Here is a 113,899-nt window from a genome sequence, read left to right as displayed (position 1 = left end):
GCGAGACCCAATCGACAACCGCGTCGACGAGCTCGAAACCCTGCTTGCCGCGGAACATCGAACGCGCCGTCGGGCCGAGAAGATCCGATTCCGCGTAGCGAGACGGGCGGCGGAACTGGATGAGGTCGAGCTCTTCCGGCTCGTTCGGCTGCGCGCGGTCGAGCACGGTCGCGCTGTACCGCATCTCGATGTGCTTCGCGGACGTCGTCACGCGGTGCAGGCGGCACTCTGAGCGGTCGATCGACTCGATCACGTCCAGCGGCTGCCCGTCCCCCGTGATCGTGAACGTCTCGCTCTCGAGGTTCGCCAAGGTGTGGGCGGCAATCGAGAACACGAGGTCGGCTTCCCCGTCGAGTTCGAGGTCAATGGCAGATTCGATCTTTCGCATCACCAGCGGATTGTGTCATGCCCGGATGCACCGCGAGGACGCGTGTCGGAGCCCCCTGAAGCCCTGTTAGTATTGGCTCCGCGCTGCGAACATCTGCGGCGCTTCGCCTCCGTAGCTCAGTGGATAGAGCACCGGTTTCCGGTACCGAAGGTCGCAGGTTCGACTCCTGTCGGGGGCACATTCTGATGTCGCGAGACGTCACGACGGCCCGGCTCTGCATCGCAGCGCCGGGCCGTTTCTGCGTGGGGTCGCCTCCGAACGTGCGAAGGTCTGCGCGGCAGGTAGTCGTTTTGCGGGCGGACTCCTCACAGCCGCCCTGTACTGGACGCCGAGTTCTGCAGTTTCCGAGGTGCCTTGTCCAGGTGTCCCGCGTCGATTCACCCTCGAAGAGTCGGTGTCGATCTCGCGGCACGCGCTTCCGCGATGCTCCACCTGGCTGCGATCACCACCTCGACACCGCACCAAGCAAGGCGCGACAGGGCGCCGTTGACAGGCGAGGAGGCTCACCGCTACGGTCAGCAGTACCTCGACGAGGGGAGGCAACGATGCCCACCTACACGTACCGATGCTCTGACTCGCACGGCTTCGACGAGGTGCACCCGATGACCTCAGTCCCGGATGCTTCTACCTGCCCTGAGTGCGGTGGCGACGCGCGGCGCCGGCCCGCCGCCCCGCACCTCTCCGCCGTTGCCTCCTCCGCCTACGGTCTCATCGACGCCGCGGCGAGGTCCGCGCACGAACCCAGCGTCGTGAATTCCCTCCCCGGTGCCGCCCGTCGAGCCGGCACTGGGATCACCCGCAACCCTCTCCACGCCAAGCTGCCACGACACTGACGTCGTGGGGCTGGCACCAACCGACTCAGGCTGCCGCCAACCAGGAGACGGCTCGGGTCACCGATGAAAGGACCGCCCCATGCCAGACGTGCTGTTTCCTCTCGACTCGTCGAAGAAGTTCGAGGACCAGGAGAAGGTCGGCCACAACAGGTGGCACCCGGAGATCCCGCCAGTCGCCACCGTGAAGCCAGGAGACGAATTCCGCGTCGACTGCCGGGAGTGGTTCGATGGCGCGATCGTCAACGACGACTCGGCCGAGGACATCCTGAACGCGCCGCTCCTCACGGTGCACAAGCTCAGCGGTCCGTTCCGCGTGGAGGGCGCTAAGCCCGGGGACCTCCTCATCGTCGACATCCTCGACGTCGGGCCCATCCCGCAGGAGAAGGGCCCGCTCGCTGGCCAGGGGTGGGGCTACACGGGGATCTTCGCGAAGAAGAACGGCGGCGGCTTCCTCACCGATCAGTTCCCGGATGCGTACAAGGCGATCTGGGACTTCAGCGGACAGACCGCGACTTCCCGCCACGTGCCGGGGGTGTCCTTCACGGGCCTCATCCACCCGGGGCTGATGGGCACGGCACCGTCGGCAGAACTGCTCTCGAAGTGGAACGCCCGGGAGGGCAAGCTCATCGCAACCGACCCGGGACGTGTGCCCCCGCTCGCCCTCCCGCCAGAGCCGCAGTTCGCGGTGCTCGGCTCGCTGCCTGATTCGGAGTTCGACCGAGTCGCCGGCGAGGCAGCTCGGACCGCGCCTCCGCGAGAGAACGGCGGAAACCAGGACATCAAGAATCTTTCCAAGGGCACCCGCATCTTCTACCCCGTCTTCGTGGACGGAGCGAATCTCTCGATGGGCGACCTGCACTTCTCGCAGGGCGACGGCGAGATCACGTTCTGCGGCGCCATCGAGATGGGCGGGTTCATGGATGTGCGGGTCGACGTCATCAAGGGCGGCATGGACACGTACGGCGTCTCGGAGAACGCGATCTTCATGCCAGGCAATGTCGAGCCGAACTACAGCGAGTGGATCGCGTTCAGCGGCACCTCCGTGACGCTGGACGGCGAGCAGCGCTATCTCGACTCGCACCTGTCCTACCAGCGCGCCTGCCTGCACGCGATCGACTACCTCACGAAGTTCGGCTACGCGCCGGAGCAGGCCTACCTGCTGCTCGGCTCGGCGCCCATCGAGGGCCGCCTGTCGGGTGTCGTGGACATTCCCAACTCCTGTTCCACGGTGTACCTGCCGACCGCGATCTTCGACTTCGACGTGCGGCCCTCTGCAAGCGGTCCGTACCAGATCGACCCTGGCATGGGGGCTCCCCGAGCCGTCGCGTCCTAGAGGCAGGTCCGAAACCAAGGGCGGTCAGGGGCAGGCGCGTATGGCGCGCCTGCCCGCTGGCCTCTACAATCTCGTGTGCCTTCCGAGACTCCAGACGAGACGCCCACGGTGACGCCGGACGATGCGACCGACGCGAACGCTGCGCCGACCCGCATCGATGAAGCCGACCTCGCGACGACCCTGCGGGTGCTCGAGCAGCTGTCGGAGTACGACAGAGAAGACCCCGACTTCATCACCGTGCGCCGCGCGACGGCGCAGTTCTTCAAGGACGTGAAGCGAGTCGGGCGTGCGGCCAAGCGCCAGCGCATCGCCGACGCCGACAAGGCCGTTGTCGCCGCCACCGCGACCGGAGCGCCCGACCGCATCGACGACGAGACTCGCGGCATCCCGATCTCCACTTCGACGACGGCCCCGACGGCCGGAGAGCTGCTCAAGGCGCGTGCCTGCTACATCTGCAAGCAGCCGTACACGACCGTCGACGCTTTCTACCACCAGCTCTGCCCGGACTGCGCGGCCTTCAGCCACGCGAAACGAGATGCGCGAGCCGACCTGACCGGCAAGCGCGCGCTGCTCACGGGCGGCCGGGCGAAGATCGGCATGTACATCGCGCTTCGCCTGCTCCGCGATGGCGCGCACACGACCATCACGACACGCTTCCCGAAGGATGCCGTGCGACGTTTCTCTGCCCTGCCGGACTCGGCCGAGTGGATCGACCGCCTGAAGATCGTCGGCATCGATCTCCGCGACCCCGCTCAGGTGATGGGGCTCGCCGATTCCGTCACCGCCGCGGGGCCCCTCGACATCCTCATCAACAACGCCGCGCAGACGGTGCGTCGCTCCCCCGGCGCGTACGCTCCGCTCGTGGAGGCTGAGCTCGCCCCGCTGCCGGACGGCCCGCTGCCCGAGCTGGTGACGTTCGGGCACACGAACGACGCGCATCCGCTTGCCCTCGCCGAGTCGGTCGCGGCGCACCCGATCCTGTCGTCGGCCGCCGGTCGAACCGCGGAAGAGTTGACAGCGGATGCGATGGCAGCAGGCTCGTCGTCGCTCGAGCGCCTCGCTGCCGGCACCGCCATCGACGCCGGTGGCCTTCTGCCAGACGAGCTGCACATCAACTCGTGGACGCAGCACGTCGACGAGGTCGAGCCCCTCGAGATGCTCGAAGTGCAGCTGGCCAACATGACGGCGCCGTTCCTCCTCGTGAGCAGACTGCGCGGCGCCCTCAAGTCGTCACCGTCTCGCCGCACCTACATCGTCAACGTCTCCGCCATGGAGGGCGTCTTCGGCCGCGGGTACAAGGGACCTGGACACCCGCACACGAACATGGCGAAGGCCGCCCTCAACATGCTCACTCGAACGAGCGCACGGGAGATGTTCGAGAGCGACCGCATCCTCATGACCGCCGTCGACACCGGCTGGATCACGGACGAGCGCCCCCACTTCACCAAGATCCGCCTCGCCGAGGAAGGCTTCCACGCCCCCCTCGACCTGGTTGACGGTGCCGCGCGAGTGTACGACCCGATCGTGCGCGGCGAGGCTGGCGAGGATCTCTTCGGTGTCTTCCTCAAGGACTACGCGCCGGGCTCCTGGTAGGCAACCGCGCACCCGGGTCGGCAGCGCTCCCAGGTCAGAAGATCTGGCCGACCGGCTCACGCTTCTCGCTCTGGAAGGCATCCTCGGTGCGTCCGGCGGCCCAGTATCCGGAGAGGGACAGCTGCGCACGGTCGACGCCACGCGCCGAGAAGTTCTTCCTGAGCCGCTTCATCTGCTCGCGCTCGCCGTGAGCGAAGACTTGGACCACGCCATGGGGGAATTCGAGCTCCTCGACGGCCGCCGCCAGCAGCTGACGGTCGTATCCGCCGTGCTCGCCCCGGTGGAGCCACGTGAGGGTGACGCCCTCCGGAGCAGAGAGCTCGATGTGGTCTTCGTCTCCCGCCACCTCCACGAGCACCGCGCCCTTCGCATCCACCGGCATCGCCTCGAGCGTGCGAGCTATGGCAGGCAGCGCGGACTCGTCGCCGCAGATGAGATGCCAGTCGCTCTCGGGCAGCGGAGAGTATGCACCGTGTGGTGTGGTCCCGACGATGACGTCGCCTGGCCGGGCGTCACGAGCCCAGGGGCCAGCAACTCCGGAGTCGCCGTGCACGACGAAGTCGATAGAGACCGTTCCCGTCGCACGGTCAATGCCACGCACCGTGTAGGTGCGGCGAACGGGGACCTGATCGATCGGCAGCGTCGCGCGCAGCTCTTGCAGGTCGAAGGGGAGCTCGAGCTCGCCGACGCCTCCTCCGAAGTGCAGCTTGAGGTAGGCGTCGGCGTGCTCGATGTCGAAGTCGTCCAGGTCAGCCCCCGACAGGTGAACGCGGACCAGGGAGCGACTGAGGCGCTCGGTGCGTTCGACGGTCAGGCGGACGTTCGGTCCACGCTTGCGTGGCTTCTGGGCGACGGCGTCTGTCACTGTGCTGAACTCCTGGATCGGGGTCGGGGGTTAGGTCAGCCTAACAAACCACGATGGGAGTCAGCTCCGGTGCCTAGGCGTCAGCGACACCCTCTGCGCCGGTCTCGCTCTCGTAGCTCCCGAGTGCCGTAGCGAGTTCCTCGAGGAACACGTCGACCTCCTGGGCGGAATAGCCACGCTCGTAGACGCGAGAGGTGAACTTGACCGCCTCGACCTCGTGGGCCGTGACGATCTGAGCCTGATCCGGCTCGCCGTTCTCGTGCCCCTCGAGGGCGGCGGCTGCCTGGTCCAGGAACTGGTCGACCTCCCTGACGTCGTAACAGCCATCGAACTTCAGTGCATTGAACCGCTTGGTGCGTACATCTTCACTTCGCACGTTGAATCTCCTGTGTCTCATGTGAAAACCGGACAAGGAGTGCTTGTCCGGTGCACGACAATTCTACGGAACTCCATGCGGAATCACACATCGACGCCAGAATGTCACGCAGTGCTCACCTGCGAAAGCAGCTGTTCGCCGCATGTTCACTCGTGGCGTCACCACGCGCAGAACAATCACGTTCTTCACGGCTTGACCCCGCTAGCGTTACGAGGAAGGCCGATGACAGGCCAGAAAGGGGTCTCCGTGCGTCGTGCGCTCTCACTGCTCGGCATCGTTGCCGCAGCATTCCTCGGAACAAGTGCGCCAGCATCCGCCGAGGTCTCTCCGATCACTTCTTCCCCATCTTCCCCTGGCATCGCCCCCGCCGTGAGCCCCGGCTCGCCTGACGGGCACATCTTCGACCCGGGTGGGCTCGTCACACAGGACGCGTCCGACATCGAGCAGGCGATCTCGACCCTCGAGTCGGAGACCGACTACACGATGTATTTCGCGATCGTCGACCGCTTCTCGAGCCCGAGCGCCGGGTTCGACTGGGCAAGCGAGTTCGCCGAGGTCAACAACCTCGGCTCAGACGCCGTGATCCTCTACGTCGGCGTCGACCAGCTCGACTTCGGGCTCAACTCCTCCAGCAGCTTCCCCATCGGCGACGGCGCACTCCGAGACATCGAGACGCAGTCGATAGCCCCGAATCTCGACGCGGGTGAGTACGGTCAGGCCGCGATCTCAGCCGCTGATTCCCTGCGACAGGAGCTCACCGGCTCCGGGACGGCTTCCGGAGGCACGGGAGGCGGGGAGTTCGCACAGGCGACCGGGGCGGCAGTCGGCTCGATCTTCCTGTTCGTCGGCGGTTTCATCGTTGTCGTGGCGCTCATCATCCTCTTTGTTGTTCTTCGCGCACGACGCAAGAAGAAGCAGGGACAGCAGGCGACAGAAGCGCAGCGCAAGGCACAGCTCGCGGAGCTCGCCCAGCGTGCGGCTGGCGAACTCGTCCGCGTCGACAACCTCGTCACTGCCGCCGACCAGGAAGTGAGCTTCGCAGAGGCCCAGTTCGGCGCAGAACCGGTGGCCGAGTATCGCGCAGCGGTTGCGGATGCGCGTGAGCAGCTGCGTCGCGCCTTCGACGTCCAGGGCCAGTACCTCGACGCTCACCCCGAGCCAGAGCCCGCCAAGGTGCAGATGAACGAGGCGATCCTCGGATTCGTCGGCCAGGCTGAACAGCGGGTCGCCGAGCAGGCGGCCCGCTTCGAGAAGCTCCGCGACATGGAGCGCAACGCTCCCGAGCTCCTCAGGCAGGTCCGGGGCGAACTCGACCGCCTGGAAGGACAGATGCAGGGAGCAGAGTCCCAGCTGACCGCGCTGCGCGCGCGCTACAGCGCACAAGCCCTGTCCACCGTCGACGACTCGACCCACCACGCACGGGAGCTGCTGGCCCTCGCGCGCACCGAGACCCAGAACGCCGACGGCGGACTCCGCGAGGGACGCACGGGTCCCGCCGCCGTCGACATCAGCGACGCACAGCTTGCGCTTGCTCAGGTCAGCTCCGTGCTCGGTTCGATCGGTGCCGCGGCGAGCGACCTGGAGAACGCGGAGCAGCTCATCCGGCAGGAGATCGGCGAGCTGGAATCCGGGCTGGCACGCAGTGCGCAGCTCGTCCAGCAGGCGTCCCTGCAGCCGGACGTCGCCGCGGCCGCAGCCGCAGCTCAGACCGCAGCGCACGAGGCGATCGGCCGGGCACGCTCCGGTGGCGCATCGGCGGCGGATCCGCTCCGGACTCTGGGAGCACTGCGCGAAGCAGACGAGGCGCTCGACACCGCGATTGCCTCGCTCCTGCAGGAGCACGAGCGCCTCGCGGGACTCCGCAGGCAGCTCGACGTTGCACTCGCACAAGCACGTTCCGCGGTCACAGGTGGCCTGCAGTTCATCGAAGGTCGCCGCGGGGCTGTCGAAAGCGAACCCCGCGCGCGCATCCAACAGGCTGAGACCGAGCTCCGGACCGCCGAGCAGCTCGCGGCGACGCAGCCGGAAGAGGCCATGCAGCGGGCCAAGAGCGCCATCAGCCTCGCCGAGCGGGCGACCGAGCAGGCCAGGAATCAAGTGCAATCGCAGCGCAGCGGCTACGAGCAGAGTTGGGGCATGTCGTCCGGGTCCAGCTCGCGCAGCAACTTCGATTCAGGGCTCCTTGGCGGGATCCTCGGCGGCCTCATCAGCAACAGCGGCTCGTCAAGCCGCAGTTCCTGGGGAGGCGGCAGCTCGTGGGGCGGCAGCTCCGGTCGTCGCTCGAGCGGCGGTTCCTCCGGGTTCAGGTCGTCCGGCGGTTTCCGTTCATCAGGCGGCGGCTTCCGCTCGTCGGGCGGCGGCAGAAGGCGCTGACGACCAGCGTCCAGCCGGACGCTCACCAACTCACAACCTCACAGCACGGCCATCCACCAGGGACCAACAGGGCCCGACCAGCAAAAAGGAAGCAATCGATGTCCAACAAGCAGTCCATCTTCGGACGAATCAGCCAGCTCGTCCGCGCGAACATCAATTCGCTCATCGACAACGCGGAAGACCCGCAGCTCATGATCGACCAGCTCATTCGCGACTTCACCTCGAACATCAAGGAGGCTGAGTCGGCCATCGCGCAGACCATCGGCCAGCTGCGGATGCTTGAAGACGACTATCGCGAAGACGTCCAGGCCGCATCGGAGTGGGGCAACAAGGCGCTCGCCGCGAGCCGCAAGGCCGACGAGCTCCGCGCCGCAAACGACGAGGTCGACGCGCAGAAGTTCGACAACCTCGCAAAGGTCGCTCTCTCGCGCCAGATCGAGGCTGAGACCGAGGCACGGACGGCAGAGCCGCAGATCCGAGCCCAGACGCAGGTCGTCGACCAGCTCAAGGGCGGACTCGAGGGGATGCGCGAGAAGCTGCGCCAGCTCGGCGCCAAGCGCGACCAGCTCGCCGCGCGCGCCAAGACAGCTGAGGCTCAGCAGAAGGTCAACGAGGCCCTCGGCAGCATCAACGTCATGGACCCGACAAGCGACCTCGGCCGCTTCGAGGAGAAGGTGCGCCGCCAGGAGGCCCTCGTCCGCGGCCAGCAGGAGCTGCAGACGTCCAGCCTCGACTCGCAGTTCAACCAGCTCGAGGACCTCGGCAAGCTGACCGAGGTGGAGGCCCGCCTTGCTGCGCTCAAGCAGGGGCAGCGCGCACCGGCAGCCATCGACGCGCCAGAGCAGAGCTTCTAAGGCCCAGGTTCATACCGAGCGCCAGCTAGCGTTCGCCGCTGGGACCCGTCGCACACGGTCGGGTCTCAGCGGCGTTCTTCTCGCCGCGCTCTCCTCCCCGCGTGCTCCTCCCCGCGTTCTCCTCCCCCGCGGTCCCGCCGACAGCGAACGAAGGTCACCACCTATGAACCCTCTCAAGCGGGTCTTCCTCGACTCCCCGATCTCACGCCTCGGTTACCACGCGGCGACAGCCGTCGGATTGGCCGTTGGTGTCCCACTCTCGACCGGGCGGGTGGAAGTGCACGACGGACTCATCGTGTGTCGTGGCCTTCCCAAATGGGCCTTCCGGAGGGGTGGCACGTGCGTCGGCCGCGTCTACCTGACCCGCGACGTCGTCGGCGAGCGCGTGTTCCGGCACGAGCGCGTGCATGTGGAGCAGTGGAAGCGCTACGGTTTCCTCTTCCCGCCGCTGTATTGGCTCGCGGGCTTCGACCCCCTCAAGAACCGCTTCGAGATCGAGGCAGGGCTCGAAGACGGCAACTACCTGCCGCCGAGGCGCCGGCCTGCGGCGCGCGAGCAGCGGGCAGCCGAGGGGCCACCGACGGACCACTGACGGACCACTGACGGACTGCTCGCGGACCGCTTGCGGATGATCGCGCTTCGCTACGCGCGTCTCACCACGTGGGCGGGTACTGATGCGACCAGTTGATCTCCCGTTCGAGCTCGTTCGACAGCTGCAGTAGCGTCGCTTCGTCTCCGGGGCGCCCGATCGCCTGCACGCCGACGGGCAGTCCGAGCGCTGAGCCTGCCGGCATCGTGATGGCCGGCAGCCCAGTCACGTTCACGTACGACGTGTACGGCGTGAACTGGCATTGTTGCTCGAAGTTGCGTTCTCCGTCGACCGCGTCGAACCAGCCAAGCGGCCTCGGTGTCTGAGCGAGGGTCGGCGTAAGCACCACGTCGAACCGCGAGTACTGCTCGATGATGCTGCGCTCGAAGTCGGCCAGCGTCGCGAGCGACTGCGCGAGTTCTGACGCCAGCTTCGTCCGGCCCACCCCGACCAGCCAGCGGGTCAGCGGTTCGAGAACTTCGAGAGCCTCGCCCTCGAGCGGGATCGTGGCGGCACCGGCCTGCCAGACAGTGCGGAACGCGTCGAAGTAGTCAGGCGCATCCGGTGGCGTGAAGGCGACGAGCTGGTGCCCCAGACGCGCTAGGTGTTCCTTGCTCTCCTCGAAGACGGCGGCGACGTCGCGGTCGAGGTCGATCTCGTAGCGCGTCGCCCACGGCGACCACGTGTTGAACCCGATGCGGAGACGCCGCAGCGGCGTCTCCAACGAGTCAAGGTGGGAGCGCTCACCGGCGGGCGCGGTGAGGGCGCTCCGGTCCGCCTGGCGCCCGTCAGCCCTTCTGGCGATCATGCCGTCGAGCAGGAGCGCCGCATCCGCGGTGCTCCTCGCGATCGGCCCGGACACGGGAAGCCCCGCGAGCGAGCCGACACCGGAACCGTCCGGCACGCGGCCGCGGCTCGGCTTGAGCCCAACAAGGCCACATGCCGAAGCGGGAATGCGAATCGACCCTCCCCCGTCGGAGCCGGGCGCGAACGGCAGGAGCCCCGCAGCGACAGCGGCAGCCGCGCCTCCCGAGGAACCACCGGCGCCACGACCGGTGCCCCACGGCGTGAGGGCCGGGGCTACGACGGCGTTCTCGGTGTAGGCCGGGAGCCCGAACTCCGGAGTGTTCGTCTTTCCCAGGCTCACGCCGCCAGCCGCGTCCATGGTCGCCACGAGCGGCGAGCTCTGCTCAGGGACATACCCCACGAACGCGCGCGAGCCGAACGTCGTCGGGACTCCCTCGCGTGGCTCGAGGTCCTTGTCTGCGAAGGGCAGGCCCCACAGCGGCGCGCTGAGTCGATCACGACGCCGCGATCCTGCCTCCGGGTTGTCCTGGAGCTGCCGCGCTCGTGCGAGCGCCCGCTCAGGAGTCACGGTGATGAAGGCACCGGACGCATTTGCGTCGGCTTCGATGCGGGCGAGGTAGGCGCTCGCGAGGTCGACGGGCGTGAGCTCACCGCTTGCGAGGAGTTCCCGCAGCCTGACGGCTCCGAGTTCATGCAGGTGCTCGCTCATGGTGGACCTTTCGTTTGTCGGCTCCGGGATGCGCCCAACTCGGGCTGGGCTAGAACAAGTGGGGCTGCGAGCCGAGGGCGTCAGCCGTCTCGACGCGCCAGTCGATTGGGTCCGCGCCCTGTTGACGCAGCAGCTCGTTGACCTTGGAGAAGGGTCTCGAGCCGAAGAAGCCTCTGGAAGCGGAAAGCGGACTCGGGTGCGGACTCTCGACGCGCGGAGTACTGCCGAGCAGCGGCGCAAGCGCTTGGGCATCCTTGCCCCAGAGGAGCGCGACCAGCGGGCGATTCCTGGCGACCAGCGCTTCGATGGCCGCATCGGTGACCGTCTGCCACCCGAACCCCCTATGGGACCCAGCGGCACCGGGACGGACCGTCAGCACCCGGTTCAGGAGCAGCACGCCCTGCTCGCTCCACCGCGAGAGGTCGCCGGTGGCAGCCGGCTCGATGCCAAGGTCGTCCCGCAGCTCGCGGTAGATGTTGGCGAGACTCCGCGGCAGCGGCCGCACATGCCGATCAGTGGCGAAGGAGAGCCCGATGGGGTGCCCGACGGTCGGGTATGGGTCCTGCCCCACGATGAGCACCCGCACGTCGTCGAGCGGGAGCTGGAACGCCCGGAGCACCTGCTCGCGTGCGGGCATGAACCCGGCTCCGGACGCAGCCTCGACCTCGAGTCGCTCCTCGATCTGGGCGATCTCGCCCGTCACGGGCTCGAGGGCGCGAGCCCAGCCCGGATCGAGCCTCCCGAACCCACCGAATCCCCGCATCCCGGTCATTCGGGTGCGCGGCTCGACGAAACCGTGACTCCGCCTTCTCCTGCCGTGAGCTGCCAGACGCTGCCGGAGCCGAGGATCTCGAGGGCACCCTCGCCGACCTTCAGCACCGTGTCCTCGTCTATGGCGAGGATCCGCTCGGCGAGACCCGCCTCGATGCTCGCGGCACACAAGGCCACGAGACCCCACTGCGCAGCGTGCGCCTCGATGGTGAGGTCGACCAGCCCGAGCCCGGCCTCGAGGGTGACCTCGTCGAGGCCTTCACCGGATTCCTCGGGGGCGACCGGAACGCCGCCGATACGCCAGCCCCCGATGATGGCCTCGTCCGCCGCGATCGCGGCGCCAGCCGAGTAGCCCAGGTACGAGACGCCCTCGCTCACGAGGCGACGGATGTCGGTCGCGAGCGGGGCAAGGGCTGCGAGGTAGGCAGGAGTGTGCCCGCCGGCCACGAGGATCGCGTGAACCGTCGAGAAGCTCGCGAGATCGATCTCGTCGAGCGGCTCGCCTGCCTCATTGCTGCGGGCGAGCACTGGCGTCGCGAGGACGCCTGGGTCAAGCGATCTCAGTCGGTCGGCAAACCAGTCGGCGATGGGAGCCGGTGCTTCTCCGACCGCGATGACCGCGACCACCGGGGTATCCCCACCCGCCCGAAGCCGTGCCTCGCTCGCCAGCTGGGAGAGCGCCAGTTCGACACCTGGGCCGTCTCCGCCGCCCACCAGGAAAATGCTCATTCGCCGGACTCCTTCGTCGTGGTCTTCATCTCGAGGGGGCCCCTGTGCAGCTGGAACTGCTCGCGCTGCGCGACCGGCCTTACGATGAGCTCGTCGACGTTCACGTGGCCGGGCAGCTGAAGCGCAAGCTGGATCGTCGCCGCGATGTCGTCCGCCGTCAGCGGGTGATCGACCCCCTCGTAGAGCTTCGCCGCGGACTCGCTGTCGCCGCGCATCCGCTTGAGCGTGAACTCGTCGGTGTGCACCATTCCCGGAGCGATGTCGATGACCCGGATCGGCTCGCCGCCCAGCTCGAGGCGCAGCACGCCGATCATGGCCGCCTCCGCGGCCTTGGTCGCAACGTACCCGCCGCCGCCCTGGTAGATGACTCGCCCTGCCGTCGACGTCACGGTCACAATGTCGGCGTGCGGGAACTCGTCTTCGCTGCTCGCGGCCGACGCACGCAGAAGCGGCAGCAGCGCCGTGATGACACGCTTCGTGCCGAGCACGTTGAGCTCGAACATCCGCTGCCAGTCGTCGATGCTGCTCGCCTCGACACTCTCCGTGCCGAAAGCCCCGCCCGCGACGTTCACGAGCGCCTCGACCTCACCGAGCCGAGCGGCGTGCTCGCGCAGCTCGGCCACGAAGGCGTCATCGGTGATGTCACCGGCAAGGACCTCGGCGCCGGTCTCAGCGGCAAGCTCCTCGAGGCGGTCGGCACGACGCGCCGTCGCGAGCACGGTCCTCCCCTCGGCGCGCAGCGACCTCACCGTCGACCGGCCGATACCGCTGCTTGCCCCCGTGACCACAACCACACGCGTTCTCTGTTCTTCAGGCATGCGTCCATCGTGGCATGCGGCCGCTCTCCCCGCCTGACACGCGTGACGATTTGTGTCCCGCTCCGTTGCCCACTCGCGAGCCCACTGCCACACTCGGTGCCACCCGGCTGTCCAGTCGGGTCGCAGCCGACCCGGAGGCTACCTATGACCCAGAGCTTCGAGACCAGGCAGATCCACGCCGGTTCCGCCCCTGACCCGACGACCAACGCCGTCGTCACCCCGATCTACCAGACGACCTCGTACGTGTTCGACGACGCACAGCACGCGGCCGACCTCTTCTCCCTCTCGCGCGCCGGCAACATCTACACGCGCATCACGAACCCGACGACCGCAGTGCTCGAAGCACGCATCGCTGACCTCGAAGGTGGCAGCGGAGCCCTCGCCCTCGCCTCCGGTCAGGCGGCCGAGACCTTCGCGATCCTCAACATCGCGGGTGCCGGCGACCACATCGTGTCATCGACCTCCATCTACGGCGGCACGTTCAACCTCTTCAAGTACACGTTCGCGAAGCTCGGCATCGACGTCACCTTCGTCGAGGACCAGAACAACCCGGACGCGTGGCGGGCGGCGGCCAAGGACAACACGAAGCTCTTCTTCGGCGAGACGATCGGCAACCCCGCCGTCAACATCCTCGACATCGAGGCCGTCGCGAACGTCGCCCACGAGGTCGGGGTGCCGCTCATCGTGGACAACACCATCGCGACCCCATTCCTCATCCGTCCGTTCGAGCACGGAGCGGACATCGTCGTCCACTCCGCGACGAAGTTCCTCGGCGGCCACGGCGCCGTCATCGGCGGCGTCATCGTCGACGGCGGCACCTTCGCCTGGGACGAGCACAAGGACCGCTTCCCCGGCCTCTCCGAGCCCGACCCGAGCTACGACGGCCTCAGCTACACGGGCGCGCTCGGCAACGCCAACGCCTTCCACACCAAGGCGCGCGTCCAGCTGCTACGCGACATCGGCGCGTCCATCGCGCCTGCATCCTCATGGCAGATCCTCCAGGGCGTCGAGACCCTCAGCCTGCGCATGGAGCGGCACGTCTCCAACGCCACCACCATCGCTGGCTGGCTGCAGGGCCACGCCGAGGTGCAGAACGTGAACTACGCCGGCCTCGAGTCGAGCCCGTGGAACGCACTCGCGCAGCGCTACGCCCCCAACGGCGCCGGCGCCATCCTGTCGTTCGAACTGCGTGGCGGCGTCGAAGCGGGCCGCAAGCTCGTCGAGCGGGTCAAGCTCTTCAGCCACCTCGCGAACATCGGCGACGTGCGAAGCCTCATCGTGCACCCGCCGTCGACGACCCACTCGCAGCTCACGCCAGAGCAGCTCCTCGCCTCGGGCATCAACCCGGGCCTCGTGCGCCTCTCCGTGGGCCTCGAGAACGTGGACGACCTCATCGCGGACCTCTCGCAGGCCCTCGACTCGCTTCGCGCGTAAGCGCGGGGTAGCCGCTAGCCTGGCGCTGATGGACTGGACAGATCACGGCATCTCGCCGCCAAGCGGCAGAATCCCGAACGACGAATTGCGGGCGGTCTCACTGAGGCCGCCCGCCTCGGGTGCTTGGCGCGACGGCGACGACGTCGGACACCGGCAGTTCGCCTGGCTCGGTGCCTTCAGCCCCGAGCACGGCGGCGAGCTCCCGCTCATCCGACTCGCCTACGAGACGTGGGGCACGCTCAACGCGGACAGGTCGAACGCGATCCTCGTGCTGCACGCCCTCACCGGCGACTCGCACGTCGAAGGCCTCCTAGGCCCAGGGCATCCGACCGCCGGCTGGTGGCCTGGCATCATCGGGCCTGGCGCTCCCCTCGACACCGACCGCTACTTCGTCATCGCGCCGAACATGCTCGGCGGCTGCCAGGGCTCGACCGGACCCGCGAGCTTCGACTCCCGCGGAAACGCGTACGGGTCCTCGTTCCCGGTGCTCACGATCCGCGACCAGGTCCTCGCACAATCACTCCTCGCCGACGAGCTCGGCATCTCGACCTTCGCCGCCATCATCGGCGGCTCGATGGGTGGGATGCACGCGCTCGAGTGGGGCATCATGTTCCCCGATCGCACGAGGCGCCTTGTCGTGATGAGCGCGCCCGCCGCGTCGGACGCGCAGACCATCGCGCAGAACACGCTCCAGATCGAGGCGGTCAGACTCGACCCGAACTTCAACGGCGGCGACTATGCGGACGAGCCAGCCGGCTTCGGCCCGCACCGCGGCCTCGCTCTGGCTCGGCGTCTCGCGATGCTCAACTACAGGTCGGGCACGGAGCTCGACGACCGATTCGGCCGGAGCTGGCAGTCGAACCTGAGTCCTGAGCAGGACGAGGGTCGCTACGCCGTCGAGTCCTATCTCGACTTCCACGGGAACCGGTTCACGCGCCGCTTCGACGCGAACAGCTACATCACGCTGTTGACGGCCATGAGCTCGCACAACGTCGGTCGTGACCGCGGAGGCGTGGACGCGGCGCTGGCGCGGGTCACCGCATCCACGATGGTCATCGGCATCTCAACAGACGTGCTCTTCCCGCCAGAGACGCAGCACCGCATCGCGGCCGGCGTGCAGAACAGCTACTCAGGAGACCGGGCCGTCACGATCAGATCGAACTTCGGCCACGACGGATTCCTGCTCGAGATCCACCACGTCGGTGACGCGATCCGCTCCATGCTCGCGAACGGCTGACACCGCAGGGGCGGCGGTGCGCGAGGCGCGTGCAGACGCCGTCCCCACGCCTCGCCTGCTCCGCGGCCACATCGCCCAGAGCGACCAGACGAGCAGCACCACGAGCAGGCCGTTTCGGCCCGCGAGCAGGGCCACGCCAGCGGAGTGGGCATCGGTCACGAAGTTGTAGTTGCCCGGGTAGATGATCTGCGTGAGCCAGGCGATGCACAGGGCGATGCCGGCAGGCAGCGCGAAGCGCCGCACGTCGACGATGAGTCCGAACACGATGACCGGGGCGAGCCAGGTGATGAACTGCGGCGAGCCGACCTTGTTGAACACGATGAACGAGAGCACAAGCGCGAGCGAGAGGGCCGGGAAGAGGCGCGTGAATGGCATCCCGCGGCGCTTCGAGACGAGCGCCAGCAGGACGACGCCGAGCACTGCTACCGCGAGCACCGGAGTGAGCAGCGCGCTCACGAACTCGGTGCCGGGCCCGTCGACCTGGAACGTCAAGATCTCCATGGAGTAGTAGGCGTCGTAGCCGGGAATCTGCATCGACGCGAGCCACATCGGCACGGTTGCTGCGACGGCCTCGACCTGGAGCCCACGGCCTGTCTGCTCAGTCACGAACGAGAAGACGTTCGAGCCACCGCCCAGCGCCAACGCGGGGATGAGTACAGCGGCGCAGACCACCACCGCGCCAGCCGCCAGCCAGAGGCGGTGACGCAGGACGATGAACGCGGCCGCGAACACGGCGGCCGGCCAGATCTTGAGCCAGGCGCCGAAGGTCAGCAGCGCACCGGCGATCTCGGGCCGACGGCGGAGAGCGAGCAGGGCGAGAATCGCGATGGGCACGCTCACGGCGTCGATCCTGCCGAGGGCGACCGGACCGAGCAGCGCCATGAGTGCAAGCCACCACCAGGCGGCGATCTGACGCAGGCGGGCGTTCGGAGCCGCCGGTCGCCAGAGCGTCAGGGCCGCAAACGCTACGGCGTTGCCCGCGGCGACGACAAGCAGCCAGCCCAGGCCGTAGTTCGCCTGTCCGCCAACGACGTCGGCGAGCAGCATGGGCAGCAGCGAGGGCAGCGGATACACGAAGGTCGCGTCGATGCCGGGCACCTGCCCGAGCTGCGCCTGGTCGACCCAGCCGCGGTACACCTGGAAGACGTCGCCCATGGGGTTCGAGAGCGAGTAGAGATTCACGAGGATCAGCACGTAATGGACGCCCGCGAAGGCAAGCCAGAGTGTCACGATCGAGAGAGGGCCTCGCCAATGACGGGCGATCCACGACGTAGTCATGCCGGACAAGCTACCCCAGCTCAGGCGTGGAGCTTGGACGCCACGAGTGCGCCGACGAGGCGTGGAAGGACCGCGGTCGCGTCGCTCGCCCTGATCGGGGCGCCTGGGCCATGCACCCTGAGCTCGTCGATCGGCGCCAGAAGGTCGGTGGAAGCGGCTGTGTTGCCGGCGTTCAGCTGCGACGCCAGCCAGCCGGCTCTGGCGTGCAGCCAGACGGCCGCCGCCGCGAGCTGCTGCGGCTCAGGCTGCTCGGCCACCTCACGCTTCGAGGCGACGGCGCTCAGCGCGCCCATCGCCCCAGCGAGCACGTCGCCGGTTCCCGCCGTCGCCAGCCAGGCACCCGGCGCATCCACGATGATCGTGGGTCCGTCGCCGGCGATGTAGGTGCGGTGCCCCTTGAGCACCAGCGTGCAGCCGAGGCGATCGGTCACGAGCCGGACGGCCTGCTCCGGCTCCTTGATGACATCGGTGGCGTGCACCTCGGTGTTCTCGAGCTTCGTGATGAGGGCTGCGAGCTCGGCCGCGTGCGGCGTGAGGATGCAGCGGCGAACGTGGTGACCGCCAAGCACCCGCTTGGCGATCTGGCCGAGCGCGCCGGAGTCGGCGATGACCGTGGCGTCCAGCTCGCGGGCGCGGTCGAGGGCTTCGCGAGCCTCGCTGGTCCGGCGGACGTCTTTCGGATCGACGCCTGACCCCACAACGAGCGCATCGAAGGATGCGAGGTCGGCGACGACCTCGGGACTCTGCCACAGCACAGCCTTGGTCTCGGCCTCGCCGCCGGAGTAGCGCACCATCCCGATGCCGGTCGCGAGTGCGGCCCTCGTCCCGAGGACGGCAGCCCCCGGGTAGTGCGTCGAACCGGTAACGAAGGCGGCGACACCCCTGCGGTACTTGTGGTCGTCCTCACGCGGCGCGAACACACTGGCAGCGGCGTCTTGAGCATCGAATTCCCTCACCCGGCCATCCTGGTCCCTCTTGGACGACACGCCAAGTCGGCTCCCAGGCCGAGCAGGAGTCGGAGCTCAGTGCCTGGCCGTCGCGTCCCGGATCTCTCCCACGAGTTCCTCGATGATGTCCTCCAGGAACAGCACGCCGAGCGTCGTGCCCTCGCGGTCGAGCACGCGAGCCAGGTGACTTCCCGTGCGGCGCATCGTCGCCAGGGCATCCTCGAGGTCCGCCTCGTCGTGCATCGAGTCGAGCGAGCGGACGCGCTTCGCCGGGATCGGCTGGTCGAACTCGCCAGGCTCGTCGAGGTCGAGCACGTCCTTGAGGTGCACGTACCCTGCGTAGCCGCCTTCCTCGTCGAGGATGATGTAGCGCGAGTAGCCATGCTCGGAGACCGCGCGCTGCAGCATCTCGGGGGTCGCGTCCGGCGGGAGCACAACCAGCTGCTCGCCGGCGATCGCCACCGAGGCCACCTTCTTCGCCGTGAACTCGAAGGTGTTCGAGAGCGTGCCCGCGCGGTCCATGAGCACACCCTCCCGCTTCGATTGCTCGACGATGCCCGCCACCTCGTCGAAGGTGAAGGCGCTTGTCGTCTCTGCTTTGGGCTCGACCCCGAAGAGGCGCAGGGTGGTGTTCGCGATGCCGTTGAGGGCCCAGATCACCGGGGCGAACAGCCGAGAGAAGAACACGAGCGGAGGCGCGAGGAGGAGCGCGGCGCGATCGGGCACCGAGAATGAGATGTTCTTCGGGACCATCTCGCCGAGCACGACGTGCAGGTAGGAGACGACGATGAGGGCGATGACAAACGCGATCGTCGAGATCATCTCCTCGCCGAGACCGGTCGCCGAGAGTGGGATCTCGAGAAGGTGGTGCAGCGCTGGCTCCGACACGTTCAGGATGAGCAACGAGCAGACCGTGATGCCGAGCTGGCTGGTCGCGAGCATTCCCGTCGCATGCTCCATCGCGTAGAGCGTCTGCTGCGCCGCCTTGCTGCCACGCTCGGCACGGGGCTCGATCTGCGAGCGCTTCGCCGAGATAACGGCGAACTCAGCCCCGACGAAGAAGGCGTTTGCCGCCAGGAGGACCACAAGCCAGGCAAGTCCAGACCAATACTCAGCCACGGTGCTCCTTCTCGGCGTGCTGGTCGGCGAGGCGCTGCATGAGTGCCTCCCTCGACTCGTAGGACTCGTTCGGGGTGAACGCGACGCGGTCCACGCGGCGTCCCTCCATCCGCTCGACGCGGAACGTGCCGACGGGAACCTGCACCTCGTCGCCGACGGACGGGATGCGCTCGAGCGCGTTCATCATGAAGCCCGCGACGGTCTCGAACGGGCCGTCGTCGTCGAGCTCGATGTTCAGCCGGTCTCGCACCTCGTCTGGCCGGAGCATGCCGTCGAAGGTCGTGCGCCCCTTGGCCATCACCACGTCCAGGTGGGCGCGGTCGTGCTCGTCGACGAGCTCGCCGACGATCTCCTCGACGAGGTCCTCGAGGGTCACCACGCCGTTGGTTCCGCCGTACTCGTCGAGGACGACGGCGAGCTGGAACCCGCCGGAGCGCAGCTCGGCGAGCAGCGCATCCAGGCCAAGCGTCTCAGGGACAAGCAGCGCATCGGTCTTGATGGCGCCGACAGGGACAGTGCGCCGACGTTCAAGCGGGAGGGAGACGGCGTTCTTCAAGTGCGCGACGCCGACAATCTCATCGATGTCCTCGCCGGTCACCGGGAACCGCGAGTGTCCCGTCGACTTCGCGAGGTCGATGAGCTCCTGCACCGGGGCGTCGACCGCGATCGACTGCACACGCGGCCTCGGCGTCATGACGTCGGCCGCGATGTGATCCGAGAAGCGCAGCGTGCGGCTCAGCAGGACGGCACGCTCACCCTCGAGGATCCCGACCAGCGCGGAACGCCGAACGAGGCTCGACAACTCTTCTGCCGTGCGAGCGCCGGACAGCTCCTCCTTGGGCTCGATCCCGAAGGACCGGATGATGCCGTTCGCGCTGCCGTTGAGCACCGCGACCGCCGGTCGGAAGACGGTCGTGAACGCCACCTGGAGCGGAATCAGGAACTTGGCCGTGGTGCGGGGCACGGCGAGCGCGAAGTTCTTCGGGATGAGCTCCCCCACGACCATGGAGAGTGCCGTCGCGATGACGATCGCGAGGACGGCGCCGACGGGCCGCACGGCATCCGCTGGCAACCCGACCGCGCCAAGCGGGGTCGCCAGGAGCGACGAGATCGCGGGCTCCATCGTGTAGCCGGTGAGGAGCGTGGTGAGCGTGATGCCGAGCTGCGCGCTCGAAAGGTGCGTCGACGTGTGCTTGAGCGCGTTGATCGTCGGGGTGAGCCGCTTCTCACCCCGCTCGCGCCGCTTCTCGAGGTCGTTGCGGTCGAGGTTCACCAGAGCGAACTCAGACCCGACGAAGACACCGGTACCGAGCGTCAGCAGGACACCGATGCCGAGCATGACCCACTCGTTCACGAGTCGTCACCGCCACGACGGGTACCGAGTCGGGCGCTCTGCCCAGAGTGGGCAGTGCTCAAGCGGCGCGGAGTGCTCACGCCGGCGGAAGAAAGAAGGGCTGAGGGTGCGGATCGCGGAGGATGGTCATCGTCCATAGTTGCCACGCAGTATATCGAAGACCACCCTCAGCGGGCCGCGTCTACCAGGAGACAGGGAGGGCCTTGCCCTCTTCATAGCCGGCAGCCGACTGGATGCCGACCTTCGCGCGCTGTCGAAACTCGGGGAGCGAGTCGGCACCGGCGTAGGTGAACGATGAACGGACGCCCGTCGTGATCATGTCGATCAGGTCGTCGAGGCCCGGACGCTTGGGATCGAGCATGATCTTCGACGAGGAGATGCCCTCCGCGAAGAGCAGCTTGCGGGCGCGCTCGTACGGCTCGAGGTCCCCGAAGCGCGCCTCCACGGCCTTCGTCGACGCCATGCCGAACGACTCCTTGAACCAGTTCCCTGCCTCATCGGTCCGCACCGTGCCGGGAGCCTCGACCGTCCCGGCGAACCAGGATCCGATCATGACGGCCGAGCCGCCAGCGGCGAGCGCGAGCGCCACGTCACGCGGGTAGCGCACTCCCCCATCGGCCCAGACCCGCGCGCCCAATGCATGCGCCGTCTCCGAGGTCTCCAGGACCGCGGAGAACTGGGGGCGGCCAACTGCAGTCATCATGCGCGTCGTGCACATCGCGCCGGGGCCGACGCCGACCTTGATGATGCTGGCACCCGCGGACACGAGGTCGTGCACACCGCTCCCGCTAACCACGTTGCCCGCGACGATCGGGACGCCGAGTTCGGCACCGCGCACCGCTTCGATGGCACGGAGCATGCTGCCCTGGTGCCCGTGCGCCGTGTCCAGGACAAGCACGTCCGCGCCAGCCTCGACAAGCGCCCGCGCCCGCTCGAGGGCGTTGCGTGACACCCCGACCGCGACTGCGACTCGCAGTCGGCCACGCGCATCCAGAGCAGGCTGGTAGATCGTGCTGCGCAGCGCGCCGCTCGCCGTCACCGTGGCGAGCGAGCCGCCCTCGGTGCGCACGGGTGCGAAGCTCTCGCCCGCGGCGGCAAACGAGTTGAAGACCGCGCGGGAATCCCGCGCGAGGGCAACAGGTACCTCGTCGACGAAATGGTGGCTCAGATCCGAGAGGACGGCATCGCCCGGGACACGCGCGAGCGTCGACGCCTGCAGGACTCCCAGGACATCCCCGTTGGAGGCGAGCACGGAGACCCCGAAGCCCGCGACGGGCGGAACCAATTCGAGCACCGCACCGACGGTGGAATCCCCAGACGCGGTGAACGGGGTGTCCAGCACCGCGTCCTGCGACTTCACCCAGTTGATCGCCGTCTGCAGCTCCTCGAGCGACATGTCCTGCGGGAGCACGCCGAGCCCGCCACGGCGCGCGATCGCTGCGGCCATGCGCGGCCCGGTCACCGCGTTCATGTTCGAGGCCACCAGCGGGATCGTCATCCCTGTGCCGTCGTCAGGGGCGAGCGAGACGTTGAGCCTCGAACCCACATCTGATCGACTCGGGATGAGGAAGACATCGGAGTACGTGAGCTCGTGGTGGGGGGCTGGACCAGAGAAGTGCATGGCCTCCAGAATACGTTGCCGCGCCTCTGAACGTCCCACTTTCGCGCAGAGCGCTCGCCAAGCGCGTTAGGCTGTTCACTCGATGGGGTCGCCGCCCAGATTCGGCGCGTCCCGCATCCCTAGACGAACGCGAGACGAACTCAGGTGGCGAGTCATTTGACCAGTGCGGGTACAGACGAAGCAAAGTCCGATTTCGGGGCCAACGATTGGCTCGTCGAAGAGATGTACGAGAAGTACGTCAAGGACCCGAAGAGTGTCGACGAGGCATGGTGGCCGACACTCGAGCAGTACGCGAAGCAGCAGACCGCTGCACCGGTGAAGTCGACGCCAGCGGCTCAGCCGGCGAAGGCGCAGGCCACTCAGGCCCCGCAGGCCGAGGCGAAGAAGCCCGCGTCCGAGGGTGAGGCACGCAAGCAGGCGAAGACGACTGCCGCGGCCCCGCAGGAGAAGCTGATCCCAGCGGATGCACCAGCCGCCGACAAGGAGAAGGCACCGTCGCGCGAGAACATCGTGTCTCCGCTGAAGGGCATGGCGAAGGCCATCGCCAAGAACATGGACATCTCGCTGCAGGTGCCCACGGCGACGAGCTACCGCGAGATCCCCGCGAAGCTCATGATCGACAACCGCATCGTCATCAACAACCACCTCCGTCGCACCCGCGGCGGCAAGGTCTCGTTCACGCACCTCATCGGCTGGGCGCTCGTGAAGGCGCTCATCAAGTTCCCGAGCATGAACGTCTACTACGACGAGATTGACGGCAAGCCCTCGGCGATCGAGCCGGCCCACGTCAACCTGGGCATCGCGATCGACGTGCCGAAGCCAGACGGCACCCGTGCACTGGTCGTACCGAGCATCAAGCAGGCGGAGACGCTCAACTTCCGCGAATTCCTGGGTGCCTACGAGGAGCTCATTAAGCGCGGCCGCCAGAACAAGCTCAGCGGCGACGATTACGCGGGCACCACGATCTCCCTCACGAACCCCGGCGGCATGGGCACGCTCCAGTCGGTGCCGAGGCTCATGAAGGGCCAGGGCGCCATCATCGGCGCAGGCGCCCTCGACTACCCGGCCCCCTACCAGGGCATGGCGCAGCACGTCATCGACGACCTCGCGATCTCCAAGCGACTCACCATCTCGAGCACGTACGACCACCGCGTCATCCAGGGCGCGGGCTCTGGCGAGTTCCTCAAGATCGTGCACGAGCACCTCACGGGCCAGCACAACTTCTACGAGGAGATCTTCGCTTCGCTGCGCATCCCGTACAAGCCCGTCGTGTGGTCGCAGGACGTCCACGTCGACCTCGCTGCCTCCGTCAACAAGACGGCGCGCGTGCAGCAGCTCATCAACATGTACCGCGTACGCGGCCACATGATGGCGGACATCGACCCGCTGCAGTACGTGCAGCGCACGCACCCCGACCTCGAGATCGAGAATCACGGGCTCACGTTCTGGGACCTCGAGCGCGAGTTCGTCGCCGACGGCTTCGGCGGCAGCCAGCGGATGCTCAAGCTCCGCGAGATCCTTGGCATCCTGCGCGACTCCTACTGCCGCACGATCGGCATCGAGTACATGCACATCCAGGACCCTGAGCAGCGCGCCTGGTTCCAGGACGAGCTCGAGCACCCGTACACGAAGCCCACGCATGAAGAGCAGATGCGCATCCTCAACAAGCTCAACGAGGCTGAGGCGTTCGAGACGTTCCTGCAGACCAAGTACGTCGGCCAGAAGCGTTTCTCGCTGGAGGGCTCCGAATCGGTCATCTCGCTGCTCGACACGATCATCCAGGGTGCAGCCGAGGAGGACCTCGACGAGGTCGCCATCGGCATGGCGCACCGCGGCCGCCTCAACGTGCTCACCAACATCGCAGGCAAGACGTACGGCCAGATCTTCCGTGAGTTCGAGGGCGTCCAGTCCAGCTCGGGTCGCGGCAACTCGGGAGACGTGAAGTACCACCTCGGCATCGAGGGAACCTTCACGGCAGCTTCCGGTGCGACGATCCCCGTCTACCTCGCCGCCAACCCGTCGCACCTCGAGGCCGTCAACGGCGTGCTCGAGGGCATCGTGCGCGGCAAGATCGACCGCAAGGCCGACGGCCGGGACGCAGTGCTGCCAATCCTCATCCACGGTGACGCCGCGATGGCCGGCCAGGGTGTCGTCTACGAGACGATGCAGATGTCGCAGCTGCGCGCGTACCGCACTGGCGGCACGATCCACGTGAACATCAACAACCAGGTCGGCTTCACCACGACGCCGCGCGACGCACGCTCGTCGATGTACTCGACCGATGTCGCAAAGGCCATCTCGGCGCCGGTGTTCCACGTGAACGGCGACGACCCCGAGTCCGTGGCACGCGTCGCTGAGCTCGCGTTCGCCTACCGCCAGCGCTTCAAGCGCGACGTGGTCATCGACCTCATCTCGTACCGGCGCCGCGGCCACAACGAGGGCGACGACCCCTCGATGACGCAGCCCCTCATGTACAACCTCATCGAGGCGAAGCGCTCCGTGCGCAAGCTCTACGCCGAGGCGCTCGTCGGACGTGGCGACATCACGCAGGACGAGTTCGACGCGGCGCAGAAGGACTTCCACGACCGCCTCGAGCGCGCCTTCGCGGAGACCCACCAGGCGCAGACGCAGTCGACGCCCATCTCGCCCGCCGAGCTCTCGGCGGTTGGGTCACGCGAGGAGAACCACCGCTCCGAGCCCGATTCGACCGCGGTTGCCCGCGAGGTCGTCGAGATCATCGGCGATGCGCACGGGAACCCGCCTGAGGGCTTCTCGGTGCACACGAAGCTCAAGGCCGTCCTCTCGAAGCGCGAGCAGATGAGCCGCGAAGGCGGCATCGACTGGGCCTTCGGCGAGCTGCTCGCACTCGGCTCGCTGCTCATGGAGGGAACGCCAGTGCGCATGTCCGGCCAGGACTCGCGCCGTGGAACGTTCGTGCAGCGCCACGCCCTGTTCCACGACCGCCTCAACGGGCAGAACTGGCTGCCGCTGTCGAACCTCAGCGACAACCAGGCGCCCATCTCGATCTACGACTCCTTCCTGAGCGAGTACGCGGTGCTCGGCTTCGAGTACGGCTACTCGGTGGAGCGGCCAGACGCCCTTGTGCTCTGGGAAGCGCAGTTCGGCGACTTCGTCAACGGCGCGCAGACCATCATCGACGAGTTCATCTCGGCGTCCGAGCAGAAGTGGAACCAGCGTTCGAGCGTCGTGCTGCTGCTCCCCCACGGCTACGAGGGCCAGGGCCCCGACCACTCGTCCGCCCGCATCGAGCGCTTCCTGACGCTCGCGGCCGAGGAGAACATGACGGTCGCGATGCCGTCGACGCCCGCGTCGCACTTCCACTTGCTGCGCCGCCAGGCGTACGCCAGGCCCCGCAAGCCGCTCGTGATCTTCACGCCCAAGTCGATGCTGCGCCTGCGCAGTGCCGTCTCGCCGGTCGAGGACTTCACGCAGGGGTCCTTCCGCCCCGTCCTCGACGACGAGCGGATCGCCGACAAGGCGGCCGTGCGCCGGGTCGTGCTGCACGCCGGCAAGCTGCATTACGACCTCCGTGCCGAGCTCGACAAGCGTGAGGACACGACCGTCGCGCTCGTACGGCTCGAGCAGTTCTACCCGATGCCGGGCGAGGAGATCAACCGTCTCCTGGCCGAGTACCCGAACGCTGAGATCGTGTACGCGCAGGACGAGCCGGAGAACCAGGGCGCCTGGCCGTTCATCCGCACGCACCTCGCGCCGATGCTCGAGGGACGCACGATCCGCGCGGTCACGCGACCGGAGTCTTCGGCACCTTCCGTCGGCACGATGAAGGCCCACCAGCGTCAGCAGGCTGAGCTCATCGAAGGTGTGCTCGCCGAGTAGGCGCCGCAGAACACGAAGAAGGCGCCAGCCCCGAATTCTCGGGGCTGGCGCCTTCTTCGTGTGTGAGGCCGCTGCTAGCGGCCGATGAGCAGGGCAACCGCGTCGTCGAGGTAGGCGGCGAGCGATTCCACACTGCTTGACCCCAGGCCGGCCTGTGCGCCAGGGACAGCACCCCAGTGCAGGACGACCTCGCCGTCGACGACTTCGAGCCCCGGATGCGCATCCGCGCCCAGTCCGTCGGACAGCTGGATGCTGATCGCACCGTAGTTCACGGTCTCGCCGAGCTCGAACCCGGACCGCAGGGCCGCCAGCTGCACGCGACGCCGGTGGGCGGCAAGGGCTGACTGCTCGTTGTAGTGGTCCGGCTGCTTCGCGACACGGACGACTGAGCCGACACGGAAGAGCGCTCCGCTCTCGTCGAGCAGGAGTTCACGGAGCCGCCACACTCGCGAGATCCGACGCATGACCGGACCCCGCCTGATGCCAAGCACAGGGCGACGCTCGACGAGCTCGCCAAGTGTCTCCCGCCGCGCGCCCTTTTCAGTGAGCTCGGCAACCGCCTCTTCGATGCGCGCCGAGAGGCGGAGCCATGCGGCGCTGCTGTCAGGACTCATGAACGGAGAACGGCGTCGGGGCGACCACGCCCTACTTCGCGACGGGTGTGCCGTGCGAGCGCTGGATGTTCCGCAGCTGGTCAAGCACGTGCAGACGCAGCTCCTCCGGGGCGCGTTCCTTGCAGGCTCGCTGCACAACCTCCATGAGAGAGCGGTTCACGTGGAGCTCGCTCTCGCAGTCCTTGCAGTGCTCCAGGTGCTCGCGAATATCGCTCGCATCCGTACTCGCGAGTTCATTGCGCAGGTACTCCTCGAGGGCGTCCTTGGCTTTCTCGCAGCCGCAATCGGTCATTTCTTGCTCCCTGTTTCCTGCTCGTCCCCGTCCAGGGGCGGAATGATGCCGTTCTCCCGCGCGTAGCCGGTGAGGCGGTCGCGCAGCAGTCGCCTGCCGCGGTGGAGCCGCGACATGACGGTGCCGACGGGGGTCTTCATGATGTCTGCGATCTCCTTGTAGGAGAAGCCCTCGACGTCCGCGAGGAACACCGCGAGGCGGAAGTCCTCCGGGATGGCCTGGAGGGCGTCCTTCACCGTCGAATCGGGAAGGTGGTCGATGGCCTCGGCCTCAGCCGAGCGCGACGATGTCTGGGCTGTCGCAGACTCGGCACCGCCGAGCTGCCAATCCTCGAGGTCCTCGAGCGCGTTCGCGTACGGCTCCCGCTGCTTCTTCCTGTACGAGTTGATGAAGAGGTTCGTGAGGATGCGATACAGCCACGCCTTGAGGTTCGTGCCCTGCTCGAAGCGCCCGAACGCGACGAAGGCCTTCACGAAGGTCTCCTGCACGAGGTCCTGTGCATCTGCGGGGTTTCGAGTCATGCGCATTGCCGCCGCGTACAACTGGTCGATGTACTGCAGCGCCTGCTCCTCGAACAGTTGCCGGAGTTCGTCCTGATCTGGGGTCGCCTGGGGCGACTTCTGCTCACTCATTACGCGTGAGTGTACTGCCGTGCGCCTCTCGGCGGCTTGACGCCTCGGCGGCGCGAGCGTTGTCTGCAAGGGCTGCCCTCCTCTTCGGTGTCTGGCGGATGTCGTGCGGAATCGGATTTCCGAGTGGTGCAAGCGCCACTGGCGGTATCGTTGTCAACCAATGGAGATCTTTGGCTATTCCGGACCACGCTTCGACCTGTACCGAGATGACGAGGGCAGCGAGCCGCTGACCCTCGGCGACGGTCCCTGGGACGCCCCGACGGCAACAGCGCCGATCGACGCGCGGCTGCAGATTCCGGGTTCGAAGAGCCTCACGAACCGCGAGCTTGTCCTGTCCGCGCTCGCCGCCGCGCCGTCGAAGCTCCGGCATCCGCTGTGGGCGCGCGACACGGAGCTGATGATCGAGGCGTTGCGACAGCTCGGCACGCAGATCACCGAGGTCCCCGGCGATGGCCGATTCGGCAACGATCTCGAGATCGTCCCCGGCGAGCTCGAGGGCGGCGTCTCCATCGACTGCGGCCTGGCAGGCACGGTCATGCGTTTCGTCCCGCCCCTCGCATCCCTCGCGCTCGGCCCAGTCGCCTTCGACGGCGACGAGGCGGCGCGCAGACGCCCCATGAAGGGCACGGTGGATGCCCTCAAGGCGCTCGGCGTCGAGGTGCGTGACGACGGCAGGGGTGGACTGCCCTTCTCCCTCTACGGGACTGGCGAGGTGACGGGCGGCGAGGTCACGATCGACGCCGGAGCATCCAGCCAGTTCGTGTCCGGTCTCCTCATGGCGGGGGCGCGCTTCAGCGAGGGCCTCACGCTCATCCACTCCGGCGCTCGCGTGCCGAGCCAGCCGCACATCGACATGACGCTTGCCGCCCTCCGAGACCGCGGCGTCGAGATCGACGACTCCGAGGCAGGCACGTGGCGCGTCAGCGCCGGTGCCATCGAAGGGCGCGAGCTCACGATCGAGCCAGACCTGTCGAACGCCGAGCCCTTCCTCATCGCCGCGATCGTCGCAGGCGGCAGCGTCGCCATCGAGGACTGGCCGGAGTCGACGACGCAGGTCGGCTCGCATCTCGAGCATCTGCTCCCGCTGTTCGGCGCGCAGATCTCGGTCGCTGACGGCGTGCTCACCTGCACGGTAGAGCGCGGAATCGCCGAGGGGGCAGAGCTTCCCGGGGTCGACCTGGACCTCTCCGAAGCGGGGGAGCTTGCGCCCAACCTGGCTGCGCTGTGTGGCCTCTGCACGACGACCAGCCGCATCACCGGCATCGCGCACCTCCGTGGCCACGAGACCGACCGAGTCGCTGCCATCGCGGCCGAGCTGCGCGGCATCGGCTGCGAGGTCAACGAGCTCGAAGACGGGCTCGAGATCGTTCCCGGCCCCCGCACGGCGCACGAGTGGCGCAGCTACGAGGATCACCGCATGGCGACCTCCGGTGCCATCGTCGGCCTGGCGATCGAGGGCGTCACTGTCGATGACATCCATGCCACGAACAAGACCCTCCCCCAGTTCACGCAGCTCTGGCAGGACATGCTCGAGCAAGGCGCTGTCACCGCGGCCGATGAGGTCGAGGACGACGGCAGCGTCGACCTCACCGCCTTCAGCATCTGACCGTGGCCCGTTCACTCGGCGACGCGTTCGACGCCTACGGAGACTGGGACGAGGATGACTTCCGCGGGCGCCCGAATCCGAAGGCGAACCGGCCGCGGTCGAAGCAGCGCCCGAAGCATGCCGACGCCGTGACCGGACGAGTCGTCACGGTCGACCGCGGGCGCTACACGGTGCTGCTCGACGAGAGCACGCCGGAGGAGCGCACTGTCACGGCCGCCAAGGCGAGGGAGATCGGCCGCACGGCGATCGTGACGGGTGACTTCGTCGACATCGTCGGCGACACGACGGGCGACGCGGGCAGCCTCTCACGCATCGTCCGCATCTGCGAGCGCAAGACCCTGCTCCGCCGGAGTGCCGACGACACGGACCAGGTCGAACGCGTCATCGTCGCGAACGCCGACCAGATGCTGATCGTCGCGGCAACGGCGCAGCCGGAGCCGCGGCCCAGGCTCATCGACCGGTACCTCGTCGCCGCGCTGGATGCGGGCATCCAGCCACTGCTTGTCCTCACTAAGACCGACGTCGCACCAGCCGACGAGCTGCGCGCGCTGGTTGAGCCGCTCGGTGTCAAGGTCTTCGAGTCGCGCCCGGGAGGCGAGCCGATCGATGAGCTCCGCGCGGCCCTCGCCGGACACACGACCGTCGCCGTCGGGCACTCCGGCGTCGGCAAGTCGACCCTCGTGAACGCCCTTGTACCCGGAACGCTCCGGGAGACCGGAGTTGTCAACGCCGTGACGGGGCGCGGAAGGCACACCTCCTCCTCCACGCTTGCCGTCCGTGTCGAAGACGCAGACGGGCACTCCAGCTGGATCATCGACACCCCCGGGGTCCGTTCCTTCGGGCTCGGTCACGTCGATCGCGACAACGTGCTGCGCGGGTTCACCGAGCTCGCGATGATCGCAGAGGACTGCCCGCGCGGCTGCACGCACCGGGCGGATGCCCCGGATTGCGCCCTCGACGACGCCGCACGTGACGGCGAACTCGACGAGGCAGGAATCGCGCGGCTCGACTCCCTGCGCCGACTCTTCATGTCGCTCGACCAGGCGGCGGACGCGAGCTACTAGCCAGGCGCTGGCCTAGGCTGAGCTTGTGGCCACCGAACTCCTGCACCCGCTCTCCTCCGACCTCCGCCTCGCGCGCGAGCTCGCAGACATCGCCGACGCGACCTCGATGAAGCACTTCAACTCGCGCTCGCTCGGGGTGTATGAGAAAGAGGACCGCACGCCGGTGACGGATGCGGACCGCGCCGTCGAGCAGGCGCTGCGGGCGCGGCTCGCGGAAACCAGGCCAAGCGACTCGATCCTCGGCGAGGAGTACGGCTCGCAGGGCAACTCCCGCCGCCAGTGGATCATCGATCCGATCGACGGCACCGCGAACTTCATGCGCGGCATCCCGATCTGGGCGACGCTGATCTCCCTCGTCATCGACGGGGTTCCCGAGGTGGGCGTCGTCTCCGCCCCGGGCCTCAACCGCCGATGGTGGGGCGCCACCGGCCAGGGTGCGTACCTGGACGATGACCTCAGCGACAGCGACGTCGCGACCGACAGGCGCATCCAGGTGAGCGCCGTCGACGAACTCGAGCGTGCATCCCTCAGCTACAACAGCCTGAAGGGCTGGGACGAGGCCGGCCGCTCCGCGCAGCTGCTCGAGTTCAGCCGCGCCATCTGGCGCACGCGCGCCGTCGGCGAGGTCTGGTCGTACATGCTGGTCGCGGAGGGCGCGATGGAGATCGCCGGGGAGTTCGACCTGCAGCCGTACGACATGGCGGCCATCGTGCCGATCATCGTCGAGGCCGGTGGAACGTTCACGAGCATGGACGGCGCGCAGGGGCCCTGGCACGGCAGCGCCCTCGCGACGAACGGCTTGCTGCACCAGCAGGCACTCGAGGCGCTCGCCGCACGCTGAGCATCCCGGAGCTTTGACGAGGCGGGGTCACTCCCCCGCGAGTTGTGCGCGTTCTCGCCTGCGATGGCCGACGAGGTCGACGATGGCGACCACAAGCGTCAGGCAGGACAAAGCGATGACCACGATCAGGCCGCCCGCGACGGAAGCCTTGTACGCCTCCTGCACGGCAGGCGAACTCGTATCCGGGCCCGCTGATCCCACGACCTGGAGTGCGGCGACTCCGGCGAAGAACACGGAGCTGCCGATCGCCAGCCCCATGGCGTTGCCGAGGCGCTGGCCGACCTGCGCGAACGAACCGGCTATGCCCGCCTGCTCCACGGGAACGTGCAACAGCATCCGCATCTGGTTCGCTCCCATGACGAGGCCTGCTCCCGCCCCGGAGATGACCAGGGATGCGCTGACCAGGTACGGCGAGAGCTCCGGCTCCGCGAGCTGCGTGACAACCAGGACAACCGTGTAGCCAACGGCGAAGAGCGCGACGCCGATCGCGACGAGGGTCGCGCCGTGCCGGAACGTCCACCTCCCGGAGACCGCAGCGACCACCGCCGAGGTCAGCGCGTATGGCACGGACACCGCGCCGACGAGCACCGCCGGGTGTCCGAGTCCCTGCTGCAAGAAGAGCGTCACAAGAAGGAAGCCGACCGGCATGGCGGCGAAGAACAGCGTCGTGATCAGCACCCCGTAGCGATACGAGGGAGTGCGAAAGAGCGCGAAGTCGACGACGGGAGTCTTGCCCTGGCGAAGGTACCGCCGCTCCCAGAGGATGAAGCCGACGAAGAAGCCGAGCGCGGGCACAAGCAGCCACCACCGAGCCGGGTCGTCGGTGCTTCGTCCGGAAGTCAGGACGAACGGGAGCATCGTCGTGAGCACCGCGAGCCCGAGCAACGCGACGCCGAAGAGGTCGAGGGTCTGCCCGCGCGCCACCTCCTGCTTCACCGGGAGCAGGCGCCAGGCGAACGGGAGCACGATGAGGGCGAGCGGCACGTTCATCGCGAACGTCCACCGCCAACCCGCCTCCTCACCGAGGAGACCGATGAGCAGGCCGCCGATCGTCGGCCCGAACGCCGTCCCGAGGCCGATGATCGCGCCGAAGATGCCGAACGCGCGACCCCGCTCCTGCCCGGTGAAGAGCTGCTGGATGAGGCCGAGCACCTGGGGCATCAGGATGCCGGCCGCGAAGCCCTGCAGGATTCGCCCGCAGATGAGCATCCCGGTGCTGACACTGAGCGCGCACACGAGCGAAGCGAGCCCGAAAGCGATCAGGCCGATGAGGAAGAGGCGCTTGCGGTTCCACAGGTCGCCGAGCCGGCCGGACGGCACAAGGAGGATACCGAACGCCAGGACGTAGCCCGCGACGATGAGTTGGACATCCGAGGAGGCCGCTCCGAGCGTGTGCTCGATGGGGCCGAGCGTGACGTTGACCTTCGCGAGGTCAAGGATCGTAAGCACGGCCACCGCTGCGCACACGGCGAAGGCGGGCCAGCGCGAGGCTTCCTCGGTCGAACGCCCGCCCGACGGCGAGTCGTCGAGGCTGGGGACTGAGTGCTGCGTGGGGGAAGTCGCATCTGCTGACATATGCAGCACATGCTACGCCGCCGCCCCAGCTCGGCAGGGGCAGCGCGCCCGTCGCCGGCTCAGTGGTGATCCTCGGGAAGGCCGCAATACACTGGTCGGGTCGCGTCAGCAGCAGCGACAAGAACCTCTGAACCCAGTTCATCCCAGGAGGAGCAACGATGCGAACCGCAGCTGTACGAAGCGCCGCCGGCGCGTCCGTCGGGCTCGCCGCCCTTCTCCTGCTCAGCGGATGCACGCTGGTCACGACGCTCGCCGGTGGCGGCTCCGACCCAGTGGTCACGACAACCTCGACATCCACGACCGAGTCGACGGAATCGGCGACACCCACGGATTCCGAGTCGCCGACGCCCACGCCGACCCCCACTTCGGTTGCAGGCACGATGACGGGCATCGAGGACCTGATCGTGGGCGATTGCTTCGACCTCGAGTCCGGCGCGGACGACGCCGAGCTGTTCCCGAACTGCGACACGCTCCACACCTACGAGGCATACCACTCCGAGGACATGACCGGCGGCGACACGTTCCCCGGCGACTCGGCCATCGACACTGCGCTCGAGGACATCTGCTCCGCAGCCTTCACCGGCTTCATCGGCGCCGAACCCCTCCTCACGAGCTGGAACTACACGGGCATCGTCCCGAGCGCCGAGTCGTGGGCCGGTGGCGACCGCGAGGTGCTCTGCATCGTCACCCCCGTCGACGGCCAGCCCACGGCGGGAAGTGCTGAGGGTTCCGCCAGCTAGCCTGGTGTCGTGGCCTACCGACGCTCTGCTTCCCTCCTGACCGCGCTGCTCGTTGGCGGCGCGCTGGCGTCCTGCGCCTCAGCGCCCGAATCGCCGCGAGTCGTTCCGATCACGGAGCTGAGTGTCGGGGACTGCTTCTCGTCGGATGCGGAGCTCACCGTGGCGACGCTCGCCGCGTCCTGCGAGACCCCGCACCTCTACGAGGTCATGTCGATTTCGCCCAGCGGACTCGGTGAGACATTCCCGGGCGATGAGGCTCTCGCCGCCGAGGCTGACGAGATCTGCTCGGCCGACTTCCAGGGGATGGGCCGGGACGCGATTGCCGGCCTCGTCGCGTTGCATCTGGTCCCGAGCGAGGCCAGCTGGACCGACGGCGACCGAGATGTGGCCTGTCTGCTTGCGGCAAGCGACGGAGCCGAGCTGACCGGCTCCCGCCTCCCCGCCGGGAGCTAGCCCTCGAGCCTGTTCGCTCACCTGTGGATGGACGACCAGGAGTGTCCGTGGCTCCGAGTAGCGTTCTCCGCACAGCAAGTTCTCGATCAGTGCCGTCCGCGTCCCTTCAGGTCCGCGGAGATTGCAGGATTCCGCGTCAGAGAGGAATTCCCATGCCAACAACACCCACCACGTCTGACCTCGTCGTCGGCGCGGACGGACTCGCCCGCCCGCTCTGGGCGAGCCAAGATCAACTCCTCATGGATTACTACGACACCGAATGGGGTATGCCGATCACCGATGAGCGGGGAGTCTTCGAGCGACTCTGCCTCGAGATCTTCCAGTCGGGCCTCTCATGGCGGCTCATCCTGCAGCGTCGGCCACTGCTCCGCCAGGCCTTCGCGGGTTTCGACGTCGACGCCGTCGCACGCTTCGACGAGACGGACTTCGAACGCCTGATGCTCGACCCCGGCGTCATCCGCAACCGCCTCAAGATCACGTCGATCATGAAGAACGCGCGCGCGACGATCGAACTTCGCGGAAGCGAGCCGCTGCACGAGCTGATCTGGAGCGCCAAGCCCGCGTCCACGCCGCGACCGGCCTCCGCCGCGGAGGTGCCGAGCACTAGCGATGAATCGCGCCTGCTCACGAAGCAGCTCAAGTCGCGCGGGTTCAGCTTTGTCGGTCCGACAAACCTGTTCGCGCTCATGGAGGCCATCGGCATCGTCGATACCCATCTCGTCGGAAGCCATCGGCGGGGCGCCTCTGGCGTATGGCCCGAAGGCTGACTCAGGTGTACCCAAGTCGAGGGACGGCCGCGCGGCGAGAGACAACAAAGCCCCGGCCGCCCGGCAAGATGCTGGGTGACCGGGGCTCATGTTCATGACGTGGGTTTCGTGGAGATGGGGGGAATCGAACCCCCGTCCACAACTACGAAACCGCGGCTTCTCCGGGTGCAGTCTGTCTACTGTTCTACTTGGCTCCGATCATGGGGACAGACACCTTGATCGACGAGCCCAGTTCCAGTTCAAGTCCCGTGGTGCCCTGAAACACAACACCACAGCAAGTTCCCTAAATGACGCCAGCTACCGGAGCGGGAACTCCCCCGGGCTGACGGACTATCGGACTCGCTTAAGCAGCGAGGGCGAAGTCGGTGCGCTTAGCGTTAGCACCTATGTTTTGCGAGGGGCGTTTACGAGATAACCCCGCATCCTCGACCCGCTTCACGCCGATTCACCAGTCATGTCGAAACCGATCATCCCCGTGAGCCGAGTCTCCTCGGCGGCGTTCCACGTCATGAACACTGTTGAGTTACGTCTGCCAGAAGAACTGGCAGCTACTAAACATACGTCAAGACGGTCGAGAAATCCAGGTCCTGGCGGGCTCAGGGCAAGCCTGAAGGCGATTACCGGGAGGACCAGTAACCTGAACCCCATGAGCGGCAATGACTTTGAAGGATTCGGGCGCCCGAATTGGCAGAAGCCCGAGAACGGCGACGATCACGCCCAGGAGTCCGGGGGCGAGTCTCAAGAGGCGCGGGCGGATGACGTACCGCAGCCAGAACACACTCAGGTGCCGGAGCATCCCGAGGCGGGCGAGCACACCGCCGGGGCCGGAGCGCCTTCTGGACACGAGGGTTTCGGCGCCCACTTCGGCCGGCCGGCCGAGGCGCAGCCGAACGTCTCGGCACCATCAGCGGGTGCCTATGACGCGCCAGCGGCGCCCACCTGGCCCCCGGCCGCTGAGCAGTCAGCAAAGGACGACGCACAGAGCGCTACGCCAGAGCCGATGAGCCACGACGAGTCCACTCCGGACCAGAACAGCACCGAGGTGCTGGGGTTCGGCGAGGGAAACCAGACTGCGGTTCTCGGTCGTGGCGACAGCAATCAGACCGAGATCCTCGGCGATGGCGCACCCGCGGCACCGAGCTGGGAGCAGTCTCCAGCCCAGGAGCCGGCCGCTTGGAGCAGTCAGGCCTCCGCGGCCCCGCCCGCGCCCAGCTGGGACCAGCAGCCTTCTGCCCCCGCGTGGGGCCAGTCGACGCCCGAGGGCCAGGATGCACCGACCACGCAGACCCCCGCATGGAACGCACCGGACGCCGCCCAGGCAGCCCCGGGACAGGCACACCCCGAGCAAGGGGCCGGTGGCTTCAATGCGCCTGGCTACGGCGCCGTGAACAGCGCGCCCAACTACGGTGGCCAGAACGACGCACCAGCCTTCGGTTCGACTGCACCCGAGGCCGCGGCTCCCGCGTTTGGTGCCGCCTACGGCGCGCAGCAGCAGGCGGGGGCTTGGAACGGAACCCCCGAGAACCAGACGCCAGCTCCCTACGCGCCAGGCCAGGCTCCGGGGCAAGTCGTCGGCGCACCAGCCTTCGGCGGCAACGGCGGAGGAGGCTTCCAGGGTGGCGGCCCCTCCGGCCCGAACGACTTCGGCAACGGAGCACCCACCAAGAAGCCCTGGTTCCGCAAGCCCGCGATCCTGATTCCGGCGATCATCGGCGTTGTTGTCCTCATCGGAGCCGCGGTGGCGATCCCGGTGACCATTCACAACAACAATGTGAACAAGGGCGACGAGCTCGCGGCCGCGTTCCAGACGGACCTCGAGGCGCACTACGCCGACTGGACCGACGAGAACCTCGATCTCGCATCCAACGTGACGATCTCCGCGTCCCTCGGCGAGAACACTGATTTCTTCTCCCAGTCAGCGGCGCAGATGTCTGACTTCTCGACGCGATGCGGGAACGTCGCCACGGCCGAGACCACGATCACCGATCTGGCCGGGTCGACCGTGCCGTCGCTCACCGTCGAAGACGGCGCCGACGCATCCGAGGCCTACAAGGCTGCTCAGACGGAAAGCGACGGGCTCAACGACCGACGGGACATCGTCGCGAACTTCGCCGACACGGCGAGCGCCGACGTCGCGGCCCTCCAGCAGTTCTGCGAGGCGTTCCCGAAGTACAACTCGATCTACAACACGTTCGGCACGCAGCTGGCATCCCTGTCCACGACGGTCTTCACGATCCCGAACGGGCAGAACATCGACCTCGGCAACAACCTGTACTACCCGTGCAACGTGTCGACCGGCTGCCCGGACTACAGCGACCCGAACATCGGCACGAAGATCGCCGACGCCATCAAGTCGACCTACGTCGACTTCTACCGCGGCATCGCCGACCTGGCAGCGTCCGAGTGCTTCCTTGATGAACTCGCCGACGTGTGCACGAGCTACAGCACGGAGTTCGGCAAGGCTGCGGATGCCGCGCAGGCAGCATCCGACTCGTACCGCTCTGAGACGCTCAACTTGACAGTCGGCGCGGTTCCGTTCGGGAACTCAGCGCCGCTCTTCACGGCGATGTTCGACTCGTTCGACGCCGCCGATGCGGCCGTGCAGACCGCCTGGTGGGGTGCAGACCCCTCCTCAGACGGACAGACAGACCGCGGCTGGCAGTCACGCAGCCTGAAGACGCTGCTCTCCGCTCATGAGAGCTCGATCGCGACGCTCGTCGAGAGCGTGCGCTAAAGCGCCTCAGCAGCAGACATCGATGCGGCCCCTGATCCAGTAGATCAGGGGCCGCATCGTTATTGAGCGACGGTGAGGCGGAGCATCGGCTCGCCGGGCTCGGGGCTACTCCCCCATGTACTTGCGCGAGGAGACGGCGCGGTCAGCCTCACGCTTGTCCTGCCGCTCCCGCAAGGCGTGGCGCTTGTCGAACTCACGCTTGCCCTTCGCGACGGCCAGCTCGACCTTGGCGCGGCCGTTCAGGAAGTACAGCGTCAGCGGCACAAGCGTGTATCCGCCCTCTTTTGTCTTCATAGCAAGCTTGCGGATCTGTTCCTTGTGGAGCAGCAGCTTGCGCTTGCGGCGCGGTGCGTGGTTGTTCCAGGTGCCTTCGAGGTACTCGGGGATGTGCACGGCGTCGAGCCAGGCCTCACCGCGGTCGATGTACGCGTATCCGTCGACGAGGGATGCGCGCCCCTGACGGAGCGACTTCACCTCGGTCCCGTTGAGCACGATGCCAGCTTCGAGGGTGTCCTCGATCAGATAGTCGTGCCTGGCTCGACGGTTCGTCGCGACAGGCTTTGTCCCTTGCTCCTTTGGCATGGCCTTTTCCTCTCTCGACGGCAAACGATGGACAGCCCGCAATCATACGACACGGGCTGTCCATCGGTCTACCATGCGGCCTGCGAGCGCGTCAGACCTTCAGGTACTTATTGATTGCGATGCGTGCGGAGACCCAGGCGAGCAGCACGCTCACCACGAGCAGCACTGGTACCGCGAGCAGCGCCTCTGGAACTCCGATGAGCGCGACGAATGGCAGTTGCCTGCCGAGGTACCCCTGCACGAAGAAGTGCGCGATGGCCAGCGTCGCGCCTGAAGCGAGGACGGCACCGATGAGGGCCGCCACGATTCCTTCAAGGATGAAGGGCGCTTGGATGTAGCGGTTCGACGCTCCCACAAGGCGCATGATCCCGATCTCCCGGCGTCGGCTGATGGCCGAGAGGCGAATCGTGGTCGCGATGAGGAGCGCAGCGGCGACGAGCATCACGACGGCGACGCCGATGGCGGAGAGGCTCGCGACGTTGAGCAACTCGAAGATGCTCTCGAGGTACTGGCGTTGGTCGGTGACCGCTTCCACTCCGTCGTAGCCCTCGAGCTGCTGGATGATGATGTCCGCCTGGTCAGGATCCGTGAGCGTGATGAGGAAGCTCTCGGAAAGGTACTCGGGCTCGACAAACGAGACGATCGGGTCGCCGGCGAACTGCTGCTGGAAGTTGGCGTATGCCTGATCCTGGTCTTCGAACTCGTACTCGCTGATGTATGGCGTCAGCACGGCCCCCTGCAGGGCGGTTTCGACGGCCTCGCGCTGCGACTCGCTCGCCTGACCGCCTGCGCAGTTGGGGGCGCTCGAGACCGAGGAGCAGAGGTCGACGGAGACCTGCGCACGGTCGTACCAGAACGACTTCATGCTGCTGATCTGCTGCTGCATGAGGATCCCGGCGCCGACGAACGTTAGCGAGACGAAGGTCACGAGCACGACGGAGATAACCATGCTCGAGTTGCGACGCAGCCCCTGCCACATCTCCGCAAATACGCGGCCGATCATTTGACGTCTCCAGTGTTCTTCGTGGTCGATTCGCCGGCGACGCGCGAGGCGATCGAGTCGGCGATGGATGTAGGTGCCTGCGATTCGACGTGTGACGCGTCGTCATGCTCGAGCTGGTTCGCGGCCTCGGTCTCGGCCTCCGTGAGCGGCACGACGCCGGGCTGATAGACGCCGTCGGACTCGTCGCGCATGATGATGCCGCCATCGAGCTCGATGACGCGCCTGCGCTCCTCGTCCACGATCGAGACGTCGTGCGTCGCCATGACGACGGTTGTGCCGTTCGCGTTGATGCGCGTCAGGAGGCGCATGATGCCGCGGCTCGTGACGGGGTCGAGGTTTCCGGTGGGCTCGTCCGCGAGGAGGATGTCCGGCTTGTTGACAACGGCGCGGGCGATCGCCACGCGCTGCTGCTCGCCGCCGGAGAGCTCGTGCGGGAAGCGGTTCGCTTTGTCTCCGAGGCCCACGGTCTCGAGGACGTCGGGGACGGCCTTCGCGACGTGGCCCCGCGACTTTCCGAGCGCCTCAAGGGCGTAGGCGACGTTCTCGAAGACGGTCTTCCCAGCGAGGAGGCGGAAGTCCTGAAACACCATGCCGATGCTGCGCCGGTAGTACGGCACCTTGCGGTTGGAGATGCGGCGCAGGTCCTGGCCTAGGACGTGGACCTGCCCACGGCTCGGCGCGTCTTCCCGGAGGATGAGGCGGAGGACGCTGGACTTGCCGGACCCGGAGGGCCCGACAAGGAACACGAACTCACCGCGCAGCACCTCGAAGGTGATGTCGTCGAGTGCGGGGGCGGCGGTGCCAGGGTAGACCTTGGCGACGTTATCGAATCTGATCATGGCGCTAACAGGGTAGGCACCGGATCCGCTCCAGCCTGGCGCGACATGCAGAACACGTCAGACGTGGCCGTACCGGACTACGCGGCGTCGGCGTCCCCGCGCTTGCGCCAGCGGATGCCGGCGGCGATGAATGCGTCGATGTCGCCGTCGAAGACCTTGTCGGTGTTGCCGGTCTCGTGCTGGCTGCGGAGGTCCTTGACCATCTTGTACGGCGCGAGGACGTAGGAGCGCATCTGGTCGCCCCAGCTCGCGGTGATGTTGCCCGCGAGCTCCTTCTTCTGCGCGTTCTCTTCTTCGCGGCGGAGCAGGAGGAGGCGTGACTGGAGCACGCGGAGCGCTGCCGCGCGGTTCTGGATCTGGCTTTTCTCGTTCTGGCAGCTCACGACGATTCCGGTCGGGAGGTGGGTGATTCGCACCGCCGAGTCCGTCGTGTTGACCGACTGGCCGCCTGGGCCGGACGAGCGGAACACATCCACTCGCATGTCGTTGTCGGGGATCTCGATCGACTCGGTCTGCTCGATGAGCGGCACGACTTCGACGGCGGCGAAGCTCGTCTCGCGGCTGCCGGCAGAGTTGAAGGGGCTCATGCGCACGAGGCGGTGCGTGCCAGCCTCGACCGAGAGCGTGCCGAAGGCGTACGGGCTGTCGATCTCGATGGTGGCTGACTTGATGCCGGCCTGCTCGGCGTAGCTCGTGTCGAGGACGGAGACCTTGTAGCTGTGCTGTTCTGCCCAGCGGAGGTACATGCGCAGCAGCATCTCGGCGAAGTCCGACGCGTCGACGCCTCCGGCTCCTGCACGGATCGTGATGACGGCGGGGCGCGGGTCGAATTCGCCGTCGAGGAGCGTCTGCACCTCGAGGTTGCCGATGACCTTCGTGATCGACTTGAGCTCGGCGCGGGCTTCTTCGGCGGTGTCCTCGTCTTCCATCTCGACGGCCATCTGCGCGAGCACTTCGAGGTCGTCGAGGCGCTGCTCGATCTCGTCGAGGCGTTTGAGGTCTGCCTGCGCGTGGCTGAGTGCCGAGGTGACCTTCTGCGCGTTCTCCGTGTCGTTCCAGAGGTCGGGGACGGATGCTGCGGCTTCGAGCTCCACCACCTTCGCGCGGAGCTTGTCGGGGTTGAGCACGGCGCTGATGTCTCCGAAGGTGCTGCGCAGGGCGGCGATCTCCGAGGCGAGGTCAAGGTTGATCATGATCCCCCAAGACTAGCCGCCAGGGCTGTGCGGCGCGGTTCGGCTCGCGAGGCGTCAGGTCAGCACGACCCTGGCGTCGCTGGAGACGGTGAGCTCGACGCCGGCAGGGAGGAGCGCGTGGGCGAGGGGCGGCGACCAGCTCCCGGTGATGACGACGTGCGCGGTGACGCCGTCGGGCGTCGTCGCGGAATCGAGCGTGACGCTGCCAGGGCTTGCCCGCGCCAGCTCCTCAAGCGTGGCGATGGCGCGCTCCTCGACCTTGGACGGGTCGAGCACGGGTGTGAGGTCACCGCCGTCGAACGATACGTCGGCGGCAGCGAAGCTCTCCGAGGCCGAGAGTGCAACTGCGTCGGCGAGGGTGAGGAGTCGCTTGCGTTCGATCGATAGCGAAGTGGCCGCGACGAGGACGTACGCGGCTGTGAGGCCGATCATGAGGTAGACGAGGATGAGCGGAAGCACGCTGCCGCGCTCGTCGTAGGGCCACGACGCACGGACGTGCGAGGGATGGCTGGAGCCGGTCACGTGGAGAGTCCGAACCGGGTGACGGTGAACGAGGACGTCGCAGTCGTCGGAATCGAGGGCGCTGCCGCTCCCCCGGTCAGGTTCGGCGCGAACGGGAGGTGCACGGTGATCGTGACGGTGACGGAGACCACGGCACCCGGGGTCGCACAGTGGCCGTCGGGGCTGCTGCACCGAACTTCCTGCGCGACAGCGTGGGGTTCTATTCCGTGGTCGGCGGCGGCGAGCTCGATTGTCTCCTCGGCGATGGCTTGCGTCTCGGCGGACTCCGGATCCGCGGCGAGCAGGCGCGCCGCGCTTCGCGCCGCGGATTCTCCGGCGATGCTCGCGCCCTGCAGCGCGGACAGGGTGAGCATGAGGTACGCGAGCGGCACGATGAGCAGGGTGCCGAGGGTCAGGAATTCGAGCGAGGCGGACCCGCGGTCGTCAGTCAGCATCCAGCGTCTCCGTCGGTGCATGGCCGGTCACCTCCAGGGTTCCGGGGAGGCCGAGGAGGCCGAGGAGGGGAAGTGGCGAGCTCACCGTGACGGCAACCACCGGGGCCCCGTCGAGCGCGGTGGTGGTTGCTTCGATGTCCGTGGCGTACCCGGAGCCGAGGCTCGCGGTGATGAGGACCGCCGCGCGTTCTTCCCCGGCTTCGAGGCCGCCGCCGAAGAGGCCTGCGTGCCTCGCGCCCTCGCCCGCGGCGTCGAGGAGCGTCGTGCGGACGTAGAGCGCAAATCCAACCTGGAGGACCGTCACGGTGAGCATGAGCAACATGGCCGACACCATGACCCACTCTGCCACGGCGGAACCCGTCTCGTCGCGGAGTCGGAAGCTGCACCCGCGCGGGCTCCCGCTAGCTGAAGTCACTGACCCGGGTGATGGCGTTCTCGAAGACGTCGACGAGGAGATCACCGGCGACCGTCCAGAGGAGAATCACGATCCCCGCGGACATGATCGTGATCAGAACCCAACCGGGGACGTCCCCGCGTTCAGATTGGGCTCGGGCTCGGAGTGCGTGCAGAAACTGCATGGTCGTTCCTTTCGGGTGGGGCGTCAGAAGCTCGTGCGGAGCACGAAGACGGCTGGGTAGAGGGCGAACAGGATGGTCGTCGGCAGGATGAGGAAGATGAGCGGCACGAGCATCTGCACTTCTTTGCGGCCCGCGGATTCAAGAAGGTCGCGCTTTCCAAGCTCTCTCGCATCACTCGCCTGGGCGCGCAGCACCTCGACGAGTGGGGCGCCGCGCTCGAGGGCCGAGATCATGTGCTCGACGCAGCGGTCCAGCGGCAGGTATCTGACTCCCCGCGACATCTCGTGAAGCGAGTCGGCGAGCGAAACGCCGGTGTTCACGTGGTGCACGACCCGAGCGAACTCTTTGGCGAGTTCGCCCGTGCTCACGGTTGCGACGCGCCTGAGGCTGTCGAAGACGCCCTCGCCTGCGGAGAGGCTGAGCGAGAGGAACTCGATCACGGTCGGGAATTCGCTGGCGATGCGCCTATGTCTCCGGTGGGCTGCGCGCCCGAGTGCCTGGTCGCGCGCGAACACGCCGATGGCTCCGAAGAGGAGGGGCAGCAGGATCTGCGCGATGATCGGCGTTCCGCGGGTGACGCCGAGCAGCAGTGCCGCGGCGAGCCCGATGCCGGCAGCGATGAGGCCCCAGGTGACCTGTTCGGCGCGGAAGCGCTCGATGCTGGTGGATGAGCCACTCTGGCGGAGTTGGGCGGTGATTCGGTCGTTGCCGCCGAGGACCTCATCGAGAAGGCTTTTGCCGCGTGCTGCGAGTGGCGCGGCGAGGGTGCCGAGGATCGGGAGCGGATCGGCCGCCGTCTTCCTGACGTCAGCACGGGCTGCTGCTGAGACATCGAGGAGGTGCGGCGCGAGGCGCTCGGCGAGACTCGGCCGGGAGAGCCGGGGCACGGCTGCGAGCATGGTCCAGAGCCCGATGCCGAGGCCGAGCCCGCAGAGCACCGCCCAGCCGAGTGTCTCGTTCATGCGAACCACCTGCGGTCGTCCTTGAGTTTCGCGATCCGGAGCATCACGAGGTAGGCGATGACGGTGACGCCGAGGCCGATCAGGATGACGATCGCGCCTTCGATGCTGTTGAAAGCGATCGCTGCCTCTGGCCGCGTCGCCAGCATCAGCAGGACGATCCAGGGAGCAGCCGAGCCGAGTTTGGCCGCGTTCAGGACCCAGGACTGCTTGGCCTCGACTTCGTGCCGGACCGCCTGTTCTTCCCGCAGGTAGCTGCCGAGGCTCTTGAGGACCGTCGGCAGCTCGGAGCCTCCCACGTCGCGAGACATGCGGAGCGTCTCGAGGATGCGGTCGGCGGTCGGGTCTGCGAGGCGCTCCTTGAGGTCGTCCAGGGCAACCCGAAAGCTACCGGTGAGGCGATACTGCCTCGTGTAGGCGGCGAAGTCCTCCCGCAGCACGGCCGGCCCCGACTCGGCGAGGCCAGCGACGCCTTCCGGGAGAGCAACGCCTGAGCGGACGGAGGCGACGAGGTGATCGATGACGTCGGGCCACACGAGGCGGTTCCGGTTCCGTCGCTGCGTGGACCGCAAGCGCACGATCAGGAACGGACTGGCGCATCCGGCGACGAGCGCGATGAGAGCGACGGCGATGACCCCGGTCACTGCCAGGCCCGCCGCGCTGAGCGTGAGGCCGAGCACGATCGCCGCCCCAACGAAGACGGCGACAGGGACGCGTTCGAACCCGGCGCGTCTGAGGTCAGCCCGGAAATCGGCGATGCGTGAGCTGCGGCTCGCGGCGCGCTCCTCGCTCTGCGGCCAGAGCCAAACGCTCAGGATGGTGGAGACGCCGGCGCCCATGATCAGCGCGAGCAGGACGGTCACAGCGACCTCCGCAGCACGCGGGCCGCATCGAGACCGTGGGCCTCAAACTTCGCGGCCCGGGGCGGCGGAGAGCCGGTCGACTCGAGCTGCCCCCGTTCGCGACGGAAGAGCGTCGCCGCTTCGATGACCTGTCCCGTCACGACGCCGGTCGGCGCAAGGACCTCCCCCACGTGCCGAGAGCCGGACGCTGTCATCTCGAGGTGCACCACTAGGTCGATGCAGCTCGCGACCGTCGGCACCACAAACGCGCTGTCGATGTTCCTACCGGCAAGCAGCGGCAGCGTCGACAGCTTGATGAGCGCGTCCCTGGCCGAGTTCGCGTGAATACTGCACATCCCGGGCATTCCGCTGTTGAGGGCGATCAGGAGGTCGAGGCTCTCGGCTTCTCGCACCTCGCCGACAACCAGCCAGTCGGGTCGCATGCGCAGCGCCTCTTTGATCAGCCGCCGTAGCGTGATCTCGCCCGTTCCCTCGAGGCTGGCCTGCCTGCACTGCAGCGCAACGACGTCGCGGGCGACGAGGTCGAGCTCGAAGGTCTCCTCGACGGTGACGATCCGCTCCTCGCTTCGCACAGAGGAGAGGAGCGCATTGATCATGGTGGTCTTGCCCGTATGGGTCGCGCCCGAAATCAGGATGTTGCATCCCGCCAGCACTGCCAGCTGCAGGAACTCGGCCGCCTGCGCGGTCAGCGCCTCCCGCTCGACGAGGTGGGAGAGGTCGCGGATGCGCCGTGTGAACTTGCGGATGTTGACAGACGGGTAGCGACGCGTCACCTCGGGGACGGCGACGTGCAGCCGTTCGCCGTTCGGCAGGGACGCGTCGACAAACGGGGAAGATAAGTCGACACCGCATAATTGACATATGACGCGAACAGCAGCCTCAAGCAAGCTCCCGGTAGCGATCTACGCCCGAATTTCCCGGGACCGCGCGGGTGCGGGCCTCGGTGTGGAGCGCCAGGAGGCCGACTGCCGCGCGCTCGCGAAACGCCTCGGTTGGGAGGTCGCAGCGGTCTACGTCGACAACGACATCAGCGCGTACTCGGGCAAGCACCGGCCGCAGTACCGCGCCATGCTCGAGGCCGTTCGCGCGAGCGAGATCCAAGGTGTGCTCGCCTGGCACACAGACCGCCTGCACCGTCGCGCCACCGAGCTCGAGGAGTTCGTCAGTGTGGCCGAGGCGCACGACCTACAGGTGCAGACAGTCACGGCCGGGCCGGTCGATCTCACGACGGCCTCGGGCCGTATGGTCGCCCGCATGCTCGGCACCGTCGCACAGCACGAGGTGGACCACGCCCGCGAGCGCATGAAGCGAGCCAAGGCCCAGATGGCGACAGATGGGAAGTACCGCGGTGGGCTGCGCCCCTACGGCTACGAGTCCGACGGCGTGACGATCCGAGAGGAGGAGGCAGCCGTGCTGCGCGAGGCCACACAAGCCCTGATTGCGGGCCGGTCTCTGGCAGGCATCGCTCGCGAGCTGAACGAGCGCGAGCTGACCACCTCGACGGGCAAGCCGTGGACCTATGCCCGGCTGCGTGACGTGGTGATCCGCCCGCGAAACGCGGGCCTCCTGTCGCGCGGCATCCCCGGCCGCACCCTCGAGATCGTCGGGCCCGCCGTGTGGCCAGCCGTTGTCCCTGAGGAGACTTGGCGGGCGCTTTACGCCGTCCTCTGCGACCCCTCACGCCGCCGTCAGGATGGCAACGACACCCGCTGGCTGGGCTCAGGGCTCTACATCTGCGGACGGTGCGGCGGACGCATGCGACCGGCGCCGTACGGCGGCACCGCCGCGAGCAAGGGACGCAACCGCAAGCACCTGTACCGCTGTGTCGAGTCTGCGCACCTAACCATCAGCGCAAACCACACCGACGAGTTCGTGCTCGGCGTCCTCGCTGAGATGGTCCGAGACCCGCGCATCGTCGCCGCCATGCAGCCCGGCGACACCGCCTCGTCCCTCGACCGCGAGCGCCGCAGCGCACTCGCTGCCCGACTCGCTGGCTTCGAGGGCGACTATGCGCTCGGCGTGATCACTGGCGCGCAGCTACAGAAGGCGACGGCCACCGTCAGCGCCGAGCTTGCCGAGATCGACGCTCGGCTCGCCAAGACCATGCGGCGTTCGACCTCGGCCGCGGTCCTCGAGGCGAACGACCCGGGCGCGGCGCTGCTCGAAGCCCCTATCGACGTGCAGCGAGCTGTCCTGGCGACCGTGCTGCGCGTGACGATCCAGCCCACCGCGCAGCGCGGCTTGCAGTGGAAGTCCGAGCGAGTGCAGATCGAGCCGGTGACGGGCGACAGCGACCGCTAGATTGCGGCGGTTTTAGGCGTTTCCGCACTAGATGACTGACCTACAGAAGCGTAGAATAGCCACGAAGCATGATGCGAGCGCTGACGTAGCCCCGATGGGCCGTCCGGAAGAGTGCTCAGCCAGAGGTACGGCCGCCACAAGGGCGCGGCCCCGGAGCTGAGCAGGCCGTTACCAGACCAACTGCGGGCATGCATGATCCTCTCTCGGAGAAGTCATGCCCTCTACGGCCTCTAACCTCAGCGACCCATCTCGCTACTGTCCGCGTGCAGCCGCCGCCGCTCTGTTCAATGTCTCGCCGTCTGCCGTGCGCGGGTGGGCCGAGCGCGGTCTCATTACGCTTTACCGACGCGGCGGCCGCGTCTACGTCGACGTGCTCGAGATCGAGGAAGCGCTCACCCGCCACGGCCGCCGCGTCATGCGCGACGGTCGCGGACGCTACAAGCGGCTGCCTCGCACCGTCGAGTCCGCCCGGCCCGCCACTCCGAGCGACCGGGCCACCTCGTGAGCGCCACAACGCCGCAGCAGGCGGCTAAGAAGCTCCCCCGACTCACTGACGAGCAGGCCGCGCGCATCGCGGCCCTACTCACGTCCTCACGACGGGCGGCGAGCGCATGAACGACGCCCGCTACCGCTACTCCCGCGGGAAGATCGTCAGCCCTCTACCGGCACGAGCATTCATCCAGCACGAGTGGCTCGGCAGGCTCGAGCTGTCAACGCGCGAAGAGGTGGTCAAGATCGCGCGACAGCTCGAGCGGGAGACGGACGACGAGTCGCTGCTCATTCGCATGATCACCGAAGGCCGTTACTTCGACGCTCCCTGCGACGACCCCGACCGCGAGGAGAAGTCGCCCGCGGCCACCCGCCAGATACGTGCCCTGCTCCTGGGCACCGACACCGGGCTAGCTTCTGTCAGCCCTGTCGCTCCACAGGGGCCGCCCGCTTGGCTCATTCGCGACGTGTGGGAGGCGGGCACCTTCCCGCAGCTCTCGGGCAACAGCAAGGCAGGCAAGAGCGAGGTCTGCCTCGACGTAATCAGGACGCTGGTAGATCCCTCGCACCTGTTCCTGGGAAGGTTCGAGCGCGGTGACATCAACCCCCTCGAGCTCGAGTGCGGCGTCGTCTACCTGAACATGGAGAACCCTCCGAACGCCATCGAGGAAGCGCTCAAGCCGCTTGAGGCGGTGCCCTTCGAGTTCAGTGATGGCACCGTGGGATCGGCGCGCGATCTCGTGACGGTGTACCACCTCCGCGAGACTCTCGGCGGACCGTCCGCGTTTGATCCCCGCGACCCGGACAAGTTCGAGGCATGGCGCCGCGTGCTCACAGGCTGCGACGAGTGCGACGGAGAGGACAACTGGGGGCCGTTTGCCGTCATCGCGGACAACGGCACAGCAGTACTGCGTGCCCTCAGCGAGAACATCCAGGAGCACATCGGCGAGTGGTTCGAGGCGCTGCGTCGGCTGCTCGCTGAGATCGACACACCGCAAGGCATCGGCGTCGCTCACGCCACGATGGACGGCAAGAACGCCCTCGGTGGCACCATCTCCTCGGCGGCATCCGACGGTGAATGGACCTACTCACGCCGGGGAACGTCAGGCGCGGCACCTCGATTCTTCGCGATCTCGCCCCGGCTCGGCCCGGTGCCACCGCTGCCCGAGACACGCGTGACCAGGGATGCTGACGGCCGCCTCCGGCTCAGCGGTGCCCCGAGGTCGACCGCGGTCACCACGGGCGCTGAGGAGGCGTACGAGGGCTCTGAGGAGGTGCCAGCGTCCCCGGATAGCGAGCACGAGGCCGCCGTGCTTGAGCTACTGCGCGCGGCGGGCTCCGAGGGGCTCGGCAAGACCGAGGTGACGGGCAGGGGGAACGTCGGCAGTCAGCGCCGAGCCGCTCTCGTTGCTCTCGAGGAGCGAGGCCTCGTCGTCACCCGCTCCAAGGGCCGACGCACCCACTACCGGGCCGTTGAGTTCGTGTCCGACACAACCTCTACCGGATCGGACACACCATGACACTCACTACCCCGGCTCCTCGTACCGACGTGAACTGTGGGCCAGTGGCCCTAGAGGGTGGTGTGTGGCCTTGGACACCCACCCCTCTAGGACACTGGACACAGGACACAGGCGGGAGCCCAGGAAAACACTGGGGAGAAGAAAGCCTAGAAACCTCGAGTGTCCCGACTCAGGACACTCACCGAGACACACCTCGTCAGGCGCTTCGCATCGGGCAGGCGCGTCCCGTCCTCGGGGTTCTAGCACTCGCGGCGAAGTTCGTGACGTGGGCTGTCATGGCCTGGCGATACGCCTCGGGCTGCCCGTTCTTGCGGAGCTGCTCAGCGAGGCGCAGCGAGCGCGTCGCCAGTGCTCGAGGACTCGGCTGGTACTTCGGTCGGTCGGCTGGCGTTGGCATCTCGGTCTCCTCCTCGCGGTGCTCACCACTACAGCACAACCGCTTCGACGGCGTCGGTTCCGCGCTCGCGACCTCGGGAGGCGAGCATGCCTGAGACGCCCATCTCCCGCTGCACGCATGGGCTCGCGAACTGCCTCGAGTGCAAGGCACGGGAGGTGCGCGTGCTGCGCCTCGCCGTCGCCGCTGCCTGCCCGAACCCCGCGCACTGGCACGCCCGCCAAAGTGTGCCCTGCGCGCCGCCGAGCGAGCGGCACCCTCGCGGCACCGCCTGCCCCGACCGACTGCGCTACCTGTTCGAGCACCAAGCGGAGCTGACTGCTCGAGCAGAGCAGCTGCAGCGCGCGGCCGTGCGTCGGGATCGCGCCGAGTGGCGAGCGCAGGTCCACGAGCGCAACGCCGAGCGCCGCCGCAGCCGCAACGCCGAGATCATCCGCACGATCCACCACGCGGCCAGCACGCCGACGCACGACGCCACCACGACCGAGAACACCACCACCAGGAGCACACCATGACCACGCAGCACACCAACGAGACCGAAGCCGACACCCTCGCCGACCGCATCGACACGACCGACACCGCACCCTCGGGCGCAACCAGCACCAAGCCGAGGCGCAAGCCGAAGGTCTCCGTCGTGAAGCTCAGGGCAGGGCACCTCGCCTGCTCGCTCTGCGGCCAGAGCGTCAACATGGATGCAGCAGGCTGTGGTCCCGTTGAGCGGTTCACGAGCTACGCGCGAGGCGTGGCCCCTGGTGCTGACGACCTCGAGCAGATGATGAACCAGCGGCACGGGGCCGAGACGACCCTCGAATTCGCCAGGTGCTCGGACTGCCTCGAGCTGGGCGCGCTCGCCGCGACCATCCTCGACGAGCATCCCGCCGTGCAGGCACGCCTCGGCTCGCGTTCCATCGGGCTCGAGCGCGTCGAGTGCGCTCTCGCCGCGCTAGCGGCCCTCTCCTGTGCCCAGCAGGCTCCCCGCCTCACCAAGACCGACGGCGACCTCCTGCGGCTGCTGCGTCTCCTTCACCAGCCGGGTGCCGCCGTCCGCTGGGCGACCCGCCTCGTCCCCTTCACGAGGTGGAACGCCGACCCGGCGGGCTGCTCGGCTGCGCCCTGGTCGCACCTCGAATATGACCCTGAAGCCGCCGCCAAGCTGCGCACGGCATATGCCCGGCTGCTGCGCGAGCGCACCGAGCGCCCGGAGTCTTACCCCTGCCCGACTGTCGGTTGCGTGCTCTGCGGCGTCGGAGCAGTGACCTCGTTGCCGACGCAGGCCAGGTACGCCTGGCAGGGCGTCACCTATCGTGGCGCTGAGCTCCACGCGTGCCGCACCTGCGCGGAGGCCATCAGCTTCGCAGGGGTCGTCGGTGCAACGGCTGTCGACCGCGCCGTGTTCGAGTATCTCGAGGTGCCGCTCGGCGCCCGCTACGGTTACGGCGTCAAGGCGACGGCCTGGGCCGACCTCCCAGGCGCCAGCACCCCCAACGCGAAGCCGTGGCAGCACCTCGGCAACCTCGCCAAGCTTGCCCGCGAGCTGGGCGTTAGGCCATGAGCCACGGTCGGGGCACGAACGGTCCAGGGCATGGTGGCCCAGCCCGCGGCGGTGGCACGCGTCCGCCGTTCCCGCCGGGGCACGTCGTTACACTGCGCAGCGGGCACCGCTCCCCTCGGGTCTACGGCGAGCTGTCGCAGCAGCTCGCCGCGGGGCTGATCGAGGATCGGCCCGACCTCGCTACCTACCCCGAGGCCGTCGCCGCCTGGGCGACGGCCGAGGCACAGGCGTCGCTCCTGCGTCGTCACCTCGAGGAGGTCGGCCCCATCGACCCAGCCAAGAACGAGCCACGCCAGGCCTCGCTTGCGTGGCTCGTGAAACTCGAGCGCCTGGCACGGGAGCACCGCACCACCCTCGGCCTCGATCCTCGGTCCGAGGCGGCGCTCGCGAAGGACCGCGCCGCGGCTTCGGTGCTGGCGGTCGACCTCGGCCAACTCGCCGAGCGGGGCCGCGCAGCCCTCGACGCGCGTCAAGCGGCCGGCATCGAGCCGGCGCCTGACCTGGCCGGCATCGCGCTGGCCGGCGTCATACAGGCCGCACCGCGCTTCACCACGACACCCGAGCCCTCAGCCGAGGAATCTGACAACAACGGCGAGGAGCCGACACCATGACCAGTAGCGCAACCCCTGCCCCCTCAACACGAGGCGAGGCTGGGCTCGACCCGCTCGCGCTCGCCAGCGCGTTCGTCCTCGAGAACGGGCAGACATGGGGCACGGTCGCGCTGGACTGGCAAGAGCGCGACGCCCGCGCGGTGCTCGACACAGATGCGACCGCGCCTCGGCGGCACTACCTGCTCCGCGGACGCGGCATGAGCAAGACGACCGATGTCGCCGCACTCGTGCTGGCGCTGCTCGTGACCACCGCCCCAGCACGCAGCCGAAGCTACATCTACGCGGCTGACGGCGATCAGGCGGCGCTGTTCACCGACGCAATCGCGGGATTCATCGCCCGCACGACCGGGCTCGCGGGCGCCGTCGACATTGGTGCGCGCTCGGTCACCGTGCGTGGCACGGGCGCGACGCTCACCGTCGAGACCTCGGACGGCGCATCCGCATTCGGGCTGCGACCCTGGCTCGTGGTGGTCGACGAGCTCGCCCTCTGGCCGACGACGGCCAACTACCGCCGCCTCTGGTCCGCCATCGTGTCCGCGCTGCCGAAGGTGCCCGACTCCCGGCTCGTCGTCATCACGACGGCGGGCTCACCGACAGGGCTCGGCGCCGAAGTCTGGGCCGAGGCCGAGCAGTCATCGCATTGGCGCGCGGCGCGCACCCCCGGCCCCTCGCCGTGGTGGTCCGCCGACGATACGGAGGCTGTGACCGGCTCGCTGACGGCTGCCGAGTACCGCCGTCTGATCCTCTGCGAGTGGGCCGAAGGCGAGGACGCGCTCACCACGCCCGACGACATCGCGGCAGCCATTCGGTCAGGCTCGACGAGCCTGCCGCCCCGGCGCGGCATCGAGTACGTGGCCGCGCTCGACATCGGGACCCGCCGTGACCTCACGGCGCTCGTGGTCGGCCACTCGGAGCGTCGCGAGACGGGGCGCGTCGTCGTCATCGACCGCGTGCTCTACTGGCGCCCCCGCGACGGGCACGGCGGACGCGTGGACCTCTCCGAGGTCGAGGCCGCGACGCTCGCGCTGTGCCGTGAGTACCGGGTCGCGCGTCTCCGCTTCGACCGAATGCAGGCCGAGCAGCTCTCGGCCAACCTGCAACGCGCTGGCATCCGCACCGAGGAGTACGTGTTCAGCTCGGCGGGTGCGAACCGCCTCGCTCGAGCCCTCGCCAGCGCTCTGCGCGACCGAGCTCTCGAGCTACCCGACGACGACGAGACCCGCGCCGAGTTCCTCGCTACGCGGCTCGTAGAGACAGGGCCGTCGACAGTAAAGCTCCAGAACCCACCAGGCCAACACGATGACATCGTGGCGGCGGTCGGCATGGTCGCGGTCGATCTTGCCGCCAAACCCGAGACCGGCCGAGCTTCGATCTCCTCGGCTACTCACGCCAGGATTCCGCGCAGGCTCCCCACCGATCTCGGCAGACGTGTTTCGCTCCCCCTCCCCGCTCAACTCCGCCGCGCCGCGCAACAAGGGCCGCGCATCCCAAGCGGGGCCATCATCATGCCCGGCACTGCGAATAGCCCTCCGAACTAGCCCAATCACCGCTGCCGGTGACCAATGACCGCGTCCCGGCGCCACCGGTGACTGGATCGGGATGTGCCGCTGATCTCGACGTGGCAGGCGGTTGCGCGGAGATTGTTAGTCCTACACTTGGCCCAGTGGTGTCCGGCCTGGATCGCATGGATTCCACTCGACCTAGGGCGAGGTGATGCGGGTGAGCAGCAAATGGGGCGCGCCAGAAAAGGCAGCCAAGCGATTGAGAATCGACGCATGGAACCGCGACGGGCAGATCCACTTCCCAGTTGACCCGTTCGCGATCGCCGACAAGCTCGGTATCAAGACCAGCCGGGGAATCCTGGACGCTGACACCGCCGGATTCATCGTCAAGCGACACGGTGCGGACCAAGTCCGCGCCGTGGTCAACGCGAGCGATGCCCCTGTAAGACAGCGATTCACATTGGCGCACGAGCTCGGTCATTACGTGCAACACAAGGACGACGCGGAGCTTGGGTTTGTGGAAGAAAGGGCTGTGCTGTCCTCCACCGGGACGAGCTGGCCAGAAATCTGGGCTAACAAGTTCGCTGCCGAGCTCTTGATGCCGCGGGCGACCGTGGTCAAGTGGTGGGCCTCCGACAGGACAGTGGAAGATATGGCACGCAGGTTCGACGTGTCAAAGGCGGCGATGCTGCACCGGATCAAGAACCTTGGCCTCAATGCCTGACGCCGAAGAACTTGCCAGGCTTCAGGCTGACGCACAAAAGATCGAGGATCGTCGCCAACTGGACGACGACGAAGGACCCGATCCAGATGACACGTCGAGTCCTGAAGAGGGTTCTTCCGAGGCTCTCGCGGCCGTGCGGCTGAGGGTCGAAAAACGCAAACTCAAGCAACGTGCGCAGGACATGAAACTGCGCAAGAATCTCGCTTACTGGGCCATCGGCTTCGTCTGCGCTCAGTTGGTGTTCGCAAACCTATTCTTCGCGATCTACCTGGGCCACAATGCCGTCAGACCAAATCCAGCGATCATGATTGCTTGGCTCTCAGGCACAGTAGTTGAGGTCATCGGTATCCTGTGGGTCATCGCGCGGAGCCTCTTCCCCTTCAAAGACAAATCCCGCAGCAAAGCATCAGAGAAAAACCCGCCAACGCCACCAGCAGAATAGGGGTTCAGATGGGACTCCTCGCCTCGCTCTTCGGTAAGAACAAGTCGCAGCCAGCAGCTCCGAGCGCCTGGCGCGGCCCGGGCGTCCTCGTGCGGGTCGCCTTTCGTGACCTAACCCAGCCGAGCCCGGGGCCGGACTGGGGAGGCACCTACACCTACGTATGGGCGGTGCGACCGGCTCCCGAGGTCGGCGCGCGCGCGTTCGTCCGAGACCAAGAAGGCAAGCTAGCTGCTGTTGTCGTGACCGCCTTCGGAACGCCAGCGGACCTGGTCGGATTCGAACCCGCCCAGATTGTTCGAGCTGCCACCAAGCGGGAGCTTGCCCGCACGAGCCAGGCAGCTGCCGAAGCAGCAGATTCTGACGGCATCTGGCTGGACATGATGCGAAGGCAGGCAGGGCTCGCGGCCGGTCGGCCGCAGCTCCCCGATACCGCGCCGAGCGGTTATCCGCCCATCCCGCCCGCGGAGGGCACTACCCGTAGCGCGGAGCAGGCCGATGCCTTCGGCCGCGCATGGTGGCGGGCATACAAGCACGACGACGCGGGAGCCGCGGCGCCGCGGTTCAGAGAGCTGGGACAGCACTGGTACAGCGTTCGAGACGCCATCATTGATCCAGCTAAGGCCGCCGCAGACGCCGAGCGTAGAGCTCGGGAAGCCGAGCGACAGCGTGTCGGGCTCGTCCGTGGGCGATTCTTCGCCGAGTGGGCTGAAGAGGTCCAGCAGCTCAAGCGCGAGAACCGCCTCGAGGAGGCACATGCGCTGCTCGTCGAGTGCATCGGAGCGACCTGGCGGGCCGATGGCAACCGTCCCGCCGCGTGGCCGTTCGAACAGGCCGCCGTCGTTCTGCGCAAGATGAAGCGCACCGAGGAAGAGGCGGTCGCGCTCCGCGCCTACATGAGCGGCAGCGCCGAGCCGAACGCGAAGCTAGTCGACCGCTTAGCTAAGCTAACGGCCTTGACCTGAATAGTCGCTAGCTACTCGACGCTGGAATCCATCTTCGGTCTCGCTATCATCGGCACATGGCTAAGCCGAGGATTCACGAGATCGCTCACCAGCTCGGCGTGCCGCCGAAAACGCTCTTGGCATTCATGAAAAGGCACGGGGAGTTCTTCAAGAGCGCGTCCTCCAGCGTTGAGCCCTCCGTGGCCAGACAGGTCCGGAGGCTCTGGGAGGCCGAAGGGCGATCGTTCAATCCGTTCGCAATGCCGAACGCCGCCCCTAAGGGACCCGTACCTGACGCTGTTCGAAATGACCGCGCCACGAGTTCTGGCCCGCAACCGCCCCACGAGTCCTTCGTGCCAGTACCCCAGCTTCGAGGACTCTCTCAGCGTCTCTGGCTCCCAGAACTCATGCCGGAGACAATCGACGAGCTACTGCACCTGCTCCACGGCTTCGCGCTCAAGAGACGAGGCATCTCGCTCCTAGCCTCCGCCGCTCAAACGCGCGAGTTCCTGTTCGTCGGCCCCGGAAATGGGGCTGCAATCCAAGGGGCCGCGACGCATTCGCTGGAATCGGTGACTCCGGGCGGCATTGCCTACCTAGCCGACTCAGAACAGCTGCTGTTTTGGTCCGGCGAACTCTGCGGGGTCGCAACTTGGAAGCACTTGTGCTCTGGCGCAGCGGATGCACGCCTCCGCCCCGTCGCAGGGCCGAGCAATCCCGCCTCGTTTCTTCGCGCTCTCAGCGCCCTTCGGGCGAAAGCTGCACCTCGTTCGGACTTGGCTGGCCACTCTGTCCGCCACGTTTTCTCTGGCGCTGAGACCAGCGACAAGAGGGTCCCGGCCACCGTGCTCTCGTTTCGAGCTCTGACGCCGCCCCTCGAACACGACCCCAACCGGCCATCGAGGGAAATCCACCGGAAAAACCCCGACCGCCGGTGGAATGTCAGCGGCCATTTCAGGCAGCAATGGTACCCAAGTAGCCAATCTCATGAGCAGATATGGATCAAGCCCCATGTATCCGGACCTAAGCAGGCCCCGCTAGTCACGGTAGATCGAGTGCAGGTGTTCCTAGGTACTAGCCAGCCAGGGTAGGAAAGCTATCCATGGGGCGTTCGGGTGCTACCAACGCTGACGCCGAGGACCTCCGCGGAGCAACTCAAGAGAAAGCAATTAGATGAATCCCCCACCGCTCGACATTGAGCCACCAGCCCGCGGCGTGCGCTACCGCCTGCGAAACACGGGCGACGTGACACTGACCCAGGTCACCATGCAGGAAGCCTCCCGAGGGTTCGTCAAGCTCCGCCCGCAGGACGCGACTCTAGGACCGGGAGCGTCGCTCGAGTTTGTCTACAGCCCCGGCCAGGGTGGACGGGCTGGCGAACTACTCGTGTCGTGGAGTACGCAGCCGACGCCCGTGCCGCTGCGCCTCCCAGAGCCACTCTCGTGACCGAAGGACCGGCGGAGTGGCTCGGCGCCTGGGCCACGGTCGGCGGCACCGCCGTAGCCGCCCTGGTGGCGCTAGGTGCGGCCGTGAGCAGTTGGCTGAACCGCAAGAAGGCGAAGGCGTCGGCTGACGCTGCGGAGGCCTCGGCAAAACGCAGCGCGAAAGCGACGGAGCGCATAGCCGCAGCGCTGGAACTGAGCGAGGAACGGCGCGAAGCCGAGCAGCGAGTGACCTGGCGCGCGTATCGCAAGCCGGGCGAGCTAACCGGCACCGTGTTCGTCCTCGCCAACATCGGCAAGCGTGCAGCGCGCGGTGTTCGCATCGAGGGCACGGGCCAATACGGCACGCTCGTCGAGGGCTGGCAAGAATCCATCGACATTGAAGGTGAGACCTCGAGGCAGTTCAAAATTGACGTGCGAGTGACGCTGGCGCCGCCTGACTTGCGGGTGTTCTGGACCGAAAACCCCGAGGGACAAGTCGTCCACGTCGACTAGCAGCGGCTCAATCTGCGCGGCGTGCCCCGTCCTCCGATTCCTAACCGCACCCGCTCGCCTGACCGACCGAAACTAGCGACGAATCCCGCGCGCGCTATCGCTCGAGCGGCTGCCCGTTCGCGTCGACCGGCATGCCAAGAGCCCAGGACACGTCCTGACGCAGTCGCGGAGTTCCGTCCGGCCCAGGCTCGTTGAGCGTCCAGAACGCTCGCGAACGGTCTGCCTCGCTCAGCCCTGGCGTCGCCAGGAGGGTAAGCAGGTTCTGAATGCGCAGCTGCTGCGCCGTCTCGAGCTGCGTGAGCATGAGCACGCGCTGCTCGCGTCGCTCGACTCCCATCGCAAGAGGCCACGCCCACGCGTATATCCCGCGAGCTTCGGTGAAGTAGTCCGAGAATCGAGGCTTAGCCTTCTTGGGCTCCTCTGGGGCGTCTTTGCGTCTCATGCCGCCATTCAAGCGCTCCCCTCGCCGTCTGCCAACGCCCCGGGGAACTCCGACACGCCGAGATATGTCAATCTCTTGGTTTCGACAAGTCCACGCGCCGACCGCTCGACTGGAGCATCCGCTCGATCAGGTCTCGCAGGTCGTTCTCCGGGACGACCGTGGAGGTCAGTTCGGGCACACCTCCGCGAGCGACGAACACGCGTGATGGTGCGTTGATCCAGATCTCCTCGATCTCCGGATCGTCGAGATACGGCTGCAGCGCGCCGAAGCCGGTCACCCGCGCCAGCACCTCACGCGTCGTCGCCTCCTCGTCGTGCACAAGCGGCAACGACGAGCCGAGCGCCTCCTCGGCATACCCACGCACCTCTTCACGAGCGATGTCCGCGGCACGGGCACGGTCGCCGCCGAGGTCGATGCCCTCCAGCAGGACACGACGACGGATCCGATCAGTGATGGTGCTTACCGCGATGCTCACGCCGACAGCATGCCGAAAAGCGAAAATCCCCGCAGAAGTTATCCACAGGCCCCGCGAGCCGGCCGCAATGAACCCCGGATTGGCGTTCGGCGAGGATTGTCAAGCTGTGGGGTGTCATTCTGACGGTGTCGTGAGCTGTTCGTCGGGGAGGTTGATGCCGACCTGGTGGGCTGGCCTCGGGGTGCGTGGTCGTGTGCGGAATCGCGCGGGATGCCTGTTGTGGTATGCCTGGAGGGCGTGGTCACGCCTTGCCCAGACCCTGATGTCAGGAGCCGTCATGGACCTGCTCGGGCGTGAACAGCGCGATCCATGAGTGCCGGTGCTCGGTGTCGTAGCAGAACACGCAATCGTCGATGTAGGCGCGGGCCGAGTCGGAATCGGCGAACACTTTCGGGTAGCCCGACCGGTACTTCATGGTCCGGGACCCGGCTTCGGAGAACGGGTTGTCGTTCGAGGTATAAAGCAGGTTGTGCGGCACGGTCACATCATGCTCGGCGAGCGCGTCGCGCAGCAAGGTTGAGCGCATCGCAGCCCCGGAATGGGCGTGGACGATGTGAGGCCCGCCATGAGTGAGGATTGCGTTCTCGAACGTTTCGACCGCGAGATGGTCAACTCGAATGGGGCGGGTGGGGCCTGCGGCTGCGGCAAGGTTCCTTGGGATTCATCCTTGCCGGTTCGGATGGATTGCTTGTCTACTGAAGGGACCTGACGAAGCTCGCCGTCACGGTGCCTTCAAAGAAGCTCCCCACCTCGCTCGGCGCCTGAAGCGCAAGGGTGCTTGGCCCGTCGCACGTCAAGGACAGAGCTACAAAACGAAGAAAGCCCTCCCGTGCAGCAACAAACGCTGCGTCGGGAGGGTTTCTCGGATACGTGTGCTGAGCGGCGGAAAGTGCGCGACGGACGAAATGCGTTCTCGAAGCTCAGACCAGCGCGACGCGGCGCTCTCCTGGTCGCACTTCTCTTCGTACCTTTGTGAGCCACGTTGGAAGACAAGCAACCGTCCGTTCCACGTGAACGCGGCACTGGTGGACGATTCGCTGCGTTGCGTGGGCTGCGAGCTGGAAGCTCTCGTCCTGGTCGGATGTCATGAGGTGCCTCCGTGGCGTCGTGCCCGATACTCTTCGTCAGTTCCTTCGCGCGAGCGCGCGCCCTTGACCGAAGGGGATTGTCGCGGGCACCGATGCGCACTACTTCCCTAACCTGCGTCCAGGTACAGCGTCATCCAGTTCACGGTCCAATCACCAGACTCGCCGCCGACGTAGATGCTGGGCTGCCAAATCAGCTTGCCGTCGTAGAATTCTGCCTGCGGATAGCAGTAGTACTGCGCGTCGTGCGCGGCGAAGAACGAAGCCCCGTACTCGCTGTGCAGCTCGTGATCGGCAGGTAGGCAGATCGCCCTGCTCTCGTTGGCCCAGTCACGGGTGAGCAAACGCTTCGGCGTTTCGTGGTCGCGAATCTCTGCGTAGATCTCCGGCGTTTGTGACATGAACTCGACCGTGATCCAATCACCGGTCTGGATCGCGGTGAAGAACTTCCCTGCGGTGACGCTCACCTCAATGAGCTCGGGCATGCGAAGTCGCAGCTCGAACGTTGTTGAGTTCATGTCGCTCTCGTTGATGCCGTCCCAGTCCGAGACTTCGGCATATTCGATGACCCCAGACAGGCGCATGGTGCCGCAGCAGTTGGCTTCCCCGGGGTATTGGCTGGCCCAATCGAACGTAGCTTGCCCGGTTTTGTGGTTGGCTTCGTACGCGGACAGGTTGGGGGCTTCTTGCCAAGCGAGGTTCCAGACCATGTCACGCTGGCCACCAGTCTCGACCGCCGGGTCGACCGCGCCGAGGATATTCAGCGCAGCGTCGTAACCGACAAGCTGATCCGGCCATTCAGCACCGCCCTGGTCGCACGTGAACTCCGCAACCGCAGCGAGACCACCAACGTATGGTGCTGGATTCAGCGCCACGAGGCTGGATGGATCGCGGCCCGTGCCGTCGCTCATCAAGGGAGCACCCCCTCGAGGCGACCGAGTCACCCGAGAGTGTAGGTGGCACCTCCCACACTGAATGTTTGTTCGAAGCGCACCAACCAGGCGGCGAAATCGTGGTCGCTGAGCTCGTCACGTCCGACGAAGCCCTCGAGGCATTGGCGCCTCGCTGCGCGCTCATCACGTATCTGGGCATGGACGAGCAGGAGCTCACGCGCGAGACCACGTGGATGCCGCTCGCGACGGCACCTCGAGATGGCGTTTCCTGGCTCATCTGGTCGAGAGTCCCGCCGTGCTATCCGGATGAGAGCCCCACGCTCCCAGTGCGTGGACTCAGCGAGATGCGCGTCGTCGTCGACGGTGTCGTGTACCGGTCTCATCGAGACAATTACCTGAACAGTCCGCCGGATGTGCTGCCGCAGGGTGGCTGGATGGCGTCGTGAAGGGAAGTGCGTCCGCAAGACCAACCGAGGCTGCGATTGCTCGGCGCTGTTCTTCTCTTGGCCCTCTCTCTGATCGTCACCATCGTTGTGAGTGCTGTTCTCGAAACGGCGGTGCGAGGCAGGACTGGCGTCGACGCCGAGATCTGATGCATTCTGACGGGTCTCGCGACAACTGCGTGCGCAAGAGACAGCTGACTTTAGCGCCCTGTCATGGTGTGACCTCCTGGTTCGTCTCCTGCTCGGACGTCTCAGCAGCGATGGCGCGCCTCATGGTGACGGAGCTTGCGAAACCGCTGCGCAGTGCGACTTCGCTCGAGGGCAGACCAGGCATCTCACGCTTCAACTCCAATGCCTTCTGCACACGTCGGGCACGAAGCATTCGGCCAGGAGTCGCCCCGGAATCACGCAGTCGGCGTTCGAGGGCCCTGCGAGAGAGACCGGCTTCACGTGCGATCCCGTCCACGGAGAAGCTCGAGTCATGGAACCGGTTCTCGACGATCAGGTGAACGAGAGCGAATGTGTCCGTGTCCTGATGGCTTGCGATGTCTCTCGACTCGACGACCAGGGCAGTGGCTGCAGTCCTGAGGAGCGCGCGCAGAGAACTCGATGACTGCGGATTCGATGGTTGTGGTCTCTTCGCGGCAGCTTCCAGAAGGCCGAGCACACTCTGCCGCACGATGCCACCAGCGGAATGGTGCCAGCTCAAGCGCGTGGAGTCCACCTCGCTCACGTCGAACGAAAAGAGCGTGACTTCGAAGCCTCGATCCGCGTGCATGACGACGCGTTCGGTGCCGGGTGGCACGATCGCCAGTTGCTTCGCCTCAAGCTCTATTCGACGATCTTCGGAGGTGATCAGTAGCGAACCACGCTCGAGGAAGACGGCCAACCCACGCCCGTGGGACCAGGAACGCTCACGCTTCCAAATGAAGTCGACAGGCGAGCACCTCCAATGCGCGACAACGTACTGGTCGAATCGGAGGATCGTCACCTCTGTTGTGACGGATCCGGTCGGAGCGAACAGGTCAACGCCCGCTCTGAGCACGGTGTCGATGGAGGGAGGCAGCCGTCCTTTGTGGCGGAAGGAGTGTGCTTGATAGCCCGGGAACGAGCCCCAACCTCGGTCTTCGTCGTACTTGACGTTCGCGTTCTGCTCCATTGACCCTCCTATGACAATCGAATCCTGCGCACGGGGACACCTCAACACCTGAGCATGCTCGCGCCCACGTGCGGCGGGCAACGTTCGCGGGTACTCAGCCGAAGAGTTGCACAGATATCGTCCGAGCGCGGACCTGCTTCCAATTCTCACAGCCGCCTTCAGTCGTGCTGCTCTTCCTTCTCGCCAGTTCTTCTCAAGAGCCCATTCGCGTGTTCCTGGCTCCCTACGATTTACTTCGGACCCAAATTTTGACGTGCAGCGCCAATTGCTGGCACGGGCAGCGCCCCTCCCCCACCCCACGCGAGTGCGCCCAGAGCGGAGCTCGTTCTCGTCCTTGAAAGGACCTCGTATGTCAGACCTCACGCAGGACCCGACACCACGCACCGCCCCGGCCATCGTCGGCAGGCGCACACTCGTCGCGGGAGCCGCCTGGTCAATCCCCGTGATGGCCGTGGCCACCGCCGTGCCGCTCGCAGCAGCCTCAGCCTGCCCAACGGCCGTCTTTGACGCTGTGTTCGTGACGAACTCGGACACGGGGTCGGTGAAAGTGCTGAACGCGACGAGCCCCGACACAGCTGACACGTACACCGTGCGGATCACATCGGCGCTGAGTCCTGGCACGACGACGACGCAGAATGGCCAGTCGTACAACTTCAGCCAGAACGGCTCCGGCTGGAACGGCGACAATCCGGAAGACGGCAGCGGCGACTACACCTACTCCGGGTTTGGCCCGGCCGGTGCGATCGTACTGAACCAGCGCAAGGAAGGCACCACCACACCCATCGGCCCGGGTACAGACAGCCAGACGCTGACCTTCGAGTTTCTCGACGCATCGGGTGCTCCGATTTCTGCCACGAACGTCGCGATCGACATCTTCGACGTCACCTCAGTTGCAGGGCAGATCTGGCGCGCGTCTTACTGGGACGCCGTCGGTTTCAGCGTCGCACCTGCGTCGATCGTTTCGGAGCCGTCGCTCGATCAGGGAGCAGGGGCCGGTACGCTCGCTGACCCCTTCCGCAGAAGCGGCGGCCTCTTCCCCACGAACCCGATTGGGCTGCCCCAGTACCAGGACGAGTTCCGCTTCGACTCTTTCCCGAACGGCAGCACTATGGACTACACGTCCTACAACGGGTATCAGGGATGGCACTTCATCGCCATCAGCTCGATCAGATTCACCGCGCAGATCGCCTGCTAGGCCTTGGCTCCGACGCTAAGCACATGCCGCGTCTTGCCAGAACCGCTCCGACGAAGTATCGCATCGGGGCGGTTCTGACGCGTGCGGGCTTCTGTCTCGTTGCTTTCGGAACAGATCCGACGGTCAGGTGTCACGGCTGGTGCGCTGCGAGGCGAGCGCTCGTCGCAACGTGACGGGTGAGGAGAATCCACTTTGCAGCGCGACCACTCGAGCTGGCAGTCCCGGCTGTTCTCGCATGAGAGCTTCGGCGTTCTCGACGCGTCGCTCGCGGAGGATCGCGGCTGCGCTCGCGCCACCCGCCTGGAGGCGACGCTCGAGGACTCTGCGGGTGAGGCCAGCCTCGCGGGCGATGCCGTCGACAGAGAAGCCCGGCACCTGGAACCGGTTCTCCACAATGAGTCTGACCAGCGCTAGCGTGTCGGTGTCGCGCAGGTTGGCGACATGCGTGGATTCGACGAGCAACGAGTGAGCCGCAGCGCGCAGCAACGACCGTAGTGAAGTTGCGGATTGGAGGTCTGCCACCGCCGGCGTTTTCGCGGCTGCAGTCAGAAGCCCGAGCACGCTCTCGCGCACCACCCCGCCGTCGGAGTGGTACCACCGGGTTTGCAGCGGCGCGAGTTCTGCAGCTGCGAAGGAGAAGATGACGCCGGCGATCTTCTCGTCGGCGTGGAGAACGACCGGTCCGGCCCCCGGTGGCACGATCGCGATCTGCGATGCTTCAAGACGGAGCTTTCGTTGATTCGAGGTCACTTCCAGCGCCCCTTGCTCGAGGAACAGTGCGAGCGCGCGCTCTCGGGCAGAGGTGCGCTCCCGCTTCCAGATCAGGTCGATCGGCGAGCTTTCGCCCCGCACGACCAGGTACCGGTCGAAGCGCAACAGCGATGCCTCGATCGTCGCGGTACCCGAGGGCGCACGCAGGTCGACCCCAGCCCTGAGTGTCTTGTCAATGCCAGGGGGCAGGGGGCCTCGAATTCTGAACTGCTGCGTCCGGTAGCCAGGGAAGGGGCTCCAGCCGCTGTCTTCGTTGTAGTGGGCACGAGCGACGCGCTCCATGGTTCCTCCAGATCGATTCGAACGATGTGTCCCAGCGGCGGCAGTGACGCCGGTTCGCGTTCACGCGGGAGTGATGGCGAGACGAGTCAGCAGCGATGCAGGCAACGGCAGGGCCCTGGCCGGCGTTCGGTCTGAACCGACAGAGTCGCGAGTCCGTGCTTCACGATTGAGAGAGAGGACTCCCGCGGAGCCACAGAGGGGGTCTGTAACTCCGCGAGAGCCCGGCCAAGCGGGGTGGTGCGCGGATCTCCCCCGAGACCCCCGCGCAGAGGCGGCTCCCCAGAACGCACCACCAACCGGCGCTTGTCAGCATGCCGCACGAATCGTCGGGTTCAGATATCGAGAGCCCTATTGACGCGAAATGAATGCAATCCGTCGCAAAAGGATTGCGTGCTTGTTCTCGTCATCCGCACCTCGCCGAACCCACGGGAAAATCGAGCGGAGCCGTCGCGAATACTCACGTGCCATTTCTTCCGCCGTTCTTTCTCTGAGCGCGCGCAGAGCGCGTGAAGTAGATACCGTTCGGATCGACGTCTGATTCTCGGCGCGCAATTCATAGAGCCACCTACAAGCACCTGGTCGGTATCCGCAGGAAGTTCCCGTTGGAATGCAGGGGCTCGCCAATGAAAGGAAACTCATGTCGGATTCTCTCGACAGCTCGAACCAGGCCGACGCGCCAGGATCGATGAAGCGACGCACGATCGTGGCCGGCGCTGCTTGGTCCATCCCCGTGATAGCCGCCGCGACCGCAGCCCCGATGGCAGCGGCGTCCCCACCGTGCCCGCAGTTTGCGTCGGCGGCGAGCTGGACGGCGAGCACAACCGGTCAGTTGCGAGTGCACCCCGATCCGACCTACAACAACCGCGTCGGCGGGACATACCTCGCGCTGCCCGAGAACAACGCGAACTCGTTCCTGTCCGTGCAGGACAGGAACGTTGCCGGTGGCACCACGACCGTGCAGTGGTCGACGGTGTTCGTCCCGGTCAGCGGGACGGCCTACACTTTCACGTTCGTCACCAACACGAACACTGCGCTGACCGACTCGCAGACCCTGAACATGCGGATCAACAGCACAACCCAGTGGGCGGGCATCACGAAGCCGACCGCCGGCGGCCCGACGAACAACCTCAGCGGCGTGCAGACCCACTCCTTCACCTGGACGGCCCCCAGTAACGCCGCGGTGACGTTCGCGATCGTCTTCCTCGTGCCGGGTGTGACCAACAACCCCAATCGCACGAACGACGACATTCGGATCGGACTGCCCCGCATTTCCGCGGCCGGCTGCCGCTCGTAGTCGCCCGACCAGCACCTCGGGAACCGAGAATGGGGGCCAAGACTGCTGCAGTCTTGGCCCCCTCTCTGGTCTCACAGATCCGGGATCTGCTCGAGCGCTCTGGCTGTTGACGCCAGGAGCTACGGAGTGGGGTAGTTCACGACGTTCGTGTTGTTGATGCTGGCCGGGTTCCTGATGAGCTCGACCGGCTGGCTGTTGACCGTCACGTATCGACGCGTCTGCCCAGTCTGGTTCGCGTAGTACGGCCCCGAGGACCGGAAGAAGAAGTCGACGGGGATGTTAGTCGTCGTCCCGGTCGCGGTTACGGTGCCGCTGTAGTTCGAGCGATAGACGCGGTACGTGACACCACCAACGACCGTCGTCGTGCCCGTGTTCGCGAGTGTGGACCACGCCGTGTTCGAGCCGGGAATCGGCGTGAACGTCACAGCCGGCCAACCCGTGGAGATGAGCACCTCGTAATAGATATTCGACAGCACGTCACCGGCCTGCGTGCCAGTGACCCGAAGGTACTGGCCCGGACTCTTCGCGTCGTACTGGAGCGCGCCGTTTGCGGTCTGGCCCTGCGTGGTCGGGTACCAGCCGAGCCCGAAGGCAGACTCGATTGCGAAGACCCGCGGCGGCGATGCCGCGAATGCTGGAGCGGCGGTGGTCATAGCGATGACCGGCACCGTCCATGCCGCCGTCTGCAGGACACGCCGACGCGTGGTGTCCCCAGGAGCGTCGTGGTTCTCAGAAGTGTTCTTTGTCAATGTGTGCTCTTCCTCTGTCGCTGATTTGGGATCGCGAATAGACCACGGCAGTCCACTTGAACGAGCCCGTGAGTGATTATCGGCAGACTGCCATCGGTCGGAGATCCCAGGTCATTACGGCATTGCATGTCGGCACGAACGCATGTTCTCTACCACCAAGCGTGGCCCTTCCGGACGAAGCCGCAACCCCTCCTGCAAGCTATCTCACGCCCCACCGGGCTTCAATCTCGGAGAAGAATCAGCGCTCATATTGAGAAGCACTGACCACGGGAGCGTGTCGCTATCTAATAACGACCGACTTTCCGGTTGGTCTTTGCCCTGCGTTGGAAACGTGATCGTCAGCGTTCAGTGCGCGCAATGCCAGGCTCTTCTTCCGAGATGTCTGGTCGAGCTTCGCTCTCACTATCCGAGAGCCCATCGAGGGCGCGACGCATGGCACGCACCGAGCCGAAACCGGCGGCCGCAGCGATGCGCTTCAGATTTTGGGTGTCGACGTCGCCGAATTCTCCCGGTGCCTCCAACAGGTCTCGCGCGAGCCGAGTTCGGACCCGTCGAAGCTGAGAGGCTGGCGTCAGGTTTGAGTCTTCGTACGCCCGATACAGACTCGCCGTGGAGACACCGAGATCTCGCGCGAGCCTGCCAGCATCGAACGTGACGTCGCTCGCTCGAGCTTCGATCTGCTGCGACGCACGCCGTAGCAACGATGGCGGAAGCCCACGACCAGCGCGGCCCATGTCTGTGGAGCCAGCGCCACGGCTTCGCTTGGCACGCACCGGGGCGTCGTCGGCGAGCACGCCGGCGAAGAGATGATCCAATCCCGCTCGGACGCGATGGAACCCGGCTCCGTCCACGGTTGTCAGAGAGTTCAACGCAGCGTGCGCCGCGCTGCTGAAGATCTCTTTGTGGGCATTCGAGGACCCGAAGAGCCCCGACCTCGGCAGGGGTGCGCGCCCCTCGGAATCTTGCAGGTCCGACCACTGCGACACGAAGAGCAAGCGAGCTGCTGGCTCCTGCGCGGTGATCCCCAGGGCCTCGCTGAACGACTGCACGTGCATTTGACCTGGGCCGAGCTCGACCTGGTCGGTTTCCGAGGTAACCGTCTGCGTCCCCTCGATACCCACCACAGCGTGGAACATGCAGTTGGATGCGTCACCGTCCGCGGTGTAGGAGAAAGCAGCCGGGGTGTGCCAGATCCTTCCGATCGCGAAGGTATCCGTCCGGATGAGGTCGGCGACCAACTGGAAGCGCGAACTCAGCGGCGCAACCGCCCAGCCGAGGGAGCCGATCCACTGGACTGCGGCGTCTCCGTTCAGGATGAGCTCCCGCGTGACCGCGCCTGTTGGGGGGACGAGACGGCTCGCATCGTGCACCTTTCACCTCCAGTGAGAAGTTCTGGCAAGCGTAAGTGTCGGAAAACGCAAGTTTCGGGTCCGATTGCGAGCGCTGACACGAAATCCGTCACCTGCGGGTCCGTTTTGCGTCACACGTGAGTCCGATGTGGCACAAAATGGCTGGTCAAGCGTTGCTGAACCAGTCCTTCTCGAATTGGTGCCAGTTTTTCTCACGTGCCAGATACACGATCCAACAATCCCAGAGTTCGCTTGACGAGGCTGCGATGCCGCAGGTATTGGGTTCAGCGCTTCGGCGACACCGACTAGCACATCGTGGAAGTGATCCTTGCCGTGCCGCCCGGTGGGCCGCCCTTGATGATCGCCACAGCCAGAGCCTCGAACGTTCGCCGCAGGGCGAGCCGAAGAGAGTGTCGCGATGTCTGACACAAGGAAGCCGACGTCCCGATGGTCGGACCCGGTGTGGACGAAGGCACGAGCTACCGCTTCGTCAACGTCGGTGACATGCCTGCGTTCGATGTCGTTAGTCTGGGTGAGGCGCGCGATGATCCGTTTTCGGACTCTCCTCCGAGTCACATCCAGAAGACACACATCGGCATGGTCCCGCCGGGCAAGTGCATCGATGTCACCGTGCAGGTGGCCGACAGCACCTGGGGCGAGCGACCAGCGGGAGCGAGCGAGGGATCTATGGGGTGGCCGCCAGTGGCGTCTCTCTTGACGCTTGTCTGGAACGACAATCGTGGCTGGAAACCAGACGGTGCCGAGGATGAGCCCCCACTTCCGTATGGCATCCCCGACGAGCCGCGCCACTGCTACCGGAAACTGATTGACGGATCCGATCAGTGATGGTGCTTACCGCGATGCTCACGCCGACAGCATGCCGAAAAGCAAAAATCCCCGCAGAAGTTATCCACAGGCCCCGCGAGCCGAACTTCCGAGGGCCACCGACGCCGCCCTAGACTGGTCCCCGCACACGGGTTCGCCCGTGTCCGCGGGAGTGGTGAAATTGGCAGACACGCAGGATTTAGGTTCCTGTGCTTTCGAGCGTGCGGGTTCAAGTCCCGCCTTCCGCACTGTTGTCCCTCCGGGACGTTTTTCTTCTAGGATGCTGACTGCCTCGCATCCGCAACTCCGGCGTCCGACGCTCCTCCGACTCGACAGACTGTCTGTTCCTGCTCACCCGACCAACGGGTACGGTTCCAGTATCAGTACTGCGAAGGAGCATCGACGATGACCGAGTTCAACGAAGCCGACCTGCAACAAAAGGCCAAAGACCACCTCTGGATGCACTTCTCGCGCCAGTCCGTCATGGAAGACGGCGCCGGTGTGCCGATCATCGTCAAGGGTGATGGTCACCACATCTGGGACTCGAAGGGCAACAAGTACTTCGACGGCCTCTCCGGCCTCTTCGTGGTCAACGCCGGCCACGGTCGCCAGCGTCTCGCCGAGACCGCCGCCAAGCAGGCCGCCGAGCTCGCGTTCTTCCCCATCTGGTCGTACGCGCACCCGAACGCCATCGAGCTCGCAGACCGCCTCGCCGACTACGCGCCAGGCGACCTCAACCGCGTCTTCTTCTCCACGGGCGGTGGCGAAGCCGTCGAAACGGCCTTCAAGCTCGCTAAGTACTACTGGAAGCTGCAGGGGCAGCCGACCAAGCACAAGGTCATCTCGCGCTCGGTCGCGTACCACGGCACCCCGCAGGGCGCCCTTGCCATCACGGGCATTCCCGCCATGAAGGCGATGTTCGAGCCCCTCACGCCCGGCGGCTTCCGTGTGCCGAACACCAACTTCTACCGCGCACCGGAACACGGCGACAACCTGGTCGAGTTCGGCTTGTGGGCCGCGAACCGCATCGAGGAGATGATCCTCTTCGAAGGCCCGGAGACGGTCGCGGCGGTGTTCCTCGAGCCGGTCCAGAACTCGGGCGGCTGCTTCACGCCTCCCCCCGGCTACTTCCAGCGGGTGCGCGAGATCTGCACGAAGTACGACGTGCTGCTCGTCGCCGACGAGGTCATCACGGGCTTCGGCCGTATCGGCGACATGTTCGCGTCGACGACCTACGACATCCAGCCCGACATGATCACGTGCGCCAAGGGCATGACCAGCGGCTACTCGCCGATCGGCGCGACCATCGTCAGCGACCGCATCTACGAGCCCTTCAAGCACGGACAGACGTCGTTCTCACACGGCTACACCTTCGGCGGCCACCCCGTTTCGGCAGCCGTCGCCCTCGAGAACCTCAACATCTTCGAGGAAGAGCGCCTCACGCAGAACGTCAAGGAGAACTCGCCGCACTTCCGCGCGGCCCTCGAGAAGCTCCTCGACATCCCCATCGTCGGCGATGTCCGCGGCGACGGCTATTTCTTCGGCATCGAGCTCGTGAAGGACAAGGACACCCGCGAGACGTTCAACGAAGAGGAGTCGGAGCGCCTGCTCCGCGGCTTCCTCTCAAAGGCGCTCTTCGACGCTGGCCTGTACTGCCGCGCCGACGACCGAGGGGACCCCGTCATCCAACTCGCGCCGCCGCTCACGATCGGCCAGGCCGAGTTCGACGAGATCGAGCAGACGCTACGCGGCGTGCTCACCGAGGCGAGCTCGCTCCTCTAGCGCTCGCACGCGCAAGAGCTGCCCCTCTGACCCGGATCACGTCCCGATCAGAGGGGCATCTCTTGCTTCGAGCCGCGGACGCAGGCGGGTGGCGCGAAGCGTCGGAGGCCGCGGCCGTTAGAGCCCGAGGGCCGCGCGGAGCTTCGGCCAGAGCGCGTCGAACGCGCGACGACGGTGGCTCGATGCGTCCTTCTCGGCGTCCGTGAGGTCTGCTGCTGAGCCCTCAGCGCCCTCCGGCTGGAAGATGGGGTCGTAGCCGAAGCCGTGGTCACCACTGCGCTGCTCCAGGATCCGGCCTGGCCAGACGCCAAGCACCGCTTCGGCCTGCTCTTCACCCGTCGAAGAGGCAGAGGCCGGCACGACAAGCGCCGCCGCCGCCACGAACTGCGCCGTGCGGTGCGGATGCGCGACGTCGCTCAACTGCCACAGAAGCAGCTCGAGGTTCTCGTTCGCGTCCTTCGCAGGCCCTGACCAGCGCGCGGAGAAGATGCCGGGCGAGCCCCCGAGCACATCCACCGAGATGCCGGAGTCGTCGGCGAGTGCCGGGAGCCCCGTGTGCTCGGCCGCGGCGCGCGCTTTCAGGAGCGCGTTGGCCTCGAAGCTGAGGCCCGTCTCGCGCGGCTCCGGTCCGTCGTAGGAGCCGAGCTCGATGCCGTCGAGCTGCGCACCGAGAACACGCCGCAGCTCGACGAGCTTGTGCGCATTGTGCGAGGCAAGGACAACCCGGACCGGCTCGCTCATGCCCCCAGCGCCTCGTTCTGCAGCTCGGTGAGCGTCGCAGTACCAGCGAGGGCGATGTCGAGGAGGCGGTCGAGCTCGTCGCGGTCGAACGGAGCTCCTTCCGCCGTGCCCTGCACCTCGATGAGCTTGCCATCGCCCGTCGCGACGACGTTCATGTCGGTGCCCGCGCGCACGTCCTCCACGTAGGCGAGGTCAAGCAGCGGGACGCCGTCGACGATGCCAACCGAGATCGCGGCGACCGAGCGCGTGAGCACGTTGGCCTTCGCAGGGACATGCTTGTTGGCCTTCGCCCACTCGATGGACTGCGCGAGCGCGACGTAGGCGCCCGTGATCGCTGCCGTACGCGTGCCACCGTCGGCCTGCAGCACGTCGCAGTCGATGACGATCGTGTTCTCACCGAGCGCGGACATGTCTACGGCGGCGCGGAGCGAACGCCCGACGAGGCGCGAGATCTCGTGCGTGCGGCCGCCGATCTTGCCCTTCACCGACTCGCGGCTGTTGCGGTCGTTCGTGGCACGCGGAAGCATCGCGTACTCGGCCGTGACCCAGCCCTTGCCCTGACCCTTCAGCCAGCGCGGAACGCCAGGCGTGAACGACGCGGTGCAGAGCACCTTCGTCTTCCCGAACGAAATGAGAGCGGAGCCTTCCGCCTGCTCGCTCCAGCCCTTCTCGATCGTCACGGGGCGAAGCTGGTCGTGGGTGCGGCCGTCTGCGCGTGCTTCGGTCATTGGTCCTCCAAGGGATCGGATGCGTTGCTGGAAATCTGTGAGCGTCGGCGAGCGGATGCGTCAGGCGCGACGCACGGACGGCGGCAGGTTGATGGCCTCCGTCATGAGGCGCTCGACGTGGCGCACGTCCGGGCCGAGGAAGCGGCCGGCAAGGTTCACGAAGGCTTCCGTGTTCTCACCCGTCGCACGATAGGAATACTGCGGGGAGCGCCCGCTCGAGTTCAGGAGGCCGTTGGAGGCGAGCACGCGGTACACATCCTGCGCCGTCTCGACGTCGCTCGACACGAGGCGGACGCCGGGCCCGAGCACGTAGCCGAGCACACCCTTCAGGAACGGGTAGTGCGTGCATCCGAGCACCACCGTGTCGACGCCAGCCGCCTTGATGGGTGCGAGGTACTCCTCGGCGTAGCGCACGAGCTCTGGGCTGGTCGTGTCGCCGCGCTCGACGTACTCCACGAACATCGGGCAGGCCTGCGAGAAGATCTCGAGGTGCGGGGCCGCCGCGAAGGCGTCGTCGTAGGCGCGCGAGGACACAGTCGCCTCGGTGCCGAGCACGCCGATGCGGTTGTTGTGGGTGGCGCTCACGGCTGCGCGAACTGCCGGCGCGATGACCTCGACGACGGGCACGTCGTACCGCTCGCGAGCATCCCGCAGCACGGCGGCCGACGCAGTGTTGCACGCGATCACAAGCATCTTGACGTCCTGCTCGACGAGTTCGTCAAGGATCGCGAGGGAGAGACGACGGACATCAGCGATCGGCTTGGGACCGTACGGCGTGTGCTCGGTGTCTCCGACGTACAGGAGCGACTCACCGGGCAGCTGCGCCCTGATCTCCCTCGCGACAGTGAGCCCGCCGACACCAGAGTCAAATATGCCGATCGGTGCCTCGCTCATGAGTGCCGAGTCTACTCCCAGGCACCTGCACGGGGTGGATGCGCACGCCGACATCCCGTGTGCGCACGGCAACGGGGCCTAGGCTGGGGCGGTGACTTTCGAACGCCCGTCTACCGGCTTCCTCACCGACCAGTACGAGTTCACGATGATCGATGCCGCGATTCACGCGGGCACCGCTGATCGTGACAGCGTCTTCGAGCTCTTCGGGAGACGGCTGCCGAGCGGGCGCCGCTACGGGGTCGTGGCGGGGGTGGGGCGTGCGCTCGAGCTGCTGCGGGACTTCCGCTTCGGCGATGCCGAGATCGAGCATCTCCGTGAGCACTCGATCGTCTCCGCCGAGACCCTCGACTGGCTCGCGGACTACCGCTTCTCCGGCACGATCCGCGGGTACCGCGAGGGCGAGATCTACTTCCCGGGCTCCCCCATCCTGGAGGTTCGGTCGAGCTTCGCCGAAGGGGTCATCCTGGAGACTCTGCTCCTCAGCATCTACAACTACGACTGCGCCGTCGCCTCGGCCGCAGCCCGCATGGTGTCGGTCGCCCGCGGGCGCCCGCTCGCGGAGATGGGATCCAGGCGCACGGGCGAACGCTCGGCCGTCGCCGCAGCTCGCGCCGCCTACATCGCCGGGTTCAAGGCCACGAGCAACCTCGAGGCCGGCCGCAGCTGGGGCGTCCCCACGATGGGCACCGCGGCGCACTCGTTCACGCTCCTCCACGACTCCGAACGCGAGGCGTTTGCCTCACAGGTCGCGTCGCTCGGCGCGGGAACCACGCTGCTCGTCGACACCTACGACGTGCGCGAGGGTGTTCGACTCGCGGTCGAGGTGGCCGGGCGCGAGCTCGGCGGCGTCCGCCTCGACTCGGGCGACCTCCCCACCCTCGTCGCCGAGGTCCGCGCCCAGCTCGACGAACTCGGCAACACTGAAACGAACATCACGGTCACCAACGACCTCGACGAGTTCGCGATCGCAGGCCTCGGAGCGAGCCCCGTCGACTCCTTCGGCGTGGGCACAAGCGTCGTGACCGGCTCCGGTGCCGTCGCATCCGGCATGGTCTACAAACTTGTGGCCCGTCGCGGCGAGGATGGCGAGTGGGTCTCCGTCGCGAAGCGCTCGGCAGGCAAGGCGAGCGTCGGCGGCGAGAAGTTCCCGGTGCGTCGCCGCGACGAGCACGGCGTCGCCGAGGCCGAAGTCGTCGGCATCGGCGCTCCCCCCGCAACAGAGAAGAGCGACCGCTCGCTGCTCGTCGACCTTGTCGTCGACGGCGTCATCAACGCAGAGTTCACCGGTGAGCATGGCGTGCAGAGCGCCCGCGAACACCACCGCACCGCTATCGACGAGCTACCGACCAGCGCCCTCCGACTGCACGCAGGCGAAGCCGCTCTTCCCACGGTGTTCGTCGAGAAGGACGGCCGCGAAACCGTCTGGGTCTAACTCGGCTGCGGCGCGCAATTCAGCGCTGTCAACGCAGAACGGCCGCGAACCCGAATCGGGCTCGCGGCCGTTCTGTGTCCAGGACCGAGCCCGGGCGCGAAGTGCCTGAGGAAGTCTCAGCCCTTCATCTTGTCGTAGACGGCCTTGCAGTTCGGGCAGACCGGGAAACGATCGGGATTGCTGTTCGGCAGCCACTTCTTGCCGCACAGCGCGCGCACGGCCTTGCCCGTGACCGCCGACTCGAGGATCTTCTCCTTGCGCACGTAGTGCGAGAACTTGTCGTGATCGCCCGGGTCGTCGGTCTGTTCCTCGTTGAGGAGCTTCTCGAGCTCGCGGTCGAGGATCGCCGTGCCGCCGCCGATCTCGTCTGGCCCGCCTGGGCCCGTTGGGGTGCTGGAGAACGTCATGCCGAACATCTTAGAACGCAAACCGAAGACGCCACCGGATGCTGGACCCGATGGCGCCTCTGTCGGCGGTTCTCGCGAGTGCTAGGCGCTCTGCGCGAAGGCCATGATCTCGCTGGAGCGTCGCTCGAACTGCCGAGCTCCGGCCCACAGGCCCACGAGCAGCACGATGAAGCCGACGACGATGCCCCAGCCGAGGGCCACGAAGTTCCACCACGACTCGCCGCCATTCAGCGCGACGAGGCCCGCGTAGACGGCGGGACCCATGAGCAGGATCGCGATGAAGCCCGTCGTGGGGTGCCAGAAAACGCCGGACCCCCAGGAGCGAACCGGCTGACTGAAGGGCGAATCGCCAGGCCGCGCCACCGGGTACGGGTGGAGCACGCTGCCGATGCTGGAGAAGCCCGTCGCAGAGAACAGCAGGCCAAGCGAGAGGCCGGTCAGCGCGAGGATCGTTCCCCAGTCGCCGACGATCAGCCACGTCACAACCGCGCCGAGGAGCACCACAACCGACCCGAAGACGAGCGTCGGCAGGGCCCGACCGAAGCGGTCAGAGAGGCCCGACATGCCGCTGGTCACGTGCATCCAGACAGCGGAGCCGTCGAAGGCGAGGTCGTTGTGCAGTGTCCACCCGATGAAGAACGCAAGCAAAGGCAACGGCAGCAGTGCCAGGTGCCTCGGCTCGACACCGACAACCGCCAGCGGGATGAGCGCCAGCAGCGGGATCAGGATGATCGAGACGTTGACGACGACGTAGCGCGGGTCGCGCATCCAGTACGTGACCGTGCGGGCCGCGACGACAAGCGCTGGCGACCTGCCGAACGTTCCGAAGCCGCCGAGATCGACGAGCTCAGTCTCGTCACCGCCGAGTGCCGCCGAAGCTACACGCCCGGCGACAACCTGCCAGAGCACAAGCAAGACGACAAGCGTCGCCGCGCCGATGCCAAGTTGCGTCAAAGCGAGCTGCAAGTCCCCCTCCGTTGCGCTGGCCGCAGCCGCCCACGGCGCAGCGATCGGCGAGAGCGAGAGCACTTCGAGCGCGGTGCTGACAGCTTCGTGCTCCCCCAGCTGCCAGTCGACCGCAACCGCGACGAACACGAGCGGGGAAGCGAGCAGGAGCAGCACCAGCACCAGGGCAGCCCGTGCGTCGCTGACGAGCCTCCTGGCCCTCAGGTCCTCCCCCACGAGACCAGCGAGACGCGAGAGCACGATGAGCGTCGCGAAAATCAGCGCCGCCGCAATCACCCCCACGAGCAGCCCGGACCCGTCGCCGGCCCACAAGAGGAGCCCCACGAGCAGGATGAGGGTGAGCGCGAACGACGGCACGCTGATGAACGAGGTGCTGAGCGCGAGCCACGCCGAGCGTCGAGGCGAGAAACCCATCACGGCAAGCGACCGCGGGTCGATCGCGGCGATCGGGGTCACGAAGACGCTGATGAGCCCGGTCGCGACCGTCGCGAGCGAGCCCACAATGATCGCCCCCTCGCGCTTCGCCTCGATGTCCGAATCGAGCATCGATAGGACGGCGAGCACAGCAAACACCGCAATGAGGATCGAGAACAGCAACGTGCCGATCCACGGTCCGCGATGCTGCGAGTCGCGTCGCGCCCCGTTGCGGATCGACTGCAATTTCAGTTGAAGGAGATGTCCAGCCAATCCAGCCCCTCCATCTGTGGCGTGCCGCGAACGAGGTCGCGGAAGCGTTCTTCAAGCGTGATGCTGCCGCGCACGTCGCTGACAGTGCCGGAGGCGAGGAGCTCGCCACGCACGATCACGGCGACGTGGTCGCAGACGCGCTGCACGAGGTCCATGCTGTGGCTCGAAAGCAGCACGGTTCCTCCGCGCTGCACATACTCGAGAAGGATGTCGATGAGCTGGCCCGCCGACACGGGGTCGATCGTGTCGAATGGCTCGTCCAGCACGAGCAACTCAGGCGAGTGGATGAGCGCGGCAGCCAGCGAGATCTTCTTCGTCATGCCCGCCGAGTAGTCGACAACAAGACGGTTCGCCGCGGACTCCAGCTCGAAGGCGTGCACAAGCGACTCTGTGCGGGATCGGGAGTCAGCCGGCGAGAGCCCACGAAGGAGGCCCGAGTAGTAGAGGAGCTGTCCGCCAGTGAGCTGATCGAACAGGCGCAAACGGTCGGGAAGGATGCCGATGTGCGGGTGCGCCGCTTTCGGGTTCTTCCAGACATCGAGGCCGAGCACCTCGACGGTGCCGCTCGTCGGCTTGAGCAGCCCAGTCGCCATCGATAAGGTCGTCGTCTTGCCTGCACCGTTCGGTCCCACGATGCCCGTGAACGACCCGCGGCGCACCTCAAAGGTGACGTCGTTGACCGCAACATCGGCACCGAAGCGCTTCGTGAGGCCCGTGACCGACAGCACTGTGTCGCCGAGCTCGCGATCGGGGGCCTCCGTCACGCGCGTGACCGGGGTCATCGTTGAGAGACCCTCAGCCGTAGCGGCGCCCAGCACCGGGTTTCGGACCGCGGCTGGGAGGCCAGACTCCTGCGCCGCAGCCTCCTCCTCCTCCGCGAGGGACGAGACGGTCACGGTGTCGTCGACGACGATCGCCTCGACCATGATCGGCTGGGGACGACTCGCGTCGCCCTCCGGTACGTCGGGGCTGGCAGCACTCTCGTTCACATCGTCGGCAGCGCCATCGCCGACGTCTGAGCTCTTCGAAGACATCACTCAACCGTACCAACGATCCGGCCTGCCGCGCCGACGGGCACGCTCCAAGCTCTCCCCAGGCGTGTCCTCATACACTGCTCGCGTCGCCCACTGCGAAGCCGAGGGCGACGCCATCACGAGGAGGTCCAGTGTCCGATTCCAGTACGCAGCGCTACGACGAGGCAGCAGACGCGACGACCTACGCTCCCCTCCCCCCGCGCGACCAGCAGCACAACGCAGCGGCGGGCGAGCAAGACAAGATCTGGCTCGACCGCCTCATGGCGATCCAGCGCCCGATCGTGGTGCGGCAGATCCGCATCCTCCGAGGCAAGTACCCGGATGCGACCCCAAGTGAGCTCATCAAGAAGATCGAGCAGCAGTACCTCAACGCGACCACCGTGAGCGGTGGAGCGGCCGGCGCCGCCGCCATGGTTCCCGGTGTAGGAACCGCGGCTTCACTTGCCGTAACCGGCGTCGAGACCGCCGGCTTCCTCGAGATGACCTCGCTCTTCGGGCAGGCCGTCGCCGAGATCCACGGTCTCCCAATCTCCGACCCCGTCCGCGCGCGGACGCTCATCCAGTCGCTCATGCTCGGCAAGGCGAGCAAAAACCTGATCCAGCAGTTCGCCGGTCAGGCCTTCGGGAAAGGCCCAACGAAGCAAGTGTTCTGGGGTGAGATCGTCACCAAGAGCCTGCCGCGCGCCATGGTCGGCGAACTGTCCGGTCGCATCCAGTCGATGTTCCTCAAGCGATTCGTCGTGCGGCAGTCGGCAAGCACCGTCGGACGGCTCGTCCCGTTCGGCATCGGCGCCGTCATCGGCGGGGCAGGCAACCGGATGCTCAGCCACGAAGTCGTGCGCACGTCACGCGAAGCGTTCGGCGTCGCGCCAGCCAGCTTCCCCATCGAGCTGCACCCGAAGTACGCGGCCCCGAAGAGCGACGGCGGAGACGAACACAAGGCGCTCACGCGGGGGCCGTTTTCATTCTTCCGCGTCCCTCTCGCCCTCACCCGCGGGAAAGACAAGAAACAGGACACCTCCGAGTAGGTCCCCTTCCTCCGCGTCCCACTCGCCCTCACCCGCGGGAAAGACAAGAAACAGGACACCGGATTCGGCGAAGATTCCTAGGCGGCCGCGTCGAGCGAGACTTCGACCTCGATGACCTCGCCCTGGCGAACCACCGTCAGCGTCGCATCCTCCCCGGCCTCGTAGACACGCACGTGCGCGATGAGGTCGTTGGCGTTCGACACCGGGATGGTCCCGATGTAGGTCACGATGTCGCCACGGCGCAGACCCGCGAGGGAGGCGGCGCCGTTCTCTACGACGCTATCGACGTAAGCACCCACGATGCTCTGACTGCTCGTCGCGACAGTCGCGGCGTTACGGACCGTCGCGCCGAGCGCGCCGTGCGTCGGCGTCTGCCCTTCGGCGAGCTGCGCCGCGATCTGCACTGCGTAATTGGCGGGAATCGCGAAGCCGAGTCCGATGCTGCCGCTCGAGGCCGCCTGACCCTGGCCACCCGACTTCGTGCCCGCGATGGCCACGTTGATGCCGATGACCTCACCCTTCGCGTTGAGCATCGCCCCACCGGAGTTGCCAGGGTTGATGGCCGCATCCGTCTGGACGACCGGCAGCTGGACGATGCTCTTTCCGGGGTCCGTTGTCGAGCTGAGCGGCGAGTCCGTCGCAGCGTTCTCGTCGACCGTCGGCGGGACGGCCGCTGACGCGATCTCGATGCTGCGGTTCACGGCCGAGACAACACCGGTCGTGGCAGTCCCTGCAAGCCCGAGCGGCGCGCCGAGCACGATGGTCGACTGCCCGACGATCAGCTGGTCGGAGTCGGCGAACGTCGCGGGCTGCAAGCCGTTTGCGCTTGTCAACCTGAGCACAGCCACGTCGGCGAGCACGTCGAGACCCACGCGGCTCGTCGCGAAGACCCGCCCGTCGCTGGTCGTCGCCGTGATCTGCGCATCCGAGACCGTGCCGTCGAGGGTGACGACGTGCGCGTTGGTGATGACAAGCCCATCACCCGAGTACACAACCGCTGACCCGGTCTCTGTGCGGGTCGGGGTGGACACGGTGAGCGTGACGACGCTGGCCGCCGCCGAGGCGATGGCCGCGCTCGCCTCGCCCGGGAGCGGAGCTGTCGGCTCGCTTGGCGAACCAAGCGGCTGCGTCAGCCGCTGAGCGTCCGTGTTGGGCTCTCCGATGACGTTGGCGGTGATGAACGCACCGCTGAGTCCGCCGATAACCGCCGCGACGACGGCGACACCCGCGACGACGAGGAGGCCGGTACGTCGCGTGACTACCGGTGCGTCGTCGTGGATGGAGTGCAGGTGCGCCCCCGCCCGATGGCGACCCTGCTCCTCCACCGGCGCACCATTCACGTGCGCCTGTGCGCTGTTCGCGTCGGCGCCCGCAGCGGGTGGTGAGTCGAGCATGTGGATCCTGACGTTCGCTCGATGCGTCGAGGCGCATCCGTGGCGTCAGTCTAGGGAGCGGACGGAGTGAACGCTCTGGTTTCGTCGGCACGTCGCGGTTCGAGATTCGATCGTGACTCGGCCGGTGACAGACTGGATGCATGCGCAGAGACGGACCGTGGCTTCGGGCAGCCCAAGGGGCTGGCCTTCTCTCCTCAAGTGGTGAGCTGCAAGGCACGGTGTTCGGCGAGATGAGCGAGCTCGCACGCGCAACCGGCGCAGTGAACCTCGGGCAGGGTTTCCCCGACTATTCGGGGCCGAAGGAGCTGCTCGAAGAGGCGGTCGACGCCATCTCCCGGGGCGAGAACCAGTACCCGCCGCCCAGGGGCACTGCTGACCTCCGTTCGGCGATCGCCGAGCACCAGCTCCGCTTCCGCGGTGTCACACTCGATCCCGACCGGGAGGTGCTGGTCACCGTCGGCGCGACCGAAGCTCTGGCAGCGACAGTGCTCGGCCTCGTCGAACCGGGTGAGGACATCGTTGTCCTCGAACCCCACTACGACGCGTACGGTGCTCTCGCCCACCTGGCGGATGCACGGCTCGTGACGGTCCCGCTCCGATGGCCGACATTCAGGCCCGACCACGACGAGCTCAGGAGGGCGGTCACCGACCGCACCAGACTCATCATCGTCAACACGCCACACAACCCCACGGGGGCGGTCCTCCCCCGCGAAACGCTGGAGCTTGTTGTCGAGCTCGCGGCCCGCCACGACGCGATCATCGTCACCGACGAGGTCTACGAACACCTCGCCTTCGACGGCGAGCACATCGCGATCGCCAGCCTGCCCGGCGCCGCCTCGCGCACGCTCAGCATCGGCTCCGCAGGGAAGACCTTCAGCGTGACCGGCTGGAAAGTGGGGTGGGTGACGGGACCCGCGGCCCTGATCGAGGCAGTCCTCGCCGTCAAGCAGTACCTGAGCTACGTCGGCAGCGGACCGTTTCAGCCCGCCGTCGCCGTCGGCTTGCGTCTGCCAGCCGCACGATACCAAGAGGAACGTGACCGACTGCGGGCCAAGCGGGACCTCCTGGTCACAGCGCTGCGCAGCCGCGGCCTCGAGACCGCGACCCCGGCGGCTGGCTACTTCGCGATCGCCGACGCCGCGAGCATCGGCTACACGGACGCGACCGAGCTGTGCCGGCGGCTCCCCCGCGAGATCGGGGTCGTCGGCATCCCAGTCGCCGCCCTCTGCACGCCGGAGAGACAGGGCGACTACCGCTCCCTCGTGCGCTTCGCCTTCTGCAAGAGCGACGCCGTGCTCGAGGAAGGCATGCGCAGGCTCGACAGGCTCGGCGAACTCAGCCGCTAGCTGCGCTGACTCACGAGGTCGGCACGACCCGGTAGCGACGCAGCTCAAGCGCAGGGTTCTGCTTCCGCACGGCGTCGAGCACATCGAGTGAGACCCAGGCGATGGAGACCCCTGCGTCGATGCCGCCCCCCGCGAGGGTCACCCCCCGAGGGTCGATGACCGAGCTGTGGCCGACGCCGACGGGCGCCGGGTGGTCTGCGGCCGCGAAGTAGACGGTGTTCTCGATCGCGCGCGCCGCGAGCAGGGTTGTCCAGTGGTGCTCTTTGAGCGGTCCGCGCACCCACTCGGCCGGGATGGCAACGAGTTCGGCCCCCGCATCCACGAGCCTCCGCGAGACCTCGGGGAACCGCAGGTCATAGCAGGTCTGCAGTCCGATCCGCACGCCATCGACCACAAAGGTCTGTGGCGCGGAGGTAGCGCCTGCAACGACCCAGTCGCTCTCCTTGGCCCCGAACGCATCGTAGAGGTGCACCTTCCGGTACTCGGCCACGACCTCGCCACTGGCGTCGACGGCCACGAGCGTGTTCGCGAAGCGCTCCGGGTCTTCGGACGTCGCCACGAGCCCGGCGACGATCGCGACTCCGTGCTCGACGGCGAGCGAGCGCATGAGCGACACGAACGCTCCGTCGAGGCCCTGCGCATTCCGCACGAGTTCCGGGCCGAGGTCAGGCAGGAAGAAGCTCGCGTATTCGGGAACGACGACGAGCTTGGCCCCGCGTCGAGCCGCGATGTCGACGTATTCGCGGAGCAGTCGCTCGTTCTCCTTGACATCCCCGCCCGGCGCGTACTGAGCGACGGCGACTGCGAGCTGCGGGCGCTTCTTCGCCTCGTCGCGAGTGCCGGCGGTCGCATCGCGGGGGGCTGGCGCATCGATTGGCATGACGCGAGCCTACGGCGAGCAGGGCGGCGAGGGGAACTCTTCACCAAGGTGTCATTCGCGACGCACCGGCCCCAGCTTGTCTGGGCGCACCGTCCCGAGTACCTTCATTCTGCGAGCGGTGCGCTCGCAGTCACGAGGAGTCGCCCAATGCCTACTTACGCCGTGCTCTTGAAATACGAGGTCGTCTCGGCGCTCGTCATCGAAGCCGAATCCGAAGACGAAGCGGCGAAGATCGCCAACGAGTACGAGACCGAGGCACACGACGCCGTCGAGGACACCGACGACGTCCGCGTCTCCTCCCGCTTGTGGGGTGACGGCACCCTTGAGGTGCAGACCGCCGCAGACGACGAGGCCGCCGAGGACCTCCTCGACGAGTGGATCGACGAGATCGAGAGCGAACTCGAAGAAGACGACGACGATCTCGACGAGGTCGAGGCTGAGCTCGACCCAGAGGGCGACGACGAGGTCGACGACTTCGACATCACCTCGGACGACGAAGACTCCGCAGCCCAGAAGGCCTAGCCTCAGCTGCACACACGAGGGGCCGGATGCATCGCATCCGGCCCCTCGTGTTCGTCCGGTGGGGTGCTTCGCGGCCAGCCGCTGTCCAACTTCAGTGCAATTTTCGCCCCATGGCGCCGAAAACGCGGTGTTCGGCACGTTCCTGCACTGATGTTGGACAGCCAGCCCGGACTACACGCGGGCGATCGCGGAGATGTCCTCTTCGAACTCACGCTCGACCTCGGAGGAGACCGTGGTGCGAGTGGATGCGATAGCAGCGAGGAAATCGTCGGTGGTTGGCCCGAGCGGGACCACGTCTCCCGAGTTTCTCGCCGCGACTGCACGCTCGAGGGCGACCTGCGAGGCGCGGCGCGCGGCGAACTCGATGTCCGCCGGCGAGTATCCGCTTGTCTGGTCGACCAGCGCGGGAACGTCGACGGAGTCGCTGACCGACTCGGGCACGTAGCGCTCCCAGATCGCCCGACGCGCGGCGGTGTCCGGCAGCCCGATGGGGATGACGTAGTCGAAGCGGCCGTGGCGCAGGAACGCCTGGTCGAGGGCGCGGATGAAATTCGTGGCGCAGATAAGCAGGCGTCCCGGCTTCTCCCGGAACGCCGGGATGATCTTCAGGAGTTCGTTCGTGACGCCCTGCGTAGGCGACGGCGGCTCTCCACCTCGGTGCGACGCGATCTCCTCAACCTCGTCGATGAACACGACGGCGTGCTCAAGCGACTCGACCTGCTCGAAGGTTTCACGAAGCTCACCGGCGAGCCCGCGCGGCGACGCGGAGAGGCGCGACGGGAAGACCTCGACAAACGGCCAGCCGAGGCGAGAGGCGATGCCCTTCGCGAAGGTCGTCTTGCCCGTGCCAGGAGGGCCGAAGAGCACGATCGCGCGTGGCGGTACGACGCCGTACTCCTCCGCGAGGTCCGGGTCGCTGAGCGGCAGCACGAGGCGCCGCTCGAGCACGTCCTTCTCGTGCTGCATGCCGCCGATCGCGTCCCAGCGGTCCGAGGGCAGAATACGTCCGCCGAGCTCCCGCAGCGCGACCATCTCCTGCTGCTTGACGCGGATCTCCCGCTCGAAGTAGCGCAGGTGCCGCTTGTCAGCGAAGCCAGCCTTCGTGAGCGCGCCGACCTGCGTCTGCTCGTCCGGCACGAGGATCGTGAGCTTCTGGAGGCCGTGCTGGGCCATGCGCTGCTCGAGAGAGGCGAGCAGCGCCCCGCCGATCCCGCGCCTGCGCCATTCGTCATCCGTCGCGAAGAACACGATCCAGCCCTGGTCGTGGGCCGCTCGAGCCACAGCGACACCGACGATCTTCTCCCCCGCGACGGCGACGACGGCGGTGTCCTTTCGCGTCGACGCGATGACCTCGCTGAGTCCGTACACGGGCTCGGTTCCGGAGCTGCGGTGCTGCTCCCAGAGGCGGAGCAGAGCATCCATGTCCGTCGGCTGGAAATCTCGAATGCGCCAGGTGCTCATCGTCGTGCCTCCATTTGTGCTCCCGCGAGCGCGGCGAGTGCGCGGCGGTTGGCTTCTGGTGCGCCGATGGTGATGCGGATGCCTTCGCCGGGGAATGCCCGTGCGAGCACGCCGGCCTCGGTGAGCGCCGCGTCGACGCGCTGGGTGTCGTCGCCGAGCCGGAGCCAGACGAAGTTGGCCTGCGAGTCTTTGACGTCCCAGCCTTGCGCTCGGAGTTCTGCCGTGACGTGGGCGCGTTCGCTGACGATGTCGTCGATTCGGGTGGCGAGCTCGGCTTCGGCGTCGAGTGAGGCGACGGCGGCGGTCTGGGCGAGGGCGGAGACGGCGAAGGGGACGGCGACCTTGCGGAGGTTCGCGGCGACGTCTGCCTGGGCGACGGCGTAGCCAATGCGCAGGCCTGCGAGGCCGTAGGCCTTAGAGAAGGTGTGCAGGACGGCGACGTTGGGGAACTCGCGGTACAGGTCGATGCCGATGGCGGTGTCCGCGTGCCTGTTGAAGTGCTCGTAGGCCTCGTCGATGACGACCAGCACGTCGTCTGGGACGCGACCCAGGAATGCGCGCACCTCGGCGTGGGTCAGGGTCGCGCCAGTTGGATTGTTGGGGTTGCAGACGAAGATGATGGCGGTTTGGTCGGTGATGGCGTCGGCCATTGCGTCGAGGTCGTGGCGCTCGTCGGCGGTGAGGGGCACCTGCACGGGGGTGGCGCCTGCTCCGATCGCGATGATCGGGTACGCCTCGAAGCTGCGCCAGGCGAACATGACCTCGTCGCCCTCCCCGGCGCTCGCCTGCACGAGCTGCGTCGCGACTTCCACGGAGCCCGCACCGAAGACGATGTTCTCCGGCTCGACACCCTGCAGCTCCGCGATGCGCGCGGTGAGCTCGGGGGCGGCCATCGACGGGTAGAGGTGGATGCGCTCGAGCTCGGCAGCGACCGCCTCCCGCACCGAGGCGAGTGGCGGGAAGGGGTTCTCGTTGGAGGAGAGCTTCACGACGTCGCTGGTGCTGGGCATGGCGCCCTGCTTGTACGCGGGGATGCGCTCGAGGGCACTGCGCTGCTTGACCATGCTCCGAGCGTACAGAGAATCCGAAGCTTGGAGAGCGCGCCGTGACCTCTCGCGTCGTAGCGTTGGGGCATGTGCGGTCGCTACGTCACCCCAGCTGTTGAGCATGTCGAGGCGCTCTTCGATATCGAGGCGCTCGGCGCCGATCTGCCTGAGCCCTCCTACAACACCCCGCCGACGGATCCGGTGCCCGTTGTCGTGGAGCCGGAGCCGAAGGGCGGAGGGGATGCGGTGCGCCGCATCGAGCGCGCGAGGTGGGGCCTGCTTCCCCCGTTCGCGAAGAATCCGAGCTTCTCCTCGAAGGCGTTCAACGCGCGCATCGAGACGGTGCTGGAGAAGCCGACGTTCCGGGGGCCGGTGAAGCAACGGCGCGCGATCGTGCCTGCTGTCGGCTATTACGAGTGGCGCAAGACGGCGGATGGCACGAAGGCGGGTTCGAAGACGCCGTTCTTCATCCGCCCGGAACGGGACGTTGACCTCATCGCGTTTGCTGGCCTGTACTCGTGGTGGGCTGACCCGATGAAGCCTGCCGACGACCCGTCCAGGTGGGTGCTGTCGACGACGATCCTCACGCGGGGGTCCACGGGTGAACTGGCGGGCATCCACGACCGTATGCCCCTCATGCTGCCGCGAGCGCTGTGGGACCAGTGGCTGGACCAGTCGGTGGTCGGCACGCAGGGGCTGCTCGACGAGGCGAGCCAGGCGGGGGTCGAGTTCGCCTCGACGCTGGTCATGCACGAGGTCGGGCCCGAAGTTGGTCGGGTGTCGAGCACGGGGGCGCAGCTCATGGCGCCTGTCGGCGCTGCGAGCTCGTGAGCTGCTTGGCTCCGCTCGTCACACCCTCACCCTCTGACTGAGACTTGCGGTTGCCACTGTCGGTGGTGCGATTTACGCTTGGTTCACGTTCGAATACAGATTCGATTACGTGAAGGAGGAGCCATGCCAACCGTCATCGACGACACCATCGATGTCGCCTTCAGCCCGGACGGGCAGCCGGTCTCCTTCGTGTGGCAGCGCTTCCTCTATACCGTCACGGGCCAGCCCCAGGCGTACTTCCGCAGGCTCCCGCCGTGGTGGCACGGAGGCTCCCCCTCCAAGCGCATCGATCAGGAGCTCTGGCGCGTCACCGCCGTTCGCGACGGCTCACCCGAGCAGCACAACGAGCACCTCTACGACCTGTGCCACGCCTCAGACGGCTGGCAGCTGTCCCTGAGCTGGGAGTGAGCAGGCGATGAGCTTCCCGCACCTGCACGTCTCGTCAGGTTTCAGCGCGCACTACGCCGTCTCCCCACCCGAGGTACTCGCCCAGGCTGCCGTCGAGCGGGGACTCGACACGATCGCGCTCACTGACCGCGACGGCATCTCCGGCGCCGTCAAGCACCTCCTCGCCTGTAGAGACGCGAAGCTGCGGGCCGTGCTCGGCAGCGAGCTCGCCGTGCACGACGAGCGGGGCGAGCCCCTCGGACGAGTCGTCGTGCTCGCGGCAGGCGGTGACAACGGTTCCGGATACGCGGCGCTCTGCCGGGCCGTGTCAGCAGCCCACGAGACCACCGCGAGCGCCCCGACGGGCATCCACGAGCCGAGCATCCCGCTTCCCAGGCTGGCTCAGCTCGCGACGACCGACGATGGTGCCACGAGACTGACCGTCCTGCTCGGCCCGACAAGCGACGTCGGCACGGCAGCCTCCGCGGCCCAGCTCGGCCTGGCGCGAGAGCGGTTGCACACGTGGCTGCGTGGAATCCCCCGCTGCTCGCTCGTCGTGGAGGTCGTCTGCCACCTTGCCGAGCCAGGCACCCCCGGTTCCGTCACGGCGGCCACTCGAATGTTGGGGCTGGCCACGGAGTGCGGGCTGCGGGCTGTGCTCACGAACGCGGTCCGCTACGCCTCGCCGGAAGAGGCCGCGACCGTCGACATCGCCGACGCCGTCCGAGCACGGCGAGCGCTCGACGACATCGAGCTGGCCCCGACGGCGCAGGCGTGGCTCAAACCGGCGAGCCTCATGCGGCAGGTCGCCCGCATGGTCGTGGATGCGGGCGGGCACGACGCCTCGGCAGCCGACGAACTGCTCACTCAGACGAGGGCGCTCGCCGACGCCTGCGTCATCGACCTCGAACGGGATGCGGGGATCGGCACCCCGCGCATGCCGGAGGTCACGCGCTTCGGCATCCACGACGACCCGTTCGAGGTGCTGCGGGCGAAGGCGGAGGCCGCGATCCCCGCCCGCTACCCCGGCGTCTCCACCGCCCACGAGCGCGAGCTGCACGACCGCCTCGCGCACGAGCTCAAGACCGTGCGCAAGCTGGGCTTCGCCCCGTACTTCCTCACCGTCTCGCATGTCGTCGAGCTCATCAAGGACATGGGTGTTCGGGTGCAGGCCAGGGGGTCAGGGGTCGGCTCGCTGCTCAACTACCTCCTGTACACGAGCCACGTCGAACCCGTCTCCCTCGGGCTCATCTGGGAGCGTTTCCTCTCCGACGAGCGACGCACGCTGCCAGACATCGACCTCGACGTCGAGAGCGCAGAACGCCACCGCGTGTACCACCGCATCTTCGACGAGTTCGGCGGCGAGCGGGTCACGCTCATGTCGATGGTCAACACGTACGGCTCAAGGGGCGCCGTGCGCGACGCGGGCCTCGCGCTCGGGCTCGCGGACGGCGAGGTCGACCGCATCGCCAAGGAGCTGTGGCGCTTCTCCGCGAAGCGGTTCCGGCAGGCCCTCGCTGAGAAGCCCGAGCTTCGGGAGTTCGCCGAGGAGGTGCGCCGCTCGCGCCAGCTCGACGTGCTCGTCGAGGCGACGGAGCGGCTCGACTCCCTGCCGAGGCACATCTCCGTGCACCCGTGCGGCGTCATCCTCTCCGACATCTCCCTGCTCGACCGTACTCCCGTGCAGATGTCGGGCATCGGCCTGCCCATGAGCCAGTTCGACAAGCACGATATGGACCCGATGGGCCTCATCAAGCTCGACATCCTCGGTGTACGCATGCAGAGCGCCATGGCCCACGCCGTGAAGGAGCTCAAACGCACCCGCGGCGAGGAGCTCGACCTCGACGCGCTGCCCCTCGACGACGAGGCGACCTACGAGACCATCCGCTCGACGAAGACCCTCGGCATCTTCCAGGTCGAGAGCCCCGGCCAGATGGAGCTCGTCGGGAAGCTGCAGCCGAAGGTGTTCAACGACCTCATCATCGACATCTCCCTGTTCCGGCCCGGCCCCATGCAGAACAACATGCCCCTCCATTTCCTCAGAGCGCGCCACGGCGAGGTCATGCCGGACTACATCCATCCGAGGCTCAAGCCCATCCTGCTCGAGACGAAAGGCGTCGTCGTCTTCCACGAGCAGGTCATGCGCATCTTCGACGAGCTCACCGGGTGCGGCCTCGAGCTGGCCGACGTGTACCGGCGGTGGCTTGCGAAGCCAGAGCTCGTGCCACGCATCGAGGAGCTGGTGCGAGGCAAGGCCGCCGAGCGCGGGTTCCCGCCCGACATCATCGAGCGATCCTGGAAAGTGCTCGCCGGCTTCGGCAGCTTCGGCTTCGCGAAGGCCCACGGCGCGGCGTTCGCCCTGCCCACCTTCCAGAGCGCCTGGCTCAAGACCCACCGCGCCTCGCACTTCTGGGCGGGACTCCTCACCCACGACCCCGGCATGTGGGGCAAAGACCTCATCGTCGCCGAAGCCAGGCACCTCGGCATCCCGTTCCTGCAGATCGACGTGCAGCGCTCGGGCCTCGAGTACACGGTCGAGCCGCTCCCTGACGGACGAGACGGGGTGCGCATGTCCCTCGCGGATGTGCGCGGCATGTCCTCGGCGGAACGCGACCGGGTCGCGGAGCACCAGCCGTTCGACTCGCTCGCCGACTTCAGGGCCAGAGTGCGGCCGCGACGCAGCACCCTGGACTCCCTCGCGAGGGTCGGGGCGCTCGATGCGTTCATCGACTACGAACCGCGCAGGCGGCACGAGTTGCTCGCGTTCATCCGCTCACTCACGAGCACCCCCACACGGGTGCCAGAGCACCAGCAGGCATTCGCGTTTGCGCTCCCCGTGCCCCAGCTGCGCGGTGTGACCGCGATGGACCTGCACGGCAAGACGCAGACCGATCTCGAGCTGCAGGAGCTTGGCCTCGGCGTGAGCCGCCACCAGATGGAGCGCTTCTTCCCGCTCTTCCGGCAGCTCGGCGTGGTTCCAGCGAGCACCCTCATCGACCTGCCCGGCGGCACAGAGGTGCTCATCGCCGGAGTCCGGCGCGCAACCAACACGCCACCCATGCGCGGCGGACGCCGCACGGTGTTCGTCTCCCTCGACGACAGCACGGGCCTCTCGCAGACCGTGTTCTTCCACGACGCCCAGGAGCGCGCAGGCAATCGCGTGTTCCGCACGCACTACATGCTCGTGCGAGGTACGACGCGCAGGTCGGGTGCCAGAGGTATCTCCGTGACGGGCGACATGGCGTGGGACCTCTTGGAGGTCGCACAGCTCATGGCGACGTCGAGCGCGGCCAGCGCAGCCGCGTCAGCAGAGCGGACGCGTGGCGTCAGCTCCGCTCAGACCAGATCAAGCGCCGTGGTCCTCGAGTCGTCAGAGCGGGCGACCTCAGAGAAGCCGAGGCGCCTCGCGAGGGCATAGGAGGCCCCGTTCTCCAGATCCATGACCGCCAGCACGCGCTTCACGCCAACGTAGTCGCGCAGGTACTCGACCAGCGCATCCGCCGCCTCAGTCGCGAAGCCCTGACCCGCGCATCCCGGGTGCATGATCCACCCGAGCTCGGCGGAACGGTGGTCAAGCTCGACTTCACGCAGGTGCACGGAGACGTCGCCGATGAGCTTCCCGTCGCGCTCGACGGCAAGCGCCATGAAGTCCCCCGTCTGCCAGAGCCTCGTCTGGGTCGTGCGGCGGCTCAGGTGCTCGGTCGCCTCGACCAGGTCGCGCTGCTTCCAGTGCAGGTAGCGGACCACCTCGGTGTCCGACACGATCTCGTGCCAGGCGTCGGCGTCGCGGAGCGTGTGGGGGCGGAGCACAAGACGCTCCGTGAAGAGCTGGGGCGCGTCGAACGGCCGCTCGGTGCGTGGGCCACGGAGGAACCTCGGCCGGTGGAACAGTCCACCCTGCAAGTCCTTCTTGACGCCCGGCGCACGGCTCCCGAGATCGGGCTGCTGGATTCGCTGGAGGGTCATGCGTCGCAGGTTACGAACTCCCCTCATGCCCCGGGTAAGAGAAGATTTGAGCTTCCTATGAGGAGGGGCCCACATCACACCGCGATGCCCCTCACATGACACGATGATCCAATGCCCGATTCTCCTGCCGCTGACCCGATCATCGAGCCCGGGCGCCGTCGGGCGGTCCTCGCGCAGCTCCCCCGTCTCCACCGCCCAGACGGCACGCCCATCCGCGTGCTCCTCGTTGACGACGAAGAGACCCTCACGAACCTCGTGAGCCTCGCCCTCTCCTACGAGGGCTGGCAGGTCGACGTCGCCAACAACGGACGGGATGCGCTCGCCAAGTTCACAGCGGAGCGGCCAGACGTGGTGGTCCTCGACATCATGCTCCCGGACATCGACGGGCTCAGCATTCTCAGGAACCTCCGAGGTCAGGGACACGCCACACCGGTCCTCTTCCTCACCGCCAAGGACTCGATCGACGACCGCATCATCGGCCTCACTGCCGGCGGCGATGACTACATGACGAAGCCGTTCAGTCTCGAGGAACTCGTCGCAAGGCTCCGCGGCCTCATCCAGCGCGCAGGCGAAGCGGTGGCCGACGACGCTTCCCAGCTCCGCGTGGGCGACCTCTTCCTCGATGAGAGCAGCTACGAGGTGCGCCGCGGCAGCGACCCCGTCGCGCTCACGACCACCGAGTTCGAGCTGCTGCGCTACTTCATGCGCAACCCCAAGCGCGTGCTGAGCCGCGCGCAGATCCTCGATCGAGTCTGGAACTACGACTTCGCGGGCAAGGCCAGCATCGTCGACCTCTACGTGTCGTACCTCCGCAAGAAGATCGACGCAGGCCGCACACCAATGATCCACACGGTGCGCGGCGTCGGCTACGTCATCAGGCCAGCAGAATGAGGCCGTGGACGCTGCGCGCGCGCATCATCGTCGGCGTCACCCTCGTCGTCGCGTTTGTCATGAGCGCGATCGGCATCATGAACGTCGTCACCCTCAACTCCGCGATCACGAGCGTCGTGAACACGCAACTCGCCGCATCCATGTCGGTGCTCGAGAACTCCGTCGACAAGTACAGGGACGACGTGCCGGGCACGCACCCGCACCCACCGAAGAACGGCGAGTCGCCGGCACCGAAGATCAAGCCGCTCGTCAACTTCGTCGGGCACGCGCCAGGCACCATCATCGCCCTGGCGCACAACGGCGAGATCATCGACTCAGCATCGTTCAGCGAGACCTCCGCCGTCGAATGCGACCAGACCATCAAGAACGAGCTCGCCACCCTCGCGCAGTCAGACAGCTTCGAGGCCCAACACTCGCTCCTCGAGACAATCAAGCTCGACGACGTCGCCGGCGACTTCCGCGTCATGATCCACGAGTGGGATGGTGACCCCAGTTACGCCCTCATCTCGGCCGTCTCACTCGACACGGCGCGCGACGCCACGTTCAACCAGACGGTCCTCACGCTTGTCCTCTCCTCGCTTGGCATCGGCCTCATCGTGTTGCTCGTCGCGCTGGTCATGCGCGTCGCCATGCGCCCGCTCTCCCGCGTGGTCACGGCGGCTGAGAACGTCGCGCAGATGCCGCTGGCCTCCGGCGAGGTGGGCCTCCGCAAAGCCGTGCAGCTCAACGACATCGACCCACGGACCGAGGTCGGCAAGGTGAGCGAGGCGCTCGACAAGCTGCTCGCGCACGTCGACGAGGCATTCGCCGTTCGCACTGCTGCAGACCAGCGGATGCGCCGCTTCGTCACCGACGCGAGCCACGAGCTGCGCACCCCACTCGCCGCGATCCAGGGCTACGCCGAGCTCACCCGCCAGGACTCCGCATCGCTGCCAGACACGACGGAGCGCTCCCTGGCTCGCATCGAGTCGGAGGCGACCCGGATGAGCTCGCTGGTCAACGACCTGCTGCTGCTCGCGCGCCTCGACGAGGGGCAGGACCTCCAGCTCGACACCGTCGACCTCTCCGAGCTTGTCATCAACGCCGTGAGCGACGCGCAGGCAAGCGACGCCGATCGTCACTGGAGCGCGACCGTCCCCCCGAGCGAGGTGTCGGTGCTCGGCGATTGGGAGCGTCTCCACCAGATCGTCGTGAACCTGCTCTCGAACGCCAGCCAGCACACCCCGCAGGGCACGCACGTCAACGTCTCCGTCCGCTACGAGCTCGCCTCCGCATCGGCCACCGGCCGCGAGGCGGTGCTTGTTGTCCGCGACGACGGCCCAGGCATCCCGGAGGGGCTCCGCCAAGATCTCTTCTCACGCTTCGCCCGGGGCGACTCGGCGAGGACCCGCGCATCCGGCAGCACGGGCCTTGGACTGGCGATCGTGAAGTCCATCGTCGAAGCGCACGGCGGGCAGATCGCCGTCGAGTCCAACGACGGCGCTTCGTTCATCGTGCGCATACCCGCGGCCAAGGCCTGGGACTAGCGGACACCGTCCGCGTCGGTGTCTGCGGCCCGCTCGAGTGCCCCAGGCGGCCTCGGCGGGTAGGCGAGCGTGACCATGACGACCGAGATGATCATGAGCAGGAACCACGAGAGCAGCTTGGTGATGGACACGAGCTCCCAGCCGTGCTCCTGGTTCGGGTATACCCACGCCCCCGCGAGGGTGCCGATGTTCTCTGCGAACCAGATGAAGAGCGCCACGAGCAGGAACGCGAGCAGCAGCGGCATGCGGAGCGTCTTCCGGAACACGCGGAAGTGCATCCACGTGCGGCCCCACAGCACGGCCACGAAGAGCAGCAGCACGTACCGGAAGTCGAACGTGTAGTGGTGGGTGAAGAAGTTCACGTAGATCAAGGCGGCAGCCACGACGGTCAACCAGATGCGCGGATACCTCGAGAAGCGCAGGTCGAAGAGGCGATACACGCGGCACATGTACGAGCCGACGGCGGCGTACATGAAGCCCGTATACAGAGGCACGGGGCCGATGTGCAGCACTCCCCCTGAGGCGTAGCTCCACGATCCGACGCTGGTCTTGAACAGCTCCATACCCGTGCCCACAACGTGGAAGGCGAGGATGACAAGCAGCTCTCGTCCGGTCTCGAGTCGCGCGGCGATCATGAAGACCTGGATCGCGACTGCGCCGATGACGAGCGCGTCGTTCCTGGCGAGCAGGGCGTCATCCGGGTACCAGAGTCGCGCCGCAAGGATCATGACGAGCATGAGCGCCCCGAAGATGCAGGCCCAGGCCTGCTTCAGACCGAAGACCAGGAACTCGACCAGGCCAGCTCTGAAGCCGTGCGAGGGGGCGTTCTCGAGGAGCCGTCCCGCGAAGTCGTCGATACGCTGCTCGAGGCTCGTGAACCTGGCCACCTGGCACCGCCTATCCCATCCCATCGGATGGCAGAGTCTGTCGAATGGCCGAGACTAGCCGCTGCACCGGTCTGGACTGCTGAGGCAAGCCGGCGTCGGCTTGCTCGAGCATTCCGCAGCCGGGTACGCGAAAGGCCCGCTTCCTCGAGAGGAAACGGGCCTTGTGCCGCAGTTCATGCTTGCTCTTTCGAGCAACCCAACTTGTGCGGTTTTGGTTGCGGGGGCAGGATTTGAACCTACGACCTCCGGGTTATGAGCCCGGCGAGCTACCGAACTGCTCCACCCCGCGGCACAAGAGAAAACATTACCAGCGGTCCTGACGTCGTGCAACTTGGGGTGCTCTTTCCGCGGAAAACACGGCGTGTCGGGGGTATCGAGCGCGTGCCCCGGGCGACCGGACATCGCGTGAAATCGGCTCAGAACGAGCGAATTCGACCAGATCCGCACTCTCACGCGAGCGCCGTCGTGCATCCCGGGCGAGTCGCGCTCACTCGGAGCGACGCGTCTCACCTCACACCAGCACCGCTGCGCGCAGAAAGTTGTGGCGAAGTACCGCCGGCAGGTTCCGAAGCGGCAGCAGGCCACAACTTTCACGCTTGGGATGCTGTTCGGGCGGCGGGTTCTCACGCGGTACAAACGCGCGCAGAGACGCCGACGGGCGCCGCCCTCAGCGAGGACGACGCCCGTCGGCGTGTGGAGCTGCGTCTGCCTACGTTGTTGGCGTGGGCTGCGGGGAATCGCTCGGCGTGGTCGAGGTGCCCGACACCTGGCTGTCAGCGTCGCGCGCCCGGTTGAGCGCCTCCGTGAGGCGCTTGTCGGCCTCTGCAGCGGCAACGAGGTCGTTGTTCGCGTACGCCGCCGTGCGGTCCTCGAGGGCCTGCTCAGCGTCGGCCAGGGCCGTCGAGAGCTGCTCCTGCGGAGTCCCCGTTCCTCCGCCTGCCGGTGGAGTGGTCGCCGTGGGCGCAGGGGTCGCATTCGGGTCGTCCGGGACCGACTCGACCGGCACGTCGTCCTCGGAGACTTCGACGCCACCATCACCCGCGTCTGCACCGGCGTCGCCGCCGAAGAGCTCGTCGAGCGCTTCGTCGAGCGTCGGCTGGAACGCGATCTTGTCACCGAACGCGACAAGCACGCGCCTCAGCAGCGGGTAGCTGGTCTCACCGGTCGACTCGACGTACACGGGCTGCACATACAGGAAGCCCTCGCCGACCGGCACCGTGAGGAGGTTGCCTCGCAGCACCTGCGTCTGACCGCCTCGCTCGAGCAGGTTGAGCTGGTTGGCGACCGTCTCGTTCGAGTTGAAGATGTTCTGGACCTGGCCTGGACCGTTGACGTTGTCGTTCTCCACCCTCAACAGGGTGATCTTCCCGTAGGTGTCAGCGACCGTTCCATCGGTCGAACCCGCGTTCGAGTTCGCTGCCAGGTAGCCCCTCAGCACGTTCCTTGACTGCGCGTTCGCGTTGGTCAACGGAATGTACGTGGAGTAGATCGAGAACGCCGACTCCTGGCCCGGGAGCTGCATCGTCAGGTAGTACGGAGGCTGTGAAGCTTCTCCCCCTGTCGGGTTCTGCGGCAGCTGCCACGCGTTCGTCTGGTTGTAGAACGTGCTCGCGTCGGTCACGTGGTACCTCGCGAACATCTCGCGCTGCACCTTGAACATGTCCGTGGGGTAGCGGATGTGGCTCAGCAGGTCGCCGGACATCTCCGACACGTTCTTGAGCGTCGACGGGAACACCTTCTGCCACGTCTGCAGGATCGGGTCGGTCTCGTCGAACGCGTACAGCGTGACGGTTCCGTCGTACGCGTCGACGGTCGCCTTCACGGAGTTGCGCATGTAGTTGATGACCTCAGGCGGCAGCGACGATGCGGGGGTGTCCGCATCTTCGAGCAGGTTCTGCAGACCGGCGAGCTCCGAGTACGGGTACTTGTTGCTCGTGGTGTAGCCATCGACGATCCAGGTGAGTCGTCCGTCGACCACCGAGGGGTACGGGTCGGAGTCGATCGTCAGGTACGGGGCCGCGGCCTGCACGCGCTCGGCAGGGTCGCGGTCGTAGAGGATCTGCGACTCGTCGTTGACGTACTCGGACAGGAGGATCTGCTCAGACTGGAACTTGATCGCGTAGACGAGACGGTTGAAGAAGTTCCCGAGGTCGGGGCCGCCCTCACCCGTGAACGTGTTGTAGGTCTGCGTTGCCCCGTCCGCTCCCGACACGTGGTCGAACTCTGCCGGCTCGGAGCCTTCAGGGGCGCCCACGATGGAGTACTCGGGAGAGGATTCGCCGAAGTACACGCGGGGCTCGAACTCGCCGAGTGCGCCTTCGCTCGGCATGCCGCCCTCGATGAAGAGGGGCTGCCCGTCGGGACCACGCTGGTTTCCGAAGGCCGTGACGAGCCCGTAGCCGTGTGTATAGACGATCGTGTTGTTGACCCATGACTGGGCGTCGGCGCCGAGACCCGCGATGTTGATGTCGCGGACGGAGCCGACGGCATCCTGGACCTGGCCGTCGATCTCGTAGCGGTCGACGTCGAGTCGGTCAGGGAACTGGTAGTAGGCGCGCTCCTGCTCGAACTGCGCGAACGTGGGCGAGACGAGCGAGGGGTCGAGGATGCGGATGTTCGCCGTGGTGTCGGCGTCGTCACGCAGCTGCCCCTGGCTGACCGTGGTCTCGGCGGCGTAGTTGACCTCGTCGATCTGATCGAGGCCGTACGCGCTTCGCGTGGCATCGATGTTGTTCTGGATGTACGGGGTCTCGAGGGCCTGCTCGCTTGGTCCGACCTGGAACTGCTGAACGATCCACGGGTAGACCATGCCGACGACAAGTCCGACGATCACGAGCAGCGCCGTCCCGACGAGCGGGAGGCGCCAGCGGCCGATGGCGGCCGCGATGAAGAAGAGCACGGCGACGACGATCGCGGCTCCGGCCAGGATTCCCTGCCCGGGGATGGTCGCGTTGGCCTCGGTGTAGAGGACACCGGTCCAGCGCCCGGAGAGCGTGTTGAGCGCGGCGTAGCGGTCGAGCCAGAAGCTGACTGCCTGCACGAGCATGTAGAGGCCGGCCAGGATCGCGATGTGCGTGCGTGCACTCTTCGAGATGACGACCTCGCGCCCGGTGACTCGGATGCCGCCGTACAGGTACAGGGTCGCTGCGGTCAGGATGAGCGAGAGCAGCACGACGGCGCTCACGAAGGCCACGACACCTCGGAAGAACGGCAGCTGGAAGATGTAGAACGACACGTCCAGGTTGAAGACCGGGTCGGTCTCGCCGAACGGGGTGGCGTTCATCCACATCAGAACCGTCTGCCAGGACGCGATGAGCGCGACACCGGCGAACAGACCGAATATGGCGGGCACGAAGACCATGGCGCCGCGGCGGATGGGCTCGATGACCTGCTGGTAACGATCGAGCTGCTCGTTGAGCTTCGCGTAGACGGGCCGCGCACGGTAGGCGATCTGCAGGTTCACGTACAGGGGAACCGCCATACCGACGAGTCCGATCGCGAACATGATCGCGCCTGCACCCCACTCCGTGAGAAGGACCTGGAGGAAGCCGAGCTGGTCGTACCAGAGCACGTCCGCATATCTGCCGGCGAACCAGAAGAAGACGACGAGAAGCGCCACGACGATCAGCAGTGTGATCGTGAGCGGTCCCATCCGACGTCGGCTGGCGGGTTTCGGACTCTGGGGCTGTTGAGCTGCAGTGCTTGTCACGTCGTACCTGTCATTGCCTGGAAGGGCCGTTTGTTTTCCGAGAAAGGGGAACTAGAGGAGTTTATCTGGCAAGTGCCTGGCAAAACTGAGACTGAGCCGCCTCAGGAGCCGAGTACCGACTCGCAGGTGCGCAGAGAGGCCGTGTCGCCACCGTCTCCGACGGCCTGGATGACCTGTTCGGCCTCGTCCAGCGTTGAGACTGCGTAGACCGGGATGTCGCCGGGGATGCCCCCGTCGAGAACGTCCTGGCAGTTGTCCGCCGGCGCGAGGAAGAGGTCGGCTCCGACCTCGACAGCCGCATACAGCTTCTGCGTGATGCCGCCGATGCTGCCGACCGTGCCGTCTGGCGACATCGTGCCGGTGCCCGCGACGTGCAGCCCCCTGGTGAGGTCGCCGTCGGCGAGTTTGTCGGAGACGGCGAGGGCGAAGATGAGGCCAGCGCTCGGCCCCCCGACGTTCCCGAGCTCGATGCTCACGTCGATGGGGAACTCGTGCTGCGTGGCGACCGTCACGCCGAGGAGAGCGCGCTCCTCCCCCTCGACGACGCCCGCGCGTGGCGTGATGGAGAACGTCTGGGGCTCCCCACCCCGGTCGACGACGACGTCGACCGGTTGCAAGTTGCTGAGATCGCCACCTGAGGCCTCGGCGACAGCCGCGGGCAGACCGTCGGTCGACTCGACGGGGATGCCGCTCACCGAGGTGACGATGTCGCCAGGCTCGAGCATCTCGGCAGCCGCCCCGTCGTCGCCCACGGAGACGACGGCGAGCGCCGTCCCGACGTCGTAGCCCTCGTTGATCAGTGCGGCAGCGATCGCGTCCGCTTCTGACCCCTGCATCAGGGCGGCGTTCTGCGCGTCCCGTTGCTCGCCGGTCTCGGCATCGGCGTAGTAGGCCTCGACGGGAAGCACGTCGTTCGAGGGCGTGACGAGCGCGAGGAAGACCTCGAACCAGTTGGGCAGGTTCTCCGGCCGTCCACCGACGTTCACTGTCATGACGTCGAGCTGGCCCTCCGACGGCTCGAACGTGTCCGCGCCGCCGATCGTGATGACCTCGACCTGGGTCGGGTCGTCCTGGGACGCCTGCACGGTGCCGAGCGCATCGAAGACCGGCCCGGGCGAGCGAACCACGTAGGGGGCTGGGCTGAAACCGAGCGCGACGAGCAGGAGCATCCCGACGGAGAGGAAGACGAGGCCGATGCGCGCCCGGCGAGATCCCTCCTCGCTTCGACGACGGTTCGCCTCGTGCGCTCTTGCGAACGCTTCAGACTGCTCGCGCACACGGGCATCGCCCTCTGAAGAGGGTTCGGAGAAGAAGGTCACTGCGCTCGTTTCGATGTCCTGCGGCCATTGTTCGCCCGTGGCGCAAGGCACACGGCGCATACGCAGTCACGGCGACCCTTCCTTGGAGGGGCCACGAGCTAGCGTAGATCCAAGCGCTGGGAGGTGCGGAATGAGTGATGCACAGGGACCTATTCCCGACGACGGATCCGAGGACGAGCTGCGCAAGCTGCTTCGTGAGCTGCTGAGCGGGCAGGGTGGTTTCGACCCCGCCAAGCTCGCGGGAGTCGCGGGACTCCCGAACGACCCTGCCGCGGTGCAGGCGCTGCTGTCGCAATTGCAGGCGGCCGTCGCGAACCCGGGGAATGGCCTCGACTGGCAGGTCGCACGCGATCAGGCCCGCCGAGTGGCTCAGCCGGGGAACCGGGAGATCAGCCACGAAGAGGCCGCGAGGTTCGACCAGGCTTTCCGAGTCGCCCAGCTCTGGCTGAGCGAGGCGACGGAACTCGGTGAGATCAGCGAATCCCCCGCGACGCTCACCCGACTCGAGTGGATCACCGGCTCGATCCAGTTCTGGACCTCACTGTCGGAGCCTGTCGCCACGAGCATCGCTGATGCCCTCATGAACGTGCTCACCGAGCAGACGCCACCCGAGATGGCGCAGCTGCTCGGCCAGTCGTCCTCGATGATGCGGGGCATCGGCGGCGCGATGTTTGCCGTGCAGCTCGGCCAGGTCGTCGGGAATCTCGCGGAGGAGGTTGTCGCCGGCGGCGACATCGGCGTGCCGGTCCTCGACCACAGCAGGCCGTCGCTTCTTCCTCAGAACATTGACGACTTCGCGGAGGGACTTGACGTCGATCGCGAGCAGATCGAGCTCTACCTGGCCGTGCGCGAGACCGCTCATGCGCGGCTGTTCCAGCACGCGAAGTGGCTCCGCTTGCACCTCATCTCCTCGATCACCGAGTTCGCACGTGGCGTGAGCATCGACGTGTCGCGGATGGAGGAGCTCGCGCAGACGCTCGACCCCAGCGACCCGGACGGCATCAGGGCAGCGCTCTCCGAGGGCGCGTTCATCCCTCCCCGGACCGAGCAGCAGGAGGCGGCGCTCGCTCGCCTCGAGACGATGCTCGCCCTCATCGAGGGCTGGGTTGATGTCGTGACGGAGGACGCCACCTCCAGGCTGCCGAAGTCCGTCGCCCTTGCCGAGACCGTTCGCCGCCGGCGGGCTGTCGGTGGCCCCGCCGAGCGCGCGTTCGCCTCGCTCGTAGGACTCGAGTTGCGCCCGAGACGGCTCCGCGAGGCAGCAGCCATGTGGCGCGCGGTCTCCGAGGCCCACGGCGCAAAGGTTCGTGATGAGCTCTGGGCGCACTTCGATGCGCTGCCAACGACTGAAGACATCGACCATCCAGAGGCGCTTGTCACGAGGCTCGGCTTCGGCGAGCTCCCGGCCGACGAGTACGACGAGGCGCTGGCGAAGTTCCTCGACGATCCGTCGGCGTTCGGAGATGCGCCTGAGGGCGGCGACAAGCCGGTGAACTGAACGGGCGCGGTCGGTGGTCCCGAGCCGCCGACCGCCCCGCTCTCCTGCCCCTGTGGAGAACTTCTGCGTTCGTCGGGTGCTTCCAGGATGATCGCCGCATGGACCTGCGACTACCCCCTGGCATGCCGATAGTGTGGCGCTCCCCCACCGAGCTTCAACTCGGCGGTGTCACCGCACGTGCGGTCATCGTCTCGCCGAGTGTCAGCGCCGAGCGCTTCCTCGAGTCCTTGCGCCGTCCAGGCACGCTTGAACAGTTTCACGAGCGCGGAGCTCGGCTGGGCCTCGCCGTCGCCGAGGTACGTGCGTTACTCGATTCCGTCGGAACGCTCCTGGATGCCGCGCCCGTTTCGCCTCGCAAGCGCTCGGCCGGGCCTGCACGCGGCAGCGGGGGTCGTCCGCCAGTGGTTCTTGTGCGAGGTACGGTAGCCGGCGACGATCTCGCCGAGCACATCGCCACTCTCGGATGCGCCGTGCGGCGGGCCCGCGACGACTACCAGCCACCCCAGCCAGCGGAGATCGGGCTTGTTGTCGACTGCGCCGACTACGTCCTGCCGCCGAGACGATTCACCCCGCTCATGGCGGGTGACGTACCGCACCTCGCTGTGATCGCTGAGGATGACGGGGCGACGGTCGGGCCGTTCGTGCTCCCAGGCCGCACGCCCTGCGTGCGCTGCGACGACCTCAACCGACTCGACGCCGACCGCTCATGGGCGGCCATTGCGACGCAGCTCGCGGTGACCAGCAGGGCCCCGCTGTCTCGCCTCGCGAGGGAGCTCGTGCGGAGCCTGGTATCGAATTGCGTGTCTTCGTGGCTCGCCGACGGCACAGCATCCGCCTACTGCAGCTCGGATGCATGGACGATCGACGCGCTCACCTGCGAGATCCGCCGAACGCGCCGTTCGTTCCACGACGAATGCGGGTGCCGAGCTGTGCCAGGAAGCGAGAAGCGGGCCGCTCGGCGTCCCGCCGCCCGCCGAACTGCGCGTGCGTCAGACGCAGACGCTTCCGCGCGCGCGTGACTGCCACGTAGAGCAGGCGACGCTCCTCATCAAGCTCCGCCTGAGACTCCGCGTACCAGATGGGCAGGAGCCCCTCGCTCACACCGATGATGGTGACACTGTCCCATTCGAGCCCCTTCGCGGCGTGGATGCTCGAGAGCGTCACGGCCCGCAGCTCGGGTTCGTACTGCATCTTCGCTCGCTGCTGCAGCTCAGCCGAGAACTCGGCGAGCTTGGTGCCGTGCGGTTGCGCGTCGGCGAGACGCAGGAGCGCATCCCACGAGTTCCAGCGGTCCCTGAGCGCACCTGAGTCGGCCGGTGGCTCGTGGGTCCATCCGAGATCACGGAGCACGTCGCTCACCGCTTGGAAGAGGGGGCCCTCCGTCTCCTGCATGACCGCCGCTCGCAGCGCGCTGAGCGCCTGGCGGACTTCCGGCTGCTCGAAGAACCGGCGCTGACCGATGGCCGAGTACGCGATTCCGGCGTCCTGCAGTGCGCGCTCGACGGCAGCGGCCTGCACGTTCGTGCGGTAGAGCACCGCGATGCTCTCGATCGGGATGCCGCTGCGGAGGTCCTCGCCGATACGGTGGACAACACCCCTTGCCTCGTCGTCATCGTCATGGAACTGCAGCACCTCGGGGAGGGGCTCACGCCTGGGCGTCTCGGCCGCTGGCTCGAGGGTGAGCGCGTAGGGCACGTGTCGTGCGACCTCGTTCGCAACGCCGATGATGGCGGATGACGAGCGGTAGTTGTCCTCGAGACGCACAACCCGTGCGTCGGGGTAGCGCTCGGGGAATCCGGTCAGGAAAGAACTGGATGCGCCGGCAAACGAGTAGATCGTCTGCGCGGCGTCGCCGACGACGCACAGCTCGCGCCGCTCACCGAGCCACAGCTGAAGGAGGCGCTGCTGCAGCGGCGAGACGTCCTGGTACTCGTCGACGACGAAGAAGCGGTATTGCTCCCGCACACGCTGGGTCACCCAGGGTTCCAGCTCGAGCATGCCGACGGTCGCCAGGAGAACGTCCTCGAAGTCCATCTGGCGGCGCTCGTCCTTGATGTCCTCGTACGCCTGGAGCAGGGCGAGCGCCGCATCGTCGCTGACGCCCTTCGGCAGCGAGCGGGAGGTCCGCAGCTGGATCGCGTACTCCTCGAGCGAAAGCTCGCGCACCTTGCGCCACTCGATCTCGGTCGCCATGTCTCGCACGCCGGCGGGATCGAGGCGCAGCCCGATGCGCTCGCCGGATTCAGCGATGAGCCTGCCCTTGCCTTTGACGATCGCTGGAGCGGGGCCGCCGACGGTGTGCGGCCAGAAGAAGCCCAGCTGGCTCAGGGCCGCCGCGTGGAATGTCCGCGCGGCGACACCGGAGGCGCCAAGATCGCGCAACCGACCACGCAGTTCCCCCGCCGCCTTCGACGTGAAGGTGAGCGCGAGGACGCGGGACGGGTCGTACACGCCAGAGCGGATGCCGTAGGCGATGCGGTGTGTGATGGTTCGGGTCTTGCCCGTACCCGCGCCTGCCAGGATGCAGACGGGGCCGACGAGCGCGAGCGCCGCCTCGCGCTGAGCGTCGTTGAGCGAGGCGAGCAGGCTCACATCCGCCGTCGGCGCCGGTGACTGGCTGTCTGCGTCAGTCGAGGTGACCACTGAGCCAGGCATCGATGATCGCGCGGGCGATGGAGGTCTGGCCGGGGAGGCGGTCCTCGATGGCACGCACTTCGTCGCGCGTGAACCAGCCGAGTTCGACGATCTCGTCGTTGTCCGGCTCGACGGTCTCAGGGTCCTGGTCTGGGTGGAGCTTGGCGGTGAAGCCGACCATGATGCTCGCGGGGAACGGCCACGGCTGCGAGCCCAGGTACCGCGGCTCGACGACGTGCGCCCTCGCCTCCTCGTAGATCTCTCGCGCGACAGCGGCCTCGAAGGACTCGCCTGGTTCGACGAAACCGGCGAGGAGCGAGAACCGCCGAGGATTCCACCTGACGTTCGCGCCGAGCAGGATCCGGTCGTCACGGTCGAGGACCGCGGCGATGATGGCGGCGTCGGTCCGCGGGAAGCTGACGTGCGACTCGCCTTCCGCCTGGCGCACCCAGCCCGCGAGTCCCGAGCTCGTCGCGGAACCGGTGCGCGGCGAGAACGCGTGCGTGTCGTGCCAGTTCGTGATGGCGAGCGCTTCGGTGAAGAGCCCGCAGTGCACGGCCCCGAGATGCGCGGCGGTCTCCATGAGCCCGGCCCAGAGGCGCGCATCAGGTTCGAGGGCCGAGGCCAGGTTCTCGTCGATGCTGAGGGACAGCACGGAGGTGCCCTTCGGCAGATCCTCGTCGTCATGGAGCGTCCTACCGAGGTAGATGGCGTCGGCAATGGCGGGCTCGAGAGCCGCTGCGCGAAGGCTTGTAGCGGGCAGCAGATCGAGCTTGGGGCCGTCGCCGGCCGAACGCATGAGCGCCTTGCCGCCGCTGAGGACGAGGACGCGGGTGGCTCCGTCAGCGAACAGCGACTGCACGAGCCCAGGTTCGCTTCGGCGTTCGTGGTCGCGATCGGTCTGCTGCTGGGCGAGTGGGAGACGAGACATGAAGGGATTCATAGGCGGATTCATCCTAGGTCGCCTCGAGGCCCTGCGGGCGTGGCACTCACCCAGCTTCGGCCCTGCCTCCTACCCTGGTCCCATGGCTGAGCTCTCGCTGGAACTCGCGGCACTTGCCGTGGCCGCTGTCCCCGACCTCGACGTGGCTGCGGCCCTCGAGCACACGTACGAAGCGCACGGCGACTTCGACGCCGCGTTGCTGACTCTCCGGGATGGCGAGACGATCATCGCGCGGCGCCCGACGTCGGCGGCGGCGGCGCAGGAGCAGCTTGCCGACGTCCGGGCGCTCGCCGTGCTGACGCCCGGCATGCGCAGCCGACTTCCCTTCCAGGTCTCCGAGGTCCTCGGCAGCCTGGCGGAGAAGCGCGAGCGGGTCGCCGTCTACACCTTCCTGCGCGGTATCCCCGCCGACCAGGAGACGCTCGAGCCTGGCACTCTGTTCCTCGTGAGCCTCGGTCGTGCCATCGCCGCCATCCATTCCCTGCCGAAGGGGCCAGTGGAGGCCGCGGGCATGCCCGCGCTCTCGGCCACCGAAGCCAGGCAGGCCGCGGCGCAGACCATCGCGCGGGCGAAGGAGACCGGCCGGCTACCGGTGACCCTCGACCGTCGTTGGTCTGCGGCCGTCGACGACGATTCGCTCTGGCAGTTCCAGCCGACTGTCATCCACGGCGCGCTCGGGCTCGCCTCGATCATCACCGACGGGAATCAGGTGAGGGGGGTGCTCGGCTGGAGTGACCTCCGCGTGGGTGACCCCGCCCGCGACCTCCACTGGATCTCCTCCCTGGATGGCGCGATCGCGCGAGGCATCCTTGACGAGTACACGGATGAGGCCCCGGGAACCGTCGACAGGCAGCTGCGGCAGCGCGCGCTTCTCTACGCCGAACTCGAGCTCGCCCGCTGGCTGCTGCACGGTGTGGACGCAAGCGACGCTGAAATCATCGCGGATGCGGAGGGGATGCTCGACTCGCTGGTTGACCGAATCCATCGCGCGCCGGCACAGCCGCTTGTCCACGAGACGCTCCCCGTGCTCGATATCGCCGAGGTGCAGGAGCTCCTCAAGGAGGCTGCGGCCAGGCGACCTGCGCATCAGACGGACGCCCAGGACACGGGAAGCGCCGTACTGCCTGGTCTCCTGCACGAGGCCAGTTCAGGAGCCCCGGCTGGCGTGCATCCGGACGACAGCCCAAACACGGACGTCGATCACGCGGCGGAGGACGACCTCGACGACGACACTCCCCCGAACGATTTCATGCGGACGGATTCGCGACGCTGAGTGCTGCTTCGGCCTCCGCCAGCAGACGCTCCAGCTCGACTCGTCCGGTGACCTCCGGAACTCGGATCTCCTCGCCTTCGCGGACGTAGACGAGCACGGCATCGATCTGCTCGGGAGGCACCCCGGTGTGCTCGGAGTAAGCGAGGGTGTAGAGCGCCAGCTGGAGCTGGCGCTCCCAGCGTGCGCTCTCCCCGCTTGGCACTCTTCCGGTCTTCCAGTCGACGACCTCGACGCGGCCGTTGTGCTCGAAGACCGCGTCGATCTTGCAGACGACCGTCCGCTCGCCGAGGCGGAACTCGATGGTCTGCTCGACGAGGATCGGAGACCTGTGGGGCCACGGGGTCTCCAGGAACGCGTCCTGCAAGCGCTCGAGTTCAGCGAAATCGGCACTCGACGCATCGGCGAGGCCGCTGAGCGCCGCATCTTCTGTCCCGAAGAGCTCCGCCATGCCGAGGAGGTCCCCGCCGACGTTTGGCGCCGCGTAGTGGGCCTCGACCCAAGCGTGGAACATCGTTCCTATGCGCGTCTGCCTGAACGGCTTCTGCGGCATAGGCCGCCGCAGCTGCGCTGCGATCTCTGCCGGATCGGTGACGAGGTCCTTGAATTTGGAGGCCGCGAAGCGCGCAGGCAGCTGGATGCCGCCGAGAGTGCCCCGGTCAGCGCGCTCCCGGAGCAGCAGGTCGATGCGCTTCCCGAGCTGGCTCTCTGGGACAGCACCGGACCGGAGAGCGTGATCCACCGCGGCAGCGAGCCCCTGGACGCGTTCGAGCCGGTCCGGGCTGAACGGCCTGTGCGGCCAGACGATGCTGTCCGCGGCGAGCGAGGCAGGCGCAGACTCGAGCGTGTTCGCTGGCGGGGCTTCGATGATGCCAGCTTCGGCGAGCTCGTCGACGAAGACGGAGACCTTGCGCGCCGACTTATGGATGGCGCTCCAGTAGGACCCTGAGATGAGCAGCTCGTGGCGTGCCCGGGTGTAGGCGACGTACGCCAGCCGACGCTCCTCGTCGTCGTTTCGCTCCTTGATGAGCTGCTTGAGCTCCACCATGAGGTCGGCGAGCTCCTTCTGCGTCTCCGCGCCTCTCCAGGGGAGCTCGGGGCGGTCATGCGCGTCGAGCAGCAGCTCGTATGGGATCACGCCGCGCCTGATCCAACCGAGTCCGTCCCGCGAGGTGCTCGGCATCTCGCCCTCGACGCTGCGAGGCACCGCGACGAAGTCCCACTCGAGGCCCTTCGAACCATGGATGCTGAGCAACTGGACAACGCCGGGCTCCGCTTGTTCCTGGACCGGAGCGAGGGAATCGTCTCCCGCCGCGATCTCGACCCAGTCCAGGAAGGCGCCGAGATCTGCGTCAGGCTCTGCTGATGCAAACGCGGCGGCCGCCTCGGCAAACGCATCGAGGTTGCCGACTCTCGCGATGTTCCCGGGGTTCGCCGTGACCTCGAGGTCGAGGCCCATGATCGAGATAGTGGCATCGACGAAGCTCGTGATGGGGAGGCCGACGCTGCGCCGGAGCTCGCCGATGAGTTGGCTCACGAGGGGGATGCGCCGAAGGGCTTCCTCGCTGAGGCCCATGAGCCAGGAGTCCGGCTCGTCCCTTCTTCTTTCGGCAGTGATCCTGGCCGCGAGGAAGTCGAGCGCCTCCTGCAGGGGAACCTCGTCGTCGCCGGTTGCGAGTTCGCGTTTGCTCGCCCGTACGTCGTCGGCGAGCGACTGCATCGTGACGTCCCTGTTCGCGAGGCTGCGCGAGACGTCGTGGATGAGCTTCACATCGGCGATCCCGAACTGGTATTTGGCGCCGACGAGCAGGCGGATGAGTTCGTTGCCTGCCGTGGAATCGTGTGCGACGCGCATGGCGCAGCGCAGGTCCACGACCTCCGGTGCGGACAGGAGCCCTCCCAACCCGATGACTCGGTTGGGCACGCCGGCGCGGGTCAGCGCCGCGGAGAAGAGGGGCAGGAGCTTGCGCGCTCTCAGGAGCACGGCACCAGAGGGAGGCTGCCGCTCACCTTCGACGACGATGCGCTCGCGCATCCAGGTCGCCACGGCCTCGGCTTCCTCATCGAGAGTCTCCGCAAAGGCGAGCGAGACGCGTCCGTCTCCCGCGCCCGGGCGCGTTCCGAGCTGCGTGACGCCCGGGTCGCTTGCCTCCGGCAGCCGTGACGCCACCTGATTCGCGGCGTCGAGGATCCTGGCATCGTTCCGCCAAGAGATGGAGAGCTGGAAGGTGGGTTCCTGGGCGGGTGGCACGATGCGCGACCTGAAGTCTCCGTGGAACCGGCGCATGTTGCCTGGGCTGGCGCCCCGCCACCCGTAGATCGACTGCTTGGGATCGCCAACTGCAAGCACGGGGTGATCGCTGAAGATCGTGCCGAGCAGGCGAGTCTGGCCGACGCTCGTATCTTGGTACTCATCGAGGATAACGAAGCGGTGCCTGGTGCGGAGCTCCTCGACGACGGCCGGTGTCGCCGCGCAGATCTCCGCCGCGAACGTGACCTGGTCAGAGAATTCGATGAGCCCTCGCTTGCGCTTCTCGAGTTGATAGCGCTCGGCGAGCGCCACGAAGATCGGCAGCTCATCCAAGATCGCGACTGCATCAACAACGGGCTTGCTCGGCGAATTCGCCTTGCCCCGGCCCGGCAGGTCACCGACCCTTCGGAACTCCGCCACGAATGCGTCGCACGCGGCCGTCGAGAGCTGGTTGTCGCGCAGCGCGCGCGCCACGTTGAGCGCCAGGTTCGTGATCGCGCTCAGTTGCAGGTCGAGGGAGCTCAGCCGCGAGTCGTCGCTCGCGAGCACGACGTTCCTCATGAGAGCGAAGGCCGTCATCTCGTCAACGATGCGCGCATCTGGCTCCTGCCCGATGAGGAGCGCGTTCTCCGAGAACACACGGTTTGCAAACGAGTTGTAGGTAGAGACCTCGGGTGTCGCGAACTCGTCTCCGCCGATGAGCCCTTCGCTGCGGAGCCGCGCGAGGGCCAGCTGCACTCGCTCCCGCAGCTCTCCTGCCGCTTTGCGGGTGAAGGTGAGCCCGAGTATCTCGGTGGGGTGCACGCCCTGGGCTGCCACGAGCCAGACGATGCGCTGGACCATGGTCTGCGTCTTGCCGCTGCCTGCGCCTGCCATGACCAGGCTCGGCACCGGAGGTGCCTCGATCACGAGTCTCTGCTCGGCCGTGGGCTCGAGCATTCGAGCTGGGTCGTTGTCGGCGAGCGCTAACGCGATGTCGCCGTGGGTAACGGCTCCTGCAGGCCAGATGTGTGTCACTCGGTGACCTCCGATGCGGCGTGCAGTGCGCACGCTCGTCCGCCACCGAACGAGCCAAGGCAGTGGGACTCGAGGTGGGCTTCGTAGTGGGCGGATGCGACCGCATCCGCCGGGGATCGACGATCGTGGGACGCTGGGATGCCGATCATCCCGAGGGCGACGCTCCGGACGCGGTCGAAGAACTCGGAGGTCTCCGCTTCATCGAAGGGTTGCTGCGTGCGCTCGCTCCACTCCTGCTTGGTTGTCGGCTTTGCGAGGAAGACGAGTTTCGCCTCGTGCACCTGGGCCGCCGGAATCGTCTCCCCGCGGTCACTCCGCGGCGGCAGCGCAACCGCTTGAGCTGGGCGCTCGACGGGGTCGCTCACTGCTCCCGTCGACAGGGCGAGCTGGTACGCGGCGAGTTGGGCATTCGTGGACATCGAGTCGCTCGACGGCATCGATTTCCCGGTCTTGAAGTCGACGACGTCTATCGAGCCTGCGGCTGTGCTCTCGATGCGGTCGATCTTGCCGCGGAGTGTTATCTTCGCGCTCTCCTCGCCTTCGACGCGCACCTCGACCGTGAAGGACCGCTCGGCCCCGAGGAGTGCTCCTCCCCCGAGATTCACTCGGTGCAGGTAGGCCGAAAGATTGCGGACGAGCTCATCGACCTTCGCGCGAGCCGCCGTCTCTTGCCAGGGCGCGTCGAAGTCGCTCGAGCGGAGGCGCGCCTGGGCGAAGGCCGTGCGCGCCTCGAGATCTGGGAAGTCGAACTCGGCCGCTGCATGCACGATGTTGCCGACGTTCATACTCTCGCTGGTACTGCCCCCTCCGTGAGCGCTGACGAACCAGTTGACTCCACAGTCTTCGAAGCTCTCGATGTTCGAGGGCGAGACGGGGATGCTCGTGTTCGGGTCACTCGGGTCGTGGAGCGGTCTCCCGGTGGTGGGACCGCCAAGTCCGTACCACTGCGCGGGATCGGCACCCGGGACGCCCTCTTCGACGAGCCTCGCGAGGCCGGCGGCCTCCGACGGATCGATCCCCCGAACGATCGCGGCGCGACGCAGCTCACCGACGAGCCCACGCAGTGTCAACGCGCCCAGCGCTGACTCAGCGTTTTCCGCTGCTGCGTCGTCCCAGGTGCGTGAGGACAGAAGGAAGAATGGTGACGGGGCACTGTCCTCACTCTCCTCCGCGGTCAGAAGCAGCCACTCAGACGATCGGGAGACGGCTTGCGCGAACATGCGGCGCTCGTCGTACAGCACCTCGAGTCGGCGATCGACGAGGTCCCTCGTTGTGTCGATGCCGCGTTCGAGCTCGGCCAGCTGGCCGGCTCCAAGCAGGGAATCGCGGAGGCGGAGGTTCGGCCAGACGCCATCGGAGAGTCCGGCGACGACAACCACCCTGAACTGGCGACCGAGCACCGCCGCGGGCGTCGTGACGGTGACCGTCCCGCCGTCCGTCCGACCGGCCAGGGAGTCGGCCGTCACCTCGCTGCCCGACCACTGCAGGAGGAAGTCGTCGATGCTCGCGTCCGGCTGCCGCTCGACAAATCTCTTGCCAACGTCGAAGAGCGTGACAAGGGCATCGAGGTGGGCGCCGATCTGCTCGGCCCGCGGGCCGGAGCCGAGGGCCGCCTCGCGCCAGGTCTTGGCAAGGCCGAGACGCTCCCACACCGAGTAGAGGACCTCGTCGGCGGCGATGCTTCGCTGTTGGCCCCCCGCGGCCTCGATCTCCCCCGCGACCGCACGGAGCAGCGAACCGAGCTGCTGCAGTGCCCTCGTTGCGCTCCGTCCGGTCGCGGAGCCGCCGGTCGCGAGCAGCCGCTCGAACGTCGCGGATGCCGGGGCGTCCGGGTCGGTGAGGAGCCGCAGGCCGGCCACCCGGGAGACCGCTTCGACGAGCAGCTCATCTGCCGGCCGGTTTCCCCCTGCGGCGATCTCGTCGAGACGCAGCGCCCGTCGAACGCGGCGCAGCTGCACGGGGTCGATCGCGAAGACCGGAGAGCCGGCGAGCTCTGCGATGGCTTCTGGGGTGAGCTCCTCAGCCCCGCTCGCGATAGCAGCGAGCTTGACGACGGCCTGGACTGCTTTGTCCCGCGCCGCAGGGAGGGCCTGCGAGGAACTCGTCGGCACCTCGAGCTTCGCGAGCTGGCGCCTGAGGGATTCGATGCTGCCGCCCCGACGGGTGATGACGGCCATCTGGTCCCATGGCACGTCGTGGAGGAGGTGCAGCTCCCGGAGATAGTCGGCGATGCCGCGGCACTCCGCCGCCGACGAGGGCGCGGAGAATCGAGCGACGGCCGGGGGCACGGATGCTGGCGGAGAAGCGGCGTGTACTGCCTCCGCCAGCCGGTGCCGAGATTCGCGCTGGACGCCGATGCCCTCCGTGACCCCGCGCACAAACGCCCTGAGCTCGGCGCTGCCCCGATGGACGGTGCCGAGGACAAGCCGACGCGGCTCCTGCAGTGCACCTCGGGTCTCACCTCGCCAGTCGGCGGCGAGCTCAGGCCTTGACCCCCTGAATCCCCCCGTCGTGATGTCCGGGTCGCCGAAGGAGACGACGCGGACTCCGCGCAGCGCAAAGGCGACAAGAAGTCGCCTGCCTGACTCCGTGAACTCGTGCACGTCGTCGACGAGGAGCAGCTTGAGATCCGAGAAGGAGTCGAGGCGCGTCGCAGAGTGCACGATGCTCACCGCCTCCAGCACGATGCCGGGAGTGTCGAAGGCGTTCGGCTTCGCCTGCGAAACGCTTTCGCGGAACTGCCTCGCCAGGGCCGCAGCGCCGGACCACACGGGTCGCAGGTGCGCGAGCTCCTCGAGGCGCTCGGGCGTCACGTCGTACTCGGACATCGCCGCCAGGAGGTCGCGGATCTCTGCTCGGAACCCGCGCAGTCCGATGGCTTCGAGGGTGACGGGCGGTACCCACTCGATCGGCGCCGCGTTCAGCTGCGCTGGCTCCGTCGCCGCGCGCGCCTCGAGATCGCTCTGGATGAGCTCCGCGAGGATCGTGTCCTCATCCGCCCCGGTGAACAGCTGAGGTGCCTGCAGCCCCTGCCGCGCGCGGTCGGCCCGAACGATCTCGAACGCCACGGATTCCGGCGTGCGCGCCATCGCGCCAGGAGTGCTGACCGCCAGGCGCTCACCGATCACCTCTCGGAGCCGAGCCGCGCTCCGCCTGTCCGGCGTCAGCGCAAGCACCTCGGTGGTCGCGAGCCCACCCACGAGGACGCGCTCGGCGAGCAGCTCAACGAGTGTTGTCGTCTTCCCAGACCCTGGCGCCCCGACGACGCTGAGGTGCGCCTCGGTGTCGGCGTCGAGAACAAAGCGCTGCGTGGCGTCGAGGAACGCAGCCTCGTGTGCAGGTCCTGAAGTCATGGAGTCACGGTATCTCGGGGTACCGACATTCGAGAGAAGCCCCGCGATTTCGCCCGCGGTCGGGCAGGCGTGTTGCGCCCACGGCGAAAGACGGAGCCAATGCGAGCCAGGCCCTCGGGCTGCCGGTAGCCTAGCCAGACACCCGTTCGCATCCGAAAGGCGCCAAGTGGAAGTTCGCATCGGCATCAAGCACGCCCCACGAGAGCTCTCGTTCGAGACTGATCTCACCAAGGACGATTTCGAGCGCATCATCGAAGAAGCGGTCGCGAAGGACGCGGCGATCGTCAAGCTGCACGACTCGAAGTCGCGCTCGTACCTCGTCGCGACCGCGAACATCCTGTACGTGGAGCTCTCCGGCGACCAGGCTCGCCGCGTCGGCTTCATCGCCTAGCCCTTCGCCATGGAACTCATGTTCGCGGGCCTCGCGGGGATCCTGCTCGGCGTCGCCGTGCAGTTCGCCGCGCCGCACCGTGCCACGCGTGGCCCGGTGCTGCTCCCAGCGCTCGGCGGCATCGTCGCACTCGTCGTGTGGCAGGCGCTGACCTGGCTCCAGGGCGCTGCCCCGTGGCTGGCCTACGACGGTGGCTGGATCTGGGTGATCACGCTTGCAGCCTCGGCGATTGCCACTGTGGTCGTCGGATGGTCGCTGAGCAACCGCCGCCAGCACGACGACGACGATCTCCTGCACCGCCTCAGCCACCTGGGCCGAGCGCAGACCACGTAGGCGAAGCGGGCAGAGACTCGCACAGCGCCAAGGGCCCCGGTCCTCGAGCACACCTTTGGGAGTGCCGAGCAGCGGGGCCCTTCGGCGTGCCAGGGGTCCTGCCTCGACGCCCCGAGCGATGCCCGGCCGCGTGTCGGACGCCGCCCTAGGCGGCGAGGCCCAGCGTGTTCATCCGGCGCGAATGGCCCGCGTAGAGCACAGAGGCGAGCTTCTCGAGCTGCGCCTCCCCGTCGGGGAGGCGTGCATCGCCGCTCGATCCGAGCGGGACGTCCAGCGCGAGCCGGATCGCGAGCACCGTGTCGCCGACGATGCGCCGACCCCACATGGCAAGCCTGTCGCCGAGCCCGTCCTCATAGTGGATGGCGGCCTCGATGACCGGTAGCAGCTGGTCGCGTTCCTCGTCGGTGATGAAGACGGGCGCGAGCGCATCGCGGTAGCTCCGCCCGCCGTGCTCGGCGACCTCGCCGAAGAAGTCGCGGAAAAAGCCTGACGAGAGGTGGCAGCTCAGGAGCCGCTGGGCCCAGTCGTGCCCGAGTACACGTTCCGGGTAGCCGGCAAAGTGCTTGGCAGCCTCGCCGATGCGGGCGATGGCAGCCGCTTCCGCAGCGGCTTCAGCGCCTCCGAGCAGCGCCCTATGACGCTCGAGCGCGGCGTTCGCCGCTGCGCCGATGTGCTGCTTGTTGGCAAGCGCGGGCGCCTCGTTGACGATGGCCGAGAGCTCCTGGAAAAGCAGTAGCTCGAGATACGCGGCGCGCGCCACAAGCACGTCGACGGGAACCAGCAGGTCTTTCAGCGACGTCGCTGGCTTCGGCGCCGATGCCGGGGCTGCGTCATCCTGAGATCGGTCTCCGCCGCGCCTTCCGAATACTGGCTTCACACGCACATCCTATGTGCCAGACGAGGCGCACTCGTCGCACCCCTCAGCGGTCCGTGCGGGGCTATCTGTGCGCCATTCACGCCAGAGGAGACCGGATTGGACCTATTCGCTAGACTGTGGCGATGCCGCGACCGCGGCCGTTCGGCGCCCTTCGACCTCCCGGGCGCATCCCACAACTGCAGACAGGGCGTTTCACTCGTGAAGTTCTCCGACCTTTCCATCGATGCCGACATCGTCTCGGCCCTCGAGGGACACGGCATCACCGAGCCGTTCCCCATCCAGGAGCAGACGATTCCTCTCGCGCTGAGCGGGCAGGACATCATCGGCCAGGCCAAGACGGGCACTGGCAAGACCTTCGGCTTCGGCCTCCCGCTCATTCAGCGGCTCGGCCTCGAGCCCGCCCACGGCGTGCAGGCGCTTGTCGTCGTGCCAACGCGTGAACTCGCCGTCCAGGTCTACGAAGACCTCGAGATCGCCGTCTCGGGCCGCAAGACGACCGTCGTCCCGATCTATGGCGGCAAGGCGTACGAGGGCCAGATTGAGCAGCTCAAGGCCGGCGCCCAGATCGTGGTCGGCACGCCGGGTCGCCTCCTCGACCTCGCGCAGCAGCGGATGCTCAACCTCTCCAACGTGCGCGAGATGGTGCTCGACGAGGCCGACAAGATGCTCGACCTCGGCTTCCTCTCCGACATCGAGCGCCTCTTCGCGCAGACGCCCGCGACGCGCCACACCATGCTCTTCTCCGCGACGATGCCCGGCCCGATCGTGGCCCTCGCGCGCCGCTTCATGACGAAGCCCATCCACATCCGCGCGACCGACCCGGACGAGGGCATCACGCAGGCGAACATCGAACACGTCATCTACCGAGCTCACCCGCTCGACAAGGACGAGATGATCGCGCGCATCCTCCAGGCAGAAGGTCGCGGCAAGACCGTCATCTTCACGCGCACCAAGCGCGCTGCCGCGAAGCTCATGGAGGAGCTCACCGACCGTGGGTTCAAGGCCGCTGCCGTTCACGGCGACCTCAACCAGGAGCAGCGTGAGCGCGCAATGGCCGCGTTCAAGGCTGGCAAGAAGGACGTCCTCATCGCGACCGACGTCGCCGCCCGCGGCATCGACGTCGACGACGTGTCGCACGTCATCAACCACACGATCCCGGAGGATGAGAAGGCCTACCTCCACCGCGTGGGCCGCACCGGACGTGCTGGCAATACCGGAATCGCTGTGACCTTCATCGACTGGGACGACCTGCACAAGTGGGCGCTCATCTCGAAGGCCCTCGAGCTCGGCGCCGAGGAGCCGGTTGAGACGTACTCGTCGTCCCCGCACTTCTATGCGGACATGCGCATCCCTGAAGGCACGAAGGGACGGATCGCTGCCCCGAAGCGCGAGGTGCAGTCACCCGGCAGCCGGCACACTTCCAGCGACCGCGGCGAGCGCAGCGAACGGGGTGGCTCGTCCTCCCGCGGTTCGTCTGAGCGCCCGGCTCGTTCGCGCTCGCGTCGTCGCGGCGACGACGCAGCGACAGCACCTGACGCGACGACATCCGTGACAGAGTCGGCTCCTGCTGAGCAGCCGGCCGGTGAGTCCGGGGCCGAGCGTCCAGCTCGCCGTCGCCGTCGTCGTCGCGGCGGTTCGGCGAGCGAATCAGGCGCCCCGCGCCAGGACTCGCAGCCAAGCCAGGAGACGCAGCCAAGCGAGTAATTCGCAAGAGCACAGCAGAACGGCGCCGAGTATCCGCTCGGCGCCGTTCTGCGTCTCACTGGAAGCGCGGGCGAGGTGCGCGAGACGTGCGCACCGCGGCACGCTGCTTCTCGCTAGAGCGCGTTCGGTTCGGCGAACACAGGTTCGCTGCCAGTCGCCTGGTCCAGGATGCGCTGCAGCTGTTCGGGCGCTGTCGTGTTCTCGCCGAGACG

General features: G+C 67.1%; 104 protein-coding genes, 3 tRNA genes, 1 other RNA gene and 1 pseudogene (2 of these 109 cut by a window edge). 50 read left to right on the top strand and 59 right to left on the bottom strand.

The window, feature by feature from the left end; translation table 11 throughout:
- Positions 1–388, bottom strand: the 5' portion of a protein-coding gene (locus C5B85_RS02150; protein ID WP_181064235.1) for a transglutaminase family protein. The gene continues 404 nt to the left of window position 1, outside the view; 388 of the gene's 792 nt are visible here — the first part of the coding sequence; it begins with the start codon at positions 386–388; the stop codon falls past the left edge of the window.
- 105 nt (positions 389–493) lie between these two features.
- On the opposite strand from C5B85_RS02150, the gene C5B85_RS02145 reads away from it, so the two are divergent.
- From C5B85_RS02145 to C5B85_RS02130, 4 genes are all read left to right on the top strand, one after another.
- Positions 494–566, top strand: a tRNA-Arg gene (locus C5B85_RS02145).
- A 367-nt stretch (positions 567–933) separates the two neighbouring features.
- A complete protein-coding gene (locus C5B85_RS19070) occupies positions 934–1,221 on the top strand; it encodes an FmdB family zinc ribbon protein (protein WP_181064234.1) in 288 nt (95 codons plus the stop codon).
- 79 nt (positions 1,222–1,300) lie between these two features.
- A complete protein-coding gene (gene fmdA, locus C5B85_RS02135) occupies positions 1,301–2,554 on the top strand; it encodes a formamidase (RefSeq protein WP_104284404.1) in 1,254 nt (417 codons plus the stop codon).
- Between the two features lie 108 nt (positions 2,555–2,662).
- A complete protein-coding gene (locus C5B85_RS02130) occupies positions 2,663–4,147 on the top strand; it encodes an SDR family NAD(P)-dependent oxidoreductase (protein ID WP_104284403.1) in 1,485 nt (494 codons plus the stop codon).
- Between the two features lie 34 nt (positions 4,148–4,181).
- Here C5B85_RS02130 and C5B85_RS02125 read toward each other — a convergent pair whose 3' ends face one another.
- Complete coding sequence (locus tag C5B85_RS02125; protein ID WP_104284402.1) at positions 4,182–5,012, bottom strand: siderophore-interacting protein; 831 nt, start codon at positions 5,010–5,012, stop codon at positions 4,182–4,184.
- Positions 5,013–5,085: 73 nt separating this feature from the next.
- Complete coding sequence (locus tag C5B85_RS02120; protein ID WP_181064233.1) at positions 5,086–5,388, bottom strand: DivIVA domain-containing protein; 303 nt, start codon at positions 5,386–5,388, stop codon at positions 5,086–5,088.
- Positions 5,389–5,610: 222 nt separating this feature from the next.
- On the opposite strand from C5B85_RS02120, the gene C5B85_RS02115 reads away from it, so the two are divergent.
- The 3 genes from C5B85_RS02115 to C5B85_RS02105 all read left to right on the top strand — a co-directional run bounded on the left by C5B85_RS02115 (position 5,611) and on the right by C5B85_RS02105 (position 9,207).
- Complete coding sequence (locus C5B85_RS02115) at positions 5,611–7,761, top strand: TPM domain-containing protein (RefSeq protein ID WP_181064232.1); 2,151 nt, start codon at positions 5,611–5,613, stop codon at positions 7,759–7,761.
- Positions 7,762–7,859: 98 nt separating this feature from the next.
- Positions 7,860–8,615, top strand: coding sequence for a PspA/IM30 family protein (locus C5B85_RS02110; RefSeq protein WP_104284399.1), 756 nt, complete (start codon positions 7,860–7,862; stop codon positions 8,613–8,615).
- 163 nt (positions 8,616–8,778) lie between these two features.
- Complete coding sequence (locus C5B85_RS02105) at positions 8,779–9,207, top strand: Fe-S oxidoreductase (protein WP_104284398.1); 429 nt, start codon at positions 8,779–8,781, stop codon at positions 9,205–9,207.
- 61 nt (positions 9,208–9,268) lie between these two features.
- Here the strand turns inward: C5B85_RS02105 and C5B85_RS02100 are convergent, their stop codons facing one another.
- The 4 genes from C5B85_RS02100 to C5B85_RS02085 are packed head-to-tail and all read right to left on the bottom strand — an operon-like array spanning position 9,269 to position 13,038.
- Positions 9,269–10,720: an amidase gene (locus C5B85_RS02100; protein ID WP_104284397.1), complete on the bottom strand. Its 1,452-nt coding sequence runs from the start codon at positions 10,718–10,720 to the stop codon at positions 9,269–9,271.
- 49 nt (positions 10,721–10,769) lie between these two features.
- The gene (locus tag C5B85_RS02095; protein WP_258070542.1) at positions 10,770–11,483 is read right to left on the bottom strand and encodes a uracil-DNA glycosylase; all 714 of its coding nucleotides are present in this window, start codon (positions 11,481–11,483) and stop codon (positions 10,770–10,772) included.
- A gap of 5 nt (positions 11,484–11,488) precedes the next feature.
- A complete protein-coding gene (locus C5B85_RS02090) occupies positions 11,489–12,220 on the bottom strand; it encodes a Type 1 glutamine amidotransferase-like domain-containing protein (protein WP_104284395.1) in 732 nt (243 codons plus the stop codon).
- On the bottom strand, positions 12,217–13,038 hold the full coding sequence (locus tag C5B85_RS02085) for an SDR family oxidoreductase (protein WP_104284394.1): 822 nt from the start codon (positions 13,036–13,038) through the stop codon (positions 12,217–12,219). The genes C5B85_RS02090 and C5B85_RS02085 overlap by 4 nt, the downstream gene beginning before the upstream one ends.
- 144 nt (positions 13,039–13,182) lie before the next feature.
- Between C5B85_RS02085 and C5B85_RS02080 the strand changes: the two genes are divergently transcribed.
- Both C5B85_RS02080 and C5B85_RS02075 read left to right on the top strand, forming a co-directional pair.
- Entirely contained in the window at positions 13,183–14,472 is a 1,290-nt protein-coding gene (locus tag C5B85_RS02080; protein ID WP_104284393.1) for a bifunctional o-acetylhomoserine/o-acetylserine sulfhydrylase, read from the top strand.
- Positions 14,473–14,500: 28 nt separating this feature from the next.
- The gene (locus tag C5B85_RS02075) at positions 14,501–15,709 is read left to right on the top strand and encodes a homoserine O-acetyltransferase (protein WP_104284392.1); all 1,209 of its coding nucleotides are present in this window, start codon (positions 14,501–14,503) and stop codon (positions 15,707–15,709) included.
- On the opposite strand, the gene C5B85_RS02070 is transcribed toward C5B85_RS02075, so the two are convergent.
- The 5 genes from C5B85_RS02070 to C5B85_RS02050 form a co-directional block, all read right to left on the bottom strand.
- Positions 15,602–16,987: a glycosyltransferase 87 family protein gene (locus C5B85_RS02070; RefSeq protein ID WP_104284391.1), complete on the bottom strand. Its 1,386-nt coding sequence runs from the start codon at positions 16,985–16,987 to the stop codon at positions 15,602–15,604. The genes C5B85_RS02075 and C5B85_RS02070 overlap by 108 nt on opposite strands.
- 20 nt (positions 16,988–17,007) lie before the next feature.
- Complete coding sequence (locus C5B85_RS02065) at positions 17,008–17,943, bottom strand: ADP/ATP-dependent (S)-NAD(P)H-hydrate dehydratase (RefSeq protein WP_181064231.1); 936 nt, start codon at positions 17,941–17,943, stop codon at positions 17,008–17,010.
- A 66-nt stretch (positions 17,944–18,009) separates the two neighbouring features.
- Positions 18,010–19,053 (bottom strand): hemolysin family protein, encoded by a 1,044-nt coding sequence (locus C5B85_RS02060; protein WP_104284389.1) that lies wholly within the window; start codon positions 19,051–19,053, stop codon positions 18,010–18,012.
- Positions 19,046–20,392: a hemolysin family protein gene (locus C5B85_RS02055; RefSeq protein ID WP_104284388.1), complete on the bottom strand. Its 1,347-nt coding sequence runs from the start codon at positions 20,390–20,392 to the stop codon at positions 19,046–19,048. Before C5B85_RS02055 ends, C5B85_RS02060 begins: the two co-directional genes overlap by 8 nt.
- 196 nt (positions 20,393–20,588) lie before the next feature.
- Positions 20,589–22,028 carry a GuaB1 family IMP dehydrogenase-related protein gene (locus C5B85_RS02050; RefSeq protein WP_104284387.1) on the bottom strand — a complete coding sequence of 480 codons (1,440 nt, stop codon included), beginning with the start codon at positions 22,026–22,028 and terminating at the stop codon, positions 20,589–20,591.
- Positions 22,029–22,172: 144 nt separating this feature from the next.
- Here C5B85_RS02050 and C5B85_RS02045 point away from each other — a divergent pair, with 144 nt between their 5' ends.
- A complete protein-coding gene (locus C5B85_RS02045) occupies positions 22,173–25,886 on the top strand; it encodes a multifunctional oxoglutarate decarboxylase/oxoglutarate dehydrogenase thiamine pyrophosphate-binding subunit/dihydrolipoyllysine-residue succinyltransferase subunit (protein ID WP_104284386.1) in 3,714 nt (1,237 codons plus the stop codon).
- A gap of 74 nt (positions 25,887–25,960) precedes the next feature.
- Here C5B85_RS02045 and C5B85_RS02040 read toward each other — a convergent pair whose 3' ends face one another.
- From C5B85_RS02040 to C5B85_RS02030, 3 genes are read right to left on the bottom strand one after another with little or no spacing between them, the layout of a single operon-like run.
- Positions 25,961–26,500, bottom strand: coding sequence for a hypothetical protein (locus tag C5B85_RS02040; protein WP_104284385.1), 540 nt, complete (start codon positions 26,498–26,500; stop codon positions 25,961–25,963).
- Positions 26,501–26,531: 31 nt separating this feature from the next.
- Positions 26,532–26,792, bottom strand: coding sequence for a zf-HC2 domain-containing protein (locus tag C5B85_RS02035; protein ID WP_104284384.1), 261 nt, complete (start codon positions 26,790–26,792; stop codon positions 26,532–26,534).
- Positions 26,789–27,424: a sigma-70 family RNA polymerase sigma factor gene (locus tag C5B85_RS02030; protein ID WP_104284383.1), complete on the bottom strand. Its 636-nt coding sequence runs from the start codon at positions 27,422–27,424 to the stop codon at positions 26,789–26,791. Before C5B85_RS02030 ends, C5B85_RS02035 begins: the two co-directional genes overlap by 4 nt.
- A gap of 160 nt (positions 27,425–27,584) precedes the next feature.
- Between C5B85_RS02030 and aroA the strand changes: the two genes are divergently transcribed.
- From aroA to C5B85_RS02015, 3 genes are read left to right on the top strand one after another with little or no spacing between them, the layout of a single operon-like run.
- Positions 27,585–29,030, top strand: coding sequence for a 3-phosphoshikimate 1-carboxyvinyltransferase (gene aroA / locus C5B85_RS02025; RefSeq protein ID WP_104284382.1), 1,446 nt, complete (start codon positions 27,585–27,587; stop codon positions 29,028–29,030).
- A 2-nt stretch (positions 29,031–29,032) separates the two neighbouring features.
- Positions 29,033–30,094, top strand: coding sequence for a ribosome small subunit-dependent GTPase A (gene rsgA / locus C5B85_RS02020; protein WP_104284381.1), 1,062 nt, complete (start codon positions 29,033–29,035; stop codon positions 30,092–30,094).
- Positions 30,095–30,119: 25 nt separating this feature from the next.
- Positions 30,120–30,935: an inositol monophosphatase family protein gene (locus C5B85_RS02015; RefSeq protein ID WP_104284380.1), complete on the top strand. Its 816-nt coding sequence runs from the start codon at positions 30,120–30,122 to the stop codon at positions 30,933–30,935.
- Between the two features lie 27 nt (positions 30,936–30,962).
- On the opposite strand, the gene C5B85_RS02010 is transcribed toward C5B85_RS02015, so the two are convergent.
- Positions 30,963–32,510: an MFS transporter gene (locus C5B85_RS02010; protein ID WP_104284379.1), complete on the bottom strand. Its 1,548-nt coding sequence runs from the start codon at positions 32,508–32,510 to the stop codon at positions 30,963–30,965.
- A 158-nt stretch (positions 32,511–32,668) separates the two neighbouring features.
- Here C5B85_RS02010 and C5B85_RS02005 point away from each other — a divergent pair, with 158 nt between their 5' ends.
- From C5B85_RS02005 to C5B85_RS01995, 3 genes are all read left to right on the top strand, one after another.
- On the top strand, positions 32,669–33,250 hold the full coding sequence (locus tag C5B85_RS02005; RefSeq protein WP_104284378.1) for a septum formation family protein: 582 nt from the start codon (positions 32,669–32,671) through the stop codon (positions 33,248–33,250).
- 9 nt (positions 33,251–33,259) lie between these two features.
- Positions 33,260–33,703: a septum formation family protein gene (locus tag C5B85_RS02000; protein WP_104284377.1), complete on the top strand. Its 444-nt coding sequence runs from the start codon at positions 33,260–33,262 to the stop codon at positions 33,701–33,703.
- 152 nt (positions 33,704–33,855) lie between these two features.
- On the top strand, positions 33,856–34,470 hold the full coding sequence (locus C5B85_RS01995; protein ID WP_104284376.1) for a DNA-3-methyladenine glycosylase I: 615 nt from the start codon (positions 33,856–33,858) through the stop codon (positions 34,468–34,470).
- 106 nt (positions 34,471–34,576) lie between these two features.
- On the opposite strand, the gene ssrA is transcribed toward C5B85_RS01995, so the two are convergent.
- Positions 34,577–34,945, bottom strand: a transfer-messenger RNA (tmRNA) gene (ssrA, locus tag C5B85_RS01990).
- 171 nt (positions 34,946–35,116) lie between these two features.
- Here ssrA and C5B85_RS01985 point away from each other — a divergent pair.
- On the top strand, positions 35,117–37,204 hold the full coding sequence (locus tag C5B85_RS01985) for a hypothetical protein (RefSeq protein ID WP_104284375.1): 2,088 nt from the start codon (positions 35,117–35,119) through the stop codon (positions 37,202–37,204).
- Between the two features lie 105 nt (positions 37,205–37,309).
- Here the strand turns inward: C5B85_RS01985 and smpB are convergent, their stop codons facing one another.
- The 11 genes and pseudogenes from smpB to C5B85_RS01935 all read right to left on the bottom strand — a co-directional run.
- Positions 37,310–37,786 carry an SsrA-binding protein SmpB gene (smpB, locus tag C5B85_RS01980; RefSeq protein WP_068480072.1) on the bottom strand — a complete coding sequence of 159 codons (477 nt, stop codon included), beginning with the start codon at positions 37,784–37,786 and terminating at the stop codon, positions 37,310–37,312.
- Positions 37,787–37,877: 91 nt separating this feature from the next.
- Complete coding sequence (gene ftsX / locus C5B85_RS01975) at positions 37,878–38,789, bottom strand: permease-like cell division protein FtsX (RefSeq protein WP_104284374.1); 912 nt, start codon at positions 38,787–38,789, stop codon at positions 37,878–37,880.
- Positions 38,786–39,628, bottom strand: a complete 843-nt coding sequence (gene ftsE, locus C5B85_RS01970) for a cell division ATP-binding protein FtsE (RefSeq protein WP_104284373.1) — start codon at positions 39,626–39,628, stop codon at positions 38,786–38,788. The genes ftsX and ftsE overlap by 4 nt, the downstream gene beginning before the upstream one ends.
- A 77-nt stretch (positions 39,629–39,705) precedes the next feature.
- Positions 39,706–40,821, bottom strand: coding sequence for a peptide chain release factor 2 (gene prfB, locus C5B85_RS01965; RefSeq protein ID WP_068493209.1), 1,116 nt, complete (start codon positions 40,819–40,821; stop codon positions 39,706–39,708).
- A gap of 54 nt (positions 40,822–40,875) precedes the next feature.
- Positions 40,876–41,343: a hypothetical protein gene (locus C5B85_RS01960; RefSeq protein WP_104284372.1), complete on the bottom strand. Its 468-nt coding sequence runs from the start codon at positions 41,341–41,343 to the stop codon at positions 40,876–40,878.
- Positions 41,340–41,777, bottom strand: a complete 438-nt coding sequence (locus tag C5B85_RS01955; protein WP_146077812.1) for a hypothetical protein — start codon at positions 41,775–41,777, stop codon at positions 41,340–41,342. Before C5B85_RS01955 ends, C5B85_RS01960 begins: the two co-directional genes overlap by 4 nt.
- Entirely contained in the window at positions 41,767–42,126 is a 360-nt protein-coding gene (locus tag C5B85_RS01950) for a TadE family protein (protein WP_258070541.1), read from the bottom strand. The genes C5B85_RS01955 and C5B85_RS01950 overlap by 11 nt, the downstream gene beginning before the upstream one ends.
- A gap of 52 nt (positions 42,127–42,178) precedes the next feature.
- A complete protein-coding gene (locus C5B85_RS19065; protein ID WP_181064230.1) occupies positions 42,179–42,355 on the bottom strand; it encodes a hypothetical protein in 177 nt (58 codons plus the stop codon).
- Between the two features lie 23 nt (positions 42,356–42,378).
- Positions 42,379–43,317 carry a type II secretion system F family protein gene (locus C5B85_RS01945; RefSeq protein ID WP_104284370.1) on the bottom strand — a complete coding sequence of 313 codons (939 nt, stop codon included), beginning with the start codon at positions 43,315–43,317 and terminating at the stop codon, positions 42,379–42,381.
- A complete protein-coding gene (locus tag C5B85_RS01940; protein ID WP_104284369.1) occupies positions 43,314–44,177 on the bottom strand; it encodes a type II secretion system F family protein in 864 nt (287 codons plus the stop codon). The genes C5B85_RS01945 and C5B85_RS01940 overlap by 4 nt, the downstream gene beginning before the upstream one ends.
- Positions 44,174–45,022 (bottom strand): annotated as a pseudogene (locus C5B85_RS01935) (CpaF family protein); the annotation flags it as partial. The pseudogene C5B85_RS01935 and the gene C5B85_RS01940, both read right to left, overlap by 4 nt.
- Before the next feature lie 16 nt (positions 45,023–45,038).
- Between C5B85_RS01935 and C5B85_RS01930 the strand changes: the two are divergent.
- The 3 genes from C5B85_RS01930 to C5B85_RS01920 all read left to right on the top strand — a co-directional run bounded on the left by C5B85_RS01930 (position 45,039) and on the right by C5B85_RS01920 (position 48,487).
- Positions 45,039–46,478 carry a recombinase family protein gene (locus C5B85_RS01930; protein WP_104284368.1) on the top strand — a complete coding sequence of 480 codons (1,440 nt, stop codon included), beginning with the start codon at positions 45,039–45,041 and terminating at the stop codon, positions 46,476–46,478.
- 214 nt (positions 46,479–46,692) lie between these two features.
- A complete protein-coding gene (locus C5B85_RS01925; RefSeq protein ID WP_146077811.1) occupies positions 46,693–46,983 on the top strand; it encodes a helix-turn-helix domain-containing protein in 291 nt (96 codons plus the stop codon).
- A gap of 106 nt (positions 46,984–47,089) precedes the next feature.
- Positions 47,090–48,487: an AAA family ATPase gene (locus tag C5B85_RS01920; protein ID WP_104284366.1), complete on the top strand. Its 1,398-nt coding sequence runs from the start codon at positions 47,090–47,092 to the stop codon at positions 48,485–48,487.
- Between the two features lie 196 nt (positions 48,488–48,683).
- Here C5B85_RS01920 and C5B85_RS01915 read toward each other — a convergent pair whose 3' ends face one another.
- Positions 48,684–48,884, bottom strand: a complete 201-nt coding sequence (locus C5B85_RS01915; protein WP_104284365.1) for a hypothetical protein — start codon at positions 48,882–48,884, stop codon at positions 48,684–48,686.
- Positions 48,885–48,970: 86 nt separating this feature from the next.
- Between C5B85_RS01915 and C5B85_RS01910 the strand changes: the two genes are divergently transcribed.
- From C5B85_RS01910 to C5B85_RS01865, 10 genes are all read left to right on the top strand, one after another.
- Complete coding sequence (locus C5B85_RS01910; protein WP_104284364.1) at positions 48,971–49,396, top strand: hypothetical protein; 426 nt, start codon at positions 48,971–48,973, stop codon at positions 49,394–49,396.
- Positions 49,393–50,433, top strand: coding sequence for a hypothetical protein (locus C5B85_RS01905; RefSeq protein WP_104284363.1), 1,041 nt, complete (start codon positions 49,393–49,395; stop codon positions 50,431–50,433). Before C5B85_RS01910 ends, C5B85_RS01905 begins: the two co-directional genes overlap by 4 nt.
- On the top strand, positions 50,430–51,044 hold the full coding sequence (locus tag C5B85_RS01900; RefSeq protein WP_104284362.1) for a hypothetical protein: 615 nt from the start codon (positions 50,430–50,432) through the stop codon (positions 51,042–51,044). Before C5B85_RS01905 ends, C5B85_RS01900 begins: the two co-directional genes overlap by 4 nt.
- Positions 51,041–52,582, top strand: coding sequence for a hypothetical protein (locus tag C5B85_RS01895; RefSeq protein WP_104284361.1), 1,542 nt, complete (start codon positions 51,041–51,043; stop codon positions 52,580–52,582). Before C5B85_RS01900 ends, C5B85_RS01895 begins: the two co-directional genes overlap by 4 nt.
- 181 nt (positions 52,583–52,763) lie before the next feature.
- Entirely contained in the window at positions 52,764–53,270 is a 507-nt protein-coding gene (locus tag C5B85_RS01890; protein ID WP_181064229.1) for an ImmA/IrrE family metallo-endopeptidase, read from the top strand.
- Positions 53,263–53,712 carry a hypothetical protein gene (locus C5B85_RS01885; protein WP_104284359.1) on the top strand — a complete coding sequence of 150 codons (450 nt, stop codon included), beginning with the start codon at positions 53,263–53,265 and terminating at the stop codon, positions 53,710–53,712. Before C5B85_RS01890 ends, C5B85_RS01885 begins: the two co-directional genes overlap by 8 nt.
- An 8-nt stretch (positions 53,713–53,720) precedes the next feature.
- Positions 53,721–54,674 (top strand): hypothetical protein, encoded by a 954-nt coding sequence (locus C5B85_RS01880; protein WP_104284358.1) that lies wholly within the window; start codon positions 53,721–53,723, stop codon positions 54,672–54,674.
- Positions 54,675–54,730: 56 nt separating this feature from the next.
- Positions 54,731–55,744: a translation initiation factor IF-2 N-terminal domain-containing protein gene (locus C5B85_RS19735; RefSeq protein ID WP_104284357.1), complete on the top strand. Its 1,014-nt coding sequence runs from the start codon at positions 54,731–54,733 to the stop codon at positions 55,742–55,744.
- 82 nt (positions 55,745–55,826) lie between these two features.
- Complete coding sequence (locus C5B85_RS01870) at positions 55,827–56,099, top strand: hypothetical protein (protein WP_104284356.1); 273 nt, start codon at positions 55,827–55,829, stop codon at positions 56,097–56,099.
- Positions 56,096–56,590, top strand: coding sequence for a hypothetical protein (locus tag C5B85_RS01865; RefSeq protein ID WP_104284355.1), 495 nt, complete (start codon positions 56,096–56,098; stop codon positions 56,588–56,590). The genes C5B85_RS01870 and C5B85_RS01865 overlap by 4 nt, the downstream gene beginning before the upstream one ends.
- Positions 56,591–56,684: 94 nt before the next feature.
- On the opposite strand, the gene C5B85_RS01860 is transcribed toward C5B85_RS01865, so the two are convergent.
- The 4 genes from C5B85_RS01860 to C5B85_RS01845 form a co-directional block, all read right to left on the bottom strand.
- Positions 56,685–57,032, bottom strand: coding sequence for a hypothetical protein (locus C5B85_RS01860; RefSeq protein ID WP_104284354.1), 348 nt, complete (start codon positions 57,030–57,032; stop codon positions 56,685–56,687).
- A 67-nt stretch (positions 57,033–57,099) separates the two neighbouring features.
- Positions 57,100–57,507: a hypothetical protein gene (locus C5B85_RS01855; RefSeq protein ID WP_104284353.1), complete on the bottom strand. Its 408-nt coding sequence runs from the start codon at positions 57,505–57,507 to the stop codon at positions 57,100–57,102.
- Positions 57,508–57,772: 265 nt separating this feature from the next.
- A complete protein-coding gene (locus tag C5B85_RS01850) occupies positions 57,773–58,021 on the bottom strand; it encodes an integrase core domain-containing protein (RefSeq protein ID WP_146077810.1) in 249 nt (82 codons plus the stop codon).
- 681 nt (positions 58,022–58,702) lie between these two features.
- Complete coding sequence (locus tag C5B85_RS01845) at positions 58,703–59,503, bottom strand: hypothetical protein (RefSeq protein WP_104284351.1); 801 nt, start codon at positions 59,501–59,503, stop codon at positions 58,703–58,705.
- Between the two features lie 68 nt (positions 59,504–59,571).
- Here C5B85_RS01845 and C5B85_RS01840 point away from each other — a divergent pair, with 68 nt between their 5' ends.
- The gene (locus tag C5B85_RS01840; RefSeq protein ID WP_104284350.1) at positions 59,572–59,931 is read left to right on the top strand and encodes a hypothetical protein; all 360 of its coding nucleotides are present in this window, start codon (positions 59,572–59,574) and stop codon (positions 59,929–59,931) included.
- 208 nt (positions 59,932–60,139) lie between these two features.
- Here C5B85_RS01840 and C5B85_RS01835 read toward each other — a convergent pair whose 3' ends face one another.
- On the bottom strand, positions 60,140–61,087 hold the full coding sequence (locus C5B85_RS01835; protein WP_181064228.1) for a helix-turn-helix domain-containing protein: 948 nt from the start codon (positions 61,085–61,087) through the stop codon (positions 60,140–60,142).
- Between the two features lie 349 nt (positions 61,088–61,436).
- Here C5B85_RS01835 and C5B85_RS01830 point away from each other — a divergent pair, with 349 nt between their 5' ends.
- Entirely contained in the window at positions 61,437–62,282 is an 846-nt protein-coding gene (locus C5B85_RS01830) for a hypothetical protein (protein WP_146077808.1), read from the top strand.
- Between the two features lie 123 nt (positions 62,283–62,405).
- On the opposite strand, the gene C5B85_RS01825 is transcribed toward C5B85_RS01830, so the two are convergent.
- Positions 62,406–63,335, bottom strand: coding sequence for a helix-turn-helix domain-containing protein (locus C5B85_RS01825; RefSeq protein WP_104284347.1), 930 nt, complete (start codon positions 63,333–63,335; stop codon positions 62,406–62,408).
- Positions 63,336–63,972: 637 nt separating this feature from the next.
- Here C5B85_RS01825 and C5B85_RS01820 point away from each other — a divergent pair.
- A complete protein-coding gene (locus tag C5B85_RS01820; RefSeq protein WP_104284346.1) occupies positions 63,973–64,629 on the top strand; it encodes a hypothetical protein in 657 nt (218 codons plus the stop codon).
- Between the two features lie 119 nt (positions 64,630–64,748).
- Here the strand turns inward: C5B85_RS01820 and C5B85_RS01815 are convergent, their stop codons facing one another.
- Together C5B85_RS01815 and C5B85_RS01810 are read right to left on the bottom strand one after the other, a co-directional pair.
- Positions 64,749–65,378, bottom strand: a complete 630-nt coding sequence (locus C5B85_RS01815; protein WP_104284345.1) for a hypothetical protein — start codon at positions 65,376–65,378, stop codon at positions 64,749–64,751.
- 338 nt (positions 65,379–65,716) lie between these two features.
- Positions 65,717–66,748 (bottom strand): helix-turn-helix domain-containing protein, encoded by a 1,032-nt coding sequence (locus tag C5B85_RS01810; protein ID WP_104284344.1) that lies wholly within the window; start codon positions 66,746–66,748, stop codon positions 65,717–65,719.
- 441 nt (positions 66,749–67,189) lie between these two features.
- Between C5B85_RS01810 and C5B85_RS01805 the strand changes: the two genes are divergently transcribed.
- From C5B85_RS01805 to C5B85_RS01795, 3 genes are all read left to right on the top strand, one after another.
- Positions 67,190–67,573, top strand: a complete 384-nt coding sequence (locus tag C5B85_RS01805; RefSeq protein WP_146077807.1) for a hypothetical protein — start codon at positions 67,190–67,192, stop codon at positions 67,571–67,573.
- 145 nt (positions 67,574–67,718) lie between these two features.
- A tRNA-Leu gene (locus C5B85_RS01800) sits at positions 67,719–67,800 on the top strand.
- 157 nt (positions 67,801–67,957) lie between these two features.
- Positions 67,958–69,334: an aspartate aminotransferase family protein gene (locus C5B85_RS01795; protein ID WP_104284342.1), complete on the top strand. Its 1,377-nt coding sequence runs from the start codon at positions 67,958–67,960 to the stop codon at positions 69,332–69,334.
- Between the two features lie 117 nt (positions 69,335–69,451).
- Here C5B85_RS01795 and C5B85_RS01790 read toward each other — a convergent pair whose 3' ends face one another.
- Genes C5B85_RS01790 through murI form a run of 3 tightly spaced genes read right to left on the bottom strand, consistent with a single transcriptional unit; the run spans position 69,452 to position 71,697 of the window.
- On the bottom strand, positions 69,452–70,075 hold the full coding sequence (locus tag C5B85_RS01790) for a non-canonical purine NTP pyrophosphatase (RefSeq protein WP_104284341.1): 624 nt from the start codon (positions 70,073–70,075) through the stop codon (positions 69,452–69,454).
- Complete coding sequence (rph, locus tag C5B85_RS01785) at positions 70,072–70,803, bottom strand: ribonuclease PH (RefSeq protein ID WP_104284340.1); 732 nt, start codon at positions 70,801–70,803, stop codon at positions 70,072–70,074. Before rph ends, C5B85_RS01790 begins: the two co-directional genes overlap by 4 nt.
- Positions 70,804–70,863: 60 nt before the next feature.
- Positions 70,864–71,697 (bottom strand): glutamate racemase, encoded by an 834-nt coding sequence (gene murI, locus C5B85_RS01780; RefSeq protein WP_104284339.1) that lies wholly within the window; start codon positions 71,695–71,697, stop codon positions 70,864–70,866.
- A gap of 91 nt (positions 71,698–71,788) precedes the next feature.
- Between murI and C5B85_RS01775 the strand changes: the two genes are divergently transcribed.
- On the top strand, positions 71,789–73,129 hold the full coding sequence (locus tag C5B85_RS01775; RefSeq protein WP_258070540.1) for a nicotinate phosphoribosyltransferase: 1,341 nt from the start codon (positions 71,789–71,791) through the stop codon (positions 73,127–73,129).
- A 116-nt stretch (positions 73,130–73,245) separates the two neighbouring features.
- Here the strand turns inward: C5B85_RS01775 and C5B85_RS01770 are convergent, their stop codons facing one another.
- The 3 genes from C5B85_RS01770 to C5B85_RS01760 form a co-directional block, all read right to left on the bottom strand.
- Complete coding sequence (locus tag C5B85_RS01770) at positions 73,246–73,536, bottom strand: DUF3039 domain-containing protein (RefSeq protein ID WP_104284768.1); 291 nt, start codon at positions 73,534–73,536, stop codon at positions 73,246–73,248.
- An 81-nt stretch (positions 73,537–73,617) separates the two neighbouring features.
- Positions 73,618–75,189 carry a hypothetical protein gene (locus tag C5B85_RS01765; protein ID WP_146077806.1) on the bottom strand — a complete coding sequence of 524 codons (1,572 nt, stop codon included), beginning with the start codon at positions 75,187–75,189 and terminating at the stop codon, positions 73,618–73,620.
- Positions 75,165–76,223 (bottom strand): ABC transporter ATP-binding protein, encoded by a 1,059-nt coding sequence (locus C5B85_RS01760; RefSeq protein ID WP_308471322.1) that lies wholly within the window; start codon positions 76,221–76,223, stop codon positions 75,165–75,167. Before C5B85_RS01760 ends, C5B85_RS01765 begins: the two co-directional genes overlap by 25 nt.
- A 131-nt stretch (positions 76,224–76,354) precedes the next feature.
- Here C5B85_RS01760 and C5B85_RS01755 point away from each other — a divergent pair, with 131 nt between their 5' ends.
- The gene (locus C5B85_RS01755; RefSeq protein ID WP_104284337.1) at positions 76,355–77,251 is read left to right on the top strand and encodes a hypothetical protein; all 897 of its coding nucleotides are present in this window, start codon (positions 76,355–76,357) and stop codon (positions 77,249–77,251) included.
- A gap of 77 nt (positions 77,252–77,328) precedes the next feature.
- Here C5B85_RS01755 and C5B85_RS01750 read toward each other — a convergent pair whose 3' ends face one another.
- Positions 77,329–78,645 carry a S1C family serine protease gene (locus tag C5B85_RS01750; protein WP_104284336.1) on the bottom strand — a complete coding sequence of 439 codons (1,317 nt, stop codon included), beginning with the start codon at positions 78,643–78,645 and terminating at the stop codon, positions 77,329–77,331.
- A gap of 140 nt (positions 78,646–78,785) precedes the next feature.
- Here C5B85_RS01750 and C5B85_RS01745 point away from each other — a divergent pair, with 140 nt between their 5' ends.
- Entirely contained in the window at positions 78,786–79,991 is a 1,206-nt protein-coding gene (locus C5B85_RS01745; RefSeq protein WP_104284335.1) for an aminotransferase class I/II-fold pyridoxal phosphate-dependent enzyme, read from the top strand.
- A 10-nt stretch (positions 79,992–80,001) separates the two neighbouring features.
- Here the strand turns inward: C5B85_RS01745 and C5B85_RS01740 are convergent, their stop codons facing one another.
- On the bottom strand, positions 80,002–80,871 hold the full coding sequence (locus C5B85_RS01740) for a carbon-nitrogen hydrolase family protein (protein ID WP_104284334.1): 870 nt from the start codon (positions 80,869–80,871) through the stop codon (positions 80,002–80,004).
- A gap of 147 nt (positions 80,872–81,018) precedes the next feature.
- Between C5B85_RS01740 and C5B85_RS01735 the strand changes: the two genes are divergently transcribed.
- Positions 81,019–81,393 (top strand): hypothetical protein, encoded by a 375-nt coding sequence (locus tag C5B85_RS01735; RefSeq protein ID WP_104284333.1) that lies wholly within the window; start codon positions 81,019–81,021, stop codon positions 81,391–81,393.
- A 171-nt stretch (positions 81,394–81,564) separates the two neighbouring features.
- On the opposite strand, the gene C5B85_RS01730 is transcribed toward C5B85_RS01735, so the two are convergent.
- Both C5B85_RS01730 and hisC read right to left on the bottom strand, forming a co-directional pair.
- Complete coding sequence (locus C5B85_RS01730) at positions 81,565–82,854, bottom strand: ATP-binding protein (protein WP_104284332.1); 1,290 nt, start codon at positions 82,852–82,854, stop codon at positions 81,565–81,567.
- A complete protein-coding gene (hisC, locus tag C5B85_RS01725) occupies positions 82,851–83,918 on the bottom strand; it encodes a histidinol-phosphate transaminase (RefSeq protein ID WP_104284331.1) in 1,068 nt (355 codons plus the stop codon). The genes C5B85_RS01730 and hisC overlap by 4 nt, the downstream gene beginning before the upstream one ends.
- Positions 83,919–83,987: 69 nt before the next feature.
- On the opposite strand from hisC, the gene C5B85_RS01720 reads away from it, so the two are divergent.
- The 3 genes from C5B85_RS01720 (at position 83,988) to dnaE (ending at position 88,536) form a co-directional block, all read left to right on the top strand.
- A complete protein-coding gene (locus C5B85_RS01720; RefSeq protein ID WP_104284330.1) occupies positions 83,988–84,731 on the top strand; it encodes an SOS response-associated peptidase in 744 nt (247 codons plus the stop codon).
- A 123-nt stretch (positions 84,732–84,854) separates the two neighbouring features.
- Positions 84,855–85,139, top strand: coding sequence for a hypothetical protein (locus tag C5B85_RS01715; RefSeq protein ID WP_104284329.1), 285 nt, complete (start codon positions 84,855–84,857; stop codon positions 85,137–85,139).
- A gap of 7 nt (positions 85,140–85,146) precedes the next feature.
- The gene (gene dnaE / locus C5B85_RS01710; RefSeq protein WP_104284328.1) at positions 85,147–88,536 is read left to right on the top strand and encodes a DNA polymerase III subunit alpha; all 3,390 of its coding nucleotides are present in this window, start codon (positions 85,147–85,149) and stop codon (positions 88,534–88,536) included.
- Here dnaE and C5B85_RS01705 read toward each other — a convergent pair.
- Positions 88,455–89,084 carry a GNAT family N-acetyltransferase gene (locus tag C5B85_RS01705; protein WP_181064227.1) on the bottom strand — a complete coding sequence of 210 codons (630 nt, stop codon included), beginning with the start codon at positions 89,082–89,084 and terminating at the stop codon, positions 88,455–88,457. The genes dnaE and C5B85_RS01705 overlap by 82 nt on opposite strands.
- A 111-nt stretch (positions 89,085–89,195) precedes the next feature.
- On the opposite strand from C5B85_RS01705, the gene C5B85_RS01700 reads away from it, so the two are divergent.
- The gene (locus C5B85_RS01700; RefSeq protein ID WP_104284326.1) at positions 89,196–89,975 is read left to right on the top strand and encodes a response regulator transcription factor; all 780 of its coding nucleotides are present in this window, start codon (positions 89,196–89,198) and stop codon (positions 89,973–89,975) included.
- Entirely contained in the window at positions 89,972–91,501 is a 1,530-nt protein-coding gene (locus C5B85_RS01695; protein ID WP_104284325.1) for a cell wall metabolism sensor histidine kinase WalK, read from the top strand. The genes C5B85_RS01700 and C5B85_RS01695 overlap by 4 nt, the downstream gene beginning before the upstream one ends.
- Here the strand turns inward: C5B85_RS01695 and C5B85_RS01690 are convergent.
- The 4 genes from C5B85_RS01690 to C5B85_RS01675 form a co-directional block, all read right to left on the bottom strand.
- Positions 91,498–92,388, bottom strand: a complete 891-nt coding sequence (locus tag C5B85_RS01690) for a DUF817 domain-containing protein (RefSeq protein WP_104284324.1) — start codon at positions 92,386–92,388, stop codon at positions 91,498–91,500. The two genes, C5B85_RS01695 and C5B85_RS01690, sit on opposite strands and share 4 nt — an antisense overlap.
- Positions 92,389–92,600: 212 nt before the next feature.
- A tRNA-Met gene (locus C5B85_RS01685) sits at positions 92,601–92,677 on the bottom strand.
- Positions 92,678–93,097: 420 nt separating this feature from the next.
- Entirely contained in the window at positions 93,098–96,040 is a 2,943-nt protein-coding gene (locus C5B85_RS01680; protein ID WP_181064226.1) for a UPF0182 family protein, read from the bottom strand.
- A 158-nt stretch (positions 96,041–96,198) separates the two neighbouring features.
- On the bottom strand, positions 96,199–97,416 hold the full coding sequence (locus tag C5B85_RS01675; RefSeq protein WP_146077804.1) for a PDZ domain-containing protein: 1,218 nt from the start codon (positions 97,414–97,416) through the stop codon (positions 96,199–96,201).
- 130 nt (positions 97,417–97,546) lie between these two features.
- On the opposite strand from C5B85_RS01675, the gene C5B85_RS01670 reads away from it, so the two are divergent.
- Positions 97,547–98,914: a zinc-dependent metalloprotease gene (locus C5B85_RS01670; protein WP_104284322.1), complete on the top strand. Its 1,368-nt coding sequence runs from the start codon at positions 97,547–97,549 to the stop codon at positions 98,912–98,914.
- A 305-nt stretch (positions 98,915–99,219) separates the two neighbouring features.
- Here C5B85_RS01670 and C5B85_RS01665 read toward each other — a convergent pair whose 3' ends face one another.
- The 3 genes from C5B85_RS01665 to nudC all read right to left on the bottom strand — a co-directional run bounded on the left by C5B85_RS01665 (position 99,220) and on the right by nudC (position 102,479).
- Entirely contained in the window at positions 99,220–99,510 is a 291-nt protein-coding gene (locus C5B85_RS01665; protein ID WP_104284321.1) for a hypothetical protein, read from the bottom strand.
- 274 nt (positions 99,511–99,784) lie between these two features.
- Positions 99,785–101,557 (bottom strand): ATP-dependent helicase, encoded by a 1,773-nt coding sequence (locus C5B85_RS01660; protein WP_258070539.1) that lies wholly within the window; start codon positions 101,555–101,557, stop codon positions 99,785–99,787.
- Positions 101,541–102,479 (bottom strand): NAD(+) diphosphatase, encoded by a 939-nt coding sequence (gene nudC, locus C5B85_RS01655; protein WP_258070538.1) that lies wholly within the window; start codon positions 102,477–102,479, stop codon positions 101,541–101,543. Before nudC ends, C5B85_RS01660 begins: the two co-directional genes overlap by 17 nt.
- A gap of 94 nt (positions 102,480–102,573) precedes the next feature.
- On the opposite strand from nudC, the gene C5B85_RS01650 reads away from it, so the two are divergent.
- The gene (locus tag C5B85_RS01650; protein ID WP_181064224.1) at positions 102,574–103,764 is read left to right on the top strand and encodes a phosphotransferase; all 1,191 of its coding nucleotides are present in this window, start codon (positions 102,574–102,576) and stop codon (positions 103,762–103,764) included.
- Here the strand turns inward: C5B85_RS01650 and C5B85_RS01645 are convergent.
- On the bottom strand, positions 103,739–107,029 hold the full coding sequence (locus C5B85_RS01645; RefSeq protein WP_104284317.1) for an ATP-dependent DNA helicase: 3,291 nt from the start codon (positions 107,027–107,029) through the stop codon (positions 103,739–103,741). The genes C5B85_RS01650 and C5B85_RS01645 overlap by 26 nt on opposite strands.
- Positions 107,026–110,382: a UrvD/REP family ATP-dependent DNA helicase gene (locus C5B85_RS01640; protein ID WP_181064223.1), complete on the bottom strand. Its 3,357-nt coding sequence runs from the start codon at positions 110,380–110,382 to the stop codon at positions 107,026–107,028. The genes C5B85_RS01645 and C5B85_RS01640 overlap by 4 nt, the downstream gene beginning before the upstream one ends.
- Before the next feature lie 166 nt (positions 110,383–110,548).
- On the opposite strand from C5B85_RS01640, the gene C5B85_RS18895 reads away from it, so the two are divergent.
- Both C5B85_RS18895 and C5B85_RS01635 read left to right on the top strand, forming a co-directional pair.
- Complete coding sequence (locus C5B85_RS18895; protein ID WP_146077802.1) at positions 110,549–110,773, top strand: DUF3107 domain-containing protein; 225 nt, start codon at positions 110,549–110,551, stop codon at positions 110,771–110,773.
- Between the two features lie 9 nt (positions 110,774–110,782).
- On the top strand, positions 110,783–111,106 hold the full coding sequence (locus C5B85_RS01635) for a hypothetical protein (protein WP_146077801.1): 324 nt from the start codon (positions 110,783–110,785) through the stop codon (positions 111,104–111,106).
- Between the two features lie 145 nt (positions 111,107–111,251).
- Here the strand turns inward: C5B85_RS01635 and C5B85_RS01630 are convergent, their stop codons facing one another.
- Entirely contained in the window at positions 111,252–111,983 is a 732-nt protein-coding gene (locus C5B85_RS01630; RefSeq protein WP_181064222.1) for a ferritin-like fold-containing protein, read from the bottom strand.
- Positions 111,984–112,181: 198 nt separating this feature from the next.
- Between C5B85_RS01630 and C5B85_RS01625 the strand changes: the two genes are divergently transcribed.
- Positions 112,182–113,687: a DEAD/DEAH box helicase gene (locus C5B85_RS01625; protein ID WP_104284313.1), complete on the top strand. Its 1,506-nt coding sequence runs from the start codon at positions 112,182–112,184 to the stop codon at positions 113,685–113,687.
- Positions 113,688–113,800: 113 nt separating this feature from the next.
- On the opposite strand, the gene C5B85_RS01620 is transcribed toward C5B85_RS01625, so the two are convergent.
- A protein-coding gene (locus C5B85_RS01620) for a PHP domain-containing protein (RefSeq protein ID WP_104284312.1) crosses the window boundary here: on the bottom strand, positions 113,801–113,899 show its 3' end. It continues 777 nt past the right edge of the window; the window shows 99 of its 876 coding nt (coding positions 778–876); the start codon falls outside the window, past its right edge; the stop codon is at positions 113,801–113,803.

The organism is Pseudoclavibacter sp. AY1F1, assembly GCF_002931075.1.
Classification (GTDB): Bacteria; Actinomycetota; Actinomycetes; order Actinomycetales; family Microbacteriaceae; genus Pseudoclavibacter.
This window is presented reverse-complemented; position numbering and strand designations above follow the sequence as displayed.

What these genes read in the sequence shown, in the direction of transcription:
- prfB (WP_068493209.1), bottom strand. Translation starts at nt 40,821, where the DNA reads ATGATCAACCTTGACCTCGCCTCGGAGATCGCCGCCCTGCGCAGCACC.
- C5B85_RS02030 (WP_104284383.1), bottom strand. Translation starts at nt 27,424, where the DNA reads ATGAGTGAGCAGAAGTCGCCCCAGGCGACCCCAGATCAGGACGAACTC.
- C5B85_RS01830 (WP_146077808.1), top strand. Translation starts at nt 61,437, where the DNA reads ATGTCAGACCTCACGCAGGACCCGACACCACGCACCGCCCCGGCCATC.
- ftsX (WP_104284374.1), bottom strand. Translation starts at nt 38,789, where the DNA reads ATGATCGGCCGCGTATTTGCGGAGATGTGGCAGGGGCTGCGTCGCAAC.
- C5B85_RS01640 (WP_181064223.1), bottom strand. Translation starts at nt 110,382, where the DNA reads ATGACTTCAGGACCTGCACACGAGGCTGCGTTCCTCGACGCCACGCAG.
- C5B85_RS01985 (WP_104284375.1), top strand. Translation starts at nt 35,117, where the DNA reads ATGAGCGGCAATGACTTTGAAGGATTCGGGCGCCCGAATTGGCAGAAG.
- C5B85_RS01720 (WP_104284330.1), top strand. Translation starts at nt 83,988, where the DNA reads ATGTGCGGTCGCTACGTCACCCCAGCTGTTGAGCATGTCGAGGCGCTC.
- C5B85_RS01730 (WP_104284332.1), bottom strand. Translation starts at nt 82,854, where the DNA reads ATGAGCACCTGGCGCATTCGAGATTTCCAGCCGACGGACATGGATGCT.
- C5B85_RS01995 (WP_104284376.1), top strand. Translation starts at nt 33,856, where the DNA reads ATGCCAACAACACCCACCACGTCTGACCTCGTCGTCGGCGCGGACGGA.
- C5B85_RS01795 (WP_104284342.1), top strand. Translation starts at nt 67,958, where the DNA reads ATGACCGAGTTCAACGAAGCCGACCTGCAACAAAAGGCCAAAGACCAC.
- C5B85_RS01695 (WP_104284325.1), top strand. Translation starts at nt 89,972, where the DNA reads ATGAGGCCGTGGACGCTGCGCGCGCGCATCATCGTCGGCGTCACCCTC.
- C5B85_RS01845 (WP_104284351.1), bottom strand. Translation starts at nt 59,503, where the DNA reads ATGAGCGACGGCACGGGCCGCGATCCATCCAGCCTCGTGGCGCTGAAT.
- C5B85_RS02110 (WP_104284399.1), top strand. Translation starts at nt 7,860, where the DNA reads ATGTCCAACAAGCAGTCCATCTTCGGACGAATCAGCCAGCTCGTCCGC.
- C5B85_RS02005 (WP_104284378.1), top strand. Translation starts at nt 32,669, where the DNA reads ATGCGAACCGCAGCTGTACGAAGCGCCGCCGGCGCGTCCGTCGGGCTC.
- C5B85_RS01825 (WP_104284347.1), bottom strand. Translation starts at nt 63,335, where the DNA reads ATGGAGCGCGTCGCTCGTGCCCACTACAACGAAGACAGCGGCTGGAGC.
- C5B85_RS01900 (WP_104284362.1), top strand. Translation starts at nt 50,430, where the DNA reads ATGAGCCACGGTCGGGGCACGAACGGTCCAGGGCATGGTGGCCCAGCC.
- C5B85_RS01670 (WP_104284322.1), top strand. Translation starts at nt 97,547, where the DNA reads ATGAGTGATGCACAGGGACCTATTCCCGACGACGGATCCGAGGACGAG.
- C5B85_RS01880 (WP_104284358.1), top strand. Translation starts at nt 53,721, where the DNA reads ATGGGACTCCTCGCCTCGCTCTTCGGTAAGAACAAGTCGCAGCCAGCA.
- C5B85_RS02115 (WP_181064232.1), top strand. Translation starts at nt 5,611, where the DNA reads ATGACAGGCCAGAAAGGGGTCTCCGTGCGTCGTGCGCTCTCACTGCTC.
- C5B85_RS01760 (WP_308471322.1), bottom strand. Translation starts at nt 76,223, where the DNA reads ATGTCTTCGAAGAGCTCAGACGTCGGCGATGGCGCTGCCGACGATGTG.
- aroA (WP_104284382.1), top strand. Translation starts at nt 27,585, where the DNA reads ATGGAGATCTTTGGCTATTCCGGACCACGCTTCGACCTGTACCGAGAT.
- rph (WP_104284340.1), bottom strand. Translation starts at nt 70,803, where the DNA reads ATGACCGAAGCACGCGCAGACGGCCGCACCCACGACCAGCTTCGCCCC.
- C5B85_RS02085 (WP_104284394.1), bottom strand. Translation starts at nt 13,038, where the DNA reads ATGCCTGAAGAACAGAGAACGCGTGTGGTTGTGGTCACGGGGGCAAGC.
- C5B85_RS01750 (WP_104284336.1), bottom strand. Translation starts at nt 78,645, where the DNA reads ATGCTCGACTCACCACCCGCTGCGGGCGCCGACGCGAACAGCGCACAG.
- C5B85_RS01930 (WP_104284368.1), top strand. Translation starts at nt 45,039, where the DNA reads ATGACGCGAACAGCAGCCTCAAGCAAGCTCCCGGTAGCGATCTACGCC.
- C5B85_RS01705 (WP_181064227.1), bottom strand. Translation starts at nt 89,084, where the DNA reads ATGACCCTCCAGCGAATCCAGCAGCCCGATCTCGGGAGCCGTGCGCCG.
- C5B85_RS02100 (WP_104284397.1), bottom strand. Translation starts at nt 10,720, where the DNA reads ATGAGCGAGCACCTGCATGAACTCGGAGCCGTCAGGCTGCGGGAACTC.
- C5B85_RS01745 (WP_104284335.1), top strand. Translation starts at nt 78,786, where the DNA reads ATGCGCAGAGACGGACCGTGGCTTCGGGCAGCCCAAGGGGCTGGCCTT.
- C5B85_RS01740 (WP_104284334.1), bottom strand. Translation starts at nt 80,871, where the DNA reads ATGCCAATCGATGCGCCAGCCCCCCGCGATGCGACCGCCGGCACTCGC.
- C5B85_RS01915 (WP_104284365.1), bottom strand. Translation starts at nt 48,884, where the DNA reads ATGCCAACGCCAGCCGACCGACCGAAGTACCAGCCGAGTCCTCGAGCA.
- C5B85_RS02095 (WP_258070542.1), bottom strand. Translation starts at nt 11,483, where the DNA reads ATGCGGGGATTCGGTGGGTTCGGGAGGCTCGATCCGGGCTGGGCTCGC.
- C5B85_RS02075 (WP_104284392.1), top strand. Translation starts at nt 14,501, where the DNA reads ATGGACTGGACAGATCACGGCATCTCGCCGCCAAGCGGCAGAATCCCG.
- C5B85_RS02090 (WP_104284395.1), bottom strand. Translation starts at nt 12,220, where the DNA reads ATGAGCATTTTCCTGGTGGGCGGCGGAGACGGCCCAGGTGTCGAACTG.
- C5B85_RS01680 (WP_181064226.1), bottom strand. Translation starts at nt 96,040, where the DNA reads ATGGGACCGCTCACGATCACACTGCTGATCGTCGTGGCGCTTCTCGTC.
- C5B85_RS01790 (WP_104284341.1), bottom strand. Translation starts at nt 70,075, where the DNA reads ATGAGCGAGCCGGTCCGGGTTGTCCTTGCCTCGCACAATGCGCACAAG.
- C5B85_RS19070 (WP_181064234.1), top strand. Translation starts at nt 934, where the DNA reads ATGCCCACCTACACGTACCGATGCTCTGACTCGCACGGCTTCGACGAG.
- C5B85_RS19735 (WP_104284357.1), top strand. Translation starts at nt 54,731, where the DNA reads ATGGCTAAGCCGAGGATTCACGAGATCGCTCACCAGCTCGGCGTGCCG.
- C5B85_RS01920 (WP_104284366.1), top strand. Translation starts at nt 47,090, where the DNA reads ATGAACGACGCCCGCTACCGCTACTCCCGCGGGAAGATCGTCAGCCCT.
- C5B85_RS01955 (WP_146077812.1), bottom strand. Translation starts at nt 41,777, where the DNA reads ATGCTGACTGACGACCGCGGGTCCGCCTCGCTCGAATTCCTGACCCTC.
- C5B85_RS01870 (WP_104284356.1), top strand. Translation starts at nt 55,827, where the DNA reads ATGAATCCCCCACCGCTCGACATTGAGCCACCAGCCCGCGGCGTGCGC.
- C5B85_RS01650 (WP_181064224.1), top strand. Translation starts at nt 102,574, where the DNA reads ATGGCTGAGCTCTCGCTGGAACTCGCGGCACTTGCCGTGGCCGCTGTC.
- C5B85_RS01945 (WP_104284370.1), bottom strand. Translation starts at nt 43,317, where the DNA reads ATGAACGAGACACTCGGCTGGGCGGTGCTCTGCGGGCTCGGCCTCGGC.
- C5B85_RS02040 (WP_104284385.1), bottom strand. Translation starts at nt 26,500, where the DNA reads ATGAGTCCTGACAGCAGCGCCGCATGGCTCCGCCTCTCGGCGCGCATC.
- C5B85_RS02050 (WP_104284387.1), bottom strand. Translation starts at nt 22,028, where the DNA reads ATGCACTTCTCTGGTCCAGCCCCCCACCACGAGCTCACGTACTCCGAT.
- nudC (WP_258070538.1), bottom strand. Translation starts at nt 102,479, where the DNA reads ATGTCTCGTCTCCCACTCGCCCAGCAGCAGACCGATCGCGACCACGAA.
- C5B85_RS01860 (WP_104284354.1), bottom strand. Translation starts at nt 57,032, where the DNA reads ATGAGACGCAAAGACGCCCCAGAGGAGCCCAAGAAGGCTAAGCCTCGA.
- C5B85_RS01895 (WP_104284361.1), top strand. Translation starts at nt 51,041, where the DNA reads ATGACCAGTAGCGCAACCCCTGCCCCCTCAACACGAGGCGAGGCTGGG.
- C5B85_RS01700 (WP_104284326.1), top strand. Translation starts at nt 89,196, where the DNA reads ATGCCCGATTCTCCTGCCGCTGACCCGATCATCGAGCCCGGGCGCCGT.
- C5B85_RS01925 (WP_146077811.1), top strand. Translation starts at nt 46,693, where the DNA reads ATGCCCTCTACGGCCTCTAACCTCAGCGACCCATCTCGCTACTGTCCG.
- ftsE (WP_104284373.1), bottom strand. Translation starts at nt 39,628, where the DNA reads ATGATCAGATTCGATAACGTCGCCAAGGTCTACCCTGGCACCGCCGCC.
- C5B85_RS02055 (WP_104284388.1), bottom strand. Translation starts at nt 20,392, where the DNA reads ATGCTCGGCATCGGTGTCCTGCTGACGCTCGGTACCGGTGTCTTCGTC.
- C5B85_RS01820 (WP_104284346.1), top strand. Translation starts at nt 63,973, where the DNA reads ATGTCGGATTCTCTCGACAGCTCGAACCAGGCCGACGCGCCAGGATCG.
- C5B85_RS01715 (WP_104284329.1), top strand. Translation starts at nt 84,855, where the DNA reads ATGCCAACCGTCATCGACGACACCATCGATGTCGCCTTCAGCCCGGAC.
- murI (WP_104284339.1), bottom strand. Translation starts at nt 71,697, where the DNA reads ATGAGCGAGGCACCGATCGGCATATTTGACTCTGGTGTCGGCGGGCTC.
- C5B85_RS01770 (WP_104284768.1), bottom strand. Translation starts at nt 73,536, where the DNA reads ATGACGTTCTCCAGCACCCCAACGGGCCCAGGCGGGCCAGACGAGATC.
- C5B85_RS02010 (WP_104284379.1), bottom strand. Translation starts at nt 32,510, where the DNA reads ATGTCAGCAGATGCGACTTCCCCCACGCAGCACTCAGTCCCCAGCCTC.
- C5B85_RS02035 (WP_104284384.1), bottom strand. Translation starts at nt 26,792, where the DNA reads ATGACCGATTGCGGCTGCGAGAAAGCCAAGGACGCCCTCGAGGAGTAC.
- C5B85_RS02080 (WP_104284393.1), top strand. Translation starts at nt 13,183, where the DNA reads ATGACCCAGAGCTTCGAGACCAGGCAGATCCACGCCGGTTCCGCCCCT.
- C5B85_RS02105 (WP_104284398.1), top strand. Translation starts at nt 8,779, where the DNA reads ATGAACCCTCTCAAGCGGGTCTTCCTCGACTCCCCGATCTCACGCCTC.
- C5B85_RS01835 (WP_181064228.1), bottom strand. Translation starts at nt 61,087, where the DNA reads ATGGAGCAGAACGCGAACGTCAAGTACGACGAAGACCGAGGTTGGGGC.
- C5B85_RS01910 (WP_104284364.1), top strand. Translation starts at nt 48,971, where the DNA reads ATGCCTGAGACGCCCATCTCCCGCTGCACGCATGGGCTCGCGAACTGC.
- dnaE (WP_104284328.1), top strand. Translation starts at nt 85,147, where the DNA reads ATGAGCTTCCCGCACCTGCACGTCTCGTCAGGTTTCAGCGCGCACTAC.
- C5B85_RS01905 (WP_104284363.1), top strand. Translation starts at nt 49,393, where the DNA reads ATGACCACGCAGCACACCAACGAGACCGAAGCCGACACCCTCGCCGAC.
- C5B85_RS19065 (WP_181064230.1), bottom strand. Translation starts at nt 42,355, where the DNA reads ATGCAGTTTCTGCACGCACTCCGAGCCCGAGCCCAATCTGAACGCGGG.
- fmdA (WP_104284404.1), top strand. Translation starts at nt 1,301, where the DNA reads ATGCCAGACGTGCTGTTTCCTCTCGACTCGTCGAAGAAGTTCGAGGAC.
- C5B85_RS01735 (WP_104284333.1), top strand. Translation starts at nt 81,019, where the DNA reads ATGCCTACTTACGCCGTGCTCTTGAAATACGAGGTCGTCTCGGCGCTC.
- hisC (WP_104284331.1), bottom strand. Translation starts at nt 83,918, where the DNA reads ATGGTCAAGCAGCGCAGTGCCCTCGAGCGCATCCCCGCGTACAAGCAG.
- smpB (WP_068480072.1), bottom strand. Translation starts at nt 37,786, where the DNA reads ATGCCAAAGGAGCAAGGGACAAAGCCTGTCGCGACGAACCGTCGAGCC.
- C5B85_RS01635 (WP_146077801.1), top strand. Translation starts at nt 110,783, where the DNA reads ATGGAACTCATGTTCGCGGGCCTCGCGGGGATCCTGCTCGGCGTCGCC.
- C5B85_RS01885 (WP_104284359.1), top strand. Translation starts at nt 53,263, where the DNA reads ATGCCTGACGCCGAAGAACTTGCCAGGCTTCAGGCTGACGCACAAAAG.
- C5B85_RS02070 (WP_104284391.1), bottom strand. Translation starts at nt 16,987, where the DNA reads ATGACTACGTCGTGGATCGCCCGTCATTGGCGAGGCCCTCTCTCGATC.